General features: G+C 69.9%; 119 protein-coding genes and 1 tRNA gene (2 of these 120 cut by a window edge). 69 read left to right on the top strand and 51 right to left on the bottom strand.

The annotated features are described in order from the left end of the window. A protein-coding gene (locus ABB55_RS21745) for a glycosyltransferase family 2 protein (RefSeq protein ID WP_160321287.1) crosses the window boundary here: on the top strand, positions 1–374 show its final stretch. The gene continues 430 nt to the left of window position 1, outside the view; only the last 374 of its 804 coding nucleotides appear in the window; the start codon falls outside the window, past its left edge; its stop codon occupies positions 372–374. 14 nt (positions 375–388) lie between these two features. Here ABB55_RS21745 and ABB55_RS21740 read toward each other — a convergent pair whose 3' ends face one another. Together ABB55_RS21740 and ABB55_RS21735 are read right to left on the bottom strand one after the other, a co-directional pair. Further along, positions 389–1,282, bottom strand: coding sequence for a DUF2163 domain-containing protein (locus ABB55_RS21740; protein WP_054360687.1), 894 nt, complete (start codon positions 1,280–1,282; stop codon positions 389–391). Further along, positions 1,279–1,929: a DUF2460 domain-containing protein gene (locus ABB55_RS21735; RefSeq protein WP_054360686.1), complete on the bottom strand. Its 651-nt coding sequence runs from the start codon at positions 1,927–1,929 to the stop codon at positions 1,279–1,281. The genes ABB55_RS21740 and ABB55_RS21735 overlap by 4 nt, the downstream gene beginning before the upstream one ends. Before the next feature lie 108 nt (positions 1,930–2,037). Between ABB55_RS21735 and ABB55_RS21730 the strand changes: the two genes are divergently transcribed. After that, positions 2,038–2,358 (top strand): HP1242/YdcH family protein, encoded by a 321-nt coding sequence (locus tag ABB55_RS21730; RefSeq protein ID WP_338053657.1) that lies wholly within the window; start codon positions 2,038–2,040, stop codon positions 2,356–2,358. A gap of 121 nt (positions 2,359–2,479) precedes the next feature. Here the strand turns inward: ABB55_RS21730 and ABB55_RS21725 are convergent, their stop codons facing one another. The 15 genes from ABB55_RS21725 to ABB55_RS21665 all read right to left on the bottom strand — a co-directional run bounded on the left by ABB55_RS21725 (position 2,480) and on the right by ABB55_RS21665 (position 14,309). After that, positions 2,480–3,064 carry a phage tail tape measure protein gene (locus tag ABB55_RS21725; RefSeq protein WP_054360684.1) on the bottom strand — a complete coding sequence of 195 codons (585 nt, stop codon included), beginning with the start codon at positions 3,062–3,064 and terminating at the stop codon, positions 2,480–2,482. Positions 3,065–3,743: 679 nt separating this feature from the next. After that, positions 3,744–3,899, bottom strand: a complete 156-nt coding sequence (locus ABB55_RS29175; protein WP_244472095.1) for a phage tail assembly chaperone — start codon at positions 3,897–3,899, stop codon at positions 3,744–3,746. Between the two features lie 5 nt (positions 3,900–3,904). After that, entirely contained in the window at positions 3,905–4,291 is a 387-nt protein-coding gene (locus ABB55_RS21720; protein ID WP_054360683.1) for a gene transfer agent family protein, read from the bottom strand. 59 nt (positions 4,292–4,350) lie between these two features. Continuing rightward, positions 4,351–4,764 (bottom strand): phage major tail protein, TP901-1 family, encoded by a 414-nt coding sequence (locus ABB55_RS21715; protein ID WP_054360682.1) that lies wholly within the window; start codon positions 4,762–4,764, stop codon positions 4,351–4,353. 15 nt (positions 4,765–4,779) lie between these two features. Next, positions 4,780–5,193 (bottom strand): DUF3168 domain-containing protein, encoded by a 414-nt coding sequence (locus ABB55_RS21710; protein ID WP_054360681.1) that lies wholly within the window; start codon positions 5,191–5,193, stop codon positions 4,780–4,782. Beyond that, entirely contained in the window at positions 5,190–5,519 is a 330-nt protein-coding gene (locus ABB55_RS21705; RefSeq protein ID WP_054360680.1) for a phage head closure protein, read from the bottom strand. The genes ABB55_RS21710 and ABB55_RS21705 overlap by 4 nt, the downstream gene beginning before the upstream one ends. Further along, entirely contained in the window at positions 5,516–6,091 is a 576-nt protein-coding gene (locus tag ABB55_RS21700; RefSeq protein WP_054360679.1) for a head-tail connector protein, read from the bottom strand. Before ABB55_RS21700 ends, ABB55_RS21705 begins: the two co-directional genes overlap by 4 nt. A gap of 172 nt (positions 6,092–6,263) precedes the next feature. Continuing rightward, positions 6,264–7,547, bottom strand: coding sequence for a phage major capsid protein (locus tag ABB55_RS21695; RefSeq protein WP_054360678.1), 1,284 nt, complete (start codon positions 7,545–7,547; stop codon positions 6,264–6,266). A gap of 61 nt (positions 7,548–7,608) precedes the next feature. Next, positions 7,609–8,157 carry an HK97 family phage prohead protease gene (locus tag ABB55_RS21690; RefSeq protein ID WP_054360677.1) on the bottom strand — a complete coding sequence of 183 codons (549 nt, stop codon included), beginning with the start codon at positions 8,155–8,157 and terminating at the stop codon, positions 7,609–7,611. A gap of 1 nt (position 8,158) precedes the next feature. Continuing rightward, complete coding sequence (locus tag ABB55_RS31160) at positions 8,159–8,293, bottom strand: hypothetical protein (protein WP_262711578.1); 135 nt, start codon at positions 8,291–8,293, stop codon at positions 8,159–8,161. 108 nt (positions 8,294–8,401) lie between these two features. Further along, the gene (locus ABB55_RS21685) at positions 8,402–8,587 is read right to left on the bottom strand and encodes a hypothetical protein (RefSeq protein ID WP_054360676.1); all 186 of its coding nucleotides are present in this window, start codon (positions 8,585–8,587) and stop codon (positions 8,402–8,404) included. 230 nt (positions 8,588–8,817) lie between these two features. Beyond that, positions 8,818–9,993, bottom strand: coding sequence for a phage portal protein (locus ABB55_RS21680; protein ID WP_054360675.1), 1,176 nt, complete (start codon positions 9,991–9,993; stop codon positions 8,818–8,820). A 1,632-nt stretch (positions 9,994–11,625) separates the two neighbouring features. Then, positions 11,626–12,960 (bottom strand): DNA-packaging protein, encoded by a 1,335-nt coding sequence (locus tag ABB55_RS21675; RefSeq protein WP_083463833.1) that lies wholly within the window; start codon positions 12,958–12,960, stop codon positions 11,626–11,628. Beyond that, complete coding sequence (locus ABB55_RS21670) at positions 12,905–13,582, bottom strand: hypothetical protein (protein WP_054360674.1); 678 nt, start codon at positions 13,580–13,582, stop codon at positions 12,905–12,907. Before ABB55_RS21670 ends, ABB55_RS21675 begins: the two co-directional genes overlap by 56 nt. 217 nt (positions 13,583–13,799) lie before the next feature. Next, positions 13,800–14,309, bottom strand: coding sequence for a YcgN family cysteine cluster protein (locus ABB55_RS21665; RefSeq protein ID WP_054360673.1), 510 nt, complete (start codon positions 14,307–14,309; stop codon positions 13,800–13,802). Between the two features lie 146 nt (positions 14,310–14,455). Between ABB55_RS21665 and ABB55_RS21660 the strand changes: the two genes are divergently transcribed. The 7 genes from ABB55_RS21660 to ABB55_RS21630 all read left to right on the top strand — a co-directional run bounded on the left by ABB55_RS21660 (position 14,456) and on the right by ABB55_RS21630 (position 22,328). Continuing rightward, the gene (locus ABB55_RS21660; RefSeq protein WP_054360672.1) at positions 14,456–17,092 is read left to right on the top strand and encodes a transglycosylase domain-containing protein; all 2,637 of its coding nucleotides are present in this window, start codon (positions 14,456–14,458) and stop codon (positions 17,090–17,092) included. 178 nt (positions 17,093–17,270) lie between these two features. Further along, positions 17,271–18,077, top strand: a complete 807-nt coding sequence (locus ABB55_RS21655; protein WP_054360671.1) for a VHL beta domain-containing protein — start codon at positions 17,271–17,273, stop codon at positions 18,075–18,077. Positions 18,078–18,571: 494 nt separating this feature from the next. Then, positions 18,572–19,321, top strand: coding sequence for a tetratricopeptide repeat protein (locus ABB55_RS21650; RefSeq protein WP_054360670.1), 750 nt, complete (start codon positions 18,572–18,574; stop codon positions 19,319–19,321). Then, on the top strand, positions 19,318–20,007 hold the full coding sequence (locus ABB55_RS21645) for a caspase family protein (RefSeq protein WP_054360669.1): 690 nt from the start codon (positions 19,318–19,320) through the stop codon (positions 20,005–20,007). The genes ABB55_RS21650 and ABB55_RS21645 overlap by 4 nt, the downstream gene beginning before the upstream one ends. Before the next feature lie 143 nt (positions 20,008–20,150). Further along, complete coding sequence (locus ABB55_RS21640; RefSeq protein WP_054360668.1) at positions 20,151–20,726, top strand: DUF1214 domain-containing protein; 576 nt, start codon at positions 20,151–20,153, stop codon at positions 20,724–20,726. Continuing rightward, positions 20,726–21,274 carry a DUF1254 domain-containing protein gene (locus tag ABB55_RS21635; RefSeq protein WP_152982132.1) on the top strand — a complete coding sequence of 183 codons (549 nt, stop codon included), beginning with the start codon at positions 20,726–20,728 and terminating at the stop codon, positions 21,272–21,274. The genes ABB55_RS21640 and ABB55_RS21635 overlap by 1 nt, the downstream gene beginning before the upstream one ends. A 673-nt stretch (positions 21,275–21,947) precedes the next feature. Continuing rightward, positions 21,948–22,328 (top strand): DUF1491 family protein, encoded by a 381-nt coding sequence (locus ABB55_RS21630; RefSeq protein WP_054360666.1) that lies wholly within the window; start codon positions 21,948–21,950, stop codon positions 22,326–22,328. 180 nt (positions 22,329–22,508) lie between these two features. Here ABB55_RS21630 and ABB55_RS21625 read toward each other — a convergent pair whose 3' ends face one another. Further along, entirely contained in the window at positions 22,509–23,615 is a 1,107-nt protein-coding gene (locus ABB55_RS21625) for a DUF2336 domain-containing protein (protein ID WP_083463828.1), read from the bottom strand. A gap of 309 nt (positions 23,616–23,924) precedes the next feature. Between ABB55_RS21625 and ABB55_RS21620 the strand changes: the two genes are divergently transcribed. Further along, on the top strand, positions 23,925–24,128 hold the full coding sequence (locus ABB55_RS21620) for a hypothetical protein (RefSeq protein WP_054360664.1): 204 nt from the start codon (positions 23,925–23,927) through the stop codon (positions 24,126–24,128). A gap of 7 nt (positions 24,129–24,135) precedes the next feature. After that, positions 24,136–25,050, top strand: coding sequence for a hypothetical protein (locus tag ABB55_RS21615; RefSeq protein WP_054360663.1), 915 nt, complete (start codon positions 24,136–24,138; stop codon positions 25,048–25,050). Between the two features lie 54 nt (positions 25,051–25,104). Here ABB55_RS21615 and ABB55_RS21610 read toward each other — a convergent pair whose 3' ends face one another. Further along, on the bottom strand, positions 25,105–25,623 hold the full coding sequence (locus ABB55_RS21610; RefSeq protein ID WP_054360662.1) for a TerB family tellurite resistance protein: 519 nt from the start codon (positions 25,621–25,623) through the stop codon (positions 25,105–25,107). 164 nt (positions 25,624–25,787) lie between these two features. Here ABB55_RS21610 and ABB55_RS21605 point away from each other — a divergent pair, with 164 nt between their 5' ends. After that, positions 25,788–26,375 carry a hypothetical protein gene (locus ABB55_RS21605; RefSeq protein ID WP_054360661.1) on the top strand — a complete coding sequence of 196 codons (588 nt, stop codon included), beginning with the start codon at positions 25,788–25,790 and terminating at the stop codon, positions 26,373–26,375. Between the two features lie 219 nt (positions 26,376–26,594). Here the strand turns inward: ABB55_RS21605 and ABB55_RS21600 are convergent, their stop codons facing one another. Beyond that, positions 26,595–28,727 (bottom strand): methyl-accepting chemotaxis protein, encoded by a 2,133-nt coding sequence (locus ABB55_RS21600; protein WP_054360660.1) that lies wholly within the window; start codon positions 28,725–28,727, stop codon positions 26,595–26,597. A gap of 407 nt (positions 28,728–29,134) precedes the next feature. Beyond that, a complete protein-coding gene (locus tag ABB55_RS21595) occupies positions 29,135–29,464 on the bottom strand; it encodes a hypothetical protein (protein ID WP_054360659.1) in 330 nt (109 codons plus the stop codon). 204 nt (positions 29,465–29,668) lie between these two features. Here ABB55_RS21595 and ABB55_RS30485 point away from each other — a divergent pair, with 204 nt between their 5' ends. After that, on the top strand, positions 29,669–30,235 hold the full coding sequence (locus ABB55_RS30485; RefSeq protein WP_054360658.1) for a helix-turn-helix domain-containing protein: 567 nt from the start codon (positions 29,669–29,671) through the stop codon (positions 30,233–30,235). Between the two features lie 961 nt (positions 30,236–31,196). Here the strand turns inward: ABB55_RS30485 and ABB55_RS21585 are convergent. Next, positions 31,197–32,975 (bottom strand): tetratricopeptide repeat protein, encoded by a 1,779-nt coding sequence (locus ABB55_RS21585; RefSeq protein WP_054360657.1) that lies wholly within the window; start codon positions 32,973–32,975, stop codon positions 31,197–31,199. Between the two features lie 223 nt (positions 32,976–33,198). Between ABB55_RS21585 and ppdK the strand changes: the two genes are divergently transcribed. The 7 genes from ppdK to ABB55_RS21550 all read left to right on the top strand — a co-directional run bounded on the left by ppdK (position 33,199) and on the right by ABB55_RS21550 (position 43,168). Beyond that, complete coding sequence (gene ppdK, locus ABB55_RS21580; RefSeq protein ID WP_054360656.1) at positions 33,199–35,892, top strand: pyruvate, phosphate dikinase; 2,694 nt, start codon at positions 33,199–33,201, stop codon at positions 35,890–35,892. Between the two features lie 582 nt (positions 35,893–36,474). Beyond that, positions 36,475–37,431, top strand: a complete 957-nt coding sequence (locus ABB55_RS21575) for an ArgK/MeaB family GTPase (RefSeq protein WP_054360655.1) — start codon at positions 36,475–36,477, stop codon at positions 37,429–37,431. A 394-nt stretch (positions 37,432–37,825) separates the two neighbouring features. Beyond that, positions 37,826–39,259, top strand: coding sequence for a cell wall hydrolase (locus tag ABB55_RS21570; protein WP_054360654.1), 1,434 nt, complete (start codon positions 37,826–37,828; stop codon positions 39,257–39,259). 211 nt (positions 39,260–39,470) lie between these two features. After that, positions 39,471–40,691, top strand: coding sequence for an MFS transporter (locus ABB55_RS21565; protein WP_054360653.1), 1,221 nt, complete (start codon positions 39,471–39,473; stop codon positions 40,689–40,691). 126 nt (positions 40,692–40,817) lie between these two features. Beyond that, positions 40,818–41,810 (top strand): acrylyl-CoA reductase (NADPH), encoded by a 993-nt coding sequence (acuI, locus tag ABB55_RS21560; RefSeq protein WP_054360652.1) that lies wholly within the window; start codon positions 40,818–40,820, stop codon positions 41,808–41,810. Between the two features lie 44 nt (positions 41,811–41,854). Continuing rightward, positions 41,855–42,394 carry a DUF1499 domain-containing protein gene (locus ABB55_RS21555; RefSeq protein WP_054360651.1) on the top strand — a complete coding sequence of 180 codons (540 nt, stop codon included), beginning with the start codon at positions 41,855–41,857 and terminating at the stop codon, positions 42,392–42,394. A gap of 81 nt (positions 42,395–42,475) precedes the next feature. Continuing rightward, entirely contained in the window at positions 42,476–43,168 is a 693-nt protein-coding gene (locus ABB55_RS21550; protein ID WP_054360650.1) for a hypothetical protein, read from the top strand. On the opposite strand, the gene ABB55_RS21545 is transcribed toward ABB55_RS21550, so the two are convergent. The 3 genes from ABB55_RS21545 to ABB55_RS21535 form a co-directional block, all read right to left on the bottom strand. Continuing rightward, the gene (locus tag ABB55_RS21545) at positions 43,116–43,376 is read right to left on the bottom strand and encodes a SemiSWEET transporter (protein WP_054360649.1); all 261 of its coding nucleotides are present in this window, start codon (positions 43,374–43,376) and stop codon (positions 43,116–43,118) included. The two genes, ABB55_RS21550 and ABB55_RS21545, sit on opposite strands and share 53 nt — an antisense overlap. Before the next feature lie 6 nt (positions 43,377–43,382). Then, a complete protein-coding gene (locus ABB55_RS21540; protein ID WP_054360648.1) occupies positions 43,383–43,736 on the bottom strand; it encodes a DMT family protein in 354 nt (117 codons plus the stop codon). A gap of 332 nt (positions 43,737–44,068) precedes the next feature. Then, on the bottom strand, positions 44,069–44,575 hold the full coding sequence (locus ABB55_RS21535; protein ID WP_054360647.1) for a DUF1097 domain-containing protein: 507 nt from the start codon (positions 44,573–44,575) through the stop codon (positions 44,069–44,071). A gap of 630 nt (positions 44,576–45,205) precedes the next feature. Between ABB55_RS21535 and ABB55_RS21530 the strand changes: the two genes are divergently transcribed. Then, positions 45,206–45,586, top strand: a complete 381-nt coding sequence (locus ABB55_RS21530) for a DUF3775 domain-containing protein (RefSeq protein WP_054360646.1) — start codon at positions 45,206–45,208, stop codon at positions 45,584–45,586. A gap of 141 nt (positions 45,587–45,727) precedes the next feature. On the opposite strand, the gene ABB55_RS21525 is transcribed toward ABB55_RS21530, so the two are convergent. Further along, positions 45,728–46,498, bottom strand: a complete 771-nt coding sequence (locus tag ABB55_RS21525; RefSeq protein ID WP_054360645.1) for a DUF4394 domain-containing protein — start codon at positions 46,496–46,498, stop codon at positions 45,728–45,730. Positions 46,499–46,858: 360 nt separating this feature from the next. Between ABB55_RS21525 and ABB55_RS21520 the strand changes: the two genes are divergently transcribed. From ABB55_RS21520 to ABB55_RS21475, 11 genes are all read left to right on the top strand, one after another. Further along, positions 46,859–47,422 carry a sigma-70 family RNA polymerase sigma factor gene (locus ABB55_RS21520; RefSeq protein ID WP_054360644.1) on the top strand — a complete coding sequence of 188 codons (564 nt, stop codon included), beginning with the start codon at positions 46,859–46,861 and terminating at the stop codon, positions 47,420–47,422. Then, on the top strand, positions 47,419–48,243 hold the full coding sequence (locus ABB55_RS21515) for an anti-sigma factor (protein WP_054360643.1): 825 nt from the start codon (positions 47,419–47,421) through the stop codon (positions 48,241–48,243). Before ABB55_RS21520 ends, ABB55_RS21515 begins: the two co-directional genes overlap by 4 nt. A gap of 166 nt (positions 48,244–48,409) precedes the next feature. After that, positions 48,410–49,081 (top strand): hypothetical protein, encoded by a 672-nt coding sequence (locus ABB55_RS21510; protein ID WP_152982131.1) that lies wholly within the window; start codon positions 48,410–48,412, stop codon positions 49,079–49,081. 214 nt (positions 49,082–49,295) lie between these two features. Then, positions 49,296–49,676, top strand: a complete 381-nt coding sequence (locus ABB55_RS21505; RefSeq protein WP_054360641.1) for a hypothetical protein — start codon at positions 49,296–49,298, stop codon at positions 49,674–49,676. Positions 49,677–49,865: 189 nt separating this feature from the next. Then, positions 49,866–50,471 carry a hypothetical protein gene (locus tag ABB55_RS21500; RefSeq protein ID WP_054360640.1) on the top strand — a complete coding sequence of 202 codons (606 nt, stop codon included), beginning with the start codon at positions 49,866–49,868 and terminating at the stop codon, positions 50,469–50,471. 235 nt (positions 50,472–50,706) lie between these two features. Continuing rightward, positions 50,707–51,570 carry a DMT family transporter gene (locus ABB55_RS21495; protein ID WP_054362222.1) on the top strand — a complete coding sequence of 288 codons (864 nt, stop codon included), beginning with the start codon at positions 50,707–50,709 and terminating at the stop codon, positions 51,568–51,570. Between the two features lie 369 nt (positions 51,571–51,939). Continuing rightward, positions 51,940–54,552 carry an excinuclease ABC subunit UvrB gene (gene uvrB, locus ABB55_RS21490; RefSeq protein WP_420848251.1) on the top strand — a complete coding sequence of 871 codons (2,613 nt, stop codon included), beginning with the start codon at positions 51,940–51,942 and terminating at the stop codon, positions 54,550–54,552. 91 nt (positions 54,553–54,643) lie between these two features. Further along, complete coding sequence (locus ABB55_RS30670) at positions 54,644–54,859, top strand: hypothetical protein (protein ID WP_200912053.1); 216 nt, start codon at positions 54,644–54,646, stop codon at positions 54,857–54,859. Between the two features lie 21 nt (positions 54,860–54,880). After that, positions 54,881–55,069, top strand: a complete 189-nt coding sequence (locus tag ABB55_RS31315) for a type II TA system antitoxin MqsA family protein (protein ID WP_200912129.1) — start codon at positions 54,881–54,883, stop codon at positions 55,067–55,069. A gap of 100 nt (positions 55,070–55,169) precedes the next feature. Beyond that, a complete protein-coding gene (locus tag ABB55_RS21480) occupies positions 55,170–55,442 on the top strand; it encodes a type II toxin-antitoxin system Phd/YefM family antitoxin (protein WP_083463825.1) in 273 nt (90 codons plus the stop codon). Positions 55,443–55,447: 5 nt separating this feature from the next. After that, entirely contained in the window at positions 55,448–55,879 is a 432-nt protein-coding gene (locus tag ABB55_RS21475; RefSeq protein WP_054360638.1) for a PIN domain-containing protein, read from the top strand. Positions 55,880–55,895: 16 nt separating this feature from the next. Here ABB55_RS21475 and ABB55_RS21470 read toward each other — a convergent pair whose 3' ends face one another. The 3 genes from ABB55_RS21470 to ABB55_RS21460 all read right to left on the bottom strand — a co-directional run bounded on the left by ABB55_RS21470 (position 55,896) and on the right by ABB55_RS21460 (position 57,764). Further along, the gene (locus ABB55_RS21470) at positions 55,896–56,468 is read right to left on the bottom strand and encodes a Uma2 family endonuclease (protein ID WP_054360637.1); all 573 of its coding nucleotides are present in this window, start codon (positions 56,466–56,468) and stop codon (positions 55,896–55,898) included. Between the two features lie 133 nt (positions 56,469–56,601). Then, a complete protein-coding gene (locus ABB55_RS21465; RefSeq protein WP_054360636.1) occupies positions 56,602–57,057 on the bottom strand; it encodes a hypothetical protein in 456 nt (151 codons plus the stop codon). 23 nt (positions 57,058–57,080) lie between these two features. After that, complete coding sequence (locus ABB55_RS21460) at positions 57,081–57,764, bottom strand: hypothetical protein (protein WP_054360635.1); 684 nt, start codon at positions 57,762–57,764, stop codon at positions 57,081–57,083. Positions 57,765–58,028: 264 nt separating this feature from the next. On the opposite strand from ABB55_RS21460, the gene ABB55_RS21455 reads away from it, so the two are divergent. Further along, complete coding sequence (locus ABB55_RS21455; RefSeq protein WP_054360634.1) at positions 58,029–58,475, top strand: hypothetical protein; 447 nt, start codon at positions 58,029–58,031, stop codon at positions 58,473–58,475. Beyond that, a complete protein-coding gene (locus tag ABB55_RS21450; RefSeq protein ID WP_054360633.1) occupies positions 58,472–59,155 on the top strand; it encodes a lysozyme inhibitor LprI family protein in 684 nt (227 codons plus the stop codon). Before ABB55_RS21455 ends, ABB55_RS21450 begins: the two co-directional genes overlap by 4 nt. A 36-nt stretch (positions 59,156–59,191) precedes the next feature. On the opposite strand, the gene ABB55_RS21445 is transcribed toward ABB55_RS21450, so the two are convergent. Then, positions 59,192–59,866, bottom strand: coding sequence for an MBL fold metallo-hydrolase (locus ABB55_RS21445; protein WP_054360632.1), 675 nt, complete (start codon positions 59,864–59,866; stop codon positions 59,192–59,194). A 356-nt stretch (positions 59,867–60,222) separates the two neighbouring features. Between ABB55_RS21445 and ABB55_RS21440 the strand changes: the two genes are divergently transcribed. Continuing rightward, positions 60,223–60,855 (top strand): DM13 domain-containing protein, encoded by a 633-nt coding sequence (locus ABB55_RS21440; protein WP_054360631.1) that lies wholly within the window; start codon positions 60,223–60,225, stop codon positions 60,853–60,855. Between the two features lie 112 nt (positions 60,856–60,967). Here ABB55_RS21440 and ABB55_RS30975 read toward each other — a convergent pair whose 3' ends face one another. Next, entirely contained in the window at positions 60,968–61,651 is a 684-nt protein-coding gene (locus ABB55_RS30975; RefSeq protein ID WP_244472092.1) for a hypothetical protein, read from the bottom strand. Between ABB55_RS30975 and ABB55_RS30970 the strand changes: the two genes are divergently transcribed. From ABB55_RS30970 to ABB55_RS21410, 5 genes are all read left to right on the top strand, one after another. Then, a complete protein-coding gene (locus ABB55_RS30970; protein WP_054360629.1) occupies positions 61,577–61,819 on the top strand; it encodes a cold-shock protein in 243 nt (80 codons plus the stop codon). The genes ABB55_RS30975 and ABB55_RS30970 overlap by 75 nt on opposite strands. 554 nt (positions 61,820–62,373) lie before the next feature. Then, positions 62,374–63,255 (top strand): 23S rRNA (adenine(2030)-N(6))-methyltransferase RlmJ, encoded by an 882-nt coding sequence (locus ABB55_RS21425; RefSeq protein WP_054360628.1) that lies wholly within the window; start codon positions 62,374–62,376, stop codon positions 63,253–63,255. A gap of 102 nt (positions 63,256–63,357) precedes the next feature. Then, positions 63,358–63,831, top strand: coding sequence for a hypothetical protein (locus ABB55_RS21420; RefSeq protein WP_054360627.1), 474 nt, complete (start codon positions 63,358–63,360; stop codon positions 63,829–63,831). A gap of 3 nt (positions 63,832–63,834) precedes the next feature. Further along, the gene (locus tag ABB55_RS21415; protein WP_054360626.1) at positions 63,835–64,524 is read left to right on the top strand and encodes a ribonuclease T2 family protein; all 690 of its coding nucleotides are present in this window, start codon (positions 63,835–63,837) and stop codon (positions 64,522–64,524) included. A 65-nt stretch (positions 64,525–64,589) separates the two neighbouring features. Then, complete coding sequence (locus ABB55_RS21410; RefSeq protein ID WP_160321286.1) at positions 64,590–65,591, top strand: DUF1176 domain-containing protein; 1,002 nt, start codon at positions 64,590–64,592, stop codon at positions 65,589–65,591. Between the two features lie 13 nt (positions 65,592–65,604). Here the strand turns inward: ABB55_RS21410 and ABB55_RS21405 are convergent, their stop codons facing one another. After that, entirely contained in the window at positions 65,605–65,808 is a 204-nt protein-coding gene (locus tag ABB55_RS21405) for a hypothetical protein (RefSeq protein ID WP_054360624.1), read from the bottom strand. Positions 65,809–66,104: 296 nt separating this feature from the next. Here ABB55_RS21405 and ABB55_RS21400 point away from each other — a divergent pair, with 296 nt between their 5' ends. After that, positions 66,105–66,713 (top strand): glutathione S-transferase family protein, encoded by a 609-nt coding sequence (locus tag ABB55_RS21400; RefSeq protein WP_054360623.1) that lies wholly within the window; start codon positions 66,105–66,107, stop codon positions 66,711–66,713. A gap of 192 nt (positions 66,714–66,905) precedes the next feature. Here ABB55_RS21400 and ABB55_RS21395 read toward each other — a convergent pair whose 3' ends face one another. Then, positions 66,906–67,592, bottom strand: a complete 687-nt coding sequence (locus ABB55_RS21395; protein ID WP_054360622.1) for an outer membrane protein — start codon at positions 67,590–67,592, stop codon at positions 66,906–66,908. Between the two features lie 384 nt (positions 67,593–67,976). Between ABB55_RS21395 and ABB55_RS21390 the strand changes: the two genes are divergently transcribed. Together ABB55_RS21390 and ABB55_RS21385 are read left to right on the top strand one after the other, a co-directional pair. Beyond that, a complete protein-coding gene (locus tag ABB55_RS21390) occupies positions 67,977–68,744 on the top strand; it encodes a dienelactone hydrolase family protein (protein ID WP_054360621.1) in 768 nt (255 codons plus the stop codon). Positions 68,745–68,779: 35 nt separating this feature from the next. Beyond that, positions 68,780–69,847, top strand: a complete 1,068-nt coding sequence (locus ABB55_RS21385) for an ELM1/GtrOC1 family putative glycosyltransferase (RefSeq protein WP_054360620.1) — start codon at positions 68,780–68,782, stop codon at positions 69,845–69,847. A 42-nt stretch (positions 69,848–69,889) separates the two neighbouring features. Here the strand turns inward: ABB55_RS21385 and ABB55_RS21380 are convergent, their stop codons facing one another. Next, positions 69,890–70,588, bottom strand: coding sequence for an outer membrane protein (locus ABB55_RS21380; RefSeq protein WP_054360619.1), 699 nt, complete (start codon positions 70,586–70,588; stop codon positions 69,890–69,892). Between the two features lie 366 nt (positions 70,589–70,954). Between ABB55_RS21380 and ABB55_RS21375 the strand changes: the two genes are divergently transcribed. Continuing rightward, positions 70,955–71,725: an SDR family oxidoreductase gene (locus ABB55_RS21375; protein ID WP_244472091.1), complete on the top strand. Its 771-nt coding sequence runs from the start codon at positions 70,955–70,957 to the stop codon at positions 71,723–71,725. Between the two features lie 487 nt (positions 71,726–72,212). Here the strand turns inward: ABB55_RS21375 and ABB55_RS21370 are convergent, their stop codons facing one another. Next, positions 72,213–72,881, bottom strand: coding sequence for an outer membrane protein (locus ABB55_RS21370; protein ID WP_054360618.1), 669 nt, complete (start codon positions 72,879–72,881; stop codon positions 72,213–72,215). Between the two features lie 186 nt (positions 72,882–73,067). Then, on the bottom strand, positions 73,068–73,676 hold the full coding sequence (locus tag ABB55_RS21365) for an outer membrane protein (RefSeq protein ID WP_054360617.1): 609 nt from the start codon (positions 73,674–73,676) through the stop codon (positions 73,068–73,070). Between the two features lie 454 nt (positions 73,677–74,130). Here ABB55_RS21365 and uvrC point away from each other — a divergent pair, with 454 nt between their 5' ends. From uvrC to ABB55_RS21325, 8 genes are all read left to right on the top strand, one after another. Beyond that, the gene (gene uvrC / locus ABB55_RS21360; RefSeq protein ID WP_054360616.1) at positions 74,131–76,047 is read left to right on the top strand and encodes an excinuclease ABC subunit UvrC; all 1,917 of its coding nucleotides are present in this window, start codon (positions 74,131–74,133) and stop codon (positions 76,045–76,047) included. 95 nt (positions 76,048–76,142) lie between these two features. Beyond that, complete coding sequence (locus tag ABB55_RS21355) at positions 76,143–77,150, top strand: cytochrome P450 family protein (RefSeq protein ID WP_152982128.1); 1,008 nt, start codon at positions 76,143–76,145, stop codon at positions 77,148–77,150. Beyond that, the gene (locus ABB55_RS21350) at positions 77,147–77,413 is read left to right on the top strand and encodes an acyl carrier protein (RefSeq protein ID WP_054360614.1); all 267 of its coding nucleotides are present in this window, start codon (positions 77,147–77,149) and stop codon (positions 77,411–77,413) included. The genes ABB55_RS21355 and ABB55_RS21350 overlap by 4 nt, the downstream gene beginning before the upstream one ends. After that, positions 77,410–78,456, top strand: coding sequence for a hypothetical protein (locus ABB55_RS21345; protein WP_054360613.1), 1,047 nt, complete (start codon positions 77,410–77,412; stop codon positions 78,454–78,456). The genes ABB55_RS21350 and ABB55_RS21345 overlap by 4 nt, the downstream gene beginning before the upstream one ends. Before the next feature lie 110 nt (positions 78,457–78,566). Further along, positions 78,567–79,139 (top strand): CDP-diacylglycerol--glycerol-3-phosphate 3-phosphatidyltransferase, encoded by a 573-nt coding sequence (gene pgsA, locus ABB55_RS21340; protein ID WP_054360612.1) that lies wholly within the window; start codon positions 78,567–78,569, stop codon positions 79,137–79,139. 3 nt (positions 79,140–79,142) lie between these two features. Continuing rightward, complete coding sequence (gene moaD, locus ABB55_RS21335; protein ID WP_054360611.1) at positions 79,143–79,394, top strand: molybdopterin converting factor subunit 1; 252 nt, start codon at positions 79,143–79,145, stop codon at positions 79,392–79,394. A 7-nt stretch (positions 79,395–79,401) separates the two neighbouring features. Further along, the gene (locus tag ABB55_RS21330) at positions 79,402–79,878 is read left to right on the top strand and encodes a molybdenum cofactor biosynthesis protein MoaE (RefSeq protein WP_054360610.1); all 477 of its coding nucleotides are present in this window, start codon (positions 79,402–79,404) and stop codon (positions 79,876–79,878) included. Further along, positions 79,875–80,183 (top strand): hypothetical protein, encoded by a 309-nt coding sequence (locus ABB55_RS21325; RefSeq protein ID WP_054360609.1) that lies wholly within the window; start codon positions 79,875–79,877, stop codon positions 80,181–80,183. The genes ABB55_RS21330 and ABB55_RS21325 overlap by 4 nt, the downstream gene beginning before the upstream one ends. Before the next feature lie 2 nt (positions 80,184–80,185). Here the strand turns inward: ABB55_RS21325 and ABB55_RS21320 are convergent, their stop codons facing one another. After that, a complete protein-coding gene (locus ABB55_RS21320) occupies positions 80,186–80,470 on the bottom strand; it encodes a hypothetical protein (protein WP_054360608.1) in 285 nt (94 codons plus the stop codon). Between the two features lie 294 nt (positions 80,471–80,764). After that, complete coding sequence (locus tag ABB55_RS21315; RefSeq protein WP_054362220.1) at positions 80,765–81,652, bottom strand: branched-chain amino acid aminotransferase; 888 nt, start codon at positions 81,650–81,652, stop codon at positions 80,765–80,767. 330 nt (positions 81,653–81,982) lie between these two features. Between ABB55_RS21315 and ABB55_RS21310 the strand changes: the two genes are divergently transcribed. The 3 genes from ABB55_RS21310 to ABB55_RS21300 all read left to right on the top strand — a co-directional run bounded on the left by ABB55_RS21310 (position 81,983) and on the right by ABB55_RS21300 (position 84,768). Next, the gene (locus ABB55_RS21310) at positions 81,983–82,546 is read left to right on the top strand and encodes a MarR family winged helix-turn-helix transcriptional regulator (RefSeq protein ID WP_054360607.1); all 564 of its coding nucleotides are present in this window, start codon (positions 81,983–81,985) and stop codon (positions 82,544–82,546) included. A gap of 106 nt (positions 82,547–82,652) precedes the next feature. Beyond that, complete coding sequence (locus tag ABB55_RS21305; protein ID WP_054360606.1) at positions 82,653–83,360, top strand: response regulator; 708 nt, start codon at positions 82,653–82,655, stop codon at positions 83,358–83,360. Between the two features lie 31 nt (positions 83,361–83,391). Beyond that, positions 83,392–84,768, top strand: a complete 1,377-nt coding sequence (locus tag ABB55_RS21300; protein WP_054362219.1) for an ATP-binding protein — start codon at positions 83,392–83,394, stop codon at positions 84,766–84,768. A gap of 66 nt (positions 84,769–84,834) precedes the next feature. Here the strand turns inward: ABB55_RS21300 and ABB55_RS21295 are convergent, their stop codons facing one another. The 7 genes from ABB55_RS21295 to pgeF form a co-directional block, all read right to left on the bottom strand. After that, on the bottom strand, positions 84,835–86,082 hold the full coding sequence (locus tag ABB55_RS21295) for a DUF1501 domain-containing protein (protein ID WP_054360605.1): 1,248 nt from the start codon (positions 86,080–86,082) through the stop codon (positions 84,835–84,837). A 2-nt stretch (positions 86,083–86,084) separates the two neighbouring features. Then, positions 86,085–87,575 carry a DUF1800 domain-containing protein gene (locus ABB55_RS21290; RefSeq protein WP_054360604.1) on the bottom strand — a complete coding sequence of 497 codons (1,491 nt, stop codon included), beginning with the start codon at positions 87,573–87,575 and terminating at the stop codon, positions 86,085–86,087. A 128-nt stretch (positions 87,576–87,703) separates the two neighbouring features. Continuing rightward, on the bottom strand, positions 87,704–88,378 hold the full coding sequence (locus ABB55_RS21285) for a hypothetical protein (RefSeq protein ID WP_054360603.1): 675 nt from the start codon (positions 88,376–88,378) through the stop codon (positions 87,704–87,706). A 55-nt stretch (positions 88,379–88,433) separates the two neighbouring features. Beyond that, a complete protein-coding gene (locus ABB55_RS21280) occupies positions 88,434–89,366 on the bottom strand; it encodes a ribose-phosphate pyrophosphokinase (protein ID WP_054360602.1) in 933 nt (310 codons plus the stop codon). Between the two features lie 224 nt (positions 89,367–89,590). Beyond that, entirely contained in the window at positions 89,591–90,145 is a 555-nt protein-coding gene (locus ABB55_RS21275; RefSeq protein ID WP_054360601.1) for a hypothetical protein, read from the bottom strand. A gap of 179 nt (positions 90,146–90,324) precedes the next feature. Continuing rightward, the gene (locus ABB55_RS21270) at positions 90,325–91,479 is read right to left on the bottom strand and encodes a M24 family metallopeptidase (RefSeq protein ID WP_054360600.1); all 1,155 of its coding nucleotides are present in this window, start codon (positions 91,477–91,479) and stop codon (positions 90,325–90,327) included. Positions 91,480–91,516: 37 nt separating this feature from the next. Next, positions 91,517–92,284, bottom strand: a complete 768-nt coding sequence (pgeF, locus tag ABB55_RS21265) for a peptidoglycan editing factor PgeF (RefSeq protein WP_054362218.1) — start codon at positions 92,282–92,284, stop codon at positions 91,517–91,519. 114 nt (positions 92,285–92,398) lie between these two features. On the opposite strand from pgeF, the gene ABB55_RS21260 reads away from it, so the two are divergent. Next, positions 92,399–92,833, top strand: coding sequence for a GFA family protein (locus ABB55_RS21260; RefSeq protein ID WP_152982127.1), 435 nt, complete (start codon positions 92,399–92,401; stop codon positions 92,831–92,833). Positions 92,834–92,845: 12 nt separating this feature from the next. Here ABB55_RS21260 and ABB55_RS21255 read toward each other — a convergent pair whose 3' ends face one another. Further along, positions 92,846–93,952, bottom strand: a complete 1,107-nt coding sequence (locus ABB55_RS21255; RefSeq protein WP_054360598.1) for a class I SAM-dependent methyltransferase — start codon at positions 93,950–93,952, stop codon at positions 92,846–92,848. 121 nt (positions 93,953–94,073) lie between these two features. Between ABB55_RS21255 and ABB55_RS21250 the strand changes: the two genes are divergently transcribed. Continuing rightward, positions 94,074–94,625, top strand: coding sequence for a hypothetical protein (locus ABB55_RS21250; protein ID WP_054360597.1), 552 nt, complete (start codon positions 94,074–94,076; stop codon positions 94,623–94,625). Between the two features lie 123 nt (positions 94,626–94,748). On the opposite strand, the gene lgt is transcribed toward ABB55_RS21250, so the two are convergent. Continuing rightward, a complete protein-coding gene (gene lgt, locus ABB55_RS21245; protein WP_054360596.1) occupies positions 94,749–95,561 on the bottom strand; it encodes a prolipoprotein diacylglyceryl transferase in 813 nt (270 codons plus the stop codon). A gap of 348 nt (positions 95,562–95,909) precedes the next feature. Here lgt and ABB55_RS21240 point away from each other — a divergent pair, with 348 nt between their 5' ends. From ABB55_RS21240 to ABB55_RS21185, 12 genes are all read left to right on the top strand, one after another. Continuing rightward, positions 95,910–96,302 carry a hypothetical protein gene (locus ABB55_RS21240; protein ID WP_054360595.1) on the top strand — a complete coding sequence of 131 codons (393 nt, stop codon included), beginning with the start codon at positions 95,910–95,912 and terminating at the stop codon, positions 96,300–96,302. Between the two features lie 91 nt (positions 96,303–96,393). Further along, complete coding sequence (locus tag ABB55_RS21235) at positions 96,394–96,963, top strand: DUF2244 domain-containing protein (RefSeq protein ID WP_054360594.1); 570 nt, start codon at positions 96,394–96,396, stop codon at positions 96,961–96,963. Between the two features lie 91 nt (positions 96,964–97,054). Further along, positions 97,055–97,576, top strand: coding sequence for a YcnI family copper-binding membrane protein (locus tag ABB55_RS21230; RefSeq protein WP_054360593.1), 522 nt, complete (start codon positions 97,055–97,057; stop codon positions 97,574–97,576). 20 nt (positions 97,577–97,596) lie between these two features. Beyond that, entirely contained in the window at positions 97,597–99,198 is a 1,602-nt protein-coding gene (locus ABB55_RS21225) for a copper resistance CopC/CopD family protein (RefSeq protein ID WP_054360592.1), read from the top strand. Beyond that, positions 99,195–100,358 carry an ABC transporter substrate-binding protein gene (locus ABB55_RS21220; RefSeq protein ID WP_244472090.1) on the top strand — a complete coding sequence of 388 codons (1,164 nt, stop codon included), beginning with the start codon at positions 99,195–99,197 and terminating at the stop codon, positions 100,356–100,358. The genes ABB55_RS21225 and ABB55_RS21220 overlap by 4 nt, the downstream gene beginning before the upstream one ends. Then, a complete protein-coding gene (locus tag ABB55_RS21215) occupies positions 100,355–101,449 on the top strand; it encodes a FecCD family ABC transporter permease (protein ID WP_083463816.1) in 1,095 nt (364 codons plus the stop codon). The genes ABB55_RS21220 and ABB55_RS21215 overlap by 4 nt, the downstream gene beginning before the upstream one ends. Next, entirely contained in the window at positions 101,446–102,228 is a 783-nt protein-coding gene (locus ABB55_RS21210; protein WP_054360591.1) for an ABC transporter ATP-binding protein, read from the top strand. The genes ABB55_RS21215 and ABB55_RS21210 overlap by 4 nt, the downstream gene beginning before the upstream one ends. Beyond that, on the top strand, positions 102,225–102,722 hold the full coding sequence (locus ABB55_RS30480) for a hypothetical protein (RefSeq protein ID WP_054360590.1): 498 nt from the start codon (positions 102,225–102,227) through the stop codon (positions 102,720–102,722). Before ABB55_RS21210 ends, ABB55_RS30480 begins: the two co-directional genes overlap by 4 nt. Next, positions 102,706–103,467: a helix-turn-helix domain-containing protein gene (locus ABB55_RS21200; protein ID WP_152982125.1), complete on the top strand. Its 762-nt coding sequence runs from the start codon at positions 102,706–102,708 to the stop codon at positions 103,465–103,467. The genes ABB55_RS30480 and ABB55_RS21200 overlap by 17 nt, the downstream gene beginning before the upstream one ends. 87 nt (positions 103,468–103,554) lie before the next feature. Then, entirely contained in the window at positions 103,555–103,800 is a 246-nt protein-coding gene (locus ABB55_RS21195) for a hypothetical protein (protein ID WP_054360588.1), read from the top strand. A 77-nt stretch (positions 103,801–103,877) separates the two neighbouring features. Beyond that, positions 103,878–104,357: a copper chaperone PCu(A)C gene (locus ABB55_RS21190; RefSeq protein WP_054360587.1), complete on the top strand. Its 480-nt coding sequence runs from the start codon at positions 103,878–103,880 to the stop codon at positions 104,355–104,357. Between the two features lie 786 nt (positions 104,358–105,143). Next, positions 105,144–106,478 carry a globin-coupled sensor protein gene (locus ABB55_RS21185; RefSeq protein WP_054362215.1) on the top strand — a complete coding sequence of 445 codons (1,335 nt, stop codon included), beginning with the start codon at positions 105,144–105,146 and terminating at the stop codon, positions 106,476–106,478. 63 nt (positions 106,479–106,541) lie between these two features. Here ABB55_RS21185 and ABB55_RS21180 read toward each other — a convergent pair whose 3' ends face one another. From ABB55_RS21180 to ABB55_RS21165, 4 genes are all read right to left on the bottom strand, one after another. After that, a complete protein-coding gene (locus tag ABB55_RS21180) occupies positions 106,542–107,774 on the bottom strand; it encodes an MFS transporter (protein ID WP_054360586.1) in 1,233 nt (410 codons plus the stop codon). 5 nt (positions 107,775–107,779) lie between these two features. Next, on the bottom strand, positions 107,780–108,127 hold the full coding sequence (locus tag ABB55_RS21175) for a DMT family protein (RefSeq protein WP_054360585.1): 348 nt from the start codon (positions 108,125–108,127) through the stop codon (positions 107,780–107,782). 345 nt (positions 108,128–108,472) lie between these two features. After that, positions 108,473–108,549: transfer RNA gene (locus ABB55_RS21170), tRNA-Met, on the bottom strand. Positions 108,550–108,709: 160 nt separating this feature from the next. Next, positions 108,710–109,402 carry the 3' portion of a class I SAM-dependent methyltransferase gene (locus ABB55_RS21165; protein ID WP_244472089.1) on the bottom strand. It continues 24 nt past the right edge of the window, so the window shows 693 of its 717 coding nt (coding positions 25–717); its start codon lies off the right edge, out of view; the stop codon is at positions 108,710–108,712.

Raw genomic sequence — 109,402 nt, 5'->3', positions numbered from 1 at the left:
TGCTTCAGTACTACTTCTTCCAGCCATCCTATCCGCGCCTGATGCGCGCCTGGAAGCGCGATGCGGGCCTCGACAACCAGACCAGGGGCGGCCACAAGCTGACCGGCGCCGCGCTGAATCTTCATGGCCAAGACTTCATCCTGCGCCACTACATCGTCTTGAGCGCGCTGCACGCACAGGAGAAGTATCTCGGACGCCGCTTCTCCGAGGAGGACTGGCTCAAGGGCTGGCACCGCAGTCGTGCCCAGTTTCGACCCGAGGACCTGCAGCTGCCCCCGGCCGCCGAACTGCATCGCCTTCCGCATTGGACGTCGAAAGACTTCATCAAGACGGCGCCCCGGAAGACGCATTTCTGGAGCTGGACGAAGGCGTGACCGCCGGACCGCGGTCATCGGACCAGCGCCTTGCCGTCATTGGGCAGGCGCGACCGGCCCGGATGGGCGAGCACGAAGTCGTTGCCGGGGATGTGCGGGAAGCCGCGGAAATTGAGGGCGTTGCCGAAGCGGTCGCGGCAGGTGGCGAAGCGCTTGTCGCAGCCGGCCGTGACCGTGAAACCGTCGCCGGTGGCGATCGGCGCGGCCATCGGCTGCCAGAGCTCGAGCCTGGCCAGCCCCGCGGCGAGGTCGTGAAACTTGACCTCGACGGCGCGGCCGGCATTGGCGCCGCCGGTGAAGACGAGCCGGCCGCGATCGAACAGGCCGGCCGCGAAGGCGGCGAGCCCGGACGCCGTCAGGCTGCGCAGGCTCGAGGCCACGACGACCGTGCCGGTACCGCGCCAGCCGGCGGCGGCGAGATCGATGCCGCAGCGCCCGTCGCCGAACGCGGCGTCGCAGCGATGGCCGTAGAGCCGGCCGCGCGGCTGGTCGAGTTCGGCCGCAAGCCCGCGCAATTCGGCCCGGAAGGCGCCGTCGCGCTCGACGATCTCGCCGATGGTGGCGATGCGCAGCACGACATGCTCGGCCGGATCGCGCCAGTCGACCCGGGTCACCGTCACCCGCGCGCCGTCATAGAGCCCGGCGGCGATGTCGGCTTCCGCGATCGCCGCCGAGGCCAGCGCGCCGGAGACCTCCGCGCCACCGACGGACAGGCCCGCCGCGGCCACGTCCTCGCTCGATCCGAGCCCGCTCGCCGCCTCGTGGACGACGCCGTCGAGCGTGATCGGCCGGTCGTGATCGGTGAAGCCGAGCCGGACACCGTCGCGCCGGGTCAGCGTCCAGCAGGTGGCGAGCGTCGTCGCCGGGCTGGCGACATGGGCGGCAAGACCGGCGGAGAGCGTCTTCACGGGCGGATCTCCACCAGCGGCACGGACGGCGCCTGGCCGGCCAGGAAGCCGGCGACGTCGATGTCGAGCGCGTCGGTATCGAAGCGCACCGGCACATGGAAGCGGAACCCGGCCGTCACCGCCGCGCCCTCCGGCGGGATCGCGCCGGGCGCGAAGGTGACGCGGCCGGTCGCCGGATCGACCGAGAAATGCAGCCCCTCGGTCCGCTCGATCCCGCCGACCGCGACGCGGACCGAGCCCGCCACCGGCTTGGCGATGGACCGGACCCAGGCCGCCTCGCCCGTCCCGTAGGTCTTGGCGAGCGCGAAGACCGGCTGCGCGCCGGTGCCGGTGCCGATCGCCTGATCGAGCGGACCCGGCAGGGCCGACGGTAGGCAGGAACGGTCGTCCAGGCCGTCGCGGAAGCGAAACCCGATCAGCCGTCCGCGCCGCGCCTCGAAGAAGGCGACCAGTTCGGCGAGGTCGTCGAGGCTGCGCAGCCCCGTGCCGGCATCGTAGCGGCGGCGCGAATCGGCCCAGCGCTGGTTGCGCGATTCGAAGCCGGACGCGAGCGGCACGATATCGGTGCGCCGCTCCGGCCCGCCGCTCGCCCCGAAGGCGACCGGCGCCGGAAACAGCACCTCGTGGAAGGCGACTGGGGCCGTCATGGGCAAACTCCGCGTCAGATTTGATCTTCCTCAACGCCCGCCGCATTCCGCCGGGCTATCGATCGACCATCGACACCGCGCCCCGGCGCAGCCCTCGGGCGGCAGCGGGTGGGCCTCAAGATCAGCGCCGCGTCCGGATCCCGCGAGGCTCCGGAGACAAGCGACCCCAAGGGAGAGCCGATGACGCATACGCACAATGAACTGGCGGACCAGCTGCCCGACTTTGCCGATCGGATCCATGAACTGAAGCAGTCGGATCGGCATTTCGCCCGCCTGGCGGACGAATATCACGAGCTGAATCGCCAGGTTCATCGCATGGAAACCAATATCGAGCCGACAGCCGACGAAGAGATCGAAAAGGCCAAGAAGCAGCGGCTGAAACTACTCGACGAAATCCAGTCGATGCTGAGCGCTTCCCCTGCATCCTGAGCGCCGGGATCGATCGAAGACGAGAGATTGACGCGTTCGGGAGAAGCGGGCCGACTTCACTCGAAGCCGTCCCGTGATCCGAACACACCGGTGCCAGAGCCCCTCCTCGTTTGGCCCGGTGTTACAGCCCGCGCCGTCCCCGTCCGACGGCGCGGGCTAATTTCGTTGCGACGAGCCCCTCCGAGCGGCGGAAGCCCTCGATGTCCGGGGTCTCGATATGGACCGTCACCGAGACCGGGGCGCTACCGCCCGCCGCCGCGACGCCGAGCCGGCCGTCCGGCCCGCGCCTGAGCGGCATGATCGCCTCCGCGCCGGCCTCGCCCATCAGCCCGGTGCGCCCGCCGGCAAGCGGAAAATAGGTCGGCTGCGACACGATCCCGCCGGCCGCGAAGGGCATCACCCGTCCGCCGCCGAGGACGCCGCCGAGCCGGAACCCGGTCGCCGGCTTGAACAGGCTCGACACCGTGCTTTCCAGCCCCGACGTGATGCCGCCGGTGATCGGCGACAGGGCGCGGGCGAGCGAGGCATCGGACATCTGATAGGCGATCCCGCGCAGCACCGTGTCGAGCTCGCGCCCCTGGATCACCGCCCCCCGGAAGGCCGAGGACAGCGCCAGCCCGAAGCTGCGCGACAGGGTGCCGAGTTCGCCGAGCGTGCCGGCGAGCTGGTCGGAGGTGGCGGCGACATCGCCGAGGCTGTCGGTCATCGGATCAGATCTCCGCAAAAAGGGGGGGATGGCGGCCGCCCGGGAGGGAAGACGGCCGCCATCCGGGCCGCCCGCACGGGCGGGGCACCGGTCGGGGGGGACCGGCGCGCGGGCGGCAAGGGGAATCGGCCGGGCGGTGCTCCGGTCGGATACAGGGGGACGGGGCCGCGGGATCGGGGCCGCGGAGAACCGCGTCCCGGCGTTCAGGGACTCCGAGAATGCGATCCCGGATCCAAGCCCGGACAGCCCGGCCACGGGATCGAACACCCAATTTTGCACAGCCCATCAACGGGTTATCCCCTTCTCCCCCCAGGGGGGGGGAGAAGGTGGCCGAAGGCCGGATGAGGGGGGCCGATCAAGCGGCGCAATGTTGGACCGGCGGTTCGGACCAGGCGTTCGGGACCACGGGCGGGGAGCGATGCGGCCTGCAGCAGCCTGAACCGGAAATTCCGCAACTGTTTCAAGGTCCCGGCCCCTTCATCCGCCCTTCGGGCCCCGTCCCCCGTACAGGGGGCGGAGGGGATGGAGCCGAGCGATCGGCGGCCGGCTTTTTCACGATCCATCAACGGGTTAATCCCTTCTCCCTCCGAAGGGGGCGAAGGGGAAAGCCGGGAGACCGGCGCGCGGGCGGCCAGGGGATCGGCCGGTCGCGCCAGACCAGCAAAGTCGACCGGCGGGCTCAGCCGGGCGCCCGATCCGGATAGCGGGCCGCCAGGGTGGCGAGATCGGCGGCGCGCAGCGGCGCCGGCCCGACATGCGGGGCGAGCACGACCGACAATTCGCGTGGCGTCATCGCCCAGTAGGCGGACGGCGCCAGGCCGAGCCGGCCGACCACGAAGCTCAGGGTGTCGTCCCAGGGAAAGGGCTCGCCGCAAAAGGGCCAGCCGCCACCGACGACCCTCCTTCGCCGGCAGGCTGCGCCTGCCCGAAGGTCGCGGCCAGCAGGCGCCCGGCCAGCCCGGCCGCGCCGAGCGCACCGTCCTCGAAGCGCATGGCGGCCACGTCGAGATCGGTCACTGCCTCCCCGGCGCCGCGCAGCCCGGCCCCGATCAGCCGGATCAGGTCGAGCGCGGCGAGCCGCCCGGCGCCGAATCGCTCGCCGAGCGCGACCATGTCGGCGACCGAGAAGGCCGCCTCCAGCTCGGCCAGCGCGCCGAGGGTCAGGACCAGAATGCGCGGCCGGCCGTCGATCACGGCCTCGACCTCGCCCCGTCGTGCATTGGGCATCGGCTGTCTCCTCGTTGTTGAAAGTGGACTCGCATTGGCGGTCAGGGCGCCCGGGCGCGTCAGGCGGCCGTGAAGGTGATGGCGCCGGCCGATTCCAGGCCCATGTCCCAGCTGATCTCGCCCTCGTGGTCGCCGGCATAGTCGAGCGAGACCAGTTGGAACGGGCCTTCCAGCGTGCCGAAATCCGGCAGCACGATCTGCCAGGGGCGGATCAGGGCCTCGAAGAACAGGCGACGCACGGCGGCATCCGACGGCGCGTCCTTGAACACGCCCGCGCCGGAGACCGACAGCCGCTTGGCGGCGGCGCCGGCGAGCAGTTCGCGCCAGCGGTCGGGGCTGTCGGCATGGGTCACGTCGACGGCGCCGGTCGAGAAGGCGAGCCGGCGGCTGCGCAGGCCGGCGACGGTGACGAAGCTGCCGGTGGCGGTCTCGTCGAGTTTCAGGAGCAGGTCCTTGCCGGCCTGGACGGCCATGATGTCCCCCTCGGGTCAGGGCGCCTCGGTCACGGCGCGAAAGGTCAGGGTGGCGATGGCGGTGACGCGGTCGCGGGCGAGCCGCGCATCGCGCCGGTCGAGCCGCAGCGAGACCAGGCGATGGCCCGCCGGCGCCGGCGGCGTCTCGGCGAGCGACAGGTCGACCCGGTCGGCCAGGGCCAGCGCCTCGCGCTTGCCGCCGGCCCGCGACCAGGCCGAGACGACGATCTCGTGTTCGACGAGGTCGAGCCCGACGCCGCCGATCGGCCGGCCGGCGACCGTGTCGATCGCCAGATAGGGCAGCGCCGCGTCGCGCGGCGGCCCGTCATGGATGCGCCCGGGCCCGCCGAGCAGGGCCTCCAGGGCGGCATCCGCGACGAGGCGGGCGCGCAGCGCGGCCAGGAGTTGCGAACCGGCATCGTGGCTCATCGGGACGCCTCCTCGACCAGGCAGACGAGCCAGCGGCCGGTCTCGTCGGGATCGTAGGCGGCCAGGATGCGGAACCGGCGGTCGCCGAGCACGAGCCGGTCGCGGCTGGTCACCGCGGCGCGGCCGTTGAGCAGGATGCGGTGCGTCGCGGTGCCCTCGACATGGCCGGCGAGTTCGCGCTCACCCGCCCCGACCGGCTCGATCCCGGCGCGCAGCGTGCCGTCCGCGGTCCAGACCGTGTCGCCGGACGGTGCGGTCGCCGCCCGTTCGAGCGTCACGACCTTGGTGAGCCGCCCGGGGTGGAGGGACTTGGCCCCCGCCCTCACAGCCGCACCCGCCGCCAGGGCGCGATCAGCACCTCGACCTCGTCGGCGATCGCCGCCGGCACGATGCCGATCGTGGTGCCCTGCGGGTTCTCGAACCAGCGCGCGGCGAGCATCAATTGCGCCCGGCGCAAGGGCTGCGGCACGTCGACACCGGACAGGCCGAAGCCGACCGTCACGTCGATCTCGATGCCGTTGATCGCCACGCCGGGTGCCAGCACGGTGCCGGGCGCGAGCGCGATGCGCGGCGGATCGCCGGCCGTGTCGACCCGGTACTGCGCCGGCGCCAGTTCGGCCGGCATGCCGGAGGCGCCGTAGACGGTGATCCGGTCGACCGAGACGAGCGGCCCGAGCGGCAGCCGGACCATGCCGGAGGCCGGCCAGCGGTCGAGATAGAAGCGCCAGCCCTGCCGGATCATCAGCGTGCCGAGCCGGGATTCGATCAGGCTGCGGGCGGCGACCAGCAGCGCGGAGACGACCAGGTCGTCGTCGGAATGGTCGAGGCGCAGATGCGCCTTGGCCTCGGCGAGCAGAACCGGCTCGACGGCCGGCGGCGTGATGAGGGCGGCGGTCATGATCGCTCCGGAAGGTCAGGTGGCGAACCAGGGCGGGCGGCGCCGCGGTGCCGGCGCCGCGGGGATGCGGCGGTTCCCGCCCCCGGGGCGGCCGCCCGCCACCGCCCGGCGGGCGGGTGCGGGATCGCGGCTCCGGGGACGGGCGCGAGGGACGGTCGTGCGACCCGGCGCGTCAGCTGGCGCCGAACTTCATCAGCTTGATCGCGTCGAAATCCTGCATGCCGCCGCCGACGCGCTTGGTCGTGTAGAACAGCACGTAGGGCTTGGCCGAATAGGGATCGCGCAGCACGCGGATGCCGATCCGGTCGACGACCAGGTAGCCGCGGCGGAAGTCGCCGAAGGCGATCGCGAAGCTGTCGGCCGCGATCGCCGGCATGTCCTCGGATTCGGCGACCGGGAAGTTCATCAGCGTCGCCTGCGCGCCGGCCGCGGCCGGCGGCTGCCAGAGATAGGTGCCCTGGGCGTCCTTCAGCTTGCGGATCTCCGCCTGGGTCTTGCGGCTCATCACCCAATGGGCGTTCTGCCGGTAGCCGGATTTCAGCGCATAGACCAGATCGACCAGCTTGTCGGACGGGTTGGACGCCGCGAAGGCGCCGGAGACGCCGGTCGCCAGATAGCCGAGATTGCCCCAGCTCCAGGACGCATTGGCGACCTTGGTGTAGGCCAGGAAGCCCTTCGGCTTGGCCACGCCGTCGCCGGTCACGAAGGCGGTGCCCTCCTGCTCGGCGAAGGCCTGCTCGACCTCCTCGGCGATCCACTGGTCGATGTCGACGGCGGCATCGTCGAGCAGCGCGCCGGTCGCCGACGGCATGGCGTAGAGTTCCATGGTCGGGAAGGCGAGCAGCTGCAGCTGCGGGCTCGCGGTCTCCGGCCGCGACGCGGTCTCGGCGACCCAGCCGACCGCCGGCCCGGTCGGCGAGAAGGGCTTGTTGTAGACGGAGGCCGAGACCTGGCGGTTGCCCGCGATGGCGCGGATCGGCGACAGATCGCCGAGCCGGCGGGTCACCTCACGCTCGAGCTCGGCCGGCACCAGATAGCCGCCGTCCTGGTTCGAGCCGACCGACAGCGCCTTGGCCTCGATCTGCTTCAGGCCGGTCTCGACGCCGCCGCGGACATAGGCGTCGAAGGCGCGCTTGTGCTCGGTCGGCTCGGCGCGCCGGTCGTCATTGCCCGCGCCGAGGCGCGGCCGGGCGGCCTTGAGCGCCAGGTCGTCGACGAGCCGCTTCTGCTCGTCGAGCGCGCGGTCGATCCGGTCGAGCTTCTCGACCGTGACCACGTCGGGCGCGCCGCGGCGCTCCAGTTCGGCAAGCCGGCGGTCGTTGGTGTCGCGGAACGCCTCGAAGGCGCCCATGAAGTCCTGGAAGGCGAGCGTCACCTCGGCATCGACCGGGCGGGCGGCGGCGGGCGGAGCGGCGGCGGCCTTGGTTTCGGGAGCCGCGGTCTGGCAATCGGTCATCGCATACTCGTCGGGTTCGAGGGTCTCTGGGAAGCGTGGGGGGTGGGGTTGGCGGCCCGGTTCAGGGCCGGGTCATGGATCGGGCGGCGGCCCGGATGGTGCGGGCGAGCCGGAGGCCGTGCGGCGGCGCGGCGGTCTTGACCGCCGAGACGCGGGCGTCGGGCAGCATCGGGAAGGTGACCAGCGAGATCTCCCAGAGGTCGATCTCGATCAGGCGCCGGCGGGCGCTGCGCGGTTCCCGGACGGCCTTCACGGTCCGGAAGCCGATCGAGAGCCCGTCGAGCACGCCGGCGCGCAGCAGCGCCAGCGCCTCGCGCGCCCGGCCGATCTCGGGCAGCAACCGGCCCTTGACCCGCAGGCCGCGGCCGTCCTCCTCGACCGACAGCCAGCGGCCGATCGGTTCGGCCGGATCGTGATGCCAGAGCATCTTGATGCCGCCCGCGCCGCGCCGGGCGATCGAGGCCGCGAAGGCGCCGCGCTCGACCTGGTCGCCGGCGAGATCGACCGCACCGAACAGGCTCGCATAGCCGGCAAAGCTTCCATCCGGATCGACATCGGCGAGCGGCGCGACGGCCCGCTTCACCTCCGGCGCGGCGGCCAGACCCGCCATGTCAGGCGGCCTCCGCATCGCCGGGCTTGCGCCGGACGCGCACCCGCGCCCGGCGTCCGAGCGCCTCGGCGAAGCGGGCGAAGACGGACTGGTGGTCGGCCCGCGCGGGCCGGATCAGCGCGATCAGGGCGGTCATGCAACACCTCTTGGGGCTGGGAAGACGGATCGAAAGCCGCGCTCACGCCTCGTCGAAGACGCGGGTCAGCCGGGCGATCGCGGAAACGAAACGGATCGAAGGCCGCGCTCATTCCTCGTCGAAGACGCGCGTCAGCCGGGCGATCTCGGAAACGAAGTCGTTGAAGCGGCGGTTGGAGGCCGCCAGTTCCTTGCAGGTCCAGACGAGCAGCCCGCTCGCCCCCGACGCCCACAGAAACAGCGCCACATGCGCCAGGTCCCCACGCTCGGCGAAGACCGCAAAAAGCTCGTTCATGGCCACCTCTCTCGGCTTTGCGGCGCGCCCGCGCCTCTCCCCCAAGGGCCGGAAGGGGATGGAATCGAGGCCCCGACGGTCGCCTTTTCCCCCGATCCATCAACGGGTTCTCCCCTTCGCCCCCCCCAAGGGGGGAGAAGGTGCCCGAAGGGCGGATGAGGGGGTCGATCCCGCGTCAACACGATCAGCCCGCGGTCCGGCTCACCAGGTCGCCCGCCCCGACCCCGTCCCTACCCGCGCGGCCCGTAGCCGACGGCGGCGCGCTTCTCGTCCTCGGAGAGGAAGTCGGCGGCGGCGATGCGGGTCCAGATGCGGTCGCGGTCGGCGGCGAGCGCCTCGACGGCGTCGGTATCGTGGGCGAACCGGACCGGGCGGTCGGCCGGGCTCAGCCAGGCGGAGAGCGCATCGGCGGTGCGGGCGGCGAGCGGCAGCACGGTCTGGTGCCAGAAGGCGCGGTTGGCCTCCTGGTAGTTCGAATAGGTGTTGTCGCCCGGAATGCCGAGCAGCATGGGCGGCACCCCGAAGGCGAGCGCGATCTCGCGGGCGGCCTCGCGCTTGGCCTCGATGAAGTCGAGATCCTTCGGCGAATAGCCCATCGCGCGCCAGTCGAGCCCGCCTTCCAGGAGCAGCGGCCGGCCGGCATTGCGGGCGCCCTGGAAGCCCTCCTCCAGTTCCCGCTTCAGCCGCTGGAACTGGTCGTCGGTCAGATTGCCGCCATCCTTCGGCTGATAGACCAGCGCGCCGGACGGCCGGGCCGAATTGTCGATCAGCGCCTTCGCCCAGGCGGAGGCGGCGTTGTGCACGTCGAGCGAGACCTGGGCGGCCTCCAGCGGCGCCAGGCCGTAATGGTCGGAGAGCGGGTGGAACAGCGCGAGCTGCAGGATCGGCGGCGGCGCGCCGGGCCGGTCGGGGCGCAGGAAGCGATGGGTGCGCTCGCCGACCGTATAGTCCCAGGCCTCCGGCCAGCCCTCCGGCCCGGGCACCACGCGCACCCGGTCGGGGCGCAGGGCATGCAGTTCGCGTGGGACCCCGTCCACATCGACCCGCTCGATCCAGGCATTGCCGGCGACCAGCAGGTGCCCATAGACCGCCTCCATGAAGGCCCGGCCCGACTGGCCGGGATGCGGCCGCGCCAAGAGGTCGAGCAGCGGATGCGCGTCGAGTTCCGCCGCGCCGTCATAGGCGATCCAGGTCATCGAGGCCGCGCTTTCGGCGATCAGCCGCACCGACCGATGCACGACCGGATTGCGCAGGAAACCCTCGCGCGCCAGGGCCGCATAGTCGCGCGGCGTCCAGACCGGCCGGCCATGCGCCTGGAAGGCGATCAGCGGCGCAGTCCGCGACGCCTTGGTGTCGGCGGCGGCCGCGCGGCGGCGCAGCCCGGCAAGCCAGTCGAGGCGGGTCATGAACGTCTCCGAAGGATGGGGGAAACAGGGAAGCGGCCGCGTCGACGCCCGCGACATGGACAGCCCCCCGCGATGGCGCGGCCGCAACAGTCCCGGGTATGCGCATCAGTCCCGGGCTTGCGCATCAGTCTTGGGCTTGCGCATCAGTCGTGGGCTTGCGCATCAGTCGTGGGAGGCACACCCGATCCCCCCGGTCGCATCCCCGGACAAGGCCCGCAGGGCCGCCGATCCGGGGCCTACTCGCATCGCAGCAGCATCAAGATCACATGTATTGACAGGTACTTGTGGCGCGCTGCCAGCAGAGTAGGTCCCGGCTCTCCGCTGTCGCTCCGGCCGGGAATGCGGTGCGAGATGGTGCGCTCTGTCCCGGATCCGCGGGCGCGCCGAGATCTGCGTGGGCATGCCGAGATCTGTTCGCGCATCCTATGATCTCTGGGTGCATCCCACGATCCCCCGGTCGCATCCCCGGACAAGGCCCGAAGGGCCGCCGATCCGGGCCCCACTCGCCTCGCAGCAGCATCAAGATCGCGTTTAGCAACAAGCACTTGCGGCGCGCTGCCAGCAGAGTAGGTCCCGGCTCTCCGCTGTCGCTCCGGCCGGGAATGCGGTGCGAAATAGTGCGTAACCCGCCGGATCCATGGGCGCGCCGAGATCTCCATGAGCATGCCGAGGTCTCTCCGCGCATCCTATGATCTTTGGGCGCATCCCAAGATCTCCCGGGGCGCATCCTAGGATCTCTGGGTGCATCCTAAGATCTCCCCGGTCGCATCCCCGGACAAGGCCCGCAGGGCCGCCGATCCGGGGCCCACTCGCCTCGCAGCAGCGTCAAGATCACATGTATTGACAGGCACTTGTGGCGCGCTGCCAGCAGAGTAGGTCCCGGCTCTCCGCTGTCGCTCCGGCCGGGAATGCGGTGCGAGATGGTGCGTTCCGTCCCGGATCCACGGGCATGCCGACATCTCAATGAGGACACCGAGATCTCCCCGCACATCCAATGATCACTGGGCGCATCCCAAGATCTCCCGGGGCGCATCCTATGATCTCTGGGTGCATCCTAAGCTCCCCCCGGTCGCATCCCCGGACAAGGCCCGCAGGGCCGCCGATCCGGGGCCTACTCGCATCGCAGCAGCGTCAAGATCGCGGAGGACGCGAAGATTTGCGGCAAGTTGAGGAGCGAGTAGGTCCCGGCTCTCCGCTGTCGCTCCGGCCGGGAATGCGGTGCGAGATGGGCAGCCCTTCGCGAACTCCGCTCCGGCCTGGAATGCGGTGCGAGATGGTGCGTTCCCTGGCAGATGCACGGGAGCGCCGAGATCTGCATGGGCACACCGAGATCTCTCCGCGCATCCTATGATCTCTAGGCGCATCCCAAGATCTCCCGGGGCGCATCCTAGGATCTCTGGGCACATCCCACGATCCCCCGGTCGCATCCCCGGACAAGGCCCGAAGGGCCGCCGATCCGGGGCCCACTCGCCTCGCAGCGGCATCAAGATCGCGTGTAGCAACAAGCGCTTGCGGCGCGCCGCCGGCAGAGTAGGTCCCGGCTCTCCGCTGCGCTCCGGCCGGGAATGCGGTGCGAGATGGGGGTGTCCTTCGCGACATCCGCCCGTTCCAAAGCGAGATCCGGCGCGCGGCTCACATGGTGCGGACTTTGGGCACGCTGCGATCCTCCAGCATCAGGTGGGTCAGCGCCCAGACGAGGGCGTCGAGGCGGTCGGGCGAGCGGCCGGAGGAGAGACCGGAGGGACCGAAATCGGCCATCTCGTCTTCGAGTTCCGGGAAGGTGCCGGCATGGCGGACGCGGCCCTGGGCATAGAGGGCGGCGATCGGTTCGGCGCGCAGATACTTGCCGCGCCGGGCCCGCACGGCCTTGACGGGCACGCCGGGATCGACCTCGCGCAGCACCGCCGCGACCATGTCGCCGCCCTGGTTGACCTCGGCCACCAGGGCGTCGGCGTCGAGGCTGCGATAGAGCCCGACCGCACGGGCGGCCCATTCGGTCGGCCGCGCGCCCTGCACCGAGAAATCGGCCAGCACATAGCCGATGCCGTCCGCTCCGAGCCCGGCCGCGACGATGCCGCAGGCATCCGCCGCCCGGGTCGAGGCGGCCGGCGGATCGACCGCGACCGCGATACGGACCAGGTCCGCCGGCGGCCTTGCGAGCCGTGATCGCTCGATCTCCTCGCGCCGGAACAGGGCATCCGGCCGGTCGTCGATCAGTTCGCCCTCCAGTTCCTGGCGGCCGAGCCGGGTCCCCTGGTAGCGGGCGACGACGGTATCGAGGAAGCGCGGCGCCAGGTTGAAGGCGTTGGCGCGGGTCGCCGCGCGGGTCACCGCCGTGCCGGCCTCGTCGAGGAGGCGGCGGATCAGCGGGGTCGGGCGCGGCGTGGTGGTCGCCATCTGGCGCGGCAGGGCGCCGAGGCGCAGTCCGAATTGCAGCATGTCCCAAGACTCCTCGGCATGACGCCACTTGGCGACCTCGTCGGCCCAGGCGGCGCCGAATTGCGGCCCGCGCAGGGCCTCCGGATCCTCGCTCGAAAAGACCTGCGCGACGGCCCCGTTCGGCCATTCGAGCCGGCGCAGGGACGGCTTCCAGTCCGGCCGCTCGCCGCGCCGATGCACGGCCAGGAGCCCCGAGACGCCCTCGATCATCACGTCGCGCACATCCGCAAAGGTCTCCCCGACCAGCGCGATGCGGCCGACCGGCCGGTCCGCAAAGGGCGGCCGGCCGGCGACCAGGCCCTTGACCCATTCGGCGCCGGCGCGGGTCTTGCCGGCACCGCGGCCGCCGAGCACCAGCCAGGTGGTCCAGTCGCCCGGCGGCGGCACCTGATCGTCGCGCGCCCAGACCAGCCAGTCGTGCAGCAGCCGGTCGAGTTCGGCGGCGGACAAGCCCGCGAGCAGCCGCTCGTGATCAGACCTCGCCGGCGAGGCCGCGAATGCGGCGCGCAAGCTCCGTGCGGAACGCATCCTCGTCGCCCTCCTCAGGCGCGGCCGGCGCTTCCGGTCGCGTCTTGGCCTCCAGGTCGATCAGGAGTTCGATGGTGCGGGCGAGCGCGGCCAGCGTGCGGGCGTCCTTCTCGTCCGGCCCGGTCCCGTCGGCCGCCGTCAGCCGGCGTTCGATCTCGCCGATCTGCGCGTCGACCATCCGGAAAAGGCGCAAGACCAGCATGACCCGGTCGCCCTCGTTGATGCCGAGCCGCGGCGTCTCGGCCGGTTCGGCCCAGCCTTCGCGGGTCTTGTGGTAGTTGATGGTGCTCGCATTGACCCCGTAGTCAGCGGCCAGTTCGACCTGACTGCGCAGTCCGCTCTCATAGGCCGCCCGGATCGCCCGCCAGTCGAAGCGCTGGCGGCGTTCCGGCGGTCCGGCGCGACGCTTGCGTTTGGGCCGGGCGGCGGGACCATCGGGAGCGGTGGACGCCGCACCCGCCGAGGGATCGGGAGCGGCGGGCGTTGCACCCGCCGCGGGACCATCGGGAGCGGCGGGCGTCTCACCCGCCGCGGAACCGGCAACCGCGGCAGGCGCCGTCTCGGGGCGCGCGGCAGGGTCCGCCGCCGGGCCGGCCGGCACGGCTTCGTCAGGGTCGGTCATCGGATCGGTGGTCTCCGTCCGGCCAGGCGACGCGCGATGCCGCCCCGGAGAGCTTCGAAGCCCTGCAGGATCAGTACCTTGCGACCGCAATTTTGGGATGATGCAAGGAATTTAAGTGAGCAGCGTCACGCTGTCAACGCGAAATCACACGAATCGACAACTCTACATATTCATATTGGTTCAAGTTCCTGATCAAGCCATTGACCGCAATCGGCAATCACCCGGCCGACCCGGTCCGGCGCACCGGCCTGCGCGGCTTCGGATGCTCGCCCGGCCACTCCACGACATGGTCTTCCAGCTCTTCCACGGGGATATCGGCCTCCGATTTCACCCCCCGCCCGCGCACGGAGACGCCGGCCAGATGCACCGTCTCGGGATCGCCGGAGACCAGCGGATGCCACCAGGCGAGCGGCTTGCCGGCGGCGATGAGCCGGTAGGCACAGCTCGGCGGCAGCCACGTATAGGTCTGGTTGGTGACCTCCTCGACGTCGAGGCGCACGCAGTCGGGCACGAAATCGTGGCGGTTCGGATAGGAGCGGCAGCGGCAGGTGTCCGTGTCGAGCAGCCGGCAGGCGACGTCGGTCCAATAGATGTCGCCGGTCTCCTCCTCCTCGAGCTTGTTGAGGCAGCAGCGGCCGCAGCCGTCGCACAGCGATTCCCATTCCGCGTCCGTCATTTCGTCGAGGCGCTTGGCGCGCCAGAAGGGAACCGCGCCGGCTCCGGCCATGTTCGAGACCCGATCAAGAAGAAGTGGACCCAAGACCCCGACGCGCATCTCGACCGCGACCCGTGCCCTGCTTTAAACTCTCCTTAACGCAGTCGCCGCGTCCCGAGAATGGGCAACGGCGTCGCCCCGGACCAGGACAGACCCGCGTGACGCCTTCCGATCCGAACGGCCGCCAAGTTCCCGACCCGACCGCCGCCAATTCGTCGGCCGGAACCGCACCGTCGGCCGGCGGGGACCGGACTACCGCGGACCGGACCACCGTGGACCGGGCCGCCGCCGATCGCGCCGGATCCGCGCAGCTCGAGGCCGACGAGGCGACGCGCCTCGTGGGTGCGCCGGAGGCCGCCCGCCGGGATGGCGCCGGCGATCCGGCCGGCCCCGCGGACGCAAGCGCCGCGCCGGGCGGGGCCGCATCCGCCGCCGCACGCGGCGCGGCCGAACCGCGCCGGTCGCGTTTCGGCTTCCTGGAGCTCGATGCCTGGATCGACACCTCGATCTGGCGCGCCGGCCGCGGCATCGTCGAATCCTACGAGCGCTTCTCGATCTTCATGCGCCGCTTCACCGTGACCGGCTGGCGGCGCGGCCTGGTCGAACTGCTCGACGACGCCGCCACCTTCGGCGTCGCCGGCACGGTCCTGATGCTGGCGCTCGCGCTGCCGGCCTTCGAGGAGACCAAGAAGGACTGGCGCAAGGAAGTCGACTATTCGGTCACCTTCCAGGACCGCTACGGCAACCCGATCGGCAAGCGCGGCATCCTGCAGAACGATTCGGTTCCGCTGCAGGACATTCCCGATCACATGATCAAGTCGCTCCTGGCGACCGAGGACCGCCGCTTCTTCGACCATTTCGGCATCGACATCATCGGCACGGCGCGCGCCGTGGTCGAGAACCTGCGCCATCGCGGCGTCACGCAGGGCGGCTCGTCCCTGACCCAGCAATTGGCCAAGAACCTGTTCCTGACCAACGAACGCTCGCTCGAACGCAAGATCAAGGAAGCCTTCCTGGCGCTGTGGCTGGAATCCAACCTGACCAAGCGCGAAATCCTCAAGCTCTATCTGGACCGCGCCTATATGGGCGGCGGCACCTTCGGGGTGGCGGCGGCGTCCGAATTTTATTTCGGCAAGAGCGTGCGCGACATCAACCTGTCGGAAGCCGCGATGCTGGCCGGCCTGTTCAAGGCGCCGACCAAATATGCCCCGCATGTCAACCTGCCCAACGCCCGCGCGCGCGCCAACGAGGTGCTGACCAACCTGGTCCAGGCCGGCTTCTACACCGAGGGCCAGGTGCTCGCCGCACGCCGCAACCCGGCCAAGCCGGTCGACCGCAAGCGCGACTACACGCCGGACTATTTCCTCGACTACGCCTTCAGCAAGATCGACGAGCTCGACCTGCCGGTGCACACCCTGACGGTCAAGTCGACCATCGACATCGGCCTGCAGAAGAAGGCCGAGGAGGTCGTCGAGGGGCAGTTGCGCGAGGTCGGCCAGGAGCTCAACATCAGCCAGGCGGCCGTGGTGATCATGGAGCCGGACGGCGCGGTGCGCGCCATCGTCGGCGGCCGCGACTACGGCTCCAGCCAGTTCAACCGCGCCACCGACGCCAAGCGGCAGCCGGGCTCTTCGTTCAAGCCCTATGTCTATCTCTCGGCGCTCGTCTACGGAAACTACAATCCGCGTTCGGTCGTCTCCGACCAGCCGGTCTGCATCGGCGAATGGTGCCCGAAGAACTATGGCGGGCGCTATTCCGGCCGCGTCAACCTGACCGACGCCATCGCCCGCTCGCTGAACTCGATTCCCGTCCAGCTCGCCCAGCAGATCGGCCGCGAGCGCGTCGCCAAGTTCGCCCAGATGTTCGGCCTGCCGCTGCCCGACAAGCCGGACTGGCCCTTCGTGATCGGCGCCGTCGAGGTGCGCGTGATCGACCAGGCGGTCGGCTACGCGGCCTTCGCCAATGGCGGCTACAAGGTCGAGGCGATGCCGATCGAGCAGGTCCTGAACGGGGCCGGCGAGGTGATCTGGGACCGCAAGAAGAACGGCCCGGCGCCGAAGCGCATCGTCGCGGAGGACAAGGTCCAGCAGATCAACCAGATGATGAATGCCGGCGTCGAGCGCGGCACCGGCACGCGCGCCCGGCTCGAAGGCATCCCGGCCGCCGGCAAGACCGGCACCACGCAATCCTCGCGCGACGCCTGGTTCTGCGGCTTCACCGGCAACATGGTCGGCGTCGTCTGGGTCGGCAACGACGACTACCGGCCGATGGAGAAGGTCACCGGCGGCGTCGTGCCGGCGCCGATCTGGCACGACATCATGGAATATGCCCACGCGTCGATCGAGCTGAAGCAGGGGCCGGGCATGCCGCCGCCCTCGCGCAAGGCCGACCAGGGCGCCTCCGTGGCCGCCGCCGGACAGGGCAAGCCGGGCCTGACCGAGGTCGCCGGCGGCGCCGAACGGCCGAAGACGCTGACCACCCGGGCGGTCGGCGTGCTCTCCGAGATCGAAGGCCTGATGCGCCAGGCGTCGCCGGCATCCGTCTCGCCCGGCACGGGCCAGCCTGGAACGGGCCAGCCGGGCACGGGACAGCCCGGCTTCGGCGCCGCGCCGGGTCGCCAGGGCGCCCTGACCCCGCTCGACACCCGGCCCGGCGCGCCGTTGCGTCCGGTCGCCGGCGCGAACGAGAAGGCCGCCGCGGTCCGCCCCGTCCGTGCCGGCATCGGGCGGCTGACCTATGTCGCCGGCGACGCGGTGCGCCGCGGCGTCGAGACCCTGGTGGTGGCGGTCCGCTGACGCCGTTCCGGCGCCCCGGATGGGCCGAGACGGCGGTTCGGGCATCGGACGGATTCTGCCAGGGCACCGGCCGCATGGGCGGCGATCCCCAAACGGGTCGTCCTGTCCGCTTGACAGATCAGCGCGGGAAAAATACCCGGATGACACTCCATCTCCGGCGACGCTGAAGGTTCGGTCCATGCCCATGCGCACTTCCACCTGCGGGGGCATCGCCCTTCTCGCCGGTCTCGCAACCCTCACGTCCGCGGCGGCCGACGAGGTCGCCTATGACAAGCGCGGCCGCTGGAGCATCGCGGCCGTCACGGCGCCGGCCGGGTTCGACTACTGCACGGCCGACACGGACAACGGCAAGGTCCAGCTGCGGCTGGCGACGGACGGGCGGTCCTGGCAGGTCGGCGTTCCCTATTACGGCCGCAAGGGTAAGGTCGAAGCCTATTTCGGCTTCGGCGCGGCCGCGGAAGTCGCCAATTTCAACGCCGACGGCCAGGGCTGGGCCATGATGGCGATCGACAAGGATCAGGTCGACGCCTTCCGGTCGAACCCGTCCTTCTCAATCACTCTCGACCGGGGCGAGCAGAGCTGGACCCTGGCCGGCGCCGCCGCCGCCATCGACCTGGCCCGCGAATGCGTCCGCAACCGCGGCCAGAAGCAGGTCGCCGCCGCGCCGCCCCTCCCGGCACCCGCCGCCGCTTCGGGCAAGGGTTGTCCGCCGCCCGGCCGGGTCCGCTCCCAGAACAGCAACGTCGCCGTCACGGTCCTGTTCTACAACGGCACGAAGATGCCGCTCGACATCTACTGGCTCGACTTCAACGGCGAGTGGAAAAAGTACCACAGCCTCCGCCCCGACAGCAACGTCAAGCAGAAGACCTTCGCGACCCATCCCTGGATCGCCGTCGACCCCCGCGGCACCTGCCACGGCGGCGTCATGATGCCCGATCCCAGAGCCCGCGGCGAAGACGCCAACGAATTCCAGATCTGGGACTAGGTCGCGGCGCCGCCAGCTCCGGCGCAGGGCTGTTCGACCGCCGATCTTCCGGCTCCGTCCCCTTCTCCCCCCCAAGGGGGCGAGGGGAAGGAAGCTGTTGACGGATCTTGCAAAATCGACGGCTCCGACCCCGCGCCTCCGTCGCCTTCTCCCCGCCGGGGAGAAGGTGGCCGAAGGCCGGTTGAGGGGGCGATGCGCCAAACCATGATGAACGCACGGTCCGCGGGACATCTCCGCGCTCGGACCGCCCGCTCGGAGACGGCTGCCGGATCGCACAGGCGGTTCGAAGATGCCGGTCGTCAGGACATCCGCCGAGGCCAGCAGACGGCAAACTCCACCGACCCCACCGTCTGACAGGCCGTCGCCATGCCGGCGTCTCCAACGCCGTTGGAGACCGTCGGCGTTGACGGGCGCGGACGGCACGGCATAGTCGGAGTTGTACTCCCTCAAGGCCGCCCCAAGACGGGTCCGCCGCGCTCCCGACGAGGCCCCGCATGCCCACTCTCCGGACCGCCCTCGCCCTTGCCGTCACCCTTTTCGCCGCCACGCTCGGCGGACAGGCCCGGGCCGGCGATTGGGAGGATTGTCGCGACAAGTCCGGCGAACCGGCCATCCGGGCCTGCAGCGCCGTCATCGCCAATAATCCGAAGGACGCCGGAGCGTTCAACAATCGCGGTTACGAACACAATGCAAAAGGCGAACTCGACCTGGCCATCGCCGATTACGACAAGGCTATCGCCGTCAAACCCGACTATGCCGAAGCGTTCAATAATCGCGGGATCGCGTACAAAAACAAGAACAACGTCGATCGGGCCATTGCCGACTACGATAGAGCCATCGCCCTCAAACCCGATCTCGCCGAAGCGTTCTACAATCGCGGCATCGCCTACAAAAGCAAGAAAAATATCGACCGAGCCATCGCCGACTACGACAGGACCATCGCCCTCAAACCCAATTATGCTTCCGCGTTCAACAATCGCGGCGTCGCCTACTTCGACAAGAACAACCTCGATCGGGCCATCGCAGACTACGACAAGGCCATCGCTCTCAAACCCGACTTTGCCGAAGCATTCAACAATCGCGGTGCCGCCTACAGAAACAAGAACAACTTCGACCGGGCCATCGCCGACTACGACAGGGCCATCGCCCTCAAGCCCCACTACGACATAGCCCGCTCGAACCGGGCCATCGCCGTCGAGGCCCGCGATAAGGCCAAGACCCCGGCAGCCGCATCGCCGAGGTGATCGGCAATGCCCGCTACCGCCATACGCGGGTTCTGGCCAACGCCGCCGGCGATGCGCAGGCGGTGACCAGGGCGCTGGCCGGGCTCGGCTTCGAGGTCGGCGAGCCGGTGCTCGATGCCGACCGCACCGCTCTGATGCGCGCCCTGGTCGACTTCCGCGACAAGGCCGATCGGGCCGAGATCGCGATCGTCTTCTATGCCGGCCACGGCCTGCAGATGCCGAAGGACAATGCGGCCGAGAACTATCTGGTGCCGGTCGACGCGCGGCTTGCCGACAGCCGGGACGCGGAGATCGAGACCGTGTCGCTGACCGAGATCCTGCGCCAGATGGGCGGGGCCAAAAACCGGATCGTCGTGCTCGACGCCTGCCGCGACAACCCGCTCGCCAGCAGCATGCGCATGGCCGGCGGCGTGCAGCGCAGCGTCGAGCGCGGCCTCGCCCGCCCCGGCCCGGTGGCGCAGGGCACGCTGATCGCCTTCTCGACCGATGCGGGCGCGACCGCGGCCGACGGCGACGGCCCGAACAGCCCCTTCACCACCGCGCTCCTCAAGCATATCGGCCAGCGCCGCGACTTCGGCCTGATCATGCGCACCGTCCGCGCCGACGTGGCCGCCGCGACGCAGAATCGGCAGCTGCCGCTGGTCACCGATTCGCTCGTCGGCGACATCGTCCTGGCCGATCGCTGACCCCGCGCGCCCCGTCGACACAACCCGCGCAGGGCGCGCGGCGGCGGGCCGGCCGACGGCTGCGCATTCGCGGTTGACGCGGCGCGCGGGCTGTCGGAAGGATGGCGCCGAGCCTTGTCGCCCCCGTTCGAGCGGACCGCGCCTTGCCCTTCGTTCTCCGCCTCATCGTCGCCGTTGTGGTCGCGGTCGTCGTCGGCCTCGGTTCGGCCTGGCTGACGGTCGGCGAGGGCTGGGCGTTCCGCAGCTACAAGGCCGGCGACTGGACCGCCTGGCCGGAGGGCGGCAGCGCGACGCCGGATCCCTATTCGCGCGCCATCCTCGCCCGCACCGCGCAGATCCCGCTCGGCGGCGGCGAGGGCATCGCCTTCTTCGCCTCGCGCGATTCGGACCGCGCGCCGCTGCGCGGCGGCTGCGAATATGTGCTGACCGGCGACACGCCGCTGGCGCGGCTCTGGACGCTGTCGGTGGTCGACGCCAAGGGCGAGGTGCCGCGGCACCGCTCGGGCCGCACGCATTTCCACAGCCGCGAGGTGCTGCGCAAGCCCGACGGCAGCCTGGAGATCACGCTGTCGCCGCTCGCCCGGCCCGGCAACTGGATGCCGATCCCGGACTCCGGGGCGCTGACCGTGGTGCTGCGGCTCTACGATTCCGGCGCCGCCAATCCGCGCACGGCCGGCGCGCTGCTCATGCCGCGGATCGAATGGAAGGGGTGCCGCTGATGCGCCTCGTCTTCGCGATCGTGTTCGGTCTGGTGCTCGGCGGCATCATCCATATCGTCACCGTGCTCGGCCTGCCGCGCTTCGCCGCCGACGACGCCTTCACCCGCGTCGCCGGCTATGGCCCCGACTACCGCTTCAATCCGATCCCGCGGCCCGGTTCCGGAACGCCGACCCTGCCGCTGCTCGACCCGGCCTTCGCCCAGTATGTCTGCCGCTTCGATCTGGAGGACGGCCCGGTGCGCATCCGCGGCGCCATGCCGGACACCTTCTGGACGGTGGCGGTCTTCGACGGCCACGGCGTCAACACCTACAATCTGAGCGACCGCTCCTTCGGCCAGAAGCCGCTCGACATCCTGGTCGCCGACGCCGAGCAGATCGCGCAGATCCGCGAGAATCCGCCGGCCGACTTCAACGACCTGATCATCGTCGACTGGAAGGCCGACGACGGCTTCGCGGTGCTGCGCATCTTCGCCCCGAACGCCTCCGACCAGCGCGACGCCGACGCCTCGATCGCCAAGGCCACCTGCCAGACCGCGCCGCTGGGCTAGAGCCTGTCCCGGTCAGATCGAAACGACCTCGCCGAAAAGGACCGGCTCAAGCCATTGAATCTGGAGCATTTCCTTTTCGATTGGATCGACTCCATCCAATCGAAAGGGAAATGCTCCAGCAGATTGCTGAAAAACGCGTCGGAACGCGATCGGACGCGGGCCGTTTCAACTCTGTCCTCCCCGGGCTTGTCCCGGGGATCCAGACTTTCCAATGACTTGGCCATCGCACTGGATCCCCGGGACAAGCCCGGGGAGGACAGAATGGCGGGTTCGGAGTGATGGTCAGCAGACTGCTAGTGGTCAAAATCTGACATTTGCGTCCCGCAAATGTCAGATTGAATTGACCACGTCGTCAAAGAGTTCGTGGTTTGGATTCACGAGACGGATGGGTACCATCCGTCTCGATCAAACCACGAGTGGCGGCCGTCCGTTAATGCCAACGGCCCAGGATGCTGACGCATCGGGCTGTTGAAGTAACGCGAATTTCTCATATGCATCAGAAGCATGAGAAATTCGCGTATCGAATACCGACGATCATTCCATGACCGTCGGTATAAGATGATCGCCGGTCTTCGTTGCGCGACGGTCTCGGGCCGCTGCCGCCCCCGAGCGCTTGGCACGGGACGGCGGCCCGCCGCGTCGCCGTCCCGGGCCGCCGAGAGAGGGACACCCCATGATCCGCCTGAAATCCGCCATCTGGGTCGCCGCCCATATCCGCCGGCTCGCCGCCGAGGGGATCACCGCGATGGTGGCGCGGAGCGGGTCGGAGGAGGCCGGGGCGATCTTCGTCAAGGTCTGGCGCCGGGACGGCACCGCCGATCTCTACGGGCCGGCGCCGCAGAGCGCCTTCGAGGAGGATGGGCCGGGGCCGGACCGGCTGTTCGAACGGCTCGCCGAGCGCGTGCCCGAACGCGATGTCGAGGCGCGGCTCGCCTCCGAACGGCGCTTCGATCCGGACTGCTGGGTGATCGAGATCGAGGACGCCGACGGCCGCCACCGGCTCGACCTGGTCAAGCCGGACAATCCGGCCGACGCCTTCTTCCGCAAGCGGTAGCGGGCGCCCGGCGGCTGAGATCAGGGACCCGGGGTGCGCCCTGCGCCCTTGGGTGCCGACTTGCGCACTCGGGGTGCCGAACCGCGATCCGGCGACGGTCGCGCCATCCGGACGCTCCGCGGCGGGGCTGTTGCCCCACAGCAGGGCTACCACAGCGGTTGGCCGGCAGTTTGGGACGGATCAGGCCCTCCGGGCGGCCGTATCGCGGACTGCGGCGCGGCGCTGGAGCGCCTGCGGTTCGCGCCGGGACCCGGCGGCCTGGACCTGCCGCAGCGCCTCCACGGCGCGGATCTCGCCGCCGCGCCAGCGGTCGACCAGGGCCTGGGCGGCGCGCCAGCCGCCATGTTCGGCGAGACTGTCGAGGTCCTTCAGCCGCCAGTAGTCGCGGCCATGGGGAATGCCCTGGTGCAGCGCGATCGAGGTGATCAGCGTGCGGTCGATGCCGAGCGCCATGGCGGCGACCACCAGCGCCTCGCCGCCGGGATCGGCGACGATCCGGCGGGCGGTGTCGCGATCGAGTTCCAGGCCGACGGACAGCCACTCGGCCATGCCGACACGATCGCCGGCGACGGCGGCCTCGAACAGGCCCTGCCCGATCTCGCCGGCCTCGGCCGGGGCCTGATGGTGGCCGCGGGTCTCCAGGCTGCGGCGGGCGGCCTCGGCGCCCTCCTGGGCGAGCGCCTGCCAGCGCCGGTCCGCCTCCAGCCCGAGAAAGTCGTCGACGGGCAGCGGCTGCACGGGCGGGCGCCGGCGGGCCAGCCGCTCGGCGACGCCGGCATGCCGGCCGGCGCGCTCGGCGATCAGGTCCAGGTCCTCGGGCGTCAGGTCCGCGGTCGGGTTGTCGAGCAGGATCTCGATCACGTCCGCATCGCCGTCGAAGACCAGCGCGGTGACGACGCCGCTGGCCACGCCCGGTCGGCGCGCGATGGCGCGGCGATGGGCCTGCGTGCGGTGGCAGGCGATGCGGATCAGGTCGATGGCGCCGATGCACGGGCTCGACGACAGGATGGTTTCGGCGATGTCGATTTCGTCGTTGCCGATCGCGGCGGCGACCGCGGCGGGCAGGTCCGCCGCCGGCGCCAGCAGGTCGGCGACCGCGCGGCGATCCTCGGCCGCGGCCTCCGGATAGACCGACAGGAACAGATCCTCGAACACCGCCTGATCGTCCCGCCGGTGGTCCGGGCTTGCCGCGAACAGTTCGGCCGCCGCGCGCAGCACGGTCGCGGACCGCCCGGCCGGCGGCAATGTGGCGAAGCGGGAGAAGCCTTCCGAGGGAAACCGGGACATGGCCGACACTCTGAACACAGTCGGTGGAAAGCGCGGGCGCAGCGACCCGCATCGCAGATTGGACCGATTTCTCTAAGGTTCCGTTAAGGGTTCCGGCGCCTTTGCGGCCGGGCCGGGGCGCCGCCCCTTGCTGCCGGGACACAGTCGCGCCCGATCGTGTTGCCGATGCGCCAGTTTAAGACTTCGTTAACCATGCCGGCGTGACATCGGCCTGACGGCGGAATCGCGTCCGTCCGGTTTCCGTTCAGGGTGCGTCGAGGCCCGGCCGGGATGGCCCCCTAATCCGCGAACCTGCCCCCGGAGACCGCCATGGGCATCCTGATCCTGTTCGATCCGGCCCGAAAACCGCATCCCCGCCGCCCGGACGCGGCAATCGGCCCGGCCCGCATCCTGCTCTTCACCGGCGTGCGCTACGAGCGGCCGGCCGCGCCGGTCGAGGCCGACGCCCGCCGCGCCGCGCCCGGCCCCGGGCCGCGCGGCAAGGGGCCGAGCCGGCGCCGGAAGCGCGCGTGACCGGATCATGAGCCGGACCGCGATCCGACGTCCCGGCCGGGCTGCCACCGATGCGGCGGCGCGCCCGCCCCGCATCGTCGCCCTGGCGCTCGCCATCGCGCTCGCCCTGCCGGCGCTCGGCGGCTGCATCCGCCAGACCGGCGATTTCGACCGCGTTGAAGCCAATCCGATCAACGATACCGTGCTGCCCTTCGCCGGCGGTCTCGTCGCCGAATATGGCCGCGGCGAGATGGTCTCCTCATTCCAGAACACCGATCGCGAACTGGTCCTGCGCCAGCGCGCCTGGGCGCTGGTCGTGCCGCCGCACACCAAGGACTGGATCGGCGAGATCCTGGTCGAGGGCCAGCGCACGCGCCTGCTGCCCGAGATCGACCACCGCTACAACGTCGCCGCCTATTGGAACCTGCTGCGCTCAGACGGCCTGCCGATCCATGTCGACCGGCTGGAGATCAGCCGCTACGGCTTCGCGTCGTCGGAGGCGCGCTGGGCCCGGCTGATCTCCGACATGAACCAGGATGCCCTCCTGATCGGGCCGTTCTGGGCCGAGGCGCGCCGGGTCGCCGGCGACGACCGCTCCAGATTGGCGGCCATGAACCGGCGCCCGGACCTCTCGGTCAACGAACTGCGCGATGCGACCGCGCGCATCGACGAGAATGCCCGGGTGCTCGACTGGGTCTGGCGCTCGATGCGCTTCCGGCTGGTCTCCTACCGATATGCGATCGACCGGCTGGCCGTGGAGACGCCGACCGACCGGCGCGCCGCGGTCGAGCGCGCCTATGCGGCCCTCGAACAGGCGATCCATGCCGCCGAGCGCGAGAGCACGCTCTTGGCCGGCCGGCCCGGGCCGTCGATCGCCACCGCCGTCAAGCCGTCGCGGCTGGCGACCGCCACGCCGCCCGACGAGCCCGTGCCGCAGAAGTGAGGCGCGTCACCCGGGCGGGTAGCATCCGGGCGGACGGCCGGCCCGGCGGCGCCATCACAGCCCGAGGCGCTCGGTCAGACGCCGGATGGCATTGTCCTGGATCGGATCGACCGGACCTTCCAGGCCCGAAACCGTCCGGCACAGATCGACCAGTTGCCGGCGCTCCTCGATGCCCAGCGTCTCGCGGAACAGCCGCGTGAAGCGCAGCACCAGATTGGCCGGATCGGTGGTGCCCTCGGTCAGCCAGCGCGCGCGCACGATCAGCTCGGTCGGATTGTCGACCTCCATGACCCGGCCGGCCGCATCGGCGATCGCGGCCCGCTGCCGATCGGTCAGATCGCCATGGACGCGCGCCAGGGCGACCAGCAGCACCACCGCCGCCTCGCGCGGATCGGCGATCTGATCGAGTTTCGCCGTCTCGGCGGCCTTGCGGAACTTGCGCCGGCGCAAGGCGCCGCCGACGGTCTCGGCCGCGTCGGTCAGTTCGCGCGCCGCATCGGCGGCCGAACGCGCGCGGATCAGCCAGAAGGCGACGACACCCAGCAGGGAGGCAATGGCGATGACGATATGCATCTCGGCAATCCTGGCAGTGCAAACGGAAAGCGGAAGGTTCGATGCCGGAGCCTAGTTCAGGTTGATGAACCTGACCAGAACGGGCCTTCAGCCGGCAGTCATTTGCACACCTCCGGTGCCCCGCGGTATCATCCTGCCGCCGCCCGCAACGGCCGGAGAAGCCCATGCCCGTCTTCCTGCGCAGCCTCGTCCTCGCGCTCGCCCTCGCGGTCCTGGCCCTGCCGGCGGCTGCGGCCGAGACCTGCTTCGATCCCACCTCGTCGCGCCTGCCGATGCAGGCCGAACTCGACGACGGCTCGCATTTCGAGGTGATCGAGCGCCGGGGCGACCGGCTGCACTACCGGATCGGCCGCTCGCCCGAGACCATGCTGGAAATGACGGTGGCGGGCGCCTTCTTCACCACCGAGATGATCGGCGCCAAGGGCGCGCAGAATTTCAGCTGGTCCGTCGACCTGACGCGCCTGCCCCCGGTCGCGGCCGGCCAGACCGTCACCGCCGAGGCGACCGTGACCAGCCTGGCCGGGGCGAGCCGCCGCCTGTGGTCGGAGGCAACCGTCAGCGAGGGCGGCACCGTCACCATCGGCGACTGCACCTATCCGGTGCTGCGCATCGAGACGCGGCAGAGTTCCGACGGCGGCCCGATCGCCCGCGTCGTCCGGCTCTATCAGCCCGGCTTCATGTTCAGCCTGGAGACCATCATCCAGCTGCCGAACGCATCGCCGGTCACCACACGCGTCAAGGAATTGAGGTGACGGTGCAGCCGCGGGAGCACCGGCTCGGGGCCGGGGCGCGGACGCTCGCCGGGCGGCTCTCCCGCAAAGGGGACCCGGCCTTCCGCAAAGGGGACCCAGCCTCCCACAAAGGGGACTCGGTCTCCCGTCAAAGAGACCCGCGCCGCTGCCGGACCCACCGGATCGATCCCGGCGAACGGATCGCCGTCCTTCGTCCCGCCGGACGGCAGGCATGCGCCGTCAGTCGAAGCGGACGCCGGCGCGCAGGGCGCCCCAATGCCGGTTGCGGACGGTGATCGGCGTCGACGCATCCATCATCAGAACGGTGTTGCCGCCGCCCATCCGGCGCAGATAGGTCTGCACCAGGAAATCGCGCACACTGCGCGCGGCGGACAGGCCGGTGCGGTCGTCGAAGATGCGCCGGTTGCGGCAATTGGCTTCGTTCCAGACCGGGTCGGTGCCCTGCGGCTGCGAAAACTTCCGATTGTGGACCGGCAGATAGCCGTTCCGGTCGACCGCCGCGCAGAAGACGATGCGGCTGTCGACGCCGAGCATCGGCTCCTGGATCGGCGACAGGACGCCCTCCAGGAAGTCGAGCGCCCGGTTGGTGACCTGGCGCGGATTGCTGCCGGCGATCTCGCGATAGGTTTCGTCGAACAGCGTGTCGAGGTCGATGCGGCCACTGTCCAGCGCGTCGTGGAAGATCGTCTGGATCTGGTCGGCCGCCCCCCGGAGCGCCTTCTTGAGCGACGACTGCGCATCGAGCGCCTGATCGATGCGCGCGCGCAGGCGGGCGCTGACCGCCTCCGACGGCGCCAGGAACTCGAAGCGCAGACCGAGCTGCTGGCGGCCATGCAGACGACCGCGCAGCCGGCCGACCTCCGCGATCTCCAGATCGCACTCGCTGCCGTCCCGGACGTCGGGACCCTCATATTCGACCAGCACGCCGCCGGCGGAAATCTCCACCGTGCGGGACGAGACGTTCATCCCGGCACCGGACATGCGGATGGGCCAGCGCACCGGCACCCGCTCGTGGCGGCGGTTGTCGGTGGTGTTGAAGGCGCGGACGGTGACCACCAGGCGCTGTTCCAGATGATCGAACAGCGCGATCACCTCGCCGGCGGCCTCGCCGACCACGCCGGAAGCCCGGTTCAGGCTGTCGACGCCGGTGCCGATCGTCCCGACGTTCGATTGCAGCTCGCTGGCCACCGCGGCGACCATCTGGACGTTCTGGGTCACCTCCTGCAGGGCGCGGAGCTGGCCCCTGGCGCTCTCGGCGACATTGGCGGCCACGGCCTCGATGCCGCCGATCGACTGGCCGACCTCGTCCATCGCCGAGACGGCCGCATTGGTCGCAAGCGTCATGCCGGCGATCTGGTCGGCGATGTCCTGGGTCGCCTGGGCGGTCCGCTGCGACAGCTGCTTGACCTCCTGCGCCACGATGGCGAAGCCGCGCCCGGCCTCGCCGGCCCGCGCCGCCTCGATGGTCGCGTTGAGGGCGAGCAGGTTGGTCTGCCGGGCGATGCCGTCGATCAGCTTGACCACCTCGCCGATCCGGTCGGAGGCGGATTTCAGATCCTGGACGATGCGCGCCGCTTCGCCCGCCTTGCGCACGGCATCGCCGGCGAGCCCCGCCGTTCCGTCGGCCTGCCGGCCGACCTCGCGGCTGGAGGCGACCAGTTCCTCGGTGGCTGAGGCGACCGACTGGGCGCCGTCCGTGGTGATGCCGGAGCTGCGCAGCACGCCTTCATTGGCGCGCGCGACGGCATCGACCGCCTGGCGCAGGTCGCGCACGACATCGGTCAGGGCGGTCGCCTGGCTGGCGATCGACTGATTGGCCTGCTGCATCTCGCTCTCGATGGCGCCGACCAGGGCCTCGGCCTCGCGTTCGCGGGTCAGCGTCTCGTTGCGCTGGCCATAGGCCGAAAGCGCCAGTCCGATGTCCAGAAAGACGCATTGCAGGAAGGCATTGACCGGGCCCGCCGCCTTGTGGCGACCGATCAGGGCATCGACGAAGCCGCGCGCCATCAGCGAATAGGCCGCGACATAGTGGTGCGGCTCCAGGCCGGCCCGGACATGGGCAAGCCCGATCCGGCGCGCCTTCTCGCGCAAAGCCTCATCCGCCTGGCCGGCGAGCAGCGAGCGCCAATGGGCGATCTGGGCCGCGACCAGGCGTTCGCGCGTCGCCGCGTCCGGCACCATCGCGGCCATTTCGGGGGTCAACTGGATGCTGTCGTAGAGCCGGTCGAGCACCGGGCGGAACTGCCCCTCGAGCAGCCGGCGGGCGGTTTCGAGATCGGCGCGCGCCGCCTCGGAGAAGGTCGCCTCCGATTCGATCAGGTTGGACGGCGGCGCCGCTTCGGCCCGGCTCATCCCCTTGCCAATCCACATGACTTCCCCCAACCCGTCGACAGACGCGAGGGGAATTTGGACGATGAAGGTTAACAGACCCTGGAATTCCGCAGCCGACAGACCACCGGTTGCCCGGTCCGGGCCTTCGAGCGGTCGGCCGAAGGGCCTCGACGCCGGCCGGTGAACGGCCGGATTTCCGGTTCGCCCAGGCCCATGCCGTTCGGTCGGAATCGCACGGAATCGCGCATCGCCGACATTGGGCCGCCGGCCGCAGTCCGGTCCGCGGCACCCGCCGACCCGGTGCCCCGGCGCGCGGCGCATGGCAGATGCCCGGGCTTCAAGAGGGAGCGGACGGTCGGGCGCTGCCGGAGCCTTGGTGCCGCCTTTGCCGCGGGTCCGTCCGCCGGCGGTCGCGATCGCCCGCCGGCTCAGCGCTTCCAGACGACATAGATGTGCAGGCCCCCGGCGCGCCCCCCGCCCTCCTCCGGGCTGTCGCCGCGCCCGGCCATGGCGGAATTGCCTCGCTGCGCGGCCGGCCGGTACGATGCCGCATCGCTCGACCCGCCCGTCGCCGTGGCGGTGCGCCCGAGGCGGAACGTGCGCCGTTCGATGTCGAGCAGGAGGTTGTGGACGACCTGACCGTTCGGTCCGTGGGACGGCTCCGACAGGAAGACCACCCGGTAGCGGATCAGCCCGATCACGGCCGCCGCGGCCGTTCCCGAGGCGAGGAGCAGGGTGGCGAAGCCGAGGTCGGGCATGGAATCTCTCCGTGGTTCACAATATTTCTACTACTACGTCATCCGAGACTCCACGGCCAGTGACGGCTTTACACTTTCTTAGCGCTTTTCGATTACCGGGTTGGTTGTGATTCGCAACATCTGTCGGTTGTGTTGTAACGTCACCCCGGCCATGGCAAAATGCCAGTGATCGTTGATCGACGGGCGTCAAGCGGGGGGCGTTCCATGGGCCAGAATTCTTACGACAGCACAGACGATCCGGCCCTCGCCGCCGTGCAGGCCGCCTTCGAGGCCGACATGCGGGTTCTGGTCGGCAAGTTCGAACTCTATGCCCGCGGCAACCCGCGATTCGGCCGGCGCCTGTTCCAGGAGGTGGTGCATCCGGCCGTCGAGCGGATGGAAGCCGCCACCGGCGATCCGCCCGCCCCCGAAGAAGCCTCCAACCGTGCCGAACGGACCGAGGCGCGCGGCCGAACCGGCCGGCCGGCCGAACCGATGGCGACCGTCGTCAAGCTCGATCGGCGACGCGCCCCATCGACCGCCGCGCATTCGGGTCCCGACGTTCCGAATTTCATCCTGGATGTGTTGTGCGGTTCGGACGGCGCCCTGAGCGTCGAGGAGATCCAGTCGCATCTGGAGGCTTTCGATCCGCCGATATCACCCGCCAATCTCTCGGTGATCCTGCACCGCATGGTCCGCAGCGGCCACCTGCACCGCCCCGGCCGCGGCCTCTACGCCCCCGGCCCCCGCGCCGCCGACCTCACCGGCGACACCGGCCTGCAGAGACCATAGCGCGAGATCCGCCCCTGGCGATCCGCTCGGATCGACAACCATCGAAAGCGCAAGGAACTCCGCGGACACGGTACGCCGGCCCCTTCCCTCCTCCAGGGAGAGAAGGGAGCAACACGTTGAGAGATAGACGAAATCAGCGCACCCGATCCCCCGGCTCCATCCCCTTCGCCCCCGGCAATGGAGAGGAGGGAGTAACGCGTTGAGAGATCGAGAAATTCCACTCGCGCGATCCCTCGCCCCCTTCCCCTTCGCCCCCTGAAGGGGGGAGAAGGTGCCCGAAGGGCGGATGAGGGGGGCGATCGGTCGGATGGTGCAAAGACCTTCGGTCTCGGGCGGCGGGGTCGGCGGCCGGACCGCAATGCCGGAGCATTGACGCGCGACCGTCCCCCTCATCCGCCCTTCGGGCACCTTCTCCCCCCACTGGGGGGAGAAGGGGTTAACGACTTGAGAGATCGACGAAATCCGAACAAGCGATCTCCCGGCCACCTTCCCTTCGCCTCCTGCAATTGAGAGGAGGGAGCAACACGTCGAGAGATCGGGGAAATCCGCTTGCGCGATCCCCCGGTCCCTTCCCCTTCGCCCCCTGAAGGGGGGAGAAGGTGCCCGAAGGGCGGATGAGGGGGGTCGATCGCGCGGCGCCGGTCGATCTCCCGGACCGGGCTCGGATCGCCGAGACCGCTGATTTCGAGGGTGTTTCCATATCCACCCCCTCATCCCGCCTTCGGCGACCTTCTCCCCCCTTCAGGGGGCGAAGGGGAAGGAGCCGTGGGGTCGGACGGGTCGATACCCCATATCCCTCAACGCGCTATCCCCTTCGCCCCCTGAAGGGGGGAGAAGGGAGCAACGCCTTGAGAGATCGGGGAAATCTGCGCATCCGATCCGGTCTTCCGACCCGCCTCGCCACCGTGAGGGGCGGAATACTTACTACAACACGATCCAGGCGGGCGGCGAAAGCGCCGTGCTACTGGGCCGACGGCTGGCCGTCGTTGCGGGCGGAGGCGGGGGCGGTGCCTTCGCGCAGTCCCTCTTTCAGCTTCTTCTGGATGCGGGCCAGGTCTTCGGGCTCGGGCTTCAGATCGACCGAATGGCGCCACTGGAAGGTCGCCTCAAGCTGGCGGCCGACATGCCAGTAGGCGTCGCCCAGATGGTCGTTGATGACCGGATCCTCCGGGCGCAGCAGGACGGCGCGCTCCAGTTCGCGCACCGCATCGTCGTAGCGGCCGAGCCGATAGTAGGCCCAGCCGAGGCTGTCGACGATATAGCCGTCATCGGGCTTGAGCTCGACCGCCTGGCGCACGAGGTCGAGCCCCTTGTCGAGGTTGAGACCCATGTCGATCCAGGAATAGCCGAGATAGTTCAGCACCGAGGCTTCGTTCGGGTTCAGCTCCAGGGCCTTGAAGAAGTCGGCCTCGGCCTTCGGCCACTGCTTGGTGCGCTCGTAGCAGATGCCGCGATAGTAATAGATCGACCAGTCCGACTTCTGCGGCTGCGGGCTCAACGCCACGGCGCGGGAATAGACCTCGGCGGCTTCGGCGAATTTCTTGTTCGACCGCAACACGTCGCCGAGCGCCAGGATGGCGTCGACATCCTTCGGGGCCTTTTCGAGACTCGCTTCCAGGGCGCGGCGGGATTCGTCGAACTTGGACAGCAGGCTGTAGTAGCGGCCGATCTGGATGTCGACCATCGGCTTCAGGCGGGAGTCGGCGGCGATCCGGCCCAGGATGTCGACGGACTTCTCGTAGTTCTTCATCTGGCCCTGCAGGGAGGCCAGGGTCAGCAGCGGCAGTTCGGCCTTGGGTTCCAGGAACAGGGCCAGCTGCAGATAGACCGCGGCCATCTCCTCGCCGCCGTCGCGGCCGATCGCCGCGCCGAGGCCGTAGAGCAGCTCCGAGGCGCCGGCCGTCGCCGAGGTCACCAGGGGCGCCGGGACCTTGCCGGCGGTGAGGTCCTCGCGGGTCTCCTGGATCAGCGGATGGTCCGGCACGATCTTCTCGAAATTGTCGAGAATGCCCGCCGCCTCCAGCATCTTGCCCTGGCGGGCGAGCGCGCGCGCCTGGGCGTCGGTGACGCGCAGGGTGTTCTGGTCGGACTTGTAGGCGGCGCCGAGCCGCTTGCCGGCCTCGGCGCGGCGGCCGGCCAGATCGGCGATCAGGCCGGAGTGGAAATTCTTGAAGATGCCGTACCATTCCGGGCCGTTGAGCTTGTCGATCGCCTTCAGGGCGGCGTCGGTGTCGCCCTGGCCGGCATAGGTCCAGGCGGTCAGCACGGCGGCGGTCAGGTCGGTCAGCGGCCGGGCCGCCATCTGCGAGAAATGGGTCCGCGCCCGCTCGTACTGGCCGCGCTTGAAGGCATCGATGCCGAGCGCGAGGCGGGCGAGTTGGTTGGCCTTGTCGCGCTGGACGACCCGCTGGGCGAGCGGCAGGGCATCCTTGATGCGGCCGTCGGCGAGCAGCAGCGGGAAGGCGCGATCGATCAGGATCGGATTGCCGGGGTCGTTGGAGAGCGCCTCGCGGTAGAAGGTGGCGGCGTTCTCGATGTCGCGCAGCGCTCCGGCGAGGCGGCCGGCGAGATAGTTGCCGGCGAGCGAGGTGGCATGGCCGCCGACCGGCACCTGGTCCTGGCTGGTCTTGGCTTCGCCGCGCCCGGCGCCCGCGACGGTCGCCAGGGCGAGAGCGGCGGCGAGCGCGGCAAGGACGGTCCGGCCGGACCGGCGACGGGGATGCAGGCGGGCAACGTTCATCGAAAGGGTGCTCCGGACCGGTACGGCCGATCATCATCTGACCCGCGAGGATGGCGGTTTTGAGTCAGCTTGTGAAGGTCGCAATGTAGGGTGCGGCGGGTCCCGCGAAAACCGGTGCGGCTCCGCAGGGAACCGGATTGACCACAAGATGCTTGCATGGCGGCCGAGAGCGTTGCATTGCGAGCGTGGCCGCCACGGGGCGGCGGCCGACGGAGAGGGTCCGATGACGAAGTGGGTCTACACGTTCGGTGACGGCAAGGCGGAAGGCGCCGCGGGCATGAAGAACCTGCTCGGCGGCAAGGGCGCCAACCTCGCCGAGATGTCCAATCTCGGCCTGCCGGTGCCGCCCGGCTTCACCATCACCACCGGCGTCTGCACCTACTATTACGCCAACGGCAACGCCTATCCGCCGGAGCTGGCCGCCGAGGTCGACGCCGCGCTGGCCCATGTCGGCACCCTGGCCGGCCGGCGCTTCGGCGACGACGCCAATCCGCTGCTGGTCTCGGTCCGGTCCGGCGCCCGCGCCTCCATGCCGGGCATGATGGATACCGTGCTCAATCTCGGCCTCAACGACGTGACCGTGGCGGCGGTGGCGACCGCGGCGGGCGACGAGCGCTTCGCCTATGACAGCTACCGGCGCTTCATCCAGATGTATTCGGATGTCGTGATGGGCATCGACCATCACCATTTCGAAGAAATCCTGCAGAACTACAAGGACGACAACGGCTACAGCCTTGATACCGACCTGATCGCCGGCGACTGGAAGACGGTCATCGGCAAGTACAAGGCGATGGTCGAGACGGAAGCCGGCAAGCCCTTCCCGCAGGATGCGCACGAACAGTTGTGGGGCGCTGTCGGCGCCGTGTTCGGCTCGTGGATGAACGCGCGCGCCATCACCTATCGCCGCCTGCACGACATTCCGGAGAGCTGGGGCACCGCCGTCAACATCCAGGCGATGGTGTTCGGCAACATGGGCGAGACCTCGGCGACCGGCGTCGCCTTCACGCGCAATCCGTCGACCGGCGAGAAGCGCCTCTACGGCGAGTTCCTGGTCAACGCCCAGGGCGAGGACGTGGTCGCCGGCATCCGCACCCCGCAGGACCTGACCGAAGTGGCCCGCATCGAGGCCGGGTCCGAGCGGCCCTCGCTGGAGGCGGTGATGCCGGAGGCCTTCCGCGAATTCGTCGCCATCTGCGACACGCTGGAAGCGCACTATCGCGACATGCAGGATGTGGAATTCACCATCGAGCGCGGCAAGCTGTGGATGCTGCAGACCCGCTCGGGCAAGCGCACCACCAAGGCGGCCCTGAAGGTCGCGGTCGACATGTGCGGCGAGGGCCTGATCACCCGCGATGAGGCGATCCTGCGGATCGAACCGGGCGGTCTCGACCAGCTATTGCACCCGACGATCGACCCATCCGCCGAGCGCGTGCTGGTCGCCAAGGGCCTGCCGGCCTCGCCGGGTGCGGCGTCGGGCGAGGTCGTGTTCAACTCCGAGGATGCGGTGGCCGCCAAGCAGGCCGGCCGCCGGGTCATCCTGGTGCGCATCGAGACCAGCCCCGAGGATATCCACGGCATGCATGCCGCCGAGGGCATCCTGACCACCCGCGGCGGCATGACCAGCCATGCGGCCGTGGTCGCCCGCGGCATGGGCAAGCCCTGCGTCTCCGGCGCCGGCTCGATCCGGGTCGACTATGCGGTCGAAACCCTGACGTCCGGCGGCATCACGCTGAAGAAGGGCGACATCGTCACCATCGACGGCGCCAGCGGCCAGGTCCTCAAGGGCCGCGTGCCGATGCTGCAGCCGGAACTGTCCGGCGACTTCGCCAAGCTGATGGAATGGGCCGACGCCATTCGCCGCATGGCGGTGCGCACCAATGCCGAGACCCCGGCCGATGCGCGCGTCGCGGTCCGCTTCGGCGCGGAAGGCATCGGCCTCAGCCGCACCGAGCACATGTTCTTCGACGAGGGCCGCATCGTCGCGGTGCGCGAGATGATCCTCGCCGACGACGAGAAGGGTCGCCGCCAGGCGCTGGCCAAGCTTCTGCCGATGCAGCGCGCCGACTTCGTCGAACTGTTCGAGATCATGCACGGCCTGCCGGTCACCATCCGCCTGCTCGATCCGCCGCTGCACGAATTCCTGCCCAAGACCGAGGAGGAGATCGCCGAGGTCGCCAAGGGTCTGGGCGTGCATCCGCAGAAGCTGCGCGAACGGGCCGACGAACTGCATGAATTCAACCCGATGCTCGGCTTCCGCGGCTGCCGGCTGGCGATCAACTACCCCGAAATCGCCGAGATGCAGGCCCGTGCCATCTTCGAGGCGGCGGTCGAGGCCGGCGCCAAGACCGGCCGGCCGGTGGTGCCCGAGGTCATGGTCCCGCTGGTCGCGATGCGTCAGGAGTTCGATCTGGTCAAGGCGCGCATCGACGCCATGGCGGCCGCCGTCGCCAAGGAGAAGGGCGTGACGATCGACTATTCGGTCGGCACCATGATCGAGCTGCCGCGCGCCTGCCTGATGGCCGGCCAGATCGCGGAGACGGCCGAATTCTTCTCCTTCGGCACCAACGACCTGACCCAGACCACCTACGGCCTGTCGCGCGACGATGCCGCCCAGTTCCTCGGGCCCTATCTGCAGCGCGGTATTCTGGAGCAGGATCCGTTCGTGTCGCTCGATCAGGCCGGCGTCGGCGAACTGGTCCGGATCGCGGTCGAGCGCGGCCGTGCGGTGCGGCCGAAGATCAAGCTCGGCATCTGCGGCGAGCATGGCGGCGACCCCGCCTCGATCCGCTTCTGCGAGAGCGTCGGCCTCGACTACGTCTCCTGCTCGCCCTTCCGGGTCCCGATCGCCCGCCTCGCCGCGGCGCAGGCCTCCATCGAGGAGAAGCGGCACAGCGGCCACGCCGACACGACGGCGTAAAACGGTGGCGGCCGAAAAACCAGCTGCATGAAAATCCCCTCGGACGCACGCGTCCGAGGGGTGTTCGGTCCTCGGCGGGCTGGGAGTCCCTGAGAGGAGCCCTATGAACATGACGGCCTTAACAGCAATATGCCGCAGGGAAAAGTGCGCGCTGCGACCTTTTGTCGGCTGTTGCAGAAATGCCCATGTAGAAGGCGGCCTCGAAAGTCCTCAGGATTGATGACAGCAACGTCATGACTGTTGCGAAATCGAAGGACGCGCCTGTTCTCCAGGCGACATGCTTGCGATCATTGAAAGATAACGAAAAACAATTCAGCAAACTCTGAAAGATGAGACTTAAGTCGAATCCCCGATCCGGTCCGATGAATCCTGACATCGACCGCCCGGCGGGCGGTATCGTTTTGACCGGTGCGAGAAGATTTGGCATGCCAGAGAAAACCAGCGGCTTTGAACTTGCGTCCCTCCGGGCGGTTCGGCGGGCCCGTTCGGGTCTCGATTGACAGCATTCCCGCCGGACGGGATGACTGCAGGACGCGCCCGCCACGCGGTCGGGCCGACATTCGCCGGAGACCACCGATCGCCATGGCCCGCCCGTTTCCCTCGCTCGACGACATCCGCGCGGGCGGCAAGCCCGCCCTGGCGCGGGCGTTGTCCCTGATCGAAACCGCCGACGGGACCGAGCCGCTTGCGGCCCTGCTCGACGAGGCGGCGCGGCGGGCGGACGGGCTGGTCCTCGGCATCACGGGCCCGCCGGGCGTCGGCAAGTCGACGCTGACCAACGCCCTGATCCGTCGCCATCGCGAGGCCGGGCGCACGGTCGGGGTGATTGCCGTCGATCCCTCCTCCCGCTTCACGGGCGGCGCCCTGCTCGGCGACCGGACGCGTCTCAGGACCGATCCCGACGACACCGGCACCTTCGTCCGCTCCATGGCGGCACGCGACCGCCTGGGCGGACTGTCCGACCACGCCGTCGCGGCGGTGGTCCTGATGCGGGCGGCCTTCGACCGGGTGATCGTGGAATCGGTCGGCATCGGCCAGTCGGAGGCCGACATCGCCTTCGCGGCCGATACCGTGCTTCTGTGCATCCAGCCGGGCTCGGGCGACAGCCTGCAATTCATGAAGGCCGGCGTGATGGAACTGCCCGATGTCGTCGCCGTCACCAAGGCCGACATGGGCGAGACGGCGCGGCGCGCCCGTGCCGACGTGGAGGGTGCCCTGACCCTGGCCCATACCGCCGCCGACGAGTGGCGCGCCCGGGTGGTCTCGGTTTCGTCGGCCTCCGGTGAAGGCCTGGAGGCGCTGGAGGCCGCCGTCGCCGAGCACGCGGCCTGGACGCTGGAGCACGGACGGCTCGGGCAGCGCCGGGCCGCCCAGGCGCGGCACTGGGTCGAGGATGCGATCCGCCTGCGCTACGGTCAGCGGGGTCTCGCGACCGTCGACGCGGCCGCCGCCCTCGCGGATGCGGGCGGCCCCTTCGAGGCGACCCGCCGCCTCGCGCAGAGCCTGGAGCGGCGGCTGACCGTCGCGGTCGCCGACTGAGCGCCGGCTTCCGGCTTATGTCGGGACCCGCCAACGCACGCCCCGGCGCGGTCCGGGGCACCGCAGAGGCTGCCCATGACGACCGGCCGGCGATCCGAGGGGAAGAATCGGCTCCGCGTTCCTATGTGATTGCCTGTGCAAGCTTTTTCCGATCCGAGCGAGGCGCCCGGATCGGGCTTTGCTCTGTTCGGGGCCGGCGCGATCGACCTGTGGCAAGCGGTGGTCACCGTCCGGTGGAGGGCGCGGAATCCGTGTTGCGCCGGATGCCGTCGGCCGATCCGGGCCGGCTTCGCCCACGATCTCGCCACCATTAACGGCTTCTCAAGGTTACCGGGCAGAAAATGCCAGCCGTGGCCATTGAGTGCCGGTTCACGCGTCGTATGGGGTCAGTCAGTTGCGTCCGTCCAAGGGTCGAATTCGCCGGGTTCTCGGCATCGCCGGTCTGACCGCCCTCAGCGTTCCGGCCATCCAGCATTTCAGCGCGGAACCGCCCGCGCCGAAGGCCCCCGGGGCCGGGATCACGGTGATCGCCTTCGCGCCGCCGGGCACCGCCTGGTTCGAGGAATATTCCGCCCTGCGGACCGGACTGGCCGGGACCGAGACGGCAAGCGCCGACGCCGGCCGCACGGCCGACGTGAGCCGGGTGGCCGACGCCGGCCGCGCCCTCGGCGGCGCCGCGCCCGTCCCCGCGCTCGCACCGGCCGGCCAAGCGGCAGGCCTTGCCCGACCGGTGGTCGCCGATCCGGTCGTCACCGGCGCGATCACGCCGGACGCCACCATGCGGGCCGACATCGCCGCCGCGTCGGTGCTTCCCGCGCCGGCCGCCCACAAGGGTCCGATGCTGCTGCCGCCCGCGCCGGTTCCGGTCGAGAACCGCAAGGTCGCGGTCCTGCGCATCCCGGTCGAACCGATCGAGACCTTCGCGGCCGATCCGGCTGTCTCGGACCGCGCCGGGCCAGTGGCCGAGACCGCGCCCCCGCCGATCGACGCCAGCCCGGTCCCGCCCGTGGCGTCCGCAGCACCGCCGGCGGCCGGCGAGACGACCGAGGCGGCCACTCTGTCCCTGCCGAGCGCCGATGCCGGCGTGGCGGGCGGCTTTGCGCCGGCGCCCTGGATCATGATCCATGCCGCCGCCACCGCCCCGAATGCCGTCGGGCGCAGTGCCGGGCTCGCCCCGGCCGCCACCGAAGCCTCGGCCTCCGCGCGCCGCAGGATGGCGGCGCGAACGGGTTCGCGCGGCCGCGATTTCGCCCCTGAAGCCCAGGTGCCGATGCTCGGCTATGCCAACGACGCGCCCGACGTCGAGGCGCCGTTCCGATCGGTGCTCGGCGAGCCGGGTGCCAAGGCCGGCATCGGACCGAAGCTGCCGGCGAACATGCATGCCTGGGCCTATGCGGACCTGCCGGCCGGCGTCGACGATCAGCGCCAGCAGAAATGCCTCGCCGAGGCGATCTATTTCGAGGCGCGCGGCGAGAACGAGCGGGGCCAGGTCGCCGTCGCCCAGGTGGTCCTCAACCGTCTGCGCAATCCCGCCTATCCGAAGCGCATCTGCGACGTGGTCTATCAGAACGCCCGCTGGTTCGGCCGCTGCCAGTTCTCCTTCGCCTGCGACGGCAGGCCGGAGGAGATCAACGAACCGGACGCCTGGGACAAGGCCGTCGAGATCGCCCGCGCGGTCACCGCCGGCAAGACCTATCTGCCGGAGATCGGCGATTCGACCCACTACCACGCCACCTGGGTCACTCCGAACTGGCGCCGCGGCATGATCCGGAAGACCAAGATCGGCGTCCATGTCTTCTACCGCACCGTGAACGGCGGCTGGATCTGATACCGAAGCGGTTCTTGTCTTTGGACGGCGATCCATCAACGCCGTTCACCGAACGCATCAGGACAATTCGTTATGCCGGATGGTCGGCACTCCCTATTCTGACGTCTGACTCGCGCTCCATTTCAGCCTCGTCCGCTTTCGCCCCCGCTCTGCGGCTGCGGCGGCCGGGGTCTTCGGCCTTTCGCCACGGCGCGCATCGACGAGACCGGCCATGACCACCAGCACTCTGCGCTTCCCCCTCTGGCTGATGGTGGCCGCCGGCTGCCTGATCGCCGCGATCAATTTCGGCCCGCGGTCGGCAATGGGCTTCTTCCAGTTGCCGATGATCACCGACAAGGGCTGGACCCGCGAAACCTATTCGCTGGCCATGGCGGTGCAGAACCTGATGTGGGGCGTCGGCGCCGTCGCCTTCGGCGGCCTCGCCGACCGGTTCGGCACCGCGCGGGTGCTCTCGCTCGGTGCGGTCACCTATTCGATCGGCCTGGTCGTGATGGCCTGGGCGCCGGAACCGGCCTGGCTGCAGGTCGGCGGCGGCATCCTGGTCGGTCTCGGCGTCGCCGGTTCGGCCTTCGGCATCATCATGGCGTCGCTCGGCCGCGCCGTGCCGCCCGAGAAGCGCACCATGGTGTTCGGTTTCGCCACCGCCGCCGGCTCCTTCGGGCAGTTCTTCTTCTCGCCGCTGAGCCAGGGCCTGATCGAGCGTTTCGGCTGGCACGATGCCTTGTGGGCGCTGGCCGGGATCATCATGATCATCCCGCTCCTGTCGATCCCGCTGCAGGGCAAGCCGGCGCCGCGGGCGATCGGCGCGGTCGACCAGTCGGTCGGCGCGGCCCTGTCGGAGGCCTTCGGCCATCGCAGCTTCGTGCTGCTGTTCACCGGCTTCTTCGTCTGCGGCTTCCAGGTCGCGTTCATCTCGGTGCATTTCCCGGCCTATATCCGCGACCTCGGTCTCGACGCGAAGTGGGGCGTGACCGCGCTGATGCTGATCGGCCTGTTCAACATCGCGGGCTCGCTCGGGTCCGGATTTCTCGGCATGCGGGTCTCCAAGCGCATCATCCTGGCCCTGATCTACTTCCTGCGCGCGGTCGCCTTCACGGTCTTCCTGCTGGTCCCCGCGACGCCTGCCACCGTCGTGATCTTCTCGGCCGTGATCGGCATCCTGTGGCTCTCGACCGTGCCGCCGACCAACGGACTGGTGGCGGTGATGTTCGGCACCCGCTATCTGGCCATGCTCGGCGGCATCGTCTTCTTCTCGCACCAGATCGGTTCGTTCCTGGGCGTCTGGCTCGGCGGCAAGCTCTACGACCTCAACCACAGCTACGACCCGGTCTGGTGGATGGGTGTGGCGCTCGGCCTGTTCGCCGCCGTCATTCACATGCCGATCCGCGAGGCGGCGGTACCGCGCCTGCAGGGGCCCGCCCCGGCGGAATGAAACGCCGCAGCGCGCGGCCGGTTCGAGCCCCGCTGACCGCAGGGCTCATCCGCCGTCCGCGCCGCTTGCCGATCTCCGACGCGTCGGGCAGTTTCCGCCGCACATGTTCCGGAGGAGACGCAAAGCATGGATAAGTTCCCCGCGGTCCTGGTCACCCGCGACGACGCGACGAAGCAGCAGAGCGTCGCGCTGACGGCCATCGCCGAGAGCGAGCTGATGGACGGCGACGTGACCGTCGCGGTCGAGTGGTCGACCATCAACTACAAGGACGGCCTGGCGATCACCGGCAAGAGCCCGGTCGTGCGCCGCTTTCCGATGGTCCCCGGCATCGATTTCGCCGGCACCGTGACCGCGTCGGCCCATCCCGATTTCGCCCCCGGCGATGCCGTCATCCTCGACGGCTGGGGCGTCGGCGAGACCCATATGGGCGGCTATGCCGGCCGCGCCCGGGTCAAGGGCGACTGGCTGATCAAGCGCCCGGCGGCGATCTCGGCCCGCTCCGCCATGGCGGTCGGCACCGCCGGCTACACGGCGATGCTGGCCGTGATGGCGCTCGAAAAGCACGGCCTGACCCCGGCGCGCGGCCCGGTCGTGGTCACCGGTGCGGCCGGCGGCGTCGGCTCGGTGGCGATCGCCGTGCTGGCCAAGCTCGGCTGGCACGTCATCGCCGTCACCGGCCGGACCAGCGAGGCCGACTACCTGAAGGGCCTCGGTGCGGCCGAGATTCTCGAACGCGCGGAACTGGCCGGCGCGCCCAAGCCGCTCGCCAAGGAACGCTGGGCGGCGGGCGTCGATTCCGTCGGCTCGACCACCCTCGCCAATGTCCTGTCGATGACGCGCTACGGCGGTGCGGTGGCGGCCTGCGGGCTCGCCGGCGGCATGGATCTGCCGTCCTCGGTGGCCCCGTTCATCCTGCGCGGCGTCGCGCTGCTCGGCATCGATTCCGTGATGGCGCCGAAGGCTCTGCGCGAGGCGGCCTGGGCGCGGATCGTGGCCGATCTGGATCTTGCCAAGCTGGAGGCCATGACCAGCGAGATCGCGCTCGCCGACGTGATCGGCACCGCGCCGGACATCCTCGCCGGCAAGGTGCGCGGTCGCATCGTCGTCAAGGTCGCCTGACCGGCGGCCTCGACCGTCCCGACCCGACAAGAAACGGGCCCGCCATGCGCCGCATCGCGCTTTCGATCGCCATCCACATGGCGGGCTTTCTGCTGGTCTCGGCCCTGCTGCTCGTCGCGGTCGTCGGCCGCGAGGGTACGCTGCGGCTGGTCCTCGGCGACCCGGATCTCGGCCGGGTCGATTTCGAGACGCTGACGCGGCCCGATCCGGCTGCGGATGGTCTCGTCTGCCCGCCGACGCTCTGCCGCGCGGCCCGGCCGGACCGTGCCGCCCCGGTCTTCGCGGTCCCGGCGCGCGACCTGGCCCGCGCCCTGAAGCGCGTCGCGGAGGCCGATCCGCTCACCCGCCGCATTGCCGGCGACGCCGGCCTCGGCGAGGAGCGATACCTTTCCAGAACCCTAATATTTCGCTTTCCCGACACGATTGTCGTGAGGTACATTCAAATTACACAAGAGCATAGCACCCTTGCACTATCGTCGCGCAGCCAGATCGGGGGCACCGATCCGGACAGGAATCGGTCGCGCCTGATGCGGTGGATCGATCGCCTCTCCTCGGAGGTCCCGCTCCGGCGCGACGAATCCTGACCCCTGCCCGCGCGCCGTTCCTGCGGCGATCGGGCGGAGGCCGGCATGGGTCGCCGTTCGCGTGTCCGGGAGGGTTGTGTCATGTCCGTAGTCCAACGCCGGGGCACCCTGACGGTGCCGCGCCATCCCCTGTCGCCCGATCCGTCGTCCCCCCACCCCCACGGCGCCGCGCCGGCGACCGAACAGGCGGAACCGCTGTTCGAGCTGGCCGCCTTCGTGCTGGCCCTGCCGCTGGTCCCGAGCGCGCTGATCGCCCTCGCCGCCCTGTTCGGGTCGCTCGCAGGCTGTGACGCCGAGGCGGCATCGCTGTGCCGGATCGGCGCGGTCGATCTCGGTCAGGTGATCCGGATTTCGGTCGAGGCGGCCTGGGACATGCCGGTCTTCGTCGGCCTGCCGATGCTGATCGCGACCGTGCTGGTCCACCGTTCGACGGAGGATCTCGGCCAGCGCTTCTTCTGGGGCGCCCTGATGCCGGTCGCCTGTCTGTTCGCGGTGCTGGCGGCGCCGGTGGCGGCGGTCCATTTCGCCGACCACGACTCGTGCCGGATCACCGAGGCCGGTCGCGGCCTGTGCCGCATCTACGGCGTCGAACTCGGCGACAACTACGCGACCTCGGCCATGGTGCCCTGGCTGCTGATCCCGGCGGTTCCCGCCGCCGTGGTCTATGCGCTCGGCTATCTCGGCTTCGTGCGCGTGGCCGCCTGGGCCCGGCGCCTCACCTTCAGCCGTAGCGCAGCTTCAATGCCAGGATCGTCCCGTTCAGTGCGAGCGTGAAGACATTGGCCAGGATCAGCGGCCAGCTCATGATCATGATCCCGTAGGCGAGCCACAGCACGATCCCGATCACGAAGATCGAGAAGGTGGCGAGCGACAGGCTCGACGTGTCGCGCAGCCGGATGACGCGGATGGTTTGCGGGAGCCAACACAGCGTGGTGCAGAGCGCCGCGATGATACCGATGACTTCGATCAGGACCGGGTTCACGACCGCTCACCATTTCTGAAAGATGAAGAAGGCGCCAAGTGCGATCAGCGCAAAGCCGATCGCATGATTCCAGCCGAGGCTTTCACCAAGATAGAAATAAGAGAAGACGGCGAAGACCACCAGGGTGACCACCTCCTGGATCGTCTTCAGCTCTGCGGCCGAATAGAAGGCATGGCCGTAGCGGTTGGCCGGAACCGCGATGCAATATTCGAAGAAGGCGATCGCCCAGCTCGCCAACACCACGACCCAGAGCGACTTCTGCGGGAATTTCAGGTGCCCGTACCAGGCGAAGGTCATGAAGACATTCGACGCGGCAAGCAGGACGATCGGCGCGATCGGGGTCGAAAGAAGGCTTTGCATGGCGGTCCGGAGGTTCGGGCGGACGCCCCTCGCGTCCGACCCGCACCGGACATACAAGCAGCCGCGACGCCGGCCAAGCCCGATCCGGGACTGCCGCCCCTGCATGCCGGGCAGTTCTCGCGCGAAAAGGGCCCGGCCTGTGGCCGAGCCCCGTCCGTCAACCGATCGGCGTCACGGATCGGCCCGGCCGATCCCAGAATCCCGCCTGCTCATATCAACGGCCCAGGATGCTGACGCATCGGGCCGTTGAAGTAACGCGAATTTCTAATTTGCGTCAGAGGCATGAGAAATTCACGTATCGAATACCGACGATCATTCCATGACCGTCGGTATCACTTCGCCAGCGCACCGGCAATCTTGCCGGAGACGTAGCCGAGCAGGTTGCCGATGATCATCGAGGCGCCGATGGTCAGGAACGGATTGGTCCCGAGACCGCCGCCGAGCAGCGTGCCGAGCTTGTCGGCGAGCAGCGCGAAGGCGGCCGTCGAGGCATAGCCGTAGACCGCGGCCGGGATGGCACCGAACAGCGGCACATGCGCACCGAGGATCATCACCGCGACGCTGACGCCGACCCAGACGCCGGCGGTCACCGGCAGGGCGCCGAGCGAAATCTGCGTGACCAGGACCAGGCCGACGGTCGCGCACAGCGCGCCCCAGAGATTGGCGAAGATCGAATTGCGCAGGGCCGCTTCGTTGCCGCCGCAGTGGAAGAAGCTCGCCCAGGCGATGAAGGTGGCCCAGATCGCCAGGCCGTAGGGCGCCAGCGGCCCCAGATAGACATAGGTGGCGAGGCCGCCCATGGCGCCGATCACGATGGCCAATGCCGTAACGAGATGCATGATTCCCTCCCAGTTCTTTCTTCAGTTCCGGGAAGACGTTGCCGTTCCGCCGAACACAAATGTTCACGACGGCGCCCTGCGCGTCTTGACGACCGCGCATCCCCTCTACGTCCCCCAGCGCCCGGCACTATGCACAAGAGCGTCAATGCTGTCATGGAGGCGCCGCATGGGGGCTTTTTCGGCCGAGGCGGATCCGTAAGATCGAATCCTGATCTGTCTTGCACACAAGGTTGCACGGATTCAGGCACTTGCCGCGACGCAACAGGGTACCGCGCCGGATCGTCGGACCGCCGCGACGGCCCGGGCTTGCGACGTTACGACACTGCCCGATCGGCTCCCGAACCGTCCCCGGGCCACCCCTGGGCCACCCAGAGCCACCACTGAACCACCCCTGGGCCGCGCCGGGAGCCTCCCGCGCGCCCTAGCAGGCTTGATCCGACGCAAGGCGGAGCGGTCCGAACCCGGCCATGATGCCTGCACCAGTGGGATTTGTGGCATGATGGTCGCGCCCGAAGGCCTCCGGATCGCGTGGAGGACTGCCGGTTCGGCCTTTCGCCCACCGATCTCCACCGACCGGTAGGGACGGGATCCAGGACTGCAGGGAGAGGGCCGATGGTCGGGAGAGAGCGGATGGACATTGCGGTGGGCAAGGTCACCGAGCTGATCGAATATCTGCGCATGTTCGACGGCAAGGAAGGCGCCGGCGGTTACGACGGCGGCCAGGACGGCTACGAGGACGGCGCGCTGCATGTCCTGGAGACGCTGGCGGACGACGGCACCGAGGAACAGATCCGCGGCGTCATCGACGGGCTCAACATCGACGAGCAGGCCGATCTGGTCGCGCTGGTCTGGGTCGGCCGCGGCGACTTCGAGCCGCAGGAATGGCCGGTCGCCGTCCGCCGTGCCGGCGAACGGGCGGTCCGCTCGACGGCCCGCTACCTGCTCGGCATCCCCAATGTCGGCGACCTGCTCGAAGAGGGCCTGTCGATCATGGGCTACGAGACCGAGTGACGGTCCGGCGGTCGTCACGACCGGAGCCCGCGGGCTCCGGCCGGGATGCAGGGTCGAATGTGGGTTCAGGGGATTCCTGTCCGGACCGGGCCGGTCGGCCCTTCGCGGGGCCTTGGTCGCTCCGGTCCGAAGCGGGTCGGATCAGCCGCGGGTCATGATCGCCATGTCGCGGACCGGACCGGTCAGCCCGTCGATCTTGACCGGGCTCGCCATGGTGCCGGCGGCGAGGTCGAGCTTGTGCAGGCTCGTGCCGACCAGCACCCAGGCGGCGTTGCCGCCCTGCCCGTCCGAGACGATATCGAAGGCCGCGACCGTGCCGGCGACGGTGCCGATCGTGTTCAGGATGCCGTCGTTCGGCGGCGCCTGGCGGACCAGCGCACCGGTCGCCGCGTCGAGATCGTAGAGGGTCGTTTCCTTGGCGCCCTTCATCGAATTGGTATAGGCGACCGCGCCGACCTTCGGCATCTTGCCCTTGTTGGCGTCCTGGTCGGCATAGCGCAGCTTGCCGTCGACCGCGACCTTGCCGTCGTCGACATTGGCGCGCAGGCTGGTACCGTCCTCGCCGATGATGCGCATCCGGTCGGCGACCGGGTTGAAGTCGACCGCTCCCTTCACGCCGGCCGGCAGCGACGTCTCCAGCTTGACCTTGACGGTCGCCTTGCCGGTCATGGCGTCGATGGTGGCGACCGTGCCGTCGGCGCCGAGCGCGTAGAGCATGCCGTCGGACGGGCGGATGTCGATGCCGACGATCGGGCCGGCAAGGCCGGTGACGCGGACCGGCTTGGCCGCCCGCTTCTCGGCGGTGTCGATGACGGCGATCATGTCCGGGCCGACCAGGGCGGCGATGGTCTCCGCCTGGGCGACGGTCGGAAGCAACAGAAGGGTCAGGGCGGCGGCGCTGCGCAGGATCATGGCGTGTCTCCGGTCAATTCATGGATGCGAGCCGGTTCCGACCCGCGCCATGGATACCCGCCGGATGCCGCCCGGGATGCGGCCATCATCTTTATTTGACCGGGCCCGCATCCAATCGCCGACGCCGTGGGTAGACCTGTCGTCCGGTTCTGTTGGAATGCGAGTTCAAGGCCAAGAGACCGGTTCTGTTGGAATACGAGTTCGGGGCCAAGAGACCGGTTCTGTTGGAATGCGGGACCCGGGCCGACGAACCGGTTCTGTCGGAATGCGAGACAGGAACGAACGAGACGCGACTGTCGGACTGCGCGGCCGGATCGCTTGGACGCGGGCGCGCAGCCGCAACGGCAGGGAGGAACAGGATTGGACGCTGGAACCGATCACGACGCGGAGGGCGTCGAGACAGAGGTGCTGCTGGCCGGATGCGCCGCAGGCGACCGATCCGCCCTGGCGCGGATCTACGCGGCCGAGGCCGGCCGCATGCTCGGCGTGGCGGAGCGCATCCTGAAGCGCAGGGCCTTGGCCGAGGAGGCGGTGCAGGACGCCTTCGTGCAGATCTGGCGCCGTGCCGACAGCTTCGACCCCCGCCTCGGCCGCGGCCGGAGCTGGATCTATGCGATCCTGCGCAACCGGGCGCTCAACATCCTGCGTTCCGAGGCGCGCACCGACCTGGTCGAGGAGCCCGACGATCTCGAACGGCCGTCGGAGGGCGACGACCCTGAGACCATGGTGCTGAAGCTCTCGGAGGCCAGTGCGCTGCGCCGCTGCCTGGAACGTCTCGATACCCGACGCCGTGCCGCCCTGGTGCTCGCCTATACCGAAGGGCTGAGCCATGGCGAACTGGCCGGCCGGCTCGGCATGCCGCTCGGCACCGTCAAATCCTGGATACGGCGCAGCCTGTCGACCCTGAAAGAGTGCCTCGGATGACCGAACCCGCCCGCGATCCCGCCCACCGCACGGTCCTGGCGGCCGAATGGGTGCTCGGCCTGGCCGAGGCCGAGGACGCCGCCCTGGCCGAGCGCCTTGCCGCGGACGACGCCCTGTTCGCCGCCGAGGTCGCCCATTGGCGCGACCGGCTGGCCGAACTCGATGCCACCGCGCCCGAGCGCCCGATGCCCGACCGCCTGTGGCCGGCGATCGAAGCCGGCATCGCGGCGGCCGAACGCAGCGCGCCCGGCGCGACCGCCGCCGCACGGATCGAAGCCGGCCCGGTCGCCGAAGATATCGCAGCCTCGGCAGACGCCGGCGGCACCGTGCTGCCCTTCCGCCGCCCCGGCGGCGCCGGACCGGACGCCGGAGCCGGAGACCGCACCGGCCTTTGGGCGAACCTGAAGGTCTGGCGCGGCCTCGCCGTCGCGGCCTCGCTGGTCGCCGCCGTCGCCCTGTCGATCGCCATGCGGGCGGCCCCGCGGCCGGAGGTGGTCGCCGTGCTGCTGATCGAGCCCGGCAAGCCGGGCGCGGTCGTCGAGGCCTTCGCGGACGGCCGCGTGCGCCTCGTGCCGCTGACCGACCTGCCGGTTCCGGCCGGCCGTGCGCTGCAGGTCTGGACGCTGCAGGACAAGGCGCAGGGACCGGTGCCGGTCGGCCTGACCGCACGCGCGCGCACCCTGCCGCTCGATCTCGGCACCCTGCCCGGTCCGCGGCCGGACCAGCTGTTCGAGATCACGCTGGAGCCCGAGACCGGGTCGCCGACCGGCCGGCCGACCGGGCCGGTGCTGATGAAGGGCCTGACCAGCCGAACCTTGTGAGGGGCGCAACCGGGGGCGCCGCGCACCGGCGGGCGGCCGCAGCCGAGGCCGTTCCTTTGCCGGGGGCGACCCGTTGCCGAGGGCGCCCCGCATGGCGACCCGCCGCCGGGCCTCCCCCGGCGGCGCGGCTTGATCTAGGCTGCGGCGATCCCGAGCAGGAGTCGCCATGCCGCTTCGCCTTTTGCCCTTGCGTCGCTTCGCAACGATCCTCGCGGGCCTCGTTGCCGGGTTGCTGACCGCCGCAACGGCCGGCCGCGCCGCCGAGGACCCGGCCCTGCCCGAGATCCGCAAGGCCTGGGCGGCCTGCGAGGCCGTGCTGACCAAGGCCGGGCCTGAGGGCTGGGTCGGCTGGCGTCGGGATTTCGGCAACGGCTATGGCGATGCCTTCGCATTCTGGGACCGGCGCGACGACAAGGCCGCCTCGGTTCTGCGCATCACGCTCGACATCGACGGCATCGCCCGCCAGGTCGAGACCTCCTGCTTCCGGCCCGACGGCAGCCTGGCCTTCCTGTTCACGACCCTGACGGCACCGCTGGCGGACGCCCCGGGCGGGCCGGAAACCGGCCGGATCGCGCGCCGCGAGGGGCGCATCTATCTCGATCCCAAGGGCGCGATCGTGCAGGTGCTCGGCCGCATCGTCGACGCCGCCGGCAAGCCGCTCGGCCGCCTCGACGACCCGAAGCTGGCGCTGGTGCGCGACTGCCGACCCGTGATGCTGCACAGGTCCGCCGATCAGGCCGCCGCGCATGCGGCTTCGGTGCTCGGCGACATCGAGGGCAAGCGGCCGGCCTTCGAACCGGAAAGCCTCGACTGGTGCGCCCGCGCCCGTGCGCCATGACGCCGTGACGGCGGGCGGAAGGGCCACGGCGCGACGCGGCCGGACGGCGTGGGTCCGGTCGCCGCGACGTAACCGTCCGGACATGAAATTTCAGGATGAACGCTTTCTGCAAGCGCCTCTCAGAGCCGGTTCAGCGGCCACGCAATAGTCTCGAAACATCGGCGGACGAGATGAAACGCACGGGCCGCCACCCTCCAGACCCGCGAGACCGACCATGCTGACCGCCCGTTTCGTTGCCTTTGGTGCTGCCGCCGTCGTCGCCGTCCTGTCCGCCTTCGCCGCCACCGGCCCCGCCGCGGCCGCCGGCGCCTACGGCCCCGACACCTGCCGCCAGGGCTATGTCTGGCGCGAGGCCTTCCCGGGCGACCATGTCTGCGTCACCCCCGCCCAGCGCGCCCGCGCCAAGGCCGACAACTACCAGGGCCAGTATCGCGTCAATCCGTCGGGCGGCGCCTATGGCCGCGACACCTGCCGCAACGGCTATGTCTGGCGCGAAGCCTATCCGGGCGACCATGTCTGCGTGACCCCGGCCCAGCGCGCCCGCGCCCGCCACGACAATTCCCGCGCCACCGGCCGCTACGAGAACAGCTACTGAGCCGTGACGGTCACGGCGGTCCGGAGGCGGCCGGCGCGAAAGCGGCCGGCCCGCCTTCCCGCGCCGCCGACCCCGCGCGCGGATCGCGGCCGGCGGGACGCCCGGCCGCGGCCCCGACGCCGTAGCCGAAGCCGAAGCCGAAGCCGACAACGGCGAAGCCGACTCGAGTTCTGCCGAGGAGACCCTCCCATGAGCCTTCGGGCCCTTTTCCCCCGCCTTCCGGACTACCGCTTCGCCGACAGCGACGGGCGTCTGGCCTTCGTCCCGCTCGCCGCGTTCTCGGTCTTCGGACCGGTCAAGGCCTATGCGGCCGACGAGGCCCTGCGCGACGCGGTCGAGGAACGCCAGCGCACGGTGCGCCTGATGGCCAGCCTGGCGATCGGCCTCGTCATGCCGGTCGTGGTCGTCGGCTTCGACCACCGGCTTTCGATCCCGGCCCTGGCCACGGCGGTGGCGATCTCGATGTTCGCCTTCACGATCGCGACCCTGGTCCGCCTCCGGCTGGATTGGCGCGACGCGGCCGGACGGCCGACCGTGCCGACGCCCGCGCTGCGCTGGCCCCTTTCCCCCTCCGAACTCCTGTTCCGGCCCAAGGCCAGCCGGCGCATGCTGATCGTCGCCGCGCTGTTCTGGGGCGCCCTGCTGGCGCTGTTCCTGATCCCGGGCTTCGGCGAGCAGGCCTCGATGACCCCGGATGCGCGCATCGCCCTGGCCTGCCTGCTGGCCGCCTTCCTGGCCCTCAGCCTGATCCATCTGGTCGCCACGCTGCGCCGCCATCCGGCCAGCATGGGCTGACGCCGGGGCGCGCCTGCGGCGCCCGCATCCCGGCTCCGCGCCCGGCATGGCTCGCCGCGGCGGCGGAAAGCCGGTACAGGATCACGGCATGGTGCCGTTCGGCCTCGGCGATCGTCGGAGCGGCGGCATCATCAACGAAACGGCCTGCGAACGATCGCCCGGGAAACGATCGCCCGGGATCGGAACGCGCGCCGGGCGCGGCATCCGGGCCGCCCCATGGGAGACGCCGCAGGCCATGAATTCCGCAGCCCTTCTCGCCATCGCGGGTGTCGGCCTGCTCGCCGCCATGGATGTCGCCATCAAGTATCTCGGCGGCCAGATGCCGGTCGCGCAACTCGCCTTCCTGCGCTTCGCCGCCGGCTCGGTCGGGGCGCTCCTGCTGGCCGCCTGGCTGCGTCCGGGCTGGCCGGGACGCGAGACGGTCACGGCCAATGCCTGGCGGGCGATGCTGGTCGTGGTCACCGCGACGACCTTCTTCTACTCGCTGACCGCCCTGCCGCTGGCCGAGGCGATCGCCCTGTCCTTCATCGCACCGGCCCTGATCGCCCTGCTCGGCGTCGTGATCCTGCGCGAGCGCTTCTCCTGGCGCATCGGCGCCACCCTGGCGATCGGCTTCGCCGGCATGCTGGTGATCGTCGGCGGGCGGCTCGGCAGCGCCGGCTTCACCGCCGGCTGGGGCGTGCTGGCCGCAGTCGCCTCGGCCTTCACCTATGCGCTGTCGCTGGTCCTGCTGCGCTCGCGCGCCACGCGCGACCCGGCGGTGACCATCGTGGCGTTCCAGAATGTCGGCCCCGCGCTGATCCTGGCCGCCCCGGCCGCCTGGGTCTGGGTGCCGGTCTCCGCCGAGGGCTGGGCCCTGGCGGCGCTGATCGGCGCGATGGGGGTCGTCGGCCACATGCTGCTGGCGATGGCCTTCGCGCGCGCCCCGGCCGCCACCCTGGCGCCGATCGAATATACCGCCCTGGTCTGGGGCTCGGTCTGGGGCTTCCTGTTCTTCGCCGAGGTGCCGGGCGCGGCGACGCTGGCCGGCGCCGGCATGATCGTCGCAGGCACCCTCTGGGGCCAGTGGCGCCCCGGCCGGCCCCGCACGGCCGGCTGAAGCGGGCTCCCGACGGCCGTTTGCGCTCTCCCCTCCCGTGCTCCAGACTCTGTCGGACGGGTTCCCTCTCCCGCTCTCCCGACACCCGATGACGGGTTCCCCCTCCCGCTCTCCTGACACGGTCTGACGGGATCGGCGGTGCGCGCCCTTTTCCGGGCGGGGGACTCGGGCCATATTCGGCGCATGGTCCGTTCCCCGAAATCCGCCGCTCCCGCCGCAGCGCCCCGCCGCCGCGGCCCCCTCGCCGCTCCTCTGGACGCCTCCGCACCGCTCGATGCCGAGGCCGGCGCGACGGATTTCGCCCAGTCCGACGGTGCGGGCCCGACCGGCGACGGCTTCGGCGAGCAGCCGCAGGCCGGCTTCTCGGGCGTGCCGCTGAGCGGCCCGGTCGCCGGCTGGGCGCAGCAGATCACCGAGGAGGCCGCGCGCGAGCGTCCCGCCGCGCCGCCGGCCGCCAAGGCCGCGAGCCCCACCGCCGCGGCCGGGAAGACCGACAAGAAGCCGCGTTCCAAGGGCCGCCAGCGCGGGGCGGACGGCGACGCCTCGCCGGCCGAGCGCGCCCGCGCCGGCCTGATGCCGATGGCCGGGCTGGATCTGACGCTCGAGGAGGCGCAGGCGATGCCGCGCGCCAGCGCGACCGCCACCGTCGAGGCGCTGTCGGCGCTGATCTCGTCCGGCAATCCGCTGTTCAAGGACGGCAAGCTGTGGACGCCGCACCGGCCCGAGCGGCCGGAAAAGTCCGAAGGCGGCATCCCGCTCAAGATCGTGTCCGAATATGCCCCGGCCGGCGACCAGCCGACCGCGATCGCCGATCTGGTCGCCGGCGTCGAGCAGGACGAGCGCCTGCAGGTGCTGCTCGGCGTGACCGGTTCGGGCAAGACCTACACCATGGCGCAGGTCATCGAGCGCACCCAGCGCCCGGCCCTGATCCTGGCCCCGAACAAGACGCTGGCCGCCCAGCTCTATGGCGAGTTCAAGAGCTTCTTCCCAAACAATGCCGTCGAGTATTTCGTCTCCTATTACGACTACTACCAGCCCGAAGCCTATGTGCCGCGCACCGACACCTATATCGAGAAGGAATCCTCGATCAACGAACAGATCGACCGGATGCGCCACGCCGCGACCCGTTCGCTGCTCGAACGCGACGACGTGATCATCGTCGCCTCGGTCTCGTGCATCTACGGTATCGGCTCGGTCGAGACCTATACGGCGATGACCTTCGCGATCGAGGTCGGCGAGCGGCTCGACCAGCGCCAGCTGCTGGCCGACCTGGTCGCCCTGCAATACAAGCGCAACGAGGCCGCCTTCGTGCGCGGCACCTTCCGGGTGCGCGGCGACACGGTCGAGATCTTCCCGGCCCACTACGAGGATCGCGCCTGGCGCATCAGCCTGTTCGGCGACGAGGTCGAGTCCATCGTCGAGTTCGACCCGCTGACCGGGCAGAAGTCGCAGGCCCTGAAATTCGTCAAGGTCTACGCCAATTCGCATTATGTGACGCCGAAGCCGACGCTGCAGCAGGCGATCACCTCGATCAAGCAGGAGCTGAAGCACCGGCTGAACGAGCTCAACGCCGCCGGCCGGCTGCTGGAGGCGCAGCGCCTCGAGCAGCGCACCGTGTTCGATGTCGAGATGCTGGAGGCGACCGGTTCCTGCGCCGGCATCGAGAACTATTCGCGCTACCTGACCGGCCGCAAGCCGGGCGAGCCGCCGCCGACGCTGTTCGAATACCTGCCCGACAACGCGCTGGTCTTCGTCGACGAGAGCCACGTCACCGTGCCGCAGATCGGCGGCATGTATCGCGGCGACTTCCGGCGCAAGGCGACGCTGGCCGAGTACGGCTTCCGCCTGCCCTCCTGCATGGACAACCGGCCGCTGCGCTTCGAGGAATGGAACGCGATGCGGCCGCAGACCATCTGCGTCTCGGCGACCCCCGGCGGCTGGGAGATGGACGAGGCCGGCGGCGTCTTCGCCGAGCAGGTCATCCGCCCGACCGGCCTGATCGACCCGCCGATCGAGATCCGCCCGGCCAAGGCCCAGGTCGAGGACCTGCTCGGCGAGGTCAAGGCGGTCGCGGCGCGCGGCTACCGCAGCCTGGTCACCACCCTGACCAAGCGCATGGCCGAGGACCTGACCGAATATCTGCACGAGCACGGCGTGCGCGTGCGCTACATGCATTCCGATGTCGAGACGCTGGAGCGGATCGAGATCATCCGCGACCTGCGCCTCGGCGCCTTCGACGTGCTGATCGGCATCAACCTGCTGCGCGAGGGCCTGGACATCCCGGAATGCGCGCTGGTCGCCATCCTGGACGCCGACAAGGAGGGCTTCCTGCGCTCCGAGACCTCGCTGATCCAGACCATCGGCCGCGCGGCGCGCAATGTCGACGGCCGGGTGGTGCTCTATGCCGACCACATGACCGGCTCGATGGAGCGGGCCATCGCCGAGACCGACCGGCGGCGCGAGAAGCAGACCGCCTACAATGTCGAGCACGGTATCACGCCGGAGACGATCCGGCGCGAGATCTCCGACATCCTCGGCTCGGTCTACGAGCAGGACCACGTCACCGTCGATGCCGGCTTCGCCGAGGGCGGCCACCTGGTCGGCCACAATCTCCAGGCCCATATCGCCGACCTGGAGAAGCGCATGCGCGACGCCGCCGCCAACCTGGAATTCGAGACCGCCGCCCGCCTGCGCGACGAGATCAAGCGCCTGCGCGAGACCGACCTGATGGTCGCCGACGACCCGATCGCCCGCCAGGCCGCCGTCGACGACACCACCGGCGGCTTCACCGGCCCCCGCAAATACGGCGCCGCCGCCAACCTCCCCCCCAGCCGCGCCCGCAAGAACTCGCTCGACGAAATGACCGTCGGCCGCACGGAAATCCCGCTCGGAACGGGCGAGATGCCGAAGCGGCCGGCGCCGAGCACGGCAGCCGGGACGGTGGCGGCGAAGGGCAAGGGGCGGTGGAAGGGGAAGCGGTAGGGCGTTGCCGGAGCACAAGCGCACGACTACAAGTCGCCCACTCGCAGGACGCGGTTGCCAAGTTTCGGGCTCGGTCCGTCAAGGAGAGGGATTGAAGACCATGGAGGGGCGTTTCTCGACCGAAACCGGCGCGCGCCTCGTGTTCGAGACGCGGTCGATCACCTTCACCCATGCCGGCCATTCGGTCACGGTCGACATGCCCGGCTGGTACGGCACCTCGGACGAAGACGCCGTCTTCGGGCTGGAGGGTCAGGCCGCCTATCAGCGCGCCATGACCACGCTGAAGGCGCGCACGCCCGGACTATAGCAACCGGCCGAAGTCCGCCGCATCCGCAAGCGGCTCCATCTGACCCAACGCGAAGCCTCCCAACGCCTCGGCGGCGGCCCGGCCGCCTTCCAGAAATACGAGGCCGGCGACATCCTGGTCAGCCAGGCGATGAGCAACCTGCTGCGCCTGCTCGACCGGGATCCGACCTTGCTGGAGCATCTTGCAGCGACCCGCGCCGCCGCCGAGTGACGACCGATTCGCCATAAGCAGACCATTCAGTCAGCAGCTAATGAATGGACATATTTCACAATATCTGTACATAATTCTTCCACTGCCAACGGAGGCGCGCATGCAAAGCCATCCCCTTCATGAAGCCAGGGCGGCGCTTTCCAGACTGGTCGATCGGGCCTTGGCGGGCGAGCCGCAGCGGATCACCCGCCATGGCAAGGAAGCCGTCGTGATCGTGTCCGAGGCCGACTGGAACGCACGGCCGAAATCGGCGCCGACGCTGGCCGACCTCTTCGTCGGCACGATCGGGGCGGAGCCGGACGTTGCGGACGTCGTCGGGGCCGAACGACCCTGGAGCGAAACGCGGGCGCTCGGCGCCGACTTCGCCGACTGACGGCGATGTATCTGCTCGATACCAACATCGTCTCGCTGTTCGATCCTCGGCGTCGGGCGGAAGCCGGTCCGCTGCTCGATTGGCTGCGCCGGCATGACAGGCTGATCTTTCTCAGCGTCGTCACCCTGACGGAGATCGAGGCCGGATACCTGAAGCTGTTGTGGGACGGCAAGACGGCTCGCGCGGCGCAAATTGCTGCCCTGCGCGACGGGCTGCTGGCCGACTATAGCGATCGCCTGCTGCCGATCGATCGTTCGGTGGCCCTTACGGTCGCCCGGCTTGCCGAGGCGGCGCGGCCGATAACGCTGGAATTGGCCGATCTGCAGATCGCCGCAACGGCGGCGGTTCACGGCTATACGGTGCTCACCCGCAACCTGCGCCATTTCACTCCAACGGGCGTGCCTGCGCTCGATCCGCTCGTCGGCCTGCCGCTTTGAAGAGCGCCAGGCGCGATCACCCCTCACCCAAGGCCCCCATCATCACCGAAACCCCGGCTCCGGCGGCCCTTGCCTCCGCCTCTGCTCCGACAACCTCGACCTCCCCATACCCCTCCGCCCCCGGCCGGCGGTGGATATGCGTTGCCCGCGTCGCCGCGTCGATGACCCAGTATTCCGGCACGCCCTGATCCGCATAGACCGCGGCCTTGGGGCCGAGATCGAAGCCGAGGGTCGTATCGGCGATTTCGATCACCAGGAGGGCGTCCGGTCCGCGCAAGCGGTCGAGCGGGATCGTGGACGGGTAGAGCAACAGGTCGGGTTCGAGATAGAGCGTCTCGCCGAGGCGCCAGCCGGGTTCGGAGGCGATGCGCAGGCCGGGCGGGCGATGGTCGAAGAGATGTTCGAGCAGGGCGACGCGCAGCGCCTCGTGGCGCGCTCCCTTGGGCGACATCGGCAGGATCTCCCCGGCGACGATCTCCAGACGCTCGTCGGGACCGATCAGGCCGACCTCAACCATGCGCTCCACGTCCGCGACCGTGAAGGCGCGGCGCAGGCGTCCGTCCGCCGAAAGAACCGTCCGCATGTTCATGGAAGAGAGTTTAAGACATTTCCGGATCAGACGGAAACGGCCGGGCGTTCGGCACACGACCACGCGTTAGCGTCGGAACCGGCCGGCGGCCCTCTTGGCGGATCGAGCCGAGCCGGGCCGGCTCGGCGGCCCCTCACGCCTCCACGCGGCATTTGATCTCGCGGCCTTCGAGGGTCAGCGTCACGGTGACGATGCGGTTCTTGGCGAGGGGGAAGCGGCAGAGTTCGTAGGCGCGGTCGGCGCGGAAGAAGTCGAGCGTGACGGTGCCGGTGCGGCGGCGGACGATGGCCGAGGCGGTCGCGGTCGGGTTGGCGAGGCCGGGGACCTCCTCGCCGTCGAGCCGGTAGATGCCGGCGCCGGTCTGCGCATACTGGCGGCGCAGTTCGACGAAGCCGGTCTCCTCGGTGAGCTTGCAGCCGGCGAGGCCGAGCAGGGCGCAGCCGGCCGCGATCGCCCCCAGGACGCGACGGCCCGAGAGCTGGCGGCGGGCAGCGGGCGGCGGCAGGTCCGGCCGGCCATGGCGGGTCCATGGCGCCGGCACGGACGGGGGCGCGCGGCGGTCCTGGTCACGGCGGACGCGGTTCGGCACGGAGGGACCTCGGACGGGCAGGATCAGGATTGCGGCGGGGTGACGGTCTGGATGAAGTTCTTCAGGGCCGAGGAAGCGTTGCGGATGTCGTCGGCGAGGCGCTTGATCACCTGCAGCATCTGGTCGGCATTGTTGAGCGCCTGCAGCTCCTCGATATAGTCGCTGCGCGTCTGCACCGTGCGCAACAGCTTGGCGAATTCCTGCCGGGCATTGGTCAGGTCGTCGGCGGCGCGGCGCGCCTCGGTGCCGATGCGGGTCCATTCCTTGAGCAGGAAGGCGCGCTCCTCCGGCGTGAACTTGGTATCGGCCTCGATCTGGCGCTGCTTGGCGCGCGAGAATTCGATCACCTTCTGGCCGAGCGTCGCGACCGGGCCGTTGTCGGAGACCGAGCCGAGCGCGTCGGCGATCAGCGCCTGCAACTCCGCCAGTTCCTTGCGGGCGGCATCGGGCGCGGTGACCTTCTCGATATCCTTGGTCGACTGCTCGATCCGGCCGGTCAGGTCGCCGAGCGACTTCTTGACCTCGCCGAGCGTGCGGTTGAAGTCCTCGACCGGGCTCGCCAGCTGCGCCCCCGGCTTGGTCTCCTGGGCGGCCGCCTGCGCCTGCCCCACCCCCGACACCCCTATCGCGGAGAGGACCGCCGGGCCGGCCAGGGCGAAGCCGGTGGCAATGAGGGCCGTCGTCAGAAATGCCTGGGCGCGGGTCATGGCGATCGCTCCTTCCGGCTCGGCCGGGATGGTGGTCGGGCCGGGGCCGCGCTCTTCGCAGCCTACCCGCGACAGCCGCCCGCCAGCCCGATCGGGCGGCAGAGCGGTCGAAGGCGCAACCTGCGCGGCCGACGGGGCGAAATTCGGGCAGGATCGCAAGCCTCGACACGGTTCCGCGGCACCATTCACCATGCCGACGCTGCAACCCCGATCCGAGGCCCGGGCGGATTGGGGACCGGATCCGAACCGTGCTAGCGTTCGCCCATGTTGCCGTCCCTGCGCCGCATCGCCGTCATGGCCCTCATCGTCTGCGTCCTTCTGGCCGGCGCCGCCCTGGTGCTGCTCGGCCATGGCGACCGCAGCGCCGATCAGGCCCGCTGGCGCGAGGCCGCCGCCGCGGCCGCGCCGATCGTGGCGCTGGTCGAGAGCTATCGCCGCGAGCGCGGCGCCCTGCCGCGCTATGCCGGCGATCTGGCCGGACGGGTGCCGGACGGGCTGGTCGCCGAGGATATCGGCGCGCTGATCCGCTTCGACACCGGCACCCCGCCGGCCTGGCTCTACAGCCTCGATGCGGACGGAACCGGCTTCGAACTGTCGCGGAAGCTGGGAACCGATACGAAACTGGTCTATTCGGAAGAAGCCGGCCGGGGCCGCTGGACCTACGACCCCGGCGACGGCAACGATCCCGTGCCCGTCGAGATCCATCCATGATCCGCTCTGTCTCCGCCGGCCTGCTTGCGGCCTGCTTCCTTGCCGGTTCCGTCGCCTGCGGCCCCGGCGCCGCCCCGGCCCTGGCCGCACCGGCCTCGTTCGATTGCACCAAGGCCCATAACGCGACCGAGCGCGCCATCTGCGCCGATGCCGGGCTCTCGGCCCGGGATCTGGAGATCGCCGGCACCATTGCCGGCCTGCTGCGCCGGCTCGATCTGGTCACGGCAAAAATCCTGCGCGAAGACCAGGCCGCCTTCCTGGCCGACCGCAACGACCAGCAGGGCGACCGCGCCGGCCTGGCGACGTCGCTCGCCGCGCGCTCCGCCTTCCTGGCCTCGATCGACCCGGCGCCGCGCGCCGACTTCGCCGGCGACTGGGCCAATGCCCGCGGCCGTCTGGTGGTGCGCCGGGGCGATGCCGGCAGCTGGACGGTGGAGATCGACGCGCGCGATCCCGGCGGCCTGTGGACCTGCCGCTTCACCGGCACCGCCAAGGCGGGCCGGCCCGATCTGGCGGCGGAATCCCGGGAGACCGCCGTCGGCTGGACCGTCCGGGTCGTGCGCAAGGCCGGCGCGCTGCAGGTCTCCGTCGAGGTGCCGGACGGCGGCAAGCCGGGCGCGCCTTTCCCGGCCTGCACCGAGCGCGGCAGCGTCGCGGGCGGCTACCTGCCGGTCAAATAACGGCAGCCCGGCCGCGTCCGCGCCGCCGGGCGTCGCTCACGCCTGGATGAAGGGGTTGGAAACCCGTTCGTCGCCGATCCGGCTCATCCCGCCATGGCCGGGCAGGAAGACGAAGTGGTCGCCGAGCGGCAGCACCTTGTCGCGGATCGACCGGAGCAGCGTGGCGTGGTCGCCGAAGGGCAGATCGGTGCGCCCGATCGAGCCCTGGAACAGCACGTCGCCCATCAGAATGAAGCCGGCCTCGCGCTGGACGTAGATCACGCTGCCGGGGGAATGGCCCGGGCAATGCAGCACGTCGAAGCCGATCGCACCGACGGTGACCCGGTCGCCCTCCTCGAGCCATTGGTCGGGGCTGGCGGCCTCGTAGCCGCTGAGGCCCCATTTCGCGGCGGCGGTCGGGATGTTGGCCAGGATCGCCGCCTCGGCGCGGTGCGGTCCGACGATCGGGACCGGGCCGCCCTGGCGGGCCTCGAGCGCGGCCTTCAGGGCGGCGGCGCCGCCGGCATGGTCGAGATGGCCGTGGGTCAGCAGGATCTTCTCGATGCGGGCGTTCATCTGCTCGATGCCGGCCAGGATGCGCGGCACGTCGCCGCCCGGATCGACCACCGCGCCGATGCCGGTGGCCGTCTCGACGAGGATCGAGCAGTTCTGCTGGAAGTCGGTGACGGGAACGAGGGCGATGCGAAACGGCGGGTCTTGGTCTTCGGACATGTCGGGCTCCGGCTGTGCTCCCCTCTCTTAGGGCGCAAGCCCGGCAAGGGAAACCGCGCCGTCGATTCGATCGGCCTCACCGGCCGGACGGGCGGGTTGAACGGCTCCGAACCATCCCCACCTTCCACAGGCGGCCGCACCGGCCTCACCGCGCCGACGCGTCCACAAACGGCACTTTGGGGCGGTTTTCCGGCCGCACACGAAAATTTGATCCCGGAAGCGGGCGCCGGCAGCATCCATGGCTCATGCCGGAAATGTTGTTCTGATACGCCATCGGGATCGAAGGCCGCGGCGGCGTCGCCAACGCTTTTTTAACCAACATTCACGCCCTCGAATCGGAGCTCCGGAGTCCGGCCATGCGCGCCAGCACCATCGCGGTCGTCAGCCTCGTCTGCTGTCTTTCCGTGGCCTTCGGAGCCCCCATCGTGTTCGGTCGCGGCCAGACGCCGGCCGGCGCCGCCGAAACCGTTCCGGCGGCGGTCCCCGGCCCCATGCGCGCGCCGGCCACCGAGGCGGCCGCGGATCCGGCCACCATTGCCGCGCCGGGTCCGGCCTCGACCGGCACGCCGTCGCGCGACGCCGATGGCCAGCCGACGAAGGGCAATCGCGGCAAGGCCGCCGCGAAAGTCGCCGCCATCCCGGTCACCAGCCTGCAGGGCCGGTTTCACGACGGCGACCCGGGCCGCAAGGGCAGCGGCGCGGTCGATCTGGCCAAGACCGAGCGCGGCTTCCAACTGAAGCTGACCGGCTTCGCCACGTCGGCCGGACCGGCCCTGGAAATACTCCTGGTGCCGCATCCGGACCCCAAGAAATCCGCAGATGTGAATAAGACCAAGTCGGTCTCGCTTGGCACGCTCCGCAGCGTCAAGGGCGACCAGATCTATACCCTGCCGGAAGGGATCGATCCCGCACAGTTCAAGGCGGTCGTGATCTGGTCCAAGCAGCTTTCGGTTCTTTTCGCATCGGCACCGCTGAAACCACGCAGTTGAAGACCTGCGCCGGCCCGATACCGCGCAGCCACGGAAGCCCTTCGAATTGTCCGAGAGTTGACAGGCTCGAGTCTGCAGACTCGACAGAAAAACGGCACCCGGCCTTGCCCTTTTAACAGGTCTCGTTCATAAAGTTCATTGGTGGCGGTTCGGAACTTGGGCGAGACGGTCGGCGCGGCCGGTTCATTGCGAAAACGCGCAACATCTGTCCCGACGCGGGAACGTGACTGCCTGGAATCGACCTCGCGCGGCGTGAGGTTTTTTGTGTCTTCGGGGATGTCCCCGCGGGAAAGGGCTTGGAATGAGGGATCGTGGTTTCGGCGGTCGCGGTGGAGGCGGTGATCGCGGCGGCTTCGGCGGCGGGCGTGATCGGGGCGGCTTCGGCGGCCGCGACGAGGGTTTCGGTGGTGGCGACCGCGGCGGTTTCGGCGGCGGTGGCGGTGATCGTGGCGGTTTCGGTGGCCGTGGGCGGCGCGAGTTCGGCGATCAGGGCGGTTTTGGCGGCGGCGGTGGTGGTGACCGCGGCGGCTTCGGCGGTGGTGGCTTCGGCGGTGGCGACCGCGGCGGCTTCGGTGGCGGCGGCGGCCCTGGTGGCGGCGGTGGCTTCGGCGGCGGCGGCTTCCGTCCGCGTCGGCGCTTCGAGGGCGAGGAAGCCGGTGGTGGCGAGGGCGGTTTCCGTCCGCGTCCTCCGGTCGATCGCGGCCCGCGCCAGAACGGCACCGTGAAGTTCTTCAACGCCGAGAAGGGCTACGGCTTCATCACCCCCGATGAGGGCGGTGCGGACGTGTTCGTCCATGTGAGCGCCGTGGAGCGTTCCGGCCTGGGCGTGCTCGACAAGGGTCAGAAGATCTCGTTCGAGACCGAGCCGGACAAGCGCGGCAAGGGTCCGAAGGCCGTCAATCTGCAGGTGCTCGAAGGCGGCGCCGGCGGTGACGGCGACGACCAGCCGATGCTCGACGATTGATCGACCATCGGCCCGGGTCGTTCGACCTGGGATGAATTCGCCCGCGCCATGTCCGCATGGCGCGGGTTTTTAATTGGGCCCGATCCGGAATGGCACCGCCGCCGTTTCCGGGCACGGCCGAACCAACCGTTCGACCGCCCGGCCGCTCCGGACCCCGCACTGAAGCCCGCCCGATGCGGCCCGATCCGGCCGATCGGCCGATCCCCGCAGTGTCCGAAGCAGCACGATCCGATCCCTCCCGACCGGCGCGCCGGTGACGATGCAGCCTTCCCGATCCGAGCGCACATCGGTCTCCGGTCGCCCTCTGCCAGGGGCCCGCATCCGTCGGCAACCGGCCCGCGCCGGGATGGTGGCGGACTTTCCCACCGGGGCCGCCCCCGCCGATGAGGGCCGTGCCGGCGGGTCGTCCCCGGACCACCGCCGGCAAGGCCCGGGCGAACCGTGCGGATCGGCCCCGCCGCCGCCCGCCCCGGCCCCTTTGGCGCGGCGCGATCGCCCGGCCGACCTTGTGCCGATCCCCCATCCGTTCCCGCCTCAGCGACCGACCGACACCGATGAACTACCGCCACGTCTATCACGCCGGAAACTTCGCCGATGTGCTGAAGCACGCCGTGCTGGCCCGCATCATCGTGCACCTGCAGAAGAAGGAGACCGCCTTCCGTCTGCTCGATACCCATGCCGGCACCGGCCTCTACGATCTCTCGAGCGCCGAAGCGCAGAAGACCGGGGAATGGCGGAACGGCATCGGCCGCATCCTGAGAGCACCGCTCGACCCCGACAACGCCGCCCTGCTCGTGCCCTGGCTGGCAGCGGTCGCCGCCGCCAACGGCATCGATCAGGTCGTCCCCGGTGCCCCCTTCGAGCCCGCCCGTCTGACGGTCTATCCGGGCTCGCCGATGATCGCCCGGCATATGCTGCGCAAGGTCGACCGGCTGACTGTGACCGAACTGCACCCCGCCGATTTCACCCGCCTCTCGACGCTCTTCGCCGGCGACGTACAGGTCAAGACGATCGAGCTGGACGGCTGGCTGGCGCTGAAGAGCTTCCTGCCGCCCAAGGAACGGCGTGGCGCGATCCTGGTCGATCCGCCCTTCGAGCAGCCGGACGAGTTCCGGCGTCTGGCCGACGGCTTGGTCGACGGCCTGCGGCGCTTCGCCGGGGGCGTCTTCGCGCTCTGGTATCCGATCAAGGACGAGGCCGAGACCGACGCCTTCCATCGGGCATTGATCGAAACCGGCATCCGCAAGATCCTGCGGGTCGAATTGCGCACCGCGCAGGTCGAACCGGGCCGCCCGCTGACCGGCAGCGGGCTGATCCTGGTCAATCCGCCCTGGACGCTGGAGGCGGAACTCGGCCGTCTGGTGCCCGCGCTCGCCGAATGGCTGGCCACTGGGCGCGGCGCCGGCGGGCGGGTCGACTGGCTCGTGGCCGAGTAGCCGCACCGCCCGAGAACCGTAACCGGCGGGGCGCTGCGCGCTTGATTTGCCCGGCCCCCTCCCGCAGTCTCGGGCGACGCTGCAAAGCCTGAGGATTCCGTCATGTCGCGCCTATCCCGCCTCGTTTCGTCCAGGCCCCTCCGCGCCGCCACCCTGGCGATCGCCGCCGTTGCGGCGACGTCCCTGTCGGCTCCGTCGGCCCGGGCCGGGCTTCTCGACGCGATGGTGGGGCCCAGCGACGTACCGGCCTGCGGCGATACGGGCGTCGTGGAGACGATCCGCGAAAAGTTCGTCCATATGGACGCCAACGTGCTGCACCGCGGCCTCGCCATCCAGCAGGTCGACCGCATCCGGCAGAGCCATTTCGGCAATCTCAATTCCGGCCCGGTGCTGCGGCGCTACTGCTATGCCCACGCCTATCTCAACGACGGCCCGCGGCCGAAGACGCTCTACTATCTGATCGAGCAGAATTACGGCTTCCTCGGCCTGTCCTGGAACGTCGAATTCTGCGTGCAGGGCTACGACCGCTGGCGGGTCCAGGACGGCAACTGCCGCGCCGTCCGGCATTGGTGGTGAGCCATGACGCGGTGGCTTGAGCGGATCGGCCGCGCGGCCGGAAGGGCGGCCGGGCGGGCGGTCTTTCTGGCGGCCTGCGCGGTCGCCTGGGGGATGGGGCCGGCCCGGGCCGGCGACGAGCCCGGCCGGTTCGATTTCTGGGTGCTGTCGCTGTCCTGGTCGCCGAGCTATTGCGAAGCGCAGGGCGACCAGCGCCGCGACCAGCAATGCGCCCGCCCCTTCGCCTTCGTCGTGCATGGGCTGTGGCCCCAATATGACCGCGGCTACCCGCGCAATTGCCCGGACAGCGCCGGACGCCTGCCCGACCGGCTGATCCGCGACCAGCTCGACATCTTCCCGGCCTTCGGCCTCGTCATCCACGAATGGCGCTCGCACGGCACCTGTTCGGGCCTGACGCCGGCCGACTATTTCAAGGCCACCCGCAAGGCCTTCGACAAGATCATCGTGCCGGCCGATTACCAGGCCCCGCGCGAACCTCGCATGGTCGACGTGAAGGCGGTGGAGGAGGCCTTCCTGGCCGCCAACAAGGACCTCGACCGCAACGAGATCGCCATCTCCTGCGACGATCGACGCCTGCGCGAAGTGCAGATCTGCTTCAGCAAGGACCTGAGCCAGTTCCGCGCCTGCCCGGAGGTCGACCGCAAGGCCTGCCGCCGGGACCGCGTCTACATGCCGGCCATCCGCGCCCGATGAGCGCAGCCGCCGCCGGCCTCCGACCGCCCCGCAGAGCGGCGGCGGCGACGATCGCGATCGCGTCGGTGCTGGCCCTGACGGCCTTTGCCGCGGCCCCCGCCGGAGCCGCCGAGGAGACCGTGCAGGGCTGGACCTTGAGCTGCGAGGCCGGCACCTGCCGGGCCAGCCTGCCGTCGCTGTCCGGCCTTCAGGCCCTCACCTTCGGACGCTTCGCCGGCGAAGACCGCATCGCCCTCGGATTCGCGTCGCAGACCGCGATCCCGGACCGCGAGCGGCCGATTACCCTGCGCCTCGACAACCGGCCCCTCGGCACGCTGGCGCCGGAGCGCGGCTATGCCGGCTTCGAGCGCCCGGAGGCCTTCTGGCTGCTGGACGGCAAGACGATCGACGCCATCCTTCAGGGAGGCGGTCCGGGGCGGCGGCTGCGCATCGAATATCTGGACGTGACCGGCGCCCCCCACGATGCCGATTTCCGCCTCGACGGGCTCGCCGCCCTGATCGACCGGACCGATACGCTGCTGGACCGCAAGGCGCGGCGCGAGGGCGCCGCACCGGGCCGCGCGCTGCCGCCGCCGCCCCCGATCGGCAAGGCCGCGCTGATCATGCGCCAGGGACTGCCGGCACGGATCCTGGAGCGCCACAGGGCGGCAAGCGACTGCGAGGATCCGCAATCCCCGCTGCTGAAACCGCTCGCCCCGGTGATCGGCCCGCTCTCGCGCACGGCGATGCTCTACGGCATCCCCTGCGCGGCCTCGGGCGGCCAGGTCTCCTACAAGCTCTGGGTGCTCGAATCCGGCGAGATCGGCGGCATGACCCCGCTCTTCTTCGCCCTCTACGACCCGGTCTTCGGCTGGCGCGGCACGGACCTGCTGCCGAACATCGCCTTCGAGCCCGGCGAGGCGCGGCTGACCGCCCGTTCGGCGACGCGCTCGGATACCGGCTGCGGCGGGCGCGGCGTCTGGCGCTGGAAGGACTACGGTTTCGCCATGGAGGAATACCGCTATGCGCCCGATTGCGGGCGCAGCCGGAACCCGGCCGACTGGCCGAAAGTGTTCCCGCCGCGCTGAGCCGCCCGCCGGGTCACCCGCGCCGGGTCAGCGTGCCGATCCGGGCGAGGCCGAAGACATCGCGGGCCACGAAGGCGCGCGACGCCTCTGCGACGGCGACATTGATCGTCTGATGGAATTCCCGAAGGCCGCCCGACAAGGGCTCGGGCACGCAGCGCGCGGGCAGCGGGGCTCCGGCGGCATAGACGGCGAGAACGAGGGCGGGCAGCTTGACCATGATCCCGGTCCCGGCACTGGGCCTGACGGAGGCAGGCTAGCCCCGGCGCATTGCCGATTGGTTGCCGACGATCGCTCGATTTGAAGCGGATTTTCCGACAAACCGAGGTGCCGCCATGCGCCGGACGGGACTTGCCAGGAGACCGGCGACGGGTGACATCTTTCGCCCCGCCTGCGGCCATCCGTAGACGCCGGCCGGCCCCTTCGGCGGGGCTCCGCGTCCCGGGGCGCGCCGCCGGTTGCCCGCGCGTCGCCCGGCGCTCGATCCCGCTCCTTCACGCCCACAGGAAAGTCCCGATGCTCGTCCTGCGCTCCTCGATGCCCTCCCCGTTCGGCCGCAAGGTGAAGGTCGCCGCGGCCCTGCTCGGCCTCTCCGACCGGATCACGATCGAGATCGCCGACACCAACGATCCCTCCGATTCGCTGCGCCGGCAGAATCCGCTCGGCAAGATCCCGTGCCTCGTCCTGGAGGACGGGACCGCGCTCTACGACAGCCGCGTGATCCTCGAATATCTCGACATGCTGGCCGGCGGCGGCCGGATCATCCCGGTCGAGACGACCGCCCGCTTCGCCGCGCTGCGCCTGCAGGCGCTCGCCGACGGGCTGATGGATGCCGCCCTGCTGCAGGTCTACGAGGTCCGATTCCGCAGCGAGAGCGAGCGCAGCCCGGCCTGGCTCGCCTACCAGGCCGCCAAGGTCGAACGCGTGCTGGCCGTTCTGGAGGAGGCGCCGCCCGCGGCCGACGGCGTCCTGACGGTCGGCGAGATCGCCGTCGCCTGTGCGCTCGGCTATCTGGACCTGCGCTTCGAGGGCCGCTGGCGCGCCGCGCATCCGAAGCTGGTCGCCTATCTGGACGCCTTCGCGGCGCGCAATCCGGCCTTCGAGGCGACCCGCGTCAAGCCCTGATCCCGGCCTGCCGGCTGTCGGCCCGGCTCTAGCCGGCATTGGTCCAGTGACTGGGCTCGGGCCGCCGAAACGGAAACGGACGGAGCGTCGCCGCCCCGTCCGTTTCGCGGCATCGGGTTGGACCCGGGCCGCCGCAAGATCGAAGCCGCCGGCGGTCCGATCGGGGACCGGCCGGCGGATCGCGATCGGTGATCAGAACTTGTAGGCCGCGCCGAGCCGCAGGATGTTGCTCGACTGGTCGCTTTCGACCTTCTGCTTGCCGAGATTGTGCGAACCGTCGGGCGTGCCGAGATACATGTATTCGAGCTTGGCGCTGACCCGGTCGGTGATCTTGCCTTCGACGCCGGCGCCGAGCGCCATGCCGACCTCGGTCGACGAGGACGACGAGCCGTTGCCGCGCACGCCGTTGTCGACGAAGGCGATGCCGCCGGTCGCATAGGGCATGATCCGGTCGAAGGCCACGCCGACGCGGCCGCGCACCGTGCCGTTCCAGTCCGAGCCGGCGCGATAGGCCTTGCCGCCGTTGACGGACGTGCCGTTCTCGCCGGAATAGTTGATGTCGGCTTCGGCACCGACCACGAAGTTGGCGCCGACATTGGCATTGACGCCGCCGTAGAGGCCGACATTGCCGCCGCTGGTATCGGCCGAGCGCGTGGAGACGCCCTTGACCTTGTTGCGGGCGGAACCCCAGGCCATGCCGCCCTGGGCACCCAGATAGGCGCCATTCCAGTTCGACGGGGACGACGGCAGGTAGGCACTGCCGCCATAGGGCTGGACCGGCGGAGGCGCCGAACCGCCATAGATGTCGGCCGCTTCGGCCGCGGTCGCGGACAGGACGGCAACAGCCGCCATCAGAGCGACGAACGAGACGCGAGACATGACAACGTTCCTTGACTGCTCTCCTCCCGGGAAGCCGGGAAGCACCATCGAGGTATGGACTCGTTCAGGTTAATGGTCGGTGAAACGGCCGCCCCCTCGTGGTCCTTGCCGGGACGACGGCGGCCTTGAATTCGCGCCGGTTTCGTGGAACGAACCTCGGTGTCGGCCGGGGACGGCCCGGTTCGCGGCGCCCATGCCGCGCGCTGCGGCCTCATTCTGTCGGTGGCTCGAGCGGGGCGGATGCCTGCCATCCGTCTCGCGCAAGCGGACAGCCAATCTCATGATTGCGTGGTCGGACGCCGGCATTTGCGGGACGCGACTGTCGGAGTTCGGTCACTAGCCAGGGTCACGGATTTGACGATCGATCGCTCCAGGGCCCCGGCCTTGCCCGGCCGCCGGACCCTCCTCGCCGCCCTGGCCGCCGCCGCCGTCCTGCCCGCCCTCGGCCGCAGGGCCGGCGCCCAGTCGGAAGGGCTGGCGGAGCGCACCGTCGACTATCCGGTCGCGGGCGGGCGCTGCGCGGGCCTGCTCGTGCACCAGGCCGCCCTTGCGAAGATGCCGGCGATCGTCGTCGTCCCGGAGACCAGCGGCGCGGTCAGCTGCACGCGCCTCGCCCGGCGGCTGGCGCGCCAGGGCTACATGGTCTTCGTTCCGAGCTTCGTGACCCTCTATGGGTCGCCGGACGACAAGGCCGCGCGCACCAAGCTGAACAACCTGACGCCGGCCAACGTCACGGCCTTGATTCGCTCGGCGATCGACTTCCTGGCCGCCCAGCCGCAGAGCTCCGGCACCGTCGCGCTCGTCGCGCTCGGCTGGGGCGCCGCCGGCTGCGCCGCGATCGCCGCCGACCCGGGCCCCGTGAAGGCCCTGGTGCTGTTCTACATGGCGCCGCCGACGGGCGAGCAGATTCCGGCCATCAAGGTTCCGCTGCAATTGCACTATGCCGCGCTCGACGAACGCACCATGGCGCTGGTCGAGCCGGCCGAACGCAAGCTGATGGGGCACTCGAAGGTGTTCGAACAGTATGTCTATGAGGGCCAGACCGCCTCGTTTATGAACGAGCAGACCGACCGCAAGGTCGACGACGCCGTCGTCGCCCTCGCCTTCGATCGGATGGAGTTCTTCCTCGCCCGCTACGTCAAGCCGCGCTGACCGCGCGGCGGCCCGAACCCCCGAGTCCGATTTCCATGCTGGTCTATATCGTCAGGGACAACCGTCCGGGCCATTTCCGCCAGTGCGAGGGCGTCGCCAGCGCTCTGGCGCGGATCGCCCCGCTCGAAGTGCGCAACGTCTTCCCGAACTTCCATTGGTTCTCGCGCCGGATCGTTCCGACGATCGCCTACCGCCTGCGCCTGCCGGCCAGTCTCGTGCTCGGTCTGCTCTACGACTTCGAGGTGGAGACGCTCGACCCGCCCGACATCGTGATCGCCTCCGGCCACCGCAACGTCGTTCCGGCGCTGCTGATCGCACGCCTGTTCGGTGCCCGCTTCGTCTATGCCGGCATCCACGACCGCCGCTATCTCGACGAGATGGACATGGTCGTCACGCCCTGCCCGCGCGATGCCTACGAGCCGCGCCACGTCTATGCGCCGGTGCTCAATCCGGTCAGCCGGAAGGATTTCCCGCTGCCGCGGCGCCTGACCGGACCGGAGGACCTGCGCGGCGCGCGCCTCGGCCTGATGCTCGGCGGTGAGACCCGCACGCATCGCTTCACGACCCGGGACTGGCGCCAGCTGGCACGGCTGATTTCCGAGACGCGGCGCGATCTCGGCATCGAGTGGTGGGCGACGACGTCCCGCCGGACCCCGCGGGCCGCGCGGAAGTTCCTGAAATCGCTGGTCAAAAGCGGAGATCTGCACAAGTTCATCGAGTATGATCCGGCCATGCCAGGTTCGCCCAACGAGGTGTTGGGACTCGACGGCACGCTGGTCACCGAGGATTCCATGGCCATGCTGTCGGAGGCGTTGACCGCCGGCCGGCCGGTGATCGCCTTGAAGCCGAGCATGGTCTGGCCGTCGCGCCAGGACGAGGCCGTCACCGCCATGGCGGCGATGGCCGGCACGCCGGTGATTCCGATCTCGGAACTGAACGTGGAGCGGATGGCGGCGGCACTGACCCGCGGCGAGCCGGTTTCCTTCGAGCCGATCGAGGTCCTGCAGGCCAACCTGCTGGCCGCGCCGCACCTGCTGGCGGCCCTCGGCCTTGTCCCGCCGCACTCGCCGGCAGTCGAGGCGGCGTCGACGAAGGAGAGCTGAAGGCGAAACGGCGCCGCAAGCGACGCCGTTTCCGTGCCGGGATCAGAACTTGAAGTTCACGCCGAGCCGGCCGAGATTCGACGTGATGTCCTGCTTGCCGCCTTTGATGCCGGTGCCGGCATAGCTGACATTCGAGGTGCCGTAGTCCGAATAGAAATATTCGGCGCGCAGCGAGATGTTCTTGGTGACCGCATATTCGAGACCGCCGCCGGCGGTCCAGCCGATCAGCGTATCGGTCTTCTTCGACCGGTTGCCGCCGCCGCGACCGTCGGATTCCAGATCGGCCCCGGCAATGCCGCCGGTCCCGTAGACGAGCAGCCGGTCGAAGGCATAGCCCAGGCGGGCGCGTCCCGACGCGGTCCAGTCGAGCGCCGAGGTGACGCGGCCGCCGGGTACGCTCTTCGAGCCGCTGTTCTGGCCGTAGCCGATATCGGCTTCCAGGCCGTAGACGATATTGCCGGTCTGGAACAGATAGCCGGCCTGCAGGCCGCCGACCGCCGACTTGGTGTCGATCGACCCGCGCCCGGACCCGAGCGACGTCGACATGGTGCGCCCGCCGACATTGGCGCCCACATAGGCGCCGGTCCAGTTGAACCCATAGGAGACGATGTTGTCCGGATAGGCCGGCGCGGCGACCGGGGCCGGCGCGGGAGCGCGGGAAAGGTCGGCGGCGGAAGCGGCGCCGCCGGTCAGGCCGAGCGCGAGGGCCGCAGGAGCGGCGCGCAGGTAAAACTTGGTCATGATGGATCCTCGTGACATCTGCCCGGATCGCCGTCGACGATCGACCGGACCGATCGCCACGGCGATCGGCCGGTCCGGAGCGGTCCCCGGCGGGGAACGCCATCCACTCCGGTCGTCGCGTCGGCTTGAGTGCCGTACGACCCGGGATGGCTATGGCTAGGCGTCGTTTGCGGCGCGTCTTCGGAGGGAATGTGGAGGCTTCGCGTCGATCTTCCGGGGAATGCGGCACCCCGCTGACGGCCGCCTTTCACGTTGACGATCGGTAAAGGATGCGACGGCCGGCGATCCGCCGGTCCCGGCGGCGCGTAGATGGGGCGATTGGAGCTGCCGTCGGCCGCCCACGGCGTCGCATCGAGGAGCCGCGCGATGATGCACTTCCCCCCGCCCCGCAATGCCCTGATCACCGGCGCCGCGCGTCGCATCGGCGCTGCGATCGCCGCCGATCTGGCGCGCCATGGCTGGGGCGTCGCGATCCATTGCCGGACCGGACGGGAGGATGCCGAGCGGCTGGCGGCCTCGATTCGGGACGATGGCGGGCGCGCGGAGGTGGTCTGCGGCGACTTGGCCGACATTCAGTCCGTCTATCGGATCGTCGGCGACGCGGCCGACCGGCTCGGGCCGATCGATCTCCTGATCAACAACGCGTCGATGTTCGAGAAGGACGAGATCGGCACGCTCGATCCGGACCTGTTCGAGCGCCAGCTTCGCGTCAACCTGATCGCCCCCTGCCTGCTCGCCGACGCCTTCGTGGCGCGGCTGCCGGAGGGGGTCGGCGGCCATATCGTCAATCTCGTCGACCAGCGCGTGCTCAAGCCGACGCCGCAATTCTTTTCCTACATGCTGTCCAAATCGGCCCTGCACATGGCCACGCGGACCATGGCCCAAGCCCTCGCCCCGCGTGTCCGGGTCAATGCGATCGGTCCCGGCCCGACGCTGGCGAATGTCCGCCAGTCCGGCGACGATTTCGGCCGGCAGGCGGCCGCCGTACCGCTCGGCGCGGGACCTGATCTGGCCGAATTCGGGCAGACCATCCGCTATCTGGTGCAGACGCCCTCGATCACCGGCCAGATGATCTGCCTCGACGGCGGGCAGCATCTGGCCTGGCAGACCCCCGACGTGGTCGGCATCGACGAGTAATATCAACGGCCCAGGATGCCGACGCATCCGGCCGTTGAAGCAACGCGAATTTCTCATAGGCGTCAGAGGCACGAGAAATTCGCGTATCGAAGACCGACGATCATTCCATGACCGTCGGTATGACAGGCCGAGCGAGTCGCCGTCGATCCGCCCGCGCGGCCGACCGCCAGACAGGGTCCGCGGCCGCACATGCCGGGCCTCCGACAGGCGCATGGCTCCGGACCCGTGGCAGATTCGGGCACCGGCACGGATTCGTTTGCGCGCTCGGCCCGGACGGTCGCCCGGTCCGAATCGGACGATCCGGCACCCTGCGATCGGCGAGACCGGCGGGGCCGGCCAGGCCGGCCGACATGGCCAATGTATCGGCAGGTTGCGCCGACCGGCCGGGGCATCGACTGTCCGGCGCGCGTGACCGGCAAACCGTTGCCCGAAAATGCAAAGGCCGGCGCAAGCGCCGGCCTCAACATTCCATCGCCCCCGCGATCGATCAGAACTTGTAGCTGGCCCGGACCACGGCCTTGTGGGTCACGACATCGATCTTGGCGCCGTTGAAGTTCAACGTGCCGAGATCGGAATACTTGTACTCCGCGCCCAGGATCCAGTTGTTGGTCACCGCGAACTCGGCGCCGCCACCGATGGTGTAGCCGACCATGGTTTCCTTCTTCGAAGCCGAACCGCCCGGGAACACCAGGAGCTTGGCCGAAGCTTCGACTTCGTCCGCCGCGATACCGCCAGCGACGTAGAACAGAGCGCGATCGGCCGCCAGACCGGCGCGGGCGCGCAGATCACCGGTCCAGTTGTGCTCGGTGCCGCAGCGGAAAATGTTGCCCGGGCCGCAGCGGCCCGAACCGCTGGCGTTTGACCAGGCCAGGCTGCCTTCGACGCCGACCACCAGCATGTTGAACTGCATGTTGTAGCCGACATGGCCGCCGGCCAGCCAACCCTCGGCATTCGGGCCGCCCGGAACGTTGCGCCAGTCGTCGGCATTCCAGCTGTAGCCGACCTGGGCGCCGACATAGAGCCCGCTCCAGGTATAGGCCGACACCAGGGTCGGCGTGACCGGCACGACCACCGGCTTGACACCGAGATCGGCAGCACTCGCCAGGGCGGTCGATGCGGCCAGCATGGCCAAACCGGTCAGGAAACGCTTCATCATCACAGCCTCGCACCCGAAGAATCGTGAATTTCTGGCTTCACAGACTGACAGAGATGACAGGCTGCGCAAGTGCAGGATGGCAACACTGCATCGCGAAGCAACCGGCAGGCGCCCATTCTTGGCAAAAAAAGAGGGTGGCGTTTCCGCCACCCCCTTCGCGTTCAGTAACCGATCCGGAGTTCCGAATCAGAACTTGTAGCTGAGACGGACCTGGAACACGTTGGTGCTCAGGTCGGCGCCGCCCTTGCCACCAATCTTGCCGTAATCCGCATACTTGTACTCGACGCCGGCGATCCAGTTGTTGGTGATCGCGTATTCGGCACCGAGACCCGCGGTCCAGCCGGTCTCGACGCGGCCGCTGTTCTTCTTCTTCACGCCGGCGTCCACGTCGGCGAAAGCGAAGCCCGCGGTGCCGAACACATGGAAGCGGTCGAACGCGACGCCGAGGCGGCCGCGCACGTCACCGGTCCAATTGATGTCGGCCGACTTGGAGCTCATGTTGCTCCAGGACCAGCTGCCGTCGATGCCGGCCACCAGCATGTTCATCTGCCAGTTGGCACCGGCATGAACGCCGGCGAGCCAGCCGTTCGGGTCCGACTTCAGCTTGCCGACATCGCCCGTGCCGTAGCCGGTCTGCAGACCGACATAGGCGCCGGTCCACATATAGGCCGGCAGCAGGGTCGGGGCCACCGGAACGGCGACCGGCGCCGGAGCGCGATAGAGGTCCGCGGCAGAGGCGGCTCCGGCTGTCAGGGCCAGACCCAGCACCGCGCCGAGCAGACGAAACTTCATCATTTTCAGTACTCCCACCAGATTTCGATGTCGCGACTATAGGCACAGCCCGCGACGTGGCACGAGTGCAAATTTGCAACAACTCCATGGATGCGCGTGGCTAACCCCACGTTAACCATACGCCCCGCCGAGTTCCCTCGCGTCTCGGGATGGCATATCACGGTCATGACACACATGAGACTAACAAACCGTGAAGTCGTCACTTGGTTCCTGACTTAGTCACGACTTCGCCACGTTCGTTACCGAATGCGGCAGAAGAAAGGAGCTCTGATAACATTTCCTCAACATTTGACAGCCAGTCACGATCATGTGAGGTCCGCCAACACGGCTCCGCCGTTAAGGAACTGCGCCCGACGCAGGGCCGGGCGTGTCTTGCAGCCGCGGACGGGCCATATAGAAGGAGCCGACCAGACGCTCCCTCGCCGCCCGAATCCGGGCTGGCGCGACCAAGAAGCCCATGACCGAAGAGCCCGTCCCCTCAGAGACGACCGAACCGGCGACCGCGCCCCATGGGGCGGCGGTGATCGCGGATCTGGTCAAGCGCCTGCCCAACGAGCCGGGCGTCTATCGCATGATCGACCGCAAGGGCGACGTGCTCTATGTCGGCAAGGCGCGGAACCTGAAGAAGCGCGTCTCCAACTACGCCCGCGGCGCCGGCCTGTCGGCGCGCATCCTGCGCATGATCCGCGAAACGTCGACGATGGAATTCGTCCAGACCCGGACGGAAACCGAGGCGCTTCTGCTGGAAGCCAACCTGATCAAACGGCTGCGGCCGCGGTTCAACGTCCTTCTGCGCGACGACAAGAGCTTTCCCTATATCCTCGTGGCCGAGGATCATGCGGCGCCGTCGCTGGTCAAGCATCGCGGCGCGCGCAAGCGCAAGGGCAGCTATTTCGGCCCCTTCGCCTCGGCCGGCGCGGTCGGGCGCACGATCAATGCCCTGCAGAAGGCCTTCCTGATTCGAACCTGCTCGGATTCGGTCTACGAGACCCGCACCCGCCCCTGCCTGCTGTTCCAGATCAAGCGCTGCGCCGCCCCCTGTACCGGCGAGATCGATGCCGCCGGCTATGCCGAGCTGGTCGCCGAAGCCAAGGCCTTCCTGTCGGGACGCAGCCAGGCCGTGAAGGCGGATCTGGCGGCCGCCATGGAGCAGGCGTCCGAGGCGCTCGATTTCGAGCGCGCCGCCGTCTGTCGCGATCGGCTGGCCGCGCTCAGCCACGTCCAGTCGCACCAGGGTATCAATCCGCAGACCGTGGAGGAGGCGGACGTCTTCGCCGCCCACCACGAGGGTGCGCAGACCTGCATCCAGGTGTTCTTCTTCCGCACCGGGCAGAACTGGGGCAACCGGGCCTATTTCCCGCGCGCCGACAAGTCGCTGTCCGAGGCGGAGATCCTGGAATCCTTCGTCGCCCAGTTCTACGACGACAAGCCCGTGCCGAGATTGATCCTGCTCAGCCACGATCTGGAGGAGCGCGAGCTGCTCGAACAGGCTCTGTGCGAACGCGCCGGCGCGCGGGTCGAGGTCGCGGTGCCGAAACGCGGCGAGAAGAAGGACCTGGTCGAGCATGCTCTGCTCAACGCCCGCGAGGCGCTCGGGCGCCGGCTGGCCGAATCGTCCAGCCAGGCCCGCCTGCTCGCCGGGCTGGGGACGGCCTTCGGGCTCGCCGAGGCCCCCAAACGGGTCGAGGTCTACGACAACAGCCACATCATGGGGACCAACGCGGTCGGCGCCATGATCGTGGCCGGCCCCGACGGCTTCGTGAAGAACCAGTACCGCAAGTTCAACATCCGCTCGACCGAGCTGACGCCCGGCGACGACTACGGCATGATGCGGGAGGTGCTGACGCGCCGTTTCGGGCGGCTGGTTCGCGAAGCGGGCGCCAAGGCCGAAGCGCCGCGCGACGAGCAGGGCTTCGGGGCCTGGCCGGATCTGGTCTTCGTCGACGGCGGCAAGGGCCAGCTGGAGGCCGCCCGCCAGGTTCTCGCCGATCTCGGCATCCTGGACGACGTACCGCTGGTCGGCATCGCCAAGGGGCCGGATCGGGATGCCGGACGCGAGCGCTTCTTCGTCCCCGGCCGGCCCGACTTCATGCTGCCGGAGCGCGACGCGGTGCTCTATTTCGTGCAGCGGCTGCGCGACGAGGCGCATCGCTTCGCCATCGGCACGCATCGCGCGAAGCGCTCCAAGGCAATCGGCCAATCGGCGCTCGACGAGATTCCCGGCGTCGGCCCGACCCGCAAGCGCGCGCTGCTGCGCCATTTCGGGACCATCAAGGCGATCTCGAAGGCCGCCATGGAGGATCTGATGCAGGTCGACGGCATTTCGGAAAGCCTCGCCGAGGCGATCCACGATCATTTCCATGAGGATGCCTGATCCGCGGCCGGTCGCCGGACGCTGTCGGAACGGTGCGCGGCGCTTCCGATCCCGCTCCCGGTCGGATAATAAGGAACTGACGGCGAGAGGGAGCCATGGGTAGTATCGCGGAAGTGGAATGTGGGTTGCGCTGGGACGACGGCCTCCAGGCCTGGATGGTCGAATCCGCCGGGCTGGCGGAGACCGTGCTCGCCCATCCCGGCCTGTCGGCGCCGCCCTACGGCGAACTCTACCGCATGCTCGGCGAGCATTTCGGCGTCGCCTTCGACAACCTGCGCTTCGCCTACGCGCATATCCCGCTCTGCCTGCACGCCGCCGAACACGCCAAGGCCCGGCGCGGCATCGCCGGTCATCTCGCCACGCGCCGCGGATCGATCGATGCCGCCGCACCGGCCCTGGTCGCCCGCCATTTCAGCGCGCTGAAGCAGCCGGGCACGATCGACCTGATGCAGGCCGTCGTCGAGCCCTTCGTGGTCGACCTTCTGTCGCTGGTGACCGGTCTCGACGACATCGGCGCCGATCAGGCCCCGACCGCATCGCAGATCTTCGGGCGCGGCGTCGGCATGGCGCGGCGGCGGCGCATGGAGGCCGAAATGGGCCGCCTGCGCCAGCATATCGCCGAGATGCTCGGCCAGGATCCCGGCAGCGACGATGTCGGTCGGACCATGGCGCTGCTGATTCTCGGGCGCGACGCCCTGACCGGCACGCTCGGCACCAGCCTCTACGCCCTGCTGAAGGACGCCGGTCCGGTTCCGTTGGCGGCGATCGCCTTTCCGGAGATGATGCCGGACACCGGCGTTCCCTATACGGAACGCTTCGTCGTCGAGCCGGTCGAGATCGCCGGCCGGACCTTCGCGGTCGGCGAGAAATTCCGTGTCTTCCTCGCCCCCTTCACGCAGACCGGCGAAGCCCGTGATCGGGCCAAGATTTTCGGCGTCGGCGCCCATACCTGCCTCGGCCGGCCGCTGTCCCTCGACATCTGGCGCGGCATCGGGCGGGTCTTCGCCGAGACCACGACCCGGGTGGAGATCGTCGACTACGCTTTGCGCGACGACGAAGTCTTCGCCTATCCCATTCGCTTTCTCGCAAGGATCGACCTATGACCATCGAAACCCGGCGCATCGTGGTCGATGCCCTCCAGAAGGCGATGGGTACGTTCGACAACAGCGAGTTGTCGGCGCGGCTGAACGACCCCGCCGGCAACGTGGCGCTGTCCGAACTCGGGCTCGACAGCCTGACCGGGATCGAATGGTGCATGGAGATCGAGACCGCAACGGGGCTCGAACTCGATCCGGCCGTGCTTGGCCGGCTCGATACCCTGTCGGCCTTCGTCGCCCATGTCGCAGGCCGTATCGAGGCAAAGTGACCGGCGCCTTCGCCCTTGCCGCCCATGTCGAGCGCTTCAGGGCGGCCCGGACGCCATCGGAATTGACCGTGCGCTTCGCGGAGGCGGACGATGTCCTCACGCCGCTCGAATATCGCGCGCTCGGCGATCTGCTGGCCGAAACCCTGCCGGAGGTGCTGCCGCACTACCGCAATCGCCAGGTGACCAAGCACGTCGCCGCCCAGGCCGTGCAGCCCTATATCCGGCGCGAGCTCGCTCCTCACGTCCTGAAATTCACCGATCCCTCGGTCCCGGACGACCGGAAGACCCTCCTGGTCGCCTTCACGGGCCTCAAGCCGCGGCTGATGCTGCCGAACTTGGTGCTGCTGCAGACCCTGCCGGCGCGGCTGTTCGATTTCGTGATCTGCTACGATCCCGGGCACGATCACTTTGTCGCCGGGACGGTGGACTACGCCGACACCTTCCCGGCCATGGTCCGGCGCCTGAACGCCGATCTCCGGCCGGAGCGCTATCGCCGGCATGTGGCGATCGGGACGTCGATGGGCGGGCTGCCGGCCATCCGCTACGGATTGCTGGGGGGCGTCGACGAGGTGGTGGCGATCTCGGCCGCGACCCCGTGGCACATCAACCGGCTCAAGGTCGGGCGGCCGACCGAAGCCTTCGACCCGCTCTGCGCCTGCATGGCCGGCCGGGCCCCGTCGACGCTCGCGGTCTACAGCGCCTTGAACCGCACCGATTCGAAGGTCGCCCACTGGCTCGGCGAGCATTTCGGCGCGCGGCTGCGGCCGATCCCGGAGGCCGCCGAACACAATCCGTTGTCCGCGATGTGGCGCGACGGCACGCTTGCCGACCTGCTGGCCGAGCTCCTGCACTTCACGCCCGACCCTGCGCCGGCCGCGCCCGAGCCGGCAAGGCCGCGCGCGAATCCGGGCCAGAAGGGCAAGGCGAAGGTCGTCGGCGGGCCGGCGCCGTCTCCCTTCGTCCGGTTCTGGCGGCGCCTGGCGCGCCGGATCGGGCTGGCGGCCAAGCCGGCGCGCAAGCCGCCCCGCTCCGACTCGACCTGAAGCCGGGCCGACCCGCGGCACGGCGGCGTTGACGGGAAGGCTCGGGGCATGTTCTCTCCCTGGTGACCGGCCCGGAGCCGGAAGGCCCCGACAGCAGGAGAGCGGCGGGAATGTCGGCGTGGAACCTGCCCAATATCCTGACCTTTGGGCGAATCGCTGCCGTTCCGGTGGTCGTGGCCTGCTTCACCCTTCCCGAGCTGCCGACATTCACGTCGCGCTGGGTCGCCTTCGCCATCTATGCGGCGGCGGCCATCACCGATTTCTTCGACGGCTATCTGGCCCGCGCCTGGCAGCAGCAATCCGCCCTCGGCCGCATGCTCGACCCGATCGCCGACAAGCTTCTGGTCGCCTCCTGCCTGCTGATCCTGACCGACGACGGGACCATCGCCGGCTGGACCGTGATTGCGGCGGTGATCATCCTGTGCCGGGAGATCCTGGTTTCGGGCCTGCGCGAATTCCTGGCCGAACTCAGGGTCAGCGTGCCGGTCACCCGGCTCGCCAAATGGAAGACCACCGCCCAGCTGGTCGCGATCGGCTTCCTGATCGTCGGCTCCGCCGGCGAGCGCATCCTGCCCTATACGGTCGAAATCGGCATCGTCCTGCTCTGGATTGCCGCCATCCTCACGCTTTATACCGGCTACGACTACTTCCGGGCCGGGATCGGCCATCTGATCGAGGACTGAGCCTTGCGGCTTCTCTATTTCGCCTGGGTGCGCGAGCGGATCGGCAAGACCGAGGAGACCGTGGACCTGCCGGCGCATGTCAGGACCGGGGCCGACCTGCTGGCCTGGCTGAAGACCCGCGGCGAGGAATACGACCATGCGCTCGAACGCCCGGACGTGATCCGGCTGGCCATGGATCAGATGCATATCCGCCAGGACGAGACCATCGCCGAGGCGCGCGAGATCGCGCTGTTCCCCCCCATGACCGGCGGCTGAGGCGGCGATGACGGCGATCCCGATCACCATCCGCGTCCAGGCCGAGCCGTTCGATTCGGAGGCGGAGGTCGCCTCATTGACGGCCGGGCGCACCGATGTCGGGGCGGTCGTCACCTTCCAGGGCTTGTGCCGCTCCGAGGGCGGCAGCCTCGCGGCGCTGGAACTCGAGCATTATCCGGGCATGGCCGAGGCCGAGATCCGGCGGGTCGCCGAGGCCGCGGCCGCACGCTGGCCGGTGCTCGGGCTGGCCGCGATCCATCGCCACGGCAAGATCGCGCCCGGCGCGCCGATCGTGCTGGTCGTCGCCACCTCGTCGCACCGGCAAGCCGCTTTCGAGGCCGCCGCCTTCCTGATGGATTTCCTGAAGACCCGCGCCCCCTTCTGGAAGAAGGAGCATCATGCCGACGGCCGCGAGGGCGGCTGGGTCGATGCCCGCGAGACCGACGACGCCGCTGCGGCGCGCTGGGGCGGGAACGACGCGTGACCGACGAAGACACCCATGCGACCGCCACCGGGCACACGGCACCGCCAGAACCGGCGCGGACGCGTCCGCCCGTGACCGTCGAGAGCCTGCGCGAAATCCGCGCCGCGCTCGGTTATGGCATTCTGTTCATGGTGATCGGCGGGTTCGTCTTCACGCTGGCCGGCTTCGGCTTCACCGCCATGATGGGCACGAGCTGCTTCGAAGGCTTCTGCGCCTACGTGCCCTTCCTCTACTTCGCCCCGCTCGGCCTGATCGCCGGCTTCGTGCTGGGCGCCAAGATCGGCCGCGCCAAGGCCCGTTCGTAGGCTCAGGCGGCGTTGTGCCGATCGAGCGCTTCGCGCAAAATGCTATTGATCCGACTGTCGAGATCCGGGCCGGCCCCCAAACGTTCGACCAGAGCGCGATCGAGATGCACGGTCACGGTCTTCGCGACCTGTCGACGGGCCTTGTCCAGCCTCTCCGGAGACGGCTCGTAGGTATCGGGATCATTCGCGATCGCAGCCCGAATGTCCTCATCCGAGAGATCTCGAAATCGATCCCACGCCTCATCGGTGAGCGTCCCGATAGGCTTCCCAATATTGGTTTCGTTCATATTTGGCCGCCCGCCGCGCCAAGATCAAACGACGCCTGCCGCTAGGCTATCCTTAGACTACCATGATTTCGAAGCCGCGACACAGCCCATAGGCCGCCACGCGAACATCGTTTTAGTCGGAGCGGTCATCTTCGAAACCGAAAACCCAACCATCAAAGATCGTGACAGCCAGATCAAAAGAGATCCCGTGCTTGGCCGGATTGATCCGGGCTTTCTCGGGATCCCATTCAAATCCCGGCGGAGGCGGCACCATCTGACGCCACCTCCGCCGTCGACCTCGTTACCGCCCCGCCGTCACTCGGCGGCGGCGCGCTTCGGCTGGACCTCGGCGAAATAGTCGTTCATCAGGCCGAGCGTGATCTCGCCGGGCTTGAAGGTGTAGGGGCCGACCTCGGACACCGGGGTGACTTCCGCGGCCGTGCCGGTCAGGAAGCACTCGGTGAAGCCGGACAGTTCCTCCGGCTTGATGCGGCGCTCGATCACCTCGATGCCGCGGCGGCGGGCGAGATCGAGCACGGTCTGCCGGGTGATGCCGTTGAGGAAGCGGTCGGCGAGCGGGGTGTGCAGCTTGCCGTTCTGGACGAAGAACACGTTGGCGCCGGTGGCCTCGGCCACGTAGCCCTCGTAGTCCCACATCAGCGCGTCGGCATAGCCCTTGTTCTCGGCCGCATGCTTGGAGATCGTGCAGATCATGTAGAGGCCGGCGGCCTTGGATTTCGACGGCGCGGTGGCCGGGTCGGGGCGGCGGTACTCGGCGATGTCCAGGCGGATGCCGCGGGCGCGTTCTTCCGGCTTGAAGTAGCTCGGCCACTGCCAGGCCGCGATGGCGACATGGATCGTGTTGGACTGGGCCGACACGCCCATCATCTCCGATCCGCGCCAGGCGACCGGCCGCACATAGGCGTCGACCAGGCCCATGCGGACCAGCAGTTCCTCGCAGGCCCGGTTCAGCTCGTCGACCGAATAGGGCAGCTTGAAGCCCAGGATCTCGGCGGAGTTGTGCAGGCGCTCATGATGTTCGGTCTGCTTGAAGACCACGCCGCCATAGGCGCGCTGCCCTTCGAAGACGCAGGAGCCGTAGTGCAGACCATGGGTCAGCACATGCACCTTGGCGTCCTTCCACGGCACGAAGTGGCCGTCGTACCAGATGACGCCGTCGAGCTGATCGAAAGGCAGTGCCATGTCGTTCTCCGGATCCTTGTTGTCGCCTGCCGCCGACGGGTGTCCCATCCGTTCCGCCGGGCCGTGATGGCCTCGCGCGGGAGCGGACGCGGTCCGGCACCGGCTCCTCCCGAGCCGGGGCGATTGCCCTTCGGCCCGCGCTTTGCTTTGCGGACGGCCTGCCGATATCTTGCACCGACGACGACCGTCGCGCCACCCCGCGGGATTGCCCTTCCGGGTCCTCCGCGGGGATCGACGGCCCGGCCGCGACCGACCGGCCTGGCCGGCATCGGGCACGATCCTTTCGTCGAGACGCCGCCGGAAGTAACGAATGGAACGAAATAAGTCAATATGGCTGACATAAATTTCTCGACGACAGCCTCCGCACCCGATCGGACCGCCGCCGCAACGATCGACGGCAGCGGCCCCGATGCCGGCGCCGCCGCAGCGGCCCCGGCGGCCGGCGAGCCGCAATGGGAGATGATCGAACTCCTGTTCTTCGCCTATCGCGACTTCATCGGCGATCCCGACGCGATCCTGGACGCGTTCGATTTCGGGCGCGCGCATCACCGGGTGCTGCATTTCGTCAATCGCAATCCGGGCATGCCGGTCGCCGAGCTGCTGAACATCCTGAAGATCACCAAGCAGAGCCTCGGGCGGGTGCTGCGGGAACTGATCGAAGCCGGCTATGTCGAGCAGCAGACCGGCGAAAGCGACCGGCGGCAGCGCCTGCTGTTCGCCACGGCGCGCGGCCGGGACCTGGCGCTCCGGCTGGCCGCGCCGCAATCGACCCGCATCGCCGCGGCCCTCGCCGCGCTCGGCCCGGAGGGCGCCGCCGCCGCCCGGGAGTTCCTGCGCCTGATGATCAATGCCGAGGAGCGCGCCGAGACGGCACGCTTCGTCGCCCGGACATGACGCGACCGGCACCCCGGTCCCGCCCTGCCCCCGAACGAGACCCAATGCGCGCGCTGCGGGCTTGCGGACGCTTCGTCCGCCCGCATCCCGCGCCGGAGACCGCCTGATGGAAACGCCGCGCCCGGCACCGCTGGCCGACGAGGCCCCGCATCTGCTCGTCGTCGACGACGACAGCCGCATCCGCACCCTGCTGTCGCGCTATCTCGGCGACCAGGGCTTCCGCGTCACCGTGGCGGAGAGCGCCGCCGAGGCGCGGCGCAAGCTGGAGGCCTTCGATTTCGATCTCCTGATCCTCGACGTGATGATGCCCGGCGAGAGCGGCATGGACCTGACCGCCGCGATCCGCCGGACCTCCGAGGTCCCGATCCTGATGCTGACCGCGCGCACCGAGACCGACAACCGCATCCGCGGCCTGGAGCTCGGTGCGGACGACTATGTCGCCAAGCCGTTCGATCCGCGCGAGCTGATCCTGCGCATCAACAACATCCTCAAGCGCGGCTCGTCCGCGGCCAAGCCGAAGAGCGGCGAAGTCCGCTTCGGCGCCTTCGCATTCCACCTCGAGCGGCAGGAATTGCGCCGCGGCGACGATCCGATCCGGCTCACCGACCGCGAGCGCCAGCTGATGCGCATCTTCGCCGAACGGCCCGGCGAGACCATCCCCCGCCACGAGATCGTCGGCTCGGACAACAGTCTCGGCGACCGCACGGCGGATGTGCAGATCAACCGCCTGCGGCGAAAGATCGAGGCCGACCCCGCCAACCCGGTCTATCTGCAGACCGTGCGCGGGCTGGGCTACCGCCTCGTGACCGACTGACGGCATCATGTCGGCGATCGGCAAGAGCACGATGCGGCTGGTCAGAACCGTCTCCGGGGCCGCCAGGGGCGCGGCCAGCCTGTGGCGTCGGGTCGCCCGCGCCGTGGCCGACCGGATGCCCAAGGGCCTCTATGCCCGCTCCCTGCTGATCGTCGTGCTGCCGATGCTGATCCTGCAGACGGTGGTCGCCTATGTGTTCATGGAGCGGCATTGGCAGCTGGTCACGCGGCGGCTGTCGGAGGCGGTGACGCGCGACATCGCGGCGACCATCGCGGTGATCGAGTCCTTTCCGCAGGATGCCAACTACGACCGGATCACCGAGATCGCGCGGCGCGACTTCTCGCTCTCGATCGCGGTGCTGCCCAACGACCCCCTGCCGCCGCCGATGCCGAAGCCCTTCTTCTCGCTGCTCGACACGGCGCTGTCGGAGGAGATCGTCCGGCTGATCAAGCGGCCGTTCTGGATCGACACGGTCGGCCGCTCGGACCTGATCGAGATCCGCATCCAGATCTCCGACAATGTGCTGCGCGTGCTAGCCCGGCGCGGCCAGGCCTATGCCTCCAACACCCACATCTTCCTGCTCTGGATGTTCGGCACCTCGGTGGTCCTGCTCGGCATCGCCATCCTGTTCCTGCGCAACCAGATCCGTCCGATCCAGCAGCTCGCCGCGGCGGCCGAGAGCTTCGGCAAGGGCCGCCCGCCGCCAGATTTCCGCCCGCGCGGCGCGCGCGAGGTGCGCAAGGCGGCCGAGGCCTTCCTGGCCATGCGCCGGCGCATCGAGCGCCAGATCGAGCAGCGCACCACCATGCTGGCCGGCGTCAGCCACGACATGCGCACGGTGCTGACCCGCTTCCGCCTGCAGCTGGCCTTTCTGGGATCCGGTCCGGAGATCGAGGCGCTCGAAGGCGACATCGCCGAGATGCAGGCCATGCTGGAGGCCTACCTGGCCTTCGCACGCGGCGAAGGCGACGAGGAGGCCGTGCCGACCGACATGGCCGAGATGCTGCGCGCCATCGAGATCGAGGCGGATCGCGCCGGCTTCCCGGTGCGGCAGAGCTTCGAGGGGCCGCCGCTGGTGATCGTGCGGCCGAATGCGTTCAAGCGCGCGCTCGGCAACCTCGTCGGCAATGCCTGCCGCTATGCCGAGCGCGTCGAGGTCACCGCCCGGCACGCCCGCGGCTACTTGACCGTCGCTATCGACGACGACGGCCCCGGCGTGCCGGAAGCGGAGCGTGAGAACGTGTTCCGCCCCTTCTACCGGCTCGATCAGGCGCGAAACCAGGACGAGGGCGGCACCGGGCTCGGCCTCGCCATCACGCGCGACATCATCCGCGGCCATGGCGGCGACGTGCGGCTGGAGACCAGCCCGCTTGGCGGGCTGCGCGCCGTCGTGCGCATTCCGGGGTGATGGCGCAAAGCCCGCTTGGCGGGCTGCGCGCCGTCGTGCGCATTCCGGGGTGATCGGGCTGGCGATCTATCCGATCAGGTCGGCGACCGGCGCCACGGCGGTACTGTCGGGGAAGACGGCCGTGTCCAGCACCCGGCGCGACAGGCCGAGATGGTCGGCGAGCAGGCCCTTGGCGATGGCGCGCAGGTCGGTGGTCGGCTTCAGGTCGCGCGCCTCGTAGAGATCGGCGGTCTTCAGGCCCGGCCAGTCGGCCAGGATGCGGCCGCCCCTGACGGCGCCGCCGGCCAGGAAGGCAACCGTCGCCGTGCCGTGGTCGGTGCCGACCGTGCCATTGACCGCGGCGGTGCGGCCGAATTCGGTCGCCACCAGCACCGCCGTGTCGCGCCAGGCCGGGCCGAGGCCGGTCTCCAGGGCCGCGAAGGCGCCGTCGAGCCCGCCGAGCAACTGGGCGAGGCGCCCGGTGGCGCCGCCCTCGTTGGCATGGGTGTCCCAGCCGTCGAAGGACAGGGCGGCGAGGCGCGGGCCGTCGGCCGCGGCGAGCAGGTGCGCGGCGCCGGCCGCGACCAGCTTCATGCCTTCGGCCGTCGCCGCGCCAGCGCGCGACTTCGCGTCGCCCATGCCGGCCTGGGCGGCGAGTTTGTCCGTGGCAAGGCCGCGCTCCAGCGTCTCGGCGAGCCCCGGATCGGCATGGCGGTAGAGATCGAGCACGCGGGCGGCGAAGTCGTCGCTCGCGCGCGGCAGCACCTGCGGCGACCAGCCGAGCACCGGGGCGGCGCCGCGCATGATCAGCGGCGTCATGGTGCCGACGCCGAGGCCGCCGGCCCGGGCGATGCGCTCGCCGGCCGGCAGGGCCTGCAGCGCCCGGTTGAGCCAGCCGCTATCGGCGCGGCCGACGCCGCCGAGCCCGCTTTCGAGCACGTCCTGGCCGTCGAAATGCGACCGCTCGCGATAGGGCGAGGCGACGGCATGCACCACCATCGCCTTGCCGGCCTTGTAGAGCCGGGCGAAGGTCGGCATGGCCGGATGCAGGGCGAAGAAGCCGTCGAGGCCGAGCGCCGCGTTGGGACCGTCGCGGCCGAGGGCGATGGCGCCGCGCAGGGCCGCATAGTCGGGATCGCCGACGGGCGCGACCGCCGAGAGGCCGTCCATGGCGCCGCGCAGGACGACAACGATCAGGCGCGGGTCGCGTCCGCCCGGCGCGGCGGCGGCGAAGCGCGGCAGGAAGGGCCAGACGGTCAGCGTCGCGGCGCCGGCCAGGAAGGCGCGGCGGGACGGCGCCAGCCCGGCATCCGGGCAGGTCGGATCGGGCATCATGATCACCTCCGTTGGAATTCGGGGCTGGCGAAGACGAGGGCGATGCCCTGCTGCCGGCTCTCCGCCCGCCGGATGGCGACGCGCGTCGGCTCCGGCAGCGCCGCGCCCCAGAGATCGGCCGCAAGCTGGGCCGGCTCGAGGTCGCCGGCATGGCGGGCAAACTGGACGGCGAGATCGAGCCGGGTCGAGAGCCCCGCCGGCGAGGCCCAGGCGGCGGCCTCGTCGGACCAACCGTCCGGACCGGGCGGCGCCCAGGTCGGCTGGCCGAGCGCGACAAGCGCCCCGTTGGCCACCCCGACATCGGCCGGGCGGCCGATGGCCCGCTGCATCGCGACCACGAATTCGATCGGCGCGCGCAGCTTCCTCGCCTCCGCCCGCCAGGCTTCCGGCGCTGTCACGAGCGCCCGCGTGACGGCGGCTAGATCCCCGTCGCTGTCGCGCCAGACCCTCGCCAGCCGGTCGACCAGCTCGGCCGGCGGCTGGTCGTCGACGAAATGGCGGGCGAGCTTGAAGGCGAGATGGCGCGCCGTCGCCGGATGGCGGGCGAGATCGTCGAGCACCGCCAGGCCCTGCGCGTGGCCATTCTCCGGATAGCTGCGCCCGACCACCTGATGGGTGCCGGGCTCGTGGCGGCCGGGCGCGAAGGTGAAGCGTCCGCCGTGGAAATCGTCCTCGTCCGGGTTGGCGAACGTCCAGCCGGTCAGCACGCGGGCGAGCGCGGTCACGTCGGTCTGCGCATAGCCGCCGGCAACGCCGAGCGTGTGCAGTTCCATGATCTCGCGGGCCAGATTCTCGTTGAGGCCGCGCTTGGAATTGCGCCCGTTGAGCGATTGCGGTCCGATCGACTGGTTGTTGTCGAGATAGACCAGCATGGCCGGATGGGTCTCGACCGCCTTCAGCATGTCGGCGAAGCGGCCGAGCACATGCGGGCGGATCGCCTCGCGCTCCATGGCGCCGACCGTGACCCGGACCGGGTTGCCCTTGGTCTCGGAGACCGCGAAATGGTTCGACCAGAACAGGACCAGCCGTTCCAGGAGCGGCGTCGCGGTCTCGCAGAAGCGCGCCAGCCGCGCGATCTGTTCCCGGCGGAAGATCTCGGCCTCGATCGGCAGCGGCGGCTTGGCGGCTGCGGGCGGCTTGCCCGGGGCCATCATGGCGGGGGCCGGGCCGGCCGCCATGGCCGGCATCGGATTGCCGGCCATCGCCGGCACGGGTGTCGCGGCCGGGCCCGGTGGGGTCTTGCCGCCGGCGGCAGGGCCGGCCTCGGCGGCGCGGGCGCGTTCGGCCTGGCGGACGCGCTCCGCCGCGCGCGCTTCGCGCATGGCGCGGTCCGACGCCATCAGGTCGGGCGCGGTCAGCCGCGCGGCGGTCGGATCGGCGAGTTGCGCTTCGACATGGCCGCGCGGATCGGCGGCGATGCGGGCAAGCTCGCCGGGGCGCGGACCGAGCCCGAAGCGGTTGGCGGCGACGAGCGGATCGGTTGGCTGGCCCATCCGGTTCTCCTCGGCTTGGCGACGATCCCCTCCAGGCTCGCCGGGAAAACCGGCCACAGCATGGCCGGGAGATGGCCGTGGGTCAGAGGACCCGGAACTGCGTGGTCGACCGACCTCCGGAAGGGCGGTCAGCCGGCTGCCGGAACTGGGGCCTCCGCGGCCCCGCCGTCGGGATGGGCGGTCGCCCCCTCGCGCGAGCGCCGCCGGCCGGACAGGCGGCAGAGCGCCGATTCGACGCGGCCGAGCATCGTCCCGGCGCGCTCCAGCCGCTTCAGCTGGGTGTCGAGCGCCGCCATGGTCTTGGGCAGGCCGGTGTCGGTCTCCTCGAGCCAGACCGGCAGCACCTGCGCGTAGGCGAGCGCGAGCGCCTGGGCGCGGGCCAGTCCGGGAAGCCCGCCGCGGTCGAGACCGGCCGCGGTCAGCATCCAGCGCTGCGAGGTGAGTGCGATCCGGTTCAGGGCCGCCGCCAGCAGCGGATCGCGCCGCGCGGCCTTCATCAGCCCGGCCACGCCGGCCTTGTGCGGCGTCAGCGCATCGAACCGGCGCATGACCACGTCGAACAGGCGCTCGCGCGGCGGCTCGCCGGCCATGCCGGGGTCGTCGCCGGCCAGCACGGCGGCATCGATGCGCCGGGCGAAATCGGCCAGGATGGCCATCTTGCCGTCATAGGCGGCCCGCAGCTGCGCCAGCGTCACATCCGCGCCGGCGGCAATCTCGGCGAGCCCTATCCGGGCGAAGTCGCGCTCGGCGCACAGCGCCATCAGCGCTTCGACGATCTTCTGCTTCTGCTTTTCGGTGGCCATGGGATCCTCCGCTGCCGGCGCCAGGATAGGCCGCCGATCCGGGCGGAAACAGGGCTCAGTCGAACAGGCTGGAGACCGACTTTTCCTGCGCGGTGCGGGCGATCGCCTCGCCCATCAGCGGGGCGATGGAGATGACGCGGATGTTCGGCGCCGCCTTGACGGCCTCGGTCGGCTGGATCGAGTCGGTGATGACCAGTTCCTTCAGCCGCGACTGGGCGATGCGCGCCACCGCGCCACCCGACAGCACGCCGTGGGTGATGTAGGCGGTCACGTCCTTGGCGCCGCGCGCGAGCAGCGCCTCCGCCGCGTTGACCAGGGTGCCGCCGGAATCGATGATGTCGTCGACCAGGATGCAGGACCGGCCCTCGACATGGCCGATCACGTTCATGACCTCGGACTCGCCCGGCCGCTCGCGCCGCTTGTCGACGATGGCCAGTTGCGCGTCGATGCGCTTGGCGAGCGCGCGGGCGCGCACCACGCCGCCCACGTCCGGCGAGACCACGACCGTGTTGTCGAGCGGATAGCGCTCCTTGATGTCGCGCATCATCACCGGCGCGCCATAGAGATTGTCGGTCGGAATGTCGAAGAAGCCCTGGATCTGGCCGGCATGCAGATCGAGGGTCAGGACGCGGTTGACGCCCGCATGGGTGATCAGGTTGGCGACCAGCTTGGCCGAGATCGGCGTGCGGCCGGAGGCGCGGCGATCCTGGCGGGCATAGCCGAAATAGGGCAGCACGGCGGTGATCCGCTTCGCCGACGAGCGCTTCAGCGCGTCGGTGATGATCAGGAGCTCCATCAGGTGGTCGTTCGCCGGATAGCTCGTCGACTGGATCACGAAGACGTCCTCGCCGCGGACATTCTCCTGCACCTCGACGAAGATTTCCTGGTCGGCGAAGCGGCGCACCAGGCAATTCGACAGCGGAACCTCGAGATAGTTGCCGATGGCTTCAGCGAGACTGCGGTTCGAATTGCCGCACACGAGTTTCATGGAACCTGCCCTCTGAACCGGCCGTCGGCCGCATGGCCGGTCGCGGTGGATCGCATTCCTTCGGCGTCGAAAGGCCCGCCCGGCGCGGGCCTCATAGCAACCCCGTTCGCCTGCGTAAACCGTCGCGACGTTGCGGGAGCCCTGAAAGCGGAGGAAAACAGCCATGCCGCCGCCGGGCAACAGCCGAACGGCGTCGGTGCGGAAGCCGGTGCCGTCCCGCCCGGTCAGTCGGCCGCGCGGGTGACCCAGGCCTGCAGCTGCTCGCCGAGACGGCCGGCGAGATGTTCGACGGTCTTCTTGTCGACGCCCGACCAGGGATCGCCGGTCGCGGTCGGGCCGAGTTCCTCGCCGAACAGACGGGTCACCGGACGGCCGGACGGGTCGAAGATGTCGATCCGGTAAAGGATGGTGGTGCCCGAGCCGGTGGTCACGGCGCTGAAATAGATCAGCACCCGGAAACTCGCCGGATCGCTCAGCTGCATGGCCAGCGAATATTTGCGCTTGGACGCCTTGCGCCGCATCTCGCGATAGATGGCGTCGCCGGTCGTGGTCGGAATGCCCTCGAAGGGCAGGACCAGCAGCCGGACGCCGTCGGCCGCCGGCGAACGCGGATGCGGCGGCAGCGGAACGGCCGCATCGGAGAAATCCAGCGCCGAGGCGGCCGGACCGACCGTCATGATCGCGGCCGGCAGCGCCGCCGCAGCCGCTAGCGCGGCGCCATGAGCCAACATCAGTCCGAGGGCGCGCCGGCGGCTCGGCGGGCGGAAGGACGCGGTCATGATGGCATCACCCTCGGATCGACGGACGGCAGGCTCGGCCGGACATCTCTACAGCCCGCCGGCCGCGGGGTCCAGAACTCCGGCGCCCGCCCTGGTGGTCAAAAAGCCGGTCGTTCGGATCGACGAAACGGATGGGGACCCTCCATCTCGATCGCCCCCCTGCGGCGCGGCCGCCGTCGTCATGTCCGGGAGATCAGATCGAGCGAGGCGACGGATAGCGGCTCCGGATCGGCCTCGGTGGTCAGGCAGGTGCGGCCGAGGCACATGGCCGTGCCGGTCGCGGAATCCATCAGGATCATATGCGTGAACAGCACCATGTTGGGCAGGATCGGCGCCGGATTGCCGCGATAGAACATCGGCATGTCCATCCAGCTCGGCGTGAAGCGGGCACCGAGCGAATAGCCGCAGGCGTTCAGCCGGTGCTCGAACAGTCCGCGCTCGTCGAAGACCCGGGCATGGGCATCGAACACGTCGCCGAAGGTCCGGCTGGGCCGCAACTCGGCCTCGACGGCGGCGAGCGCGGCGACGGCGGCCTCGTGCAGTTCGCGGTGGCGGTCGGTCGGCTCGCCGGTGCACACGGTGCGCATCATGGCGACATGATAGTGGCGGTAGACCCCGGCCCATTCGAGCGTGATCTGGTCGCGCTCGGACAGCGCACGCCGGCCGGCCTTGTAGCGGCAGAGCAGCGCGTCGGCACCCGAGCCGATGATGAACTCGTTGGCCGGATAGTCGCCGCCGCCGTCGAAGATCGCGCCCTGCATGGCCGACAGGATGCGGCCCTCGTCGGCGCCCGGGCGGATTTCGGCCAGCCCCGCCTCATAGGCGAGATCGGCGAGCCGGGCCGCTTCGCGGACATAGACGATCTCGGCCGGCGACTTGACGGCGCGCAGGGCCGGGATCAGGTCCGAGGCATCGACCAGGTCGGCGAAGGTCGACAGATTGTCGTCGAACAGGCGGCCGTTGCGGGCGGTCAGGCCGTGGGTGTCGTATTCGACGCCGAGCCGGCAGCCGAGCAGTTCGAGATCGAACAGCATGTCCTTCAGCTGCACGATCGGGCTCGCCTCGCCGCGATCGACCCAGATGCGGATGTCCTCGATGATCGAGGTGTGGCGGGCCTGGCGCAGGTCGGCCGAGCGGGTCAGCAGCGCCTTGCGGCCGTCGGACTTCAAGACCAGGCATTGGAAGAAGCAGAAGCCGAAGGTGTCGTAACCGGTCAGCCAGTAGCTCGATTCCTGGGCGAAGATCAGCATCGCGTCGAGCTTGCGCGCCTTCATGGCCTCGAGCGTGCGGGCCTCGCGGGCAGCGAATTCGTCCCGGCTGAAATGCAGCGCCATGGCGTTCTCCCGTGATCGATGAGGGGCCGTCCGGATGTCAGGGACGGATCGTGATGGCCGAGACGAGGCGGCCGTAGTCCGGCTCGCCGCGATGGGTCATGCGCCGGTAGGAATAGAACCGCGCCTCGTCCGCATAGGTGCAGAGATCGAGATTTTCGGCATGCGCCACGCCGGCGGAGCAAAGCCGCTGCACGATATAGGCCGGCAGGTCGAACATGGCGTGATCCGGCTTCTCCGACGGCGCGAAATGGCGGGCATTGTCGGGATCGGCCGCGACGAAGCGGGCGACGAATTCCGGGCCGACCTCGTACGCGGCCGCCGAGATGGTCGGGCCGAGCACGGCGACGATCCGCTCGCGCCGGGCGCCGAGCCCCTGCATGGCGTCGAGTGTCGCCTCCAGCACGCCGCCGAAGGCCCCCTTCCAGCCGGCATGGGCGGCGCCGACGACACGCGCTTCCGCATCGGCGAACAGGATCGGGCCGCAATCGGCCGTCGAGACGCCGACGGCGACGCCCGGCCGGGCCGTCACCACGGCATCCGCCTTCGGTCCCTGACCGGGGCCCCAGCTCTCCTCGACCACGATCACGTCGGGGGAATGGATCTGGTACGGCATGGCCAGCCGGTCGCGCGCCACGCCGAGCCGGTCGGCGACGCGGCCGCGATTCTCGAGCACCGATTCGCGATCGTCGGCCGAGCCGAGGCCGATATTCAGGCTCCCGTAGAGGCCCGTCGAAACGCCGCCTTGGCGCGTGAAATAGCCGTGGGCGATGCCCGGCAGGGCATCGAGGGCGGGGGCACGGATCACGAAGCTCTCCTGGTCGGCAGGCCCGGGGGCCGAAGCGGCCGGATGGTGCCGATCCAAGGGCGAGCCGTCAAATGACGGCAGGTCTCTCGGCCGCAACGGTTGACCGGACGGCGGTTGACCGAGCGGCTGCAGCCAACGCATCGTTGTTTCGGGCCAGGAGCGATCCGGACGAGACGGGTCGGACGTGGGCGGAGCGACATGAGCTATCAGGGGCGTTGCCGTTGCGGGACGGTGACCTTCACGGTCGCGGCGGACCTGCCGCAGACAGCTGTCGCCTGTCCCTGCCCGCGCTGCCGGCAGATGGATATCCTGCTGACCTTCGTTCCGGACGCCTGCTTCACCTTGCTGTCCGGCACGAACGACATCGGCCAGCACCAGGTTCACCGGCATCCGAACCGGCACTTCTCCTGCAGCCTTTGCGGCACCGCTGTCTTCATCGTCGACGCCAGGCCGGACGGCTCCGTCCTGCGCGGAATCAACCTCAGATGCGTCCCGATCGCGGACCCGGGCGCCATGTCGGTCCGGTGGGTCGACGGCGCGCATCACTGAACCGGCAGGCACCTACCCCCAGGGCGCAGGCACCAGTCCGGGCGCGGCGACCGCCATCGCCTTGAACAGGTCGCCCATCTCCTCGGCCGCGACCAGGCGGGTGACCTCGGCGGTGATGCGCTCGCGGGTCGCGGGGTCCTTGTCGGCGCCGAGACGGCCGGCGCGTTCGGCGAGGCCGAGGCGGAGCAGGAAATCGCCCTGCGGCAGGGGGCCGAACACCGTGGCGCCGGCCCGCCGCGCCGCGCCGGCCAGCGCCTCGAAATCGACATGCGCGGTCAGGTCCGCCTCGCCCGGGCGGGCGAGCGGGTCGACCGGTGCATGGGCGCGCACCGCCTGGAAGCTGTCGCCGATCGCGGTCTCGCGATAGCCGTAGTCGATCGCCAGGATGAGCCCGCCGTCGCGCCGGATGCGGCCGGCGAGCCCTTCCATCACGGCCGCCGCGACCGCGTTGGTCTCCAGGACAGAGCCGTCGGGGGCCCCGCGCAGCCGGGCCGGCACTGCCTCGACCGGCAGCACGCCGGTCCCGAGGCCGATCTGCAGGGCACCCTCGGCATCGAGCCCGACCACCCGCTCGCGCCAGATGCCTTGGCTGCGCTGATACTGCCGGATCGGCAGGGCATCGAAGAATTCGTTGGCGACGATGATCGCCGGGCCCTCGGGCACATCCTCGGCCCGATCGTGCCAGTGGGGGACGAGCGGCGCGGCGGCGAGCGTCTGGCGCTGGCGCGCGCGCAGGCGCTGCGAGGTCTCGACCAGATGCAGGCGCGCGGCACCGATGAAATCCGGCCGCACCCGCGCCGCCCGCAAGGCATCGGCCATCAGGGTGCCGCGGCCGGGGCCGAGCTCCACCAACCGGACCGGATCGGGCCGGCCGAGCTTCAGCCAGGCGTCGACCGCCCACAGCCCGATCAGCTCGCCGAACATCTGGCTGACCTCCGGTGCGGTGACGAAGTCGCCGCCCGCGCCGAACACCTCGCGCGCCATGTAGTAGCCGTGTTCGGGATCGCCGAGCGCGATCGCCATGTAGTCGGCGATCGACATCGGACCGGCCAGCCGGATCTGGGCCTTGATCCGGTGTTCGAGCGGCGTCGGACTGGCGGGCTGACTCGTACTGGACATGGCCCTCGGCGAAAGCCCCTCTCGATCCGTGCGGACGCGACCTGACCGTCGGGTAACAGTCAGGATAGACTGCTACGACGGCTCAAGCCTACGCAAATGAGCGGGTATCATGAAAGTCGGAATGAAGCCTTCGGAAGTCGCCTTCTTCACGGAGGAGCTGGGCCGCGCGCGACGCTACATGGAGTTCGGCTCGGGCGGCAGCACGGTGCTGGCCAGCAGAATGGTCGAAAAGGTCGCGACGGTGGAGAGCGACCCGCTCTGGATCGGCAGGGTGCTGCGCGAAGCCGGCGAGAACCGGACCCGCATCCATCCGATCCTGGTCGATGTCGGACCGGTCGGGGCGCTGGGCTATCCGAGCGACACCAGGACCCGCGCGCTCTGGCCGAACTATCACGAGGAACCATGGGGTCGGCTCGGCCGGACGGATTTCGACCTCTATCTGGTCGACGGCCGCTTTCGCGTCGCCTGCTTCCTCCAGGTCCTGCTGCGCGCGAAGCCCGACGCGCGCATCCTGGTGCACGACTATCGGCCGCGGCCGCACTATCATGTTATGGAGCGCGTCGGTCGGCTCGAGCGCGAGGTCGGCAGTCTGGCGCTGTTCGTGCCGCGCCAGGCGCCGCCGCTCAAACGCATCGAGCGCTTCATGGTGCGGTACCGGGTCGACCCGGCCTGATCGGCTTCCGCGGGCGGCCCGGGCACGGCGGAAGCGCCCGGACCGTCGCGGCGACATCACGCGCCGGCCTTGGCGCCTTCCGATCGCCTCGCCCCCTCAAAAGCCTGTCGTCTGCCGCGCCGGTCAGCGCCGCCGCGCCGCGTACAGCATGACGCCGCCCCCGATCACCACCATCGGCAGCGACAGGATCTGCCCCATCGTGACGACGTTCCAGAGATAGCCGAGATGGGCGTCGGGCTCGCGGAAATGCTCCACGAAGATGCGGGCAAGACCGTAGCCGGCCGTGAAGGCGCCGGCGACGAAGCCCGGCTTCTGCAGCCACGCGCCGCGGTGGGTCAGGAGCCGCAGCACCACGAACAGCAGGACGCCTTCCAGGGCCGCCTCGTAGAGCTGGCTCGGATGGCGCGGATCCGGACCGCCGGTCGGAAAGACCATCGCCCAGGGCACGTCGCTGGTCCGCCCCCAGAGCTCGGCATTGATGAAGTTCGCCACGCGCCCGAAGAACAAACCGAAGGTCGCCGAAGCGGTGAAGATGTCGAACAAGGACCAGAGCGAGAATTCGCGGCCGCGCTGGAACAGCCACATCGCCACCATGGAGCCGAGAAAGCCGCCATGGAAGGACATCCCGCCCTTCCAGACCTGAAGGGCTTCGACCGGATGGTAGAGATAGTAGCCCGGATTGTAGAAGAAAACATAGCCGACGCGGCCGCCGATGACGATGCCGACGGTGGCGTAGAGGATGAAATCGTCCATCTCCAGCGGAGTCGGCCGCGGCACGCGACCCCAGATGCGATCGTTCGAGACCAGCCGGCGCGAATACCACCAGCCGAGCAGGATGCCGACGATATAGGCGAGCGCGTACCACCGGATCGCGACAGGGCCGAGTTGGACGGCGACCGGGTCGATCGACGGATAGGGGATCGCAAAGGGAAGCATCGATACCGCCTTGTCTCGCCTCGGACGCCATCGATCGGGTCCCGCCGCCGCGCGAGGCGGAGGGGACGCCGGACAGGTCCGAGGCACCACGCCGAGCCGCCGGCGGACCGAACGGCGCCGAGGGCGGGATGGGCGCGACCATGCTGCGGCGCCTCCGGGCCGTCAACCCGACCGGCCGCGGATGCGCCTTCCAAGCCGGCGGCCTGCCCATGCCGGCCTCCCCGCGATCCGCCGCCGGACATGCGACCCGGATCGGACCGCCCCCCGCTTCGGTCGTCGGGCAGCCATGTTGCGGCGCGCGCTTTGCCGAATTGACAGGGGGCGGCAGTTCGGCCAAGTCTCGACGCCATGTTCGATACCCTCCGGTCGAGACGGCTCCGGCTCTGTGTCGCGGCGCTTTATGCGCTGGCGATGCTGATGCTCGGCTTCTCGCATCGGCTGAGTGCGATCGAATCGGACCCGGCCGCCTCGGCCGCCGCCGTCTACGCCTATGCCCTGCCGGGCGGCCTGATGCAGAGCTTCTGCAAGGGCGACGACAGCGCCTCCGGCAAGACCGCCGGCAATTCCGTCTGCGATGCCTGCCGCCTGTCCGATGCCCCCGGCATGGTCGCGGCGCCGGCTGCCGGTCCCATGATCGCGCTCGGCGGTCGCAGCGTGACCGAGATCGTCGTCGAGGCACAGCGCGTCGCCGCCTCGATTTGCCGCCCGGTTTCGCGCGGCCCCCCGTCCACCCTCGCCTGACCGGAGCCGTCGGCCGCCTCGGCGTGCCGGCGAGATCGCGTCCGACCCGCCGCGCACGGCGCGTCCCGGGTCCTGGGTGGATATCCCGATCATGTCATCTCTCGTTTCCGCGGCCGAGATCCGGCCGTCCGACGCCGACAGGGCGTCCGTTCCCGAAATTGCCGCCTTCGATGCCGTCATCACCCCGCATCGTTCGCTGAGCGAGCGCGGCCTGGTCATCCTGCTGGCCGTCGTCGCCCTGGTGTCCTGCGCCATCCAGATCGCCTTCGTGGCGCTGGGGGCCTGGATGGCCGGCGCCTTCGTCCTGTTCGACGCCGTGTTCCTGGCCTTCGCGGTCTCCGCCTGCCGGGCCGACATGGCGCGATCCGAACGCATCGCGCTCCGCGGCGCGACCGTGACGATCGAACGGCAGGGGCATCGCGGCCCGGCCAGCCGGACCGCCTGGCCGGCCTGGGGCCTCTCCATCGAGTGCCGCGACGATCCCGATTACGGCTGCCGCAGCCTCGTTCTGCACCATCGCGACCGGCGCGACGAGATCGCCCGCGACCTGTCCCCGGCCGAGCGCCGGGACTTCCTGGCTGCCTTCGCGGCGGCGTTGAGCGTGGCCGGATTCCCGCCCCGCATCACGACCGTGACGGCTCCGGCGCTGCTCGTCCGCTGACGCGCAGTTCTCGCGCGTGCGGTGGCACCTGCCGGCAGTCCCCCGCACGCCAATCCCGCCTCTCGATCATGACAATGGACGGATTGACCTCATGACGCACAAGTCCCTGATCCTCGGCGCGCTGTTCAGCGTCGCCGCCGCCTCCTCGGCCCTCGCCCACGCCACTCTGGAAGGCCGCGAGGCCAAGGTCGGCTCCACCTACAAGGCGGTCCTGCGCGTGCCGCACGGCTGCGCCGGCGCGCCGACGCTGAAGGTCCGGGTCAAGATCCCCGAAGGCTTCATCGCCGTGAAGCCGATGCCCAAGGCCGGCTGGACCCTGGAAACCGTCAAGGGCAAGTATGCCAAGACCTACGACTACTACGGCACGCCGCTCAGCGAAGGCGTCACCGAAGTGGTCTGGACGGGCAAGCTGCTCGACGAGCACTATGACGAGTTCGTCTTCCGCGGCAGCTTCGTCAAGGATCTGAAGCCGGACACCGTCTTCTATTTCCCCGCCGTGCAGGAATGCGAGGCCGCGGCGGAACGCTGGATCGAGATCCCGGCCGCCGGCCAGTCGTCGGACGACCTGAAGTTCCCGGCGCCCGGCGTCAAGCTGTTGCCGGCCACGCCGTGATCCCTCGACGGCGCCCCGCCATGGCTCGTCTCGCGCTTCTCCTCGCGCTCCTCGTCCTGTGGCTCGGCCCCAGCAGCGGGGCGGCGTGGGCCCATGCGCAACTGATCGCGAGCAGTCCGGCGGACGGCGCCGTCGTCGCAACCGCGCCGGACGCCGTCCGGCTGACCTTCAACGAACCGGTCGCCCCCGTGCGGCTCGGACTGGTCGGTCCGGACGGCACGATCGTCGACCTCGCGGCGACGGCGCAGGACGCGACCGTCGCCGCCGCCCTGCCGCCGCTCGGCGGCAGCGGCACCTATCTCGTGTCCTGGCGGGTCGTCTCCAGCGACGGCCATCCGGTCGGCGGCACGGTCGGCTTTTCGATCGGGGCACCGGGGGCCCGGCCGACGATCGATGCCGATGCCCGACCGGCTGCCTTCGCGGCCTCGCAGGTCGCGATCCGCTTCCTGGTCACGGTGCTGATGACCCTCGGGGTCGGCGGCGCCGCCTTCACGATCCTGACCGGCCGGACCGCCCGCTCGCTCGCCGGCATGCGGCGGATCGTCGGGATCGTGGCCCTCGCCGTCGTTCCGGCCGCCGGCCTCGGCTTCGCCCTGCAGGGCGCCGACGTGCTCGGCGGGTCCTTCGGAGCCGTCGCGACGCCGGCGGCCTGGCGGGCCGCTCTCGCCACGAGCGTCGCACCGGCGGCGATCCTGGCCGCAGGCAGCGGCCTGCTGGCGTTCCTGGCGACGGCCGCGGGTCCGGCCCGCCCCGCTCTGGCGGCCCTGCTGGCCGGACTGGCCTGGCTGGTCGGAGCCGGCTCCTTCGCGGCCACCGGCCACGCCGCCATGGCGGAACCGCGGCCCTTCATGGCTCTGGCGGTGTTCGTCCATGCCGCGGCGGCGGTCTACTGGCTCGGCGCCCTGGTGCCGCTCGGCGGCGCGCTCGCCGACCGCACCGCCGATCCGCTGCCGCTGGTCGAGCGCTTCTCCCGGACGGCGGTGGTGCTGGTCGCGCTTCTCGCGGCGACCGGGCTCGGCCTCGCCGTGGTGCAGATGGAGGGCCTCGGGGCTTTCGTCGAGACCCCCTATGGCCGGTTGCTCGCCATGAAGCTCGTCGGGGTCGCCGCCCTCCTGGCGATCGCCGCCTACAACCGCCAGATCCTGACGCCGCGCCTTGCGACGGCCAGACGCTCCCCACGCCTTGCCCTGATCCGCTCCATCCGCATCGAGATGGTGATCGGCCTCGCCGTGCTCGCGATCGTCGCCGGCTGGCGCCTGACCCCGCCGCCGCGCGCGCTGCATGCCGCCGACCGCGCCGGCATCTCCGCCCATGCCCATACGGCGGCCGCCATGGCCGATGTCTCGGTCCGGCCCGGTCGGCGCGGCGCCAATGCGGCCGCGATCGCGCTGATGACCGGCGATTTCGGGCCATTGCCGGCGCGCGAAGTCGCCGTCTCGCTGCGCCCCGACCAGGCCGGGATCGAGCCGGTCCGGCGTCAGGCCCGGCTCGCCCCGGACGGCCGCTGGCATGTCGAAGCCCTGCCGCTGCCGCTGGCAGGCCGGTGGACGGCCGAGATCGAGATCCTGATCAGCGACTTCGAAAAGACCACGCTCAAGACCGAACTGGAGATACGCCCGTGATCGGATCCGAACAGGCCGCCAAGCCGGCCGTCACCCTTGCGGCCTTGCGCCGGGGCGCAGCCGGCCTCGCGGCCGCCGTGGCGCTGATGACCTTCGCGCTGGCGGAACCGGCCCTCGCGACGATGCGCACCATCAAGGACGCGCTCGGCCGGGAGGTGACCATCGACGCCCCCGCCGGCCGCGTGGTGGTGATGTTCAACTACGAGGAGTTCACGGCCATCGCCGGAGCGGACGGCTGGAAGCGCGTGGTCGGCATCAACCGCGCCGTCTGGGCCGGCTGGCGGCCGGCCATCTGGTCGCGCTACGTCGCGAAGATCCCCGAGATCGCCGAGAAGCCGGATGTCGGCAGCACCGACGAAGGCACCTTCTCGGCCGAGAAGGTCATCGCGCTGAAGCCCGACGTCCTGCTGATGCCGCAGATTTCCTGGGAGGCGACCGCGACCGCGCGGGCGCAGATCGAGGCCGCCGGCATCAGGATCGTCGCCTTCGACTACAATGCCCAGATCACCGAGCGCCATGCCGCCTCGACCCGCGCCATCGGAGCCGTGATGGGCGCCGACGCGCGCGCCGAGGAACTGGCCAGCCTCTACGAAACCAAGATGGCCGACATCCAGCGGCGCATCGCCTCCCTGCCGAAGGGCCCGAAGCCGAAGGTCTATGTCGAGATCGGCCAGACCGGCGCCGCCTCCGTCGGCAACAGCTACAACGGCACCATGTGGGGCCGCATCCTCGACAATCTCGGTGCCGAGAACATCACCAACGGCCGCATCCCGGGACCCTACGGCCCGCTCAATCCGGAATATGTCCTCGCCGCCAATCCCGAATTCATCTTCATCGGCGGCTCCTCCTGGGTCGGCCGCCCGAATGCCGTCCGGCTCGGCTACGATGCGACCCCGGAGATCACCCGCGCCAGCCTGGCTCCCTACGCGGCGCGCCCCGGCTGGTCCGATCTGAAGGCCATCAAGGCCGGCGAGATCCATGCCCTCGAGCACGGCCTCGCCCGGACCCTCTACGACTACACGGCCCAACAATATATCGCCAAGCGGCTCTATCCGGCGGCCTTCGCCGATGTCGACCCGCTCGCCGAACTCGCCGCCTACCACGCCAAATATCTCCCGGTTCCCTTCTCGGGCACCTGGGCGCTCAAGCTCGCGCCATGACGCTCGTCACGACCCCGCCGTCCGGCCTGCGCAACGACCCGCCCCCGGCATCGGCCGCCGACGACCTCGGTGCCGTCTACCGGGCGCTGGGCCGGCGACGGCGGGCCGTTCTGGCGGCGGGCGGCTGCGCGCTGGCGGTCTCGGCGATGCTCGACATCGCCACCGGCCCGGCCTTCCTGCCGGTCGGCGACGTGGTCCTGTCGGTGCTCGGACGCGGCGGCGACCGGATGGTCGACACCATCGTGTGGACCATCCGGCTGCCGATCGCCCTGATGGCGATCGCGGTCGGCGCGGCGCTCGGGCTGACCGGCGCACTGATGCAAACCATCCTCAACAATCCGCTCGCCTCCTCCTACACGCTCGGCATCGCCGCCGGCGCCGGCTTCGGGGCGGCCCTGATGATCGTCTTCGGCGGCCTCCTGCCGCTCGCCGAGGCGCGCGCCATCCCGCTCGGTGCCTTCGTGTTCGCCGGGCTGGCCGCCTCGGGGGTCTATGGCGTCGGGCGGATGCGCGGCGCGACGGCCGAGGTGCTGGTGCTCGCCGGCGTCGCCATCCTGTTCCTGTTCCAGGCGCTGCTGGCGCTCTTGCAGTTCGTCGCCTCGCCGGAGGCGCTGCAGCAGATCGTGTTCTGGCTGTTCGGCAGCCTCCTGAAGGCGACCTGGGACAAGCTCGCCGCGGTCTGTCTGGTGCTGGCCGTGACGGTTCCGATCCTGGCGCGCGATGTCTGGCGGCTGACCGCCCTGAAGCTCGGCGACGAGCGGGCGCGCGCGCTCGGCGTCCGGGTCGACGGGCTGCGGCTGCGCATCCTGGCCCTGGTCTCGCTGCTGACGGCGGTCGCGGTCGCCTTCGTCGGCACGATCGGCTTCGTCGGCCTGGTCGCCCCGCATGCGGCGCGCATGCTGATCGGCGAGGACCAGCGCTATCTGCTGCCGGCCTCCGCCCTGTTCGGCGCGCTGCTGCTGTCGGCCGCCTCGATCGCCAGCAAGACCGTCATGCCCGGCGCCATCTTCCCGATCGGCATCGTCACGGCGCTGGTCGGGGTGCCGTTCTTCCTCTGGCTCGTCGTCGGCACGCGGAGGGCCTACTGGTGAGGATCGCGACAGAGGGGCTCTCGGTCCGGCTCGGCGGCGTGCCGGTGCTGCACGACGTGACGGCGACCGCGGCACCCGGCGCGGTGACCGCCCTGATCGGCCCGAACGGGTCCGGCAAGAGCACCCTGATGCGCGCGCTGGCCGGCCTCCTGCCCCATGCCGGCCGGATCTCCTTCGACGGCGGTCCGCGCCCCGCCGACCGCGTCATCGGCTACATGCCGCAGGACATCGCGGTGCGGCCTGTGCTGACCGTGCTGGAGGTGGTGCTGCTCGGGCGGATCGGCCGGATCGGCTATCGGGTCGGCGAGGCCGACATGGCCGCCGTCGCGTCCGCGCTCGAGGCCGTCGGCATGGCGGATCGTGCCGGCCGGCTGTTCGGAACGCTCAGCGGGGGCCAGCGCCAACTGGTCCAACTCGCCCAGGTGCTGGCGCGCGAGCCGGCCGTGATCCTGCTCGACGAGCCGACCAGCGCGCTCGACCTGCGCCATGCGCTCGAACTGCTCGACCTCGTCCGGGACGAGACGCGGCGGCGCGGCCTGACCACGATCGTGACCATCCACGATCTCAACGCGGCCCTGCGCTATGCCGACCATGCCGTCGTGCTCAGGCAGGGCCGGATCTTCGCAACCGGCGCGCCGGCGTCGGTCATCGATGCTGGCATGATCGCCGCCGTCTACGGCGTCGAGGCCCGCCTGACCGCGGCCGCAGACGGCCTCACGACCGTTGCCGCCCTGCGCGCCCTGCCGCGCGGCGCCGATGCCCTGCGGGGCGCGCCATGACGCCATCGCGGCGCGCCCTCCTGCACATCGGCGGCCCGCTTCCGGCCTGGCTCGCCCGGACGGTCCTGTTCGCCTATGTGCTGGCGGCGGCGCTCGCCGGCTTCGGCCACGGCCCGGCCCGGTTCGACACCGCCGCGGCCTCGGAGCGCGCGGCCTTTGTGCTGCCGGACGGGACCGTGCCGACCCTGTGCGGCGATCCGGCCGGCCCCGGCAAGGCCGACCGCAGCCTCTGCGACGCCTGCCGGCTCAGCGCGGCACCCGGCCTGCCGCCGATCGCCGGCCTCGGCTTCCCGCCCGTCCGCGGCGCCCATCCCGCCGCCCCGCTCCCCGACGCGCCGTCCCTCCCGGTCCGCGTCGCCTCGTGCCGCCAGCGCGGCCCCCCGGCCGGCCTCGGTCTTCGGTCCGAAGCCGTCCCCGATATCGGGGGCCCCTTGTCGCTGGCGGCCGCGTGCGCGCCGAACCTTTCGAGAGACTCAGATGTTGCGAGACCATGAAACCGACCCGGTGGTCCTGCCGCCGGACGTCATCGGCACCTCGGCCCTGTCGCCGGCCCGCATCGGCGAGGACGCCGTTCGGGACCGTCGCGACCTGCGATCCGGTCCCGTCCGCGAATTCGCGCCGCGGACCGTCCTGCATGGTGAAGGCGACCGGAAGCATGGCATCACGACGATCGTCGCCGGTTGCGTCGCCCTGACCAAGTCGCTCGGCGACGGCCGCCGACAGATCGTCGATCTGCTCGGCCCCGGCGACGCCATCGGGCTCGATTCCGGCCTGATCCATGTGTGCGGCGCCGAAGCGGTGACGCGGGTGCGCCTATGCGCCCGGCGCGCCGACCCGGCACCGGCCGACGACGCCATGGCGCTCTACGAGCAGGCCACCCGCGCCCTTTCGCGCCAGCGCGACCACGCCTTTCTGCTCGGCCGGAAATCCGCCCGCGAGCGCGTCGCCTCCGGGCTGATCCGGCTGCAGGCGGTTCTCGGCGCGGGCGACGGCCCGTTCCACTGCCCGCTGACCCGGCAGGATCTGGGCGACTGGCTCGGCCTGGTCATCGAGACGGTCAGCCGGACCCTGTCCACCTTCCAGCGCGAGGGTCTGCTCCTGATCCAGGACCAGTCCCGGTTCGAAATTCTCGATCGCTACGGCATCGCGGCCGCGGCGGCGCTGCCGGCCCCGACGGCGCGTGACTCTCGGTCGCCGCGCCGCACCGGCGTTCCCACGACGCTCGGCCACGCCGCATGATGGCAGAGGAGACGCCGCGTTGACCCCACCCATAGCCCCTGCCCCGCCGCCCGCAGCGCTGCGGCCCCCGGACCTGAAGGACCAAGGATGATCGCGACCGACAGCCCCGCCCTCCCGGCCAGCGACGCGCCGAAACCGCCCTCCGGCCGCATGGCCTTCGAGCAGTTCGGCAGAACCGAGAAACTGCTGCTCAGCTATGCGGCGATCCTGGTCGAATTGTTCCTGATCGTGGCGCTCCAGTTCGGCTATCCGGGTGTGATCCTGTTTGCAGAGATCGGCGCCGTGTCGGCACTGGTCAGTCTCGTCATCGTCACCGCCACCGGCCTTCGGTAACCGAAGGCAACCCGGCGTCGGGCGGCCTGTCGCCCGCAGCCCCTCTCACCCCTGCCCATGACCCAAGGAGTTCCGTCATGACCAAGTCCCTGTTCGCCGCACTGATCGGCGCCACGCTCATCGCCGCTCCGGCCTTCGCCCATGACTACAAGGTCGGCGATCTGCAGATCGACCATCCCTGGGCGCGGGCGACGCCGGGCGGCGCGACCGTCGGCGGCGGCTTCATGAAGATCAAGAATGCCGGCAGCGCGGCCGACCGGCTGGTCGCCGGCAGCGCCGAGGTCGCCGGCCGGGTCGAGATCCACGAAATGGCGGTGATCGACGGCATCATGAAGATGCGCGCGCTCGACAAGGGGCTCGAGATCGCGCCCGGCAAGACGGTGGAACTGAAGCCCGGCGGCTTCCACGTCATGCTGATGGACCTGAAGCGCCCCCTCAAGCAGGGCGAGACCGTCAAGGCGACGCTGGTCTTCGAAAAGGCCGGGTCCTTGCAGGTCGAGTTCCAGGTCGAGGCGATCGGCGCCCAGGGCAGCACCGAGAAGCATATGGGCCATTGACGGCCGGCGGTTCCGGAACGCGGGACGCAGCCCGCGCGCGCGTTCCGGCGGCCCGCGGCCGGAACGCCGGGAAGCGTCGGAACGGGATCACCGATCCGCCGGAGCCGTGCCGCCGCCCCTGCCGGGAGGCGTGACCCGAAGCGCCGACCCGCGCCGCCCGCTGCGATCGTGCTGCCCGGCAGGCGGGCGATCCCAGGGGCCAAGGGTGGCATCGGTCCGTCCTGTGCTGGCCCCCTCACCCGATCGGAGGCGGTCCAGGCCGTCCGGCGATCCCGGCGGCCGCACACGCGCCAGGCCTCAGGCGCCGTGACGGTTGGATTTATCGCCATGGCTTGACGGCGCCGCCGCGACGCCGGCAAGTCTCTGCGCAGCAAACGATACGATTCTCCGGTGCGTTTCCTGCCGCCGCGAGGTTCCGAACGAATCGCGAAAGCTCTGCGAGGACGATCCACTTGATCGACCTTCGATCGCACGAGGCTTTTTTCGATCAAAATATTCAATTTTCTGCATTCGAAGCAACGCGATTGACCTGCGCCAAGTATAAATTCAATCGATTTATCCAAATCGGTGTTTCCACGCATCCGGCCCACGGAGACGGGAACCTGAATTTGATATTTCACTGAAGTTGCAGGGACATATAAGACTTCAAAATCAATCCCGAAACGTTGTAGACACCACATCTCCTTGTGGTTTCACTGCATTTTAGGATTTTATCAATATTCGAATATCAAATTGCTCTAGGTAAGCAGCTCACGCTGCGAATGTATCGTATGGGGACCAATGGTCATGCAGAACGCCGATGATCTCGACGCCCGCCTCGCGTTCATGAGAATCGGTAGCCAGCAACGCGCCGACATGCGCGCCTGCTGGTCGGTGATGGAACCGAAGCTCGAAGAAATCCTGCAAGGTTTCTATCGGCATTTGAAGTCCGAACCGCGGCTGTCCTCGATGGTCGGCACGCAGCAATCGCGTCTGGTCGGGCTCCAGTCCAGTCACTGGAAGCGCCTGTTCAGCGGCGACTTCGACCACAGCTATGTCGAGGGCATCCGCACCATCGGTCTGGTCCACCACCGCATCGGACTGGAGCCGCGCTGGTATATCGGCGGCTATGCCTTCGTGCTGGATGCGATCTCGGATGTCCTCATCGCCGCCAACCGGTTCCGTCCGCAGCGTCTGGCGCGGATGATGCGCGCGGTGCATTCGGCCGTCATGCTCGACATGGACTTCGCCATCTCGGTCTATCAGGACGTGCTGATCGCCGATCGCCAGCGGCGGGGCGAGCAGCTCTCGGCCGCCGTGTCGGAATTCTCGACCTCCGTGCAGCGGACCCTGGAAGTCTCCGCCGCCGCCAACCGGCAGCTCGGGTCGAGCGCCAACGATCTCGGCCAGGTCACGGCGCGCACTCGCTCGCAGGTCGACGATTTCGGCGCGACCGCCGCCCGCACGGCCGAGAATGTCCAGGCCGGCGCCGCCGCCACGGAGGAGCTCTCGGCCTCGATCGGCGAGATCAGCGCGCAGTCGATGCGCACGGCGACGATCGCCCGCAATGCGGCCGAGAGCGCCAAGGCGATCAGCGTCGCGGTGGTCGGGCTGGCCGAACGCGCCCGCGAAATCGGCGAGGTGGTCGACCTGATCTCCAACATCGCCGGCCAGACCAACCTGCTCGCCCTCAATGCGACCATCGAGGCGGCACGGGCCGGCGAGGCCGGCCGCGGCTTCGCGGTCGTCGCCCAGGAGGTCAAGGCGCTGGCCGGACAGACGGCGACGGCGACCACCGAGATCTCCAGCCGAGCCGGCGCCATCCAGGCCGCCACCCAGGAGAATGCGGTCCGCATCCAGGAGATCGAACGGACCATCGCCGAGATCAGCCAGATCTCGACCTCGATGGCGGCCGCCGTCGAGGAACAGTCGGCCGCGACCGGCGACATTGCCCGCACCGTTCAGGAGACGGCGACCAACACGCGCCGCCTGTCCGACGGCATGTCGACGATCGGCGAGGCCATGGCGACCACCGACGCGGCGTCCCATGCCGTGTCGACGGCCCGCCAGAGCCTTGAGGAACAGCTCGGCCGCCTCAACCGCGACATCGAGCAGTTCCTCGCCCGCACCCAGGCGGCGTGAGCCTCTGTCGTCCGTCCGCGCGCCGGCCGCCGCGACCCGTGTCGCCGGCGCCGGCGCGAGGGATCAGGCCACGCCCTCGGCGCGCAGGCCGCTGAAGCTGCGGCCGGCGGCCCAAAGCGCCAGACCGATCAGGGCGAACACGCCGAGGGTCAGAAACGCCGCCGGAAAGCCGTAGCGCGTGGCGATGGCGCCGGCGACGGCCGGGCTGAGGGCCGCCCCGATGCCTTGAACCGTCATGACGAGCCCGAGACCGGCGTTGACGTGGCCGGTCCCGCGCAGGATGCGGGCGACCAGGCCCGGCACCGCCACGCCCAGCAGACCGGCGCCGACGCCGTCCAGCATCTGGACCGGCAACACCGCCCAGGGATCGACCCAGATCCCGGCGAGAAGCGCCCGGATCGGCAGCGCGAACAGCGCGCAGGCGAGCACGAGCCAGTAGCCGTGCCGTTCGGCCATCCGTGCCGCCCCCAAGGCCATCGGGACCATCGTCAATTGCGCGATCACGATGGTGGCGGCCGTGTAGGTGGCCGCATCCATTCCCATGTCCCGGCTGGCCGCCTGCTGGCCGAGAAGCGGCAGCAGCGCGGCATTGCCCAGATGGAACAGTGCCAACGTGACGGCGAGCAGGGCCAGCGGCCGCGACTGCAGCAGCACGCCGAGGCGCGGCGGCTCGCCCGTCTCGCCCGCAGGATTCGGCTCGAGACCGCGCGCGACGGCGTGATCGATCGAGCCCGGCGGGATCGCCAGGGTAGCCACGATGGACCCGATCGCCATGCCGCCCATCAGCACGAAGACCGCGGTCAGCCCGTAGGCGGCGCCGAACACACCCGCCAGCACGGCGGCCAGCACGTTGCCGGCATGATTGGCCGCCTCGTTGCGCCCCAATTGGTGGGCCAGACCGGTCTGGCCGACGATCCCCAGCGTCAGGCTGGCGATGGCCGGCGCGATCGCGGCACCGGCGATGCCGGTCGCGACCTGGGCGCCGGTCACGACCGCGAAGCTCGGCAGGAGCAGCATCGCCAGGGATGCTGCCGTGACCAGCACGGCGCAGACCACAACGACCGCACGCTTGGCCTTGGTGGCATCGGCCAGGATGCCGAGCGGGGTGGTCGCGATCATGCCGGCGAAGCCGCCGACCGACATGACGAGCCCGATCTTGTCCGGCGTCCAGCCCTTCTCGATCAGGAAGATGCCGAGAAAGGGCCCGAGGCCGTCCCGGACATCGGCCAGGAGAAAGTTGACCAGAATCAGAAGGGATGCGGGCGCGGCGACGGGGCCGGCCAGAAGTCCGATCATACGCCTCATCCGAGCGGTCCCTTGAAAATGAAGAATGCACCGAGTGCGATGAAGGCGAAGCCGACCACGTGGTTCACGGTCAAGCCTTCGCCCAGATAGAACACCGAGAAGACGGCGAAGACCGTCAGTGTGACGACCTCCTGGATGGTCTTCAGCTCGACGGCAGAGTAGACGCCATACCCGATCCGATTGGCCGGCACGGCAAGACAATACTCGAAGAATGCGATCGCCCAACTTGCGAGAATCGCAATGACGAGCGGCCTATTGGCGTGCTTCAGGTGCCCATACCAGGCAAATGTCATGAAGATATTCGAAACGAAAAGCAGAAGGACCGGCAGAACTCTTTCCGACATGCGCAGGCTCCCCCAGGATCACGCGGAGAACGCACCGGCATGACGCAAAGTTCCATGCGGACGCGGAAGGAATTTGCCTGATCTCGAAAGGGTGATGTCTGACGGAGACGAGGGAAGGCTCTGTGCGCAGGAGGCGACGGCCAAGGTGCCGGCGCCGGCCCGCGGCGGCGGGACGCCGGCAGGCCGACGCGGGGCGTCCCAGCCCCGCAGCCCACCGAATGGCGCGATCGCAGCCGCGCACCGGCGCGCCGCCAAGGCTATGCCGGCGAAGACGCGCGACCGCCATACGAAGACACCATGGAGGCCAAAGACACCATGGCGGCGTTGGATTTTCAAAACGGGAAGTGGTGGCGGGGGGCGGGATCGAACCGCCGACCTGAGGGTTATGAATCCTCCGCTCTAACCATCTGAGCTACCCAGCCGACGGGGCGGATATAAGGAACTGGCCCGGCGGGTGTCAAGCCGGCAGCACGGCGTTTCACCGCCGGGCTGTGGATCGAGGCTGGCGGGCCGGGATTCGGTCTGTCGACCGATGCCCGGCCGGTCGGTTGCCGGCGCCCGCCAACCCTGTCCGGCCGCCGCTCAGACGCGCTGCAGGCGGACCATCGAGAAGACGCCGAAGGGATCCAGCGAGCGGGTTTCGAGATGGCGCAGGCCCGGGCGATCGAGCAGGCGGGCGACGGGGAAATCCGGGCGCCAGCCGAGGCGGCTGGTCAGCGGCGTCATCAGCGTCTCCAGGCCGTGCCGCCAGCCGCGCTCCGAGGCGAAGTGCGACACGATCAGGGCCTCGCCGCCGGGTTTCAGCACGCGCTCGATCTCGGCCATCACGGCTTCCGGATGCGGCACCACCGTGATGGTGAACATGGTCGCGGCGGTGTCGAAGGTGCCGTCCGCGAAGGTCAGGCGGCTGGCGTCCATCTCCAGAAGGTCGACCACATGGGTCAGGCCCTCGTCGCGCACCTTCTTGCGCGCCACGCGCAGCATCTCCGGCGACAGATCGATGCCGGTCACCTGCAGGTGGCGGGCATAGTCGCCAAGCGCGACGCCGGTGCCGACGCCGATCTCCAGGAGGCTGCCCTGGCGGGCATTGATATGGGCGAGCGCATTGCGGCGCGCGAGGCCGAACAGGCGGCCGAAACCGAAGGACCGGCTGAAGACGAAGTCATAGAAGGGCGCCCAGCGCGCATAGGCGGCGAGGACGGAGGACTGGTCGAGGCGAGGCGTGCCGTTGAGCATCGACGGGTCGTAGGCGGCCTCGGCCTTCGCAGCGGCCGT

Source organism: Prosthecodimorpha hirschii (genome assembly GCF_001305515.1).
GTDB classification, from domain to species: domain Bacteria; phylum Pseudomonadota; class Alphaproteobacteria; order Rhizobiales; family Ancalomicrobiaceae; genus Prosthecodimorpha; species Prosthecodimorpha hirschii.
The sequence above is the reverse complement of the archived record's forward strand: the minus strand, read 5'-3'. Positions and strand labels throughout refer to the sequence as shown.

What these genes read in the sequence shown, in the direction of transcription:
- ABB55_RS21735 (WP_054360686.1), bottom strand. Translation starts at nt 1,929, where the DNA reads ATGACGGCCCCAGTCGCCTTCCACGAGGTGCTGTTTCCGGCGCCGGTC.
- ABB55_RS21725 (WP_054360684.1), bottom strand. Translation starts at nt 3,064, where the DNA reads ATGACCGACAGCCTCGGCGATGTCGCCGCCACCTCCGACCAGCTCGCC.
- ABB55_RS21720 (WP_054360683.1), bottom strand. Translation starts at nt 4,291, where the DNA reads ATGCCCAATGCACGACGGGGCGAGGTCGAGGCCGTGATCGACGGCCGG.
- ABB55_RS21715 (WP_054360682.1), bottom strand. Translation starts at nt 4,764, where the DNA reads ATGGCCGTCCAGGCCGGCAAGGACCTGCTCCTGAAACTCGACGAGACC.
- ABB55_RS21710 (WP_054360681.1), bottom strand. Translation starts at nt 5,193, where the DNA reads ATGAGCCACGATGCCGGTTCGCAACTCCTGGCCGCGCTGCGCGCCCGC.
- ABB55_RS21700 (WP_054360679.1), bottom strand. Translation starts at nt 6,091, where the DNA reads ATGACCGCCGCCCTCATCACGCCGCCGGCCGTCGAGCCGGTTCTGCTC.
- ABB55_RS21695 (WP_054360678.1), bottom strand. Translation starts at nt 7,547, where the DNA reads ATGACCGATTGCCAGACCGCGGCTCCCGAAACCAAGGCCGCCGCCGCT.
- ABB55_RS21690 (WP_054360677.1), bottom strand. Translation starts at nt 8,157, where the DNA reads ATGGCGGGTCTGGCCGCCGCGCCGGAGGTGAAGCGGGCCGTCGCGCCG.
- ABB55_RS31160 (WP_262711578.1), bottom strand. Translation starts at nt 8,293, where the DNA reads ATGACCGCCCTGATCGCGCTGATCCGGCCCGCGCGGGCCGACCACCAG.
- ABB55_RS21685 (WP_054360676.1), bottom strand. Translation starts at nt 8,587, where the DNA reads ATGAACGAGCTTTTTGCGGTCTTCGCCGAGCGTGGGGACCTGGCGCAT.
- ABB55_RS21680 (WP_054360675.1), bottom strand. Translation starts at nt 9,993, where the DNA reads ATGACCCGCCTCGACTGGCTTGCCGGGCTGCGCCGCCGCGCGGCCGCC.
- ABB55_RS21675 (WP_083463833.1), bottom strand. Translation starts at nt 12,960, where the DNA reads ATGCGTTCCGCACGGAGCTTGCGCGCCGCATTCGCGGCCTCGCCGGCG.
- ABB55_RS21670 (WP_054360674.1), bottom strand. Translation starts at nt 13,582, where the DNA reads ATGACCGACCCTGACGAAGCCGTGCCGGCCGGCCCGGCGGCGGACCCT.
- ABB55_RS21665 (WP_054360673.1), bottom strand. Translation starts at nt 14,309, where the DNA reads ATGGCCGGAGCCGGCGCGGTTCCCTTCTGGCGCGCCAAGCGCCTCGAC.
- ABB55_RS21655 (WP_054360671.1), top strand. Translation starts at nt 17,271, where the DNA reads ATGCCCATGCGCACTTCCACCTGCGGGGGCATCGCCCTTCTCGCCGGT.
- ABB55_RS21650 (WP_054360670.1), top strand. Translation starts at nt 18,572, where the DNA reads ATGCCCACTCTCCGGACCGCCCTCGCCCTTGCCGTCACCCTTTTCGCC.
- ABB55_RS21635 (WP_152982132.1), top strand. Translation starts at nt 20,726, where the DNA reads ATGCGCCTCGTCTTCGCGATCGTGTTCGGTCTGGTGCTCGGCGGCATC.
- ABB55_RS21630 (WP_054360666.1), top strand. Translation starts at nt 21,948, where the DNA reads ATGATCCGCCTGAAATCCGCCATCTGGGTCGCCGCCCATATCCGCCGG.
- ABB55_RS21625 (WP_083463828.1), bottom strand. Translation starts at nt 23,615, where the DNA reads ATGTCCCGGTTTCCCTCGGAAGGCTTCTCCCGCTTCGCCACATTGCCG.
- ABB55_RS21620 (WP_054360664.1), top strand. Translation starts at nt 23,925, where the DNA reads ATGGGCATCCTGATCCTGTTCGATCCGGCCCGAAAACCGCATCCCCGC.
- ABB55_RS21615 (WP_054360663.1), top strand. Translation starts at nt 24,136, where the DNA reads ATGAGCCGGACCGCGATCCGACGTCCCGGCCGGGCTGCCACCGATGCG.
- ABB55_RS21610 (WP_054360662.1), bottom strand. Translation starts at nt 25,623, where the DNA reads ATGCATATCGTCATCGCCATTGCCTCCCTGCTGGGTGTCGTCGCCTTC.
- ABB55_RS21605 (WP_054360661.1), top strand. Translation starts at nt 25,788, where the DNA reads ATGCCCGTCTTCCTGCGCAGCCTCGTCCTCGCGCTCGCCCTCGCGGTC.
- ABB55_RS21600 (WP_054360660.1), bottom strand. Translation starts at nt 28,727, where the DNA reads ATGAGCCGGGCCGAAGCGGCGCCGCCGTCCAACCTGATCGAATCGGAG.
- ABB55_RS21595 (WP_054360659.1), bottom strand. Translation starts at nt 29,464, where the DNA reads ATGCCCGACCTCGGCTTCGCCACCCTGCTCCTCGCCTCGGGAACGGCC.
- ABB55_RS30485 (WP_054360658.1), top strand. Translation starts at nt 29,669, where the DNA reads ATGGGCCAGAATTCTTACGACAGCACAGACGATCCGGCCCTCGCCGCC.
- ABB55_RS21585 (WP_054360657.1), bottom strand. Translation starts at nt 32,975, where the DNA reads ATGAACGTTGCCCGCCTGCATCCCCGTCGCCGGTCCGGCCGGACCGTC.
- ppdK (WP_054360656.1), top strand. Translation starts at nt 33,199, where the DNA reads ATGACGAAGTGGGTCTACACGTTCGGTGACGGCAAGGCGGAAGGCGCC.
- ABB55_RS21575 (WP_054360655.1), top strand. Translation starts at nt 36,475, where the DNA reads ATGGCCCGCCCGTTTCCCTCGCTCGACGACATCCGCGCGGGCGGCAAG.
- ABB55_RS21565 (WP_054360653.1), top strand. Translation starts at nt 39,471, where the DNA reads ATGACCACCAGCACTCTGCGCTTCCCCCTCTGGCTGATGGTGGCCGCC.
- acuI (WP_054360652.1), top strand. Translation starts at nt 40,818, where the DNA reads ATGGATAAGTTCCCCGCGGTCCTGGTCACCCGCGACGACGCGACGAAG.
- ABB55_RS21555 (WP_054360651.1), top strand. Translation starts at nt 41,855, where the DNA reads ATGCGCCGCATCGCGCTTTCGATCGCCATCCACATGGCGGGCTTTCTG.
- ABB55_RS21550 (WP_054360650.1), top strand. Translation starts at nt 42,476, where the DNA reads ATGTCCGTAGTCCAACGCCGGGGCACCCTGACGGTGCCGCGCCATCCC.
- ABB55_RS21540 (WP_054360648.1), bottom strand. Translation starts at nt 43,736, where the DNA reads ATGCAAAGCCTTCTTTCGACCCCGATCGCGCCGATCGTCCTGCTTGCC.
- ABB55_RS21535 (WP_054360647.1), bottom strand. Translation starts at nt 44,575, where the DNA reads ATGCATCTCGTTACGGCATTGGCCATCGTGATCGGCGCCATGGGCGGC.
- ABB55_RS21530 (WP_054360646.1), top strand. Translation starts at nt 45,206, where the DNA reads ATGGACATTGCGGTGGGCAAGGTCACCGAGCTGATCGAATATCTGCGC.
- ABB55_RS21525 (WP_054360645.1), bottom strand. Translation starts at nt 46,498, where the DNA reads ATGATCCTGCGCAGCGCCGCCGCCCTGACCCTTCTGTTGCTTCCGACC.
- ABB55_RS21515 (WP_054360643.1), top strand. Translation starts at nt 47,419, where the DNA reads ATGACCGAACCCGCCCGCGATCCCGCCCACCGCACGGTCCTGGCGGCC.
- ABB55_RS21510 (WP_152982131.1), top strand. Translation starts at nt 48,410, where the DNA reads ATGCCGCTTCGCCTTTTGCCCTTGCGTCGCTTCGCAACGATCCTCGCG.
- ABB55_RS21505 (WP_054360641.1), top strand. Translation starts at nt 49,296, where the DNA reads ATGCTGACCGCCCGTTTCGTTGCCTTTGGTGCTGCCGCCGTCGTCGCC.
- ABB55_RS21500 (WP_054360640.1), top strand. Translation starts at nt 49,866, where the DNA reads ATGAGCCTTCGGGCCCTTTTCCCCCGCCTTCCGGACTACCGCTTCGCC.
- ABB55_RS21495 (WP_054362222.1), top strand. Translation starts at nt 50,707, where the DNA reads ATGAATTCCGCAGCCCTTCTCGCCATCGCGGGTGTCGGCCTGCTCGCC.
- ABB55_RS21480 (WP_083463825.1), top strand. Translation starts at nt 55,170, where the DNA reads ATGCAAAGCCATCCCCTTCATGAAGCCAGGGCGGCGCTTTCCAGACTG.
- ABB55_RS21475 (WP_054360638.1), top strand. Translation starts at nt 55,448, where the DNA reads ATGTATCTGCTCGATACCAACATCGTCTCGCTGTTCGATCCTCGGCGT.
- ABB55_RS21470 (WP_054360637.1), bottom strand. Translation starts at nt 56,468, where the DNA reads ATGAACATGCGGACGGTTCTTTCGGCGGACGGACGCCTGCGCCGCGCC.
- ABB55_RS21460 (WP_054360635.1), bottom strand. Translation starts at nt 57,764, where the DNA reads ATGACCCGCGCCCAGGCATTTCTGACGACGGCCCTCATTGCCACCGGC.
- ABB55_RS21455 (WP_054360634.1), top strand. Translation starts at nt 58,029, where the DNA reads ATGTTGCCGTCCCTGCGCCGCATCGCCGTCATGGCCCTCATCGTCTGC.
- ABB55_RS21450 (WP_054360633.1), top strand. Translation starts at nt 58,472, where the DNA reads ATGATCCGCTCTGTCTCCGCCGGCCTGCTTGCGGCCTGCTTCCTTGCC.
- ABB55_RS21445 (WP_054360632.1), bottom strand. Translation starts at nt 59,866, where the DNA reads ATGTCCGAAGACCAAGACCCGCCGTTTCGCATCGCCCTCGTTCCCGTC.
- ABB55_RS21440 (WP_054360631.1), top strand. Translation starts at nt 60,223, where the DNA reads ATGCGCGCCAGCACCATCGCGGTCGTCAGCCTCGTCTGCTGTCTTTCC.
- ABB55_RS30975 (WP_244472092.1), bottom strand. Translation starts at nt 61,651, where the DNA reads ATGGACGAACACGTCCGCACCGCCCTCATCGGGGGTGATGAAGCCGTA.
- ABB55_RS21425 (WP_054360628.1), top strand. Translation starts at nt 62,374, where the DNA reads ATGAACTACCGCCACGTCTATCACGCCGGAAACTTCGCCGATGTGCTG.
- ABB55_RS21420 (WP_054360627.1), top strand. Translation starts at nt 63,358, where the DNA reads ATGTCGCGCCTATCCCGCCTCGTTTCGTCCAGGCCCCTCCGCGCCGCC.
- ABB55_RS21415 (WP_054360626.1), top strand. Translation starts at nt 63,835, where the DNA reads ATGACGCGGTGGCTTGAGCGGATCGGCCGCGCGGCCGGAAGGGCGGCC.
- ABB55_RS21405 (WP_054360624.1), bottom strand. Translation starts at nt 65,808, where the DNA reads ATGGTCAAGCTGCCCGCCCTCGTTCTCGCCGTCTATGCCGCCGGAGCC.
- ABB55_RS21400 (WP_054360623.1), top strand. Translation starts at nt 66,105, where the DNA reads ATGCTCGTCCTGCGCTCCTCGATGCCCTCCCCGTTCGGCCGCAAGGTG.
- ABB55_RS21395 (WP_054360622.1), bottom strand. Translation starts at nt 67,592, where the DNA reads ATGTCTCGCGTCTCGTTCGTCGCTCTGATGGCGGCTGTTGCCGTCCTG.
- ABB55_RS21385 (WP_054360620.1), top strand. Translation starts at nt 68,780, where the DNA reads ATGCTGGTCTATATCGTCAGGGACAACCGTCCGGGCCATTTCCGCCAG.
- ABB55_RS21380 (WP_054360619.1), bottom strand. Translation starts at nt 70,588, where the DNA reads ATGACCAAGTTTTACCTGCGCGCCGCTCCTGCGGCCCTCGCGCTCGGC.
- ABB55_RS21375 (WP_244472091.1), top strand. Translation starts at nt 70,955, where the DNA reads ATGATGCACTTCCCCCCGCCCCGCAATGCCCTGATCACCGGCGCCGCG.
- ABB55_RS21370 (WP_054360618.1), bottom strand. Translation starts at nt 72,881, where the DNA reads ATGATGAAGCGTTTCCTGACCGGTTTGGCCATGCTGGCCGCATCGACC.
- ABB55_RS21365 (WP_054360617.1), bottom strand. Translation starts at nt 73,676, where the DNA reads ATGATGAAGTTTCGTCTGCTCGGCGCGGTGCTGGGTCTGGCCCTGACA.
- uvrC (WP_054360616.1), top strand. Translation starts at nt 74,131, where the DNA reads ATGACCGAAGAGCCCGTCCCCTCAGAGACGACCGAACCGGCGACCGCG.
- ABB55_RS21355 (WP_152982128.1), top strand. Translation starts at nt 76,143, where the DNA reads ATGGGTAGTATCGCGGAAGTGGAATGTGGGTTGCGCTGGGACGACGGC.
- ABB55_RS21350 (WP_054360614.1), top strand. Translation starts at nt 77,147, where the DNA reads ATGACCATCGAAACCCGGCGCATCGTGGTCGATGCCCTCCAGAAGGCG.
- pgsA (WP_054360612.1), top strand. Translation starts at nt 78,567, where the DNA reads ATGTCGGCGTGGAACCTGCCCAATATCCTGACCTTTGGGCGAATCGCT.
- ABB55_RS21330 (WP_054360610.1), top strand. Translation starts at nt 79,402, where the DNA reads ATGACGGCGATCCCGATCACCATCCGCGTCCAGGCCGAGCCGTTCGAT.
- ABB55_RS21320 (WP_054360608.1), bottom strand. Translation starts at nt 80,470, where the DNA reads ATGAACGAAACCAATATTGGGAAGCCTATCGGGACGCTCACCGATGAG.
- ABB55_RS21315 (WP_054362220.1), bottom strand. Translation starts at nt 81,652, where the DNA reads ATGGCACTGCCTTTCGATCAGCTCGACGGCGTCATCTGGTACGACGGC.
- ABB55_RS21310 (WP_054360607.1), top strand. Translation starts at nt 81,983, where the DNA reads ATGGCTGACATAAATTTCTCGACGACAGCCTCCGCACCCGATCGGACC.
- ABB55_RS21305 (WP_054360606.1), top strand. Translation starts at nt 82,653, where the DNA reads ATGGAAACGCCGCGCCCGGCACCGCTGGCCGACGAGGCCCCGCATCTG.
- ABB55_RS21300 (WP_054362219.1), top strand. Translation starts at nt 83,392, where the DNA reads ATGCGGCTGGTCAGAACCGTCTCCGGGGCCGCCAGGGGCGCGGCCAGC.
- ABB55_RS21295 (WP_054360605.1), bottom strand. Translation starts at nt 86,082, where the DNA reads ATGATGCCCGATCCGACCTGCCCGGATGCCGGGCTGGCGCCGTCCCGC.
- ABB55_RS21290 (WP_054360604.1), bottom strand. Translation starts at nt 87,575, where the DNA reads ATGGGCCAGCCAACCGATCCGCTCGTCGCCGCCAACCGCTTCGGGCTC.
- ABB55_RS21285 (WP_054360603.1), bottom strand. Translation starts at nt 88,378, where the DNA reads ATGGCCACCGAAAAGCAGAAGCAGAAGATCGTCGAAGCGCTGATGGCG.
- ABB55_RS21280 (WP_054360602.1), bottom strand. Translation starts at nt 89,366, where the DNA reads ATGAAACTCGTGTGCGGCAATTCGAACCGCAGTCTCGCTGAAGCCATC.
- ABB55_RS21275 (WP_054360601.1), bottom strand. Translation starts at nt 90,145, where the DNA reads ATGACCGCGTCCTTCCGCCCGCCGAGCCGCCGGCGCGCCCTCGGACTG.
- ABB55_RS21270 (WP_054360600.1), bottom strand. Translation starts at nt 91,479, where the DNA reads ATGGCGCTGCATTTCAGCCGGGACGAATTCGCTGCCCGCGAGGCCCGC.
- ABB55_RS21255 (WP_054360598.1), bottom strand. Translation starts at nt 93,952, where the DNA reads ATGTCCAGTACGAGTCAGCCCGCCAGTCCGACGCCGCTCGAACACCGG.
- ABB55_RS21250 (WP_054360597.1), top strand. Translation starts at nt 94,074, where the DNA reads ATGAAGCCTTCGGAAGTCGCCTTCTTCACGGAGGAGCTGGGCCGCGCG.
- lgt (WP_054360596.1), bottom strand. Translation starts at nt 95,561, where the DNA reads ATGCTTCCCTTTGCGATCCCCTATCCGTCGATCGACCCGGTCGCCGTC.
- ABB55_RS21240 (WP_054360595.1), top strand. Translation starts at nt 95,910, where the DNA reads ATGTTCGATACCCTCCGGTCGAGACGGCTCCGGCTCTGTGTCGCGGCG.
- ABB55_RS21235 (WP_054360594.1), top strand. Translation starts at nt 96,394, where the DNA reads ATGTCATCTCTCGTTTCCGCGGCCGAGATCCGGCCGTCCGACGCCGAC.
- ABB55_RS21230 (WP_054360593.1), top strand. Translation starts at nt 97,055, where the DNA reads ATGACGCACAAGTCCCTGATCCTCGGCGCGCTGTTCAGCGTCGCCGCC.
- ABB55_RS21225 (WP_054360592.1), top strand. Translation starts at nt 97,597, where the DNA reads ATGGCTCGTCTCGCGCTTCTCCTCGCGCTCCTCGTCCTGTGGCTCGGC.
- ABB55_RS21215 (WP_083463816.1), top strand. Translation starts at nt 100,355, where the DNA reads ATGACGCTCGTCACGACCCCGCCGTCCGGCCTGCGCAACGACCCGCCC.
- ABB55_RS30480 (WP_054360590.1), top strand. Translation starts at nt 102,225, where the DNA reads ATGACGCCATCGCGGCGCGCCCTCCTGCACATCGGCGGCCCGCTTCCG.
- ABB55_RS21200 (WP_152982125.1), top strand. Translation starts at nt 102,706, where the DNA reads ATGTTGCGAGACCATGAAACCGACCCGGTGGTCCTGCCGCCGGACGTC.
- ABB55_RS21195 (WP_054360588.1), top strand. Translation starts at nt 103,555, where the DNA reads ATGATCGCGACCGACAGCCCCGCCCTCCCGGCCAGCGACGCGCCGAAA.
- ABB55_RS21190 (WP_054360587.1), top strand. Translation starts at nt 103,878, where the DNA reads ATGACCAAGTCCCTGTTCGCCGCACTGATCGGCGCCACGCTCATCGCC.
- ABB55_RS21185 (WP_054362215.1), top strand. Translation starts at nt 105,144, where the DNA reads ATGCAGAACGCCGATGATCTCGACGCCCGCCTCGCGTTCATGAGAATC.
- ABB55_RS21180 (WP_054360586.1), bottom strand. Translation starts at nt 107,774, where the DNA reads ATGATCGGACTTCTGGCCGGCCCCGTCGCCGCGCCCGCATCCCTTCTG.
- ABB55_RS21175 (WP_054360585.1), bottom strand. Translation starts at nt 108,127, where the DNA reads ATGTCGGAAAGAGTTCTGCCGGTCCTTCTGCTTTTCGTTTCGAATATC.